Annotated in this window: 105 protein-coding genes and 1 tRNA gene (1 of these 106 running past the window's edge); 60 read left to right on the top strand and 46 right to left on the bottom strand. The window is 62.7% G+C overall.

What is annotated here, in order from left to right; all coding sequences use genetic code 11:
- The 9 genes from Q0X62_RS06895 to Q0X62_RS06855 form a co-directional block, all read left to right on the top strand.
- Positions 1–1,380: the 3' portion of a carboxyl transferase domain-containing protein gene (locus tag Q0X62_RS06895; RefSeq protein ID WP_297733181.1), read on the top strand. 228 nt of this gene lie to the left of the window's left edge; 1,380 of the gene's 1,608 nt are visible here — the last part of the coding sequence; the start codon falls outside the window, past its left edge; its stop codon occupies positions 1,378–1,380.
- An 83-nt stretch (positions 1,381–1,463) separates the two neighbouring features.
- The gene (locus Q0X62_RS06890; RefSeq protein ID WP_297733178.1) at positions 1,464–2,051 is read left to right on the top strand and encodes an NAD(P)H-dependent oxidoreductase; all 588 of its coding nucleotides are present in this window, start codon (positions 1,464–1,466) and stop codon (positions 2,049–2,051) included.
- A gap of 116 nt (positions 2,052–2,167) precedes the next feature.
- Positions 2,168–2,488 (top strand): hypothetical protein, encoded by a 321-nt coding sequence (locus Q0X62_RS06885; protein WP_297733175.1) that lies wholly within the window; start codon positions 2,168–2,170, stop codon positions 2,486–2,488.
- Positions 2,489–2,609: 121 nt separating this feature from the next.
- The gene (locus tag Q0X62_RS06880) at positions 2,610–3,002 is read left to right on the top strand and encodes a hypothetical protein (protein ID WP_297733172.1); all 393 of its coding nucleotides are present in this window, start codon (positions 2,610–2,612) and stop codon (positions 3,000–3,002) included.
- 200 nt (positions 3,003–3,202) lie between these two features.
- Entirely contained in the window at positions 3,203–3,997 is a 795-nt protein-coding gene (locus Q0X62_RS06875; RefSeq protein WP_297733169.1) for an enoyl-CoA hydratase-related protein, read from the top strand.
- Between the two features lie 72 nt (positions 3,998–4,069).
- Complete coding sequence (locus tag Q0X62_RS06870) at positions 4,070–4,867, top strand: DUF817 domain-containing protein (RefSeq protein ID WP_297733166.1); 798 nt, start codon at positions 4,070–4,072, stop codon at positions 4,865–4,867.
- A gap of 42 nt (positions 4,868–4,909) precedes the next feature.
- Entirely contained in the window at positions 4,910–6,916 is a 2,007-nt protein-coding gene (locus tag Q0X62_RS06865) for an acetyl/propionyl/methylcrotonyl-CoA carboxylase subunit alpha (protein ID WP_297733163.1), read from the top strand.
- 89 nt (positions 6,917–7,005) lie between these two features.
- Positions 7,006–7,962: a hypothetical protein gene (locus tag Q0X62_RS06860; RefSeq protein WP_297733160.1), complete on the top strand. Its 957-nt coding sequence runs from the start codon at positions 7,006–7,008 to the stop codon at positions 7,960–7,962.
- 130 nt (positions 7,963–8,092) lie between these two features.
- Entirely contained in the window at positions 8,093–8,842 is a 750-nt protein-coding gene (locus Q0X62_RS06855; RefSeq protein WP_297733157.1) for a hypothetical protein, read from the top strand.
- On the opposite strand, the gene Q0X62_RS06850 is transcribed toward Q0X62_RS06855, so the two are convergent.
- Positions 8,829–9,296, bottom strand: a complete 468-nt coding sequence (locus Q0X62_RS06850) for a hypothetical protein (RefSeq protein WP_297733154.1) — start codon at positions 9,294–9,296, stop codon at positions 8,829–8,831. The two genes, Q0X62_RS06855 and Q0X62_RS06850, sit on opposite strands and share 14 nt — an antisense overlap.
- 95 nt (positions 9,297–9,391) lie before the next feature.
- Here Q0X62_RS06850 and Q0X62_RS06845 point away from each other — a divergent pair, with 95 nt between their 5' ends.
- The gene (locus tag Q0X62_RS06845) at positions 9,392–9,829 is read left to right on the top strand and encodes a DUF1489 domain-containing protein (protein ID WP_297733152.1); all 438 of its coding nucleotides are present in this window, start codon (positions 9,392–9,394) and stop codon (positions 9,827–9,829) included.
- Between the two features lie 9 nt (positions 9,830–9,838).
- Here Q0X62_RS06845 and Q0X62_RS06840 read toward each other — a convergent pair whose 3' ends face one another.
- The 3 genes from Q0X62_RS06840 to panC are packed head-to-tail and all read right to left on the bottom strand — an operon-like array spanning position 9,839 to position 11,971.
- Positions 9,839–10,267, bottom strand: coding sequence for a hypothetical protein (locus Q0X62_RS06840; protein ID WP_297733149.1), 429 nt, complete (start codon positions 10,265–10,267; stop codon positions 9,839–9,841).
- Between the two features lie 14 nt (positions 10,268–10,281).
- A complete protein-coding gene (locus tag Q0X62_RS06835; RefSeq protein WP_297733146.1) occupies positions 10,282–11,055 on the bottom strand; it encodes a glutaminyl-peptide cyclotransferase in 774 nt (257 codons plus the stop codon).
- A 49-nt stretch (positions 11,056–11,104) separates the two neighbouring features.
- The gene (gene panC / locus Q0X62_RS06830) at positions 11,105–11,971 is read right to left on the bottom strand and encodes a pantoate--beta-alanine ligase (RefSeq protein ID WP_297733142.1); all 867 of its coding nucleotides are present in this window, start codon (positions 11,969–11,971) and stop codon (positions 11,105–11,107) included.
- An 84-nt stretch (positions 11,972–12,055) separates the two neighbouring features.
- Here panC and Q0X62_RS06825 point away from each other — a divergent pair, with 84 nt between their 5' ends.
- From Q0X62_RS06825 to Q0X62_RS06810, 4 genes are all read left to right on the top strand, one after another.
- Complete coding sequence (locus tag Q0X62_RS06825; protein WP_297733139.1) at positions 12,056–12,676, top strand: SPOR domain-containing protein; 621 nt, start codon at positions 12,056–12,058, stop codon at positions 12,674–12,676.
- 60 nt (positions 12,677–12,736) lie between these two features.
- Positions 12,737–13,624 (top strand): division plane positioning ATPase MipZ, encoded by an 888-nt coding sequence (locus Q0X62_RS06820; protein ID WP_297733136.1) that lies wholly within the window; start codon positions 12,737–12,739, stop codon positions 13,622–13,624.
- Complete coding sequence (locus tag Q0X62_RS06815; protein WP_297733133.1) at positions 13,624–14,100, top strand: J domain-containing protein; 477 nt, start codon at positions 13,624–13,626, stop codon at positions 14,098–14,100. Before Q0X62_RS06820 ends, Q0X62_RS06815 begins: the two co-directional genes overlap by 1 nt.
- Positions 14,101–14,234: 134 nt before the next feature.
- Positions 14,235–14,393 carry a hypothetical protein gene (locus Q0X62_RS06810; protein ID WP_297733130.1) on the top strand — a complete coding sequence of 53 codons (159 nt, stop codon included), beginning with the start codon at positions 14,235–14,237 and terminating at the stop codon, positions 14,391–14,393.
- Here the strand turns inward: Q0X62_RS06810 and dprA are convergent.
- Genes dprA through Q0X62_RS06790 form a run of 4 tightly spaced genes read right to left on the bottom strand, consistent with a single transcriptional unit; the run spans position 14,372 to position 18,418 of the window.
- Positions 14,372–15,535, bottom strand: a complete 1,164-nt coding sequence (dprA, locus tag Q0X62_RS06805; protein WP_297733127.1) for a DNA-processing protein DprA — start codon at positions 15,533–15,535, stop codon at positions 14,372–14,374. The genes Q0X62_RS06810 and dprA overlap by 22 nt on opposite strands.
- Complete coding sequence (gene plsY, locus Q0X62_RS06800) at positions 15,532–16,170, bottom strand: glycerol-3-phosphate 1-O-acyltransferase PlsY (protein WP_366946117.1); 639 nt, start codon at positions 16,168–16,170, stop codon at positions 15,532–15,534. The genes dprA and plsY overlap by 4 nt, the downstream gene beginning before the upstream one ends.
- A gap of 11 nt (positions 16,171–16,181) precedes the next feature.
- Entirely contained in the window at positions 16,182–17,459 is a 1,278-nt protein-coding gene (locus Q0X62_RS06795; protein WP_297733123.1) for a dihydroorotase family protein, read from the bottom strand.
- The gene (locus Q0X62_RS06790; protein WP_297733120.1) at positions 17,456–18,418 is read right to left on the bottom strand and encodes an aspartate carbamoyltransferase catalytic subunit; all 963 of its coding nucleotides are present in this window, start codon (positions 18,416–18,418) and stop codon (positions 17,456–17,458) included. The genes Q0X62_RS06795 and Q0X62_RS06790 overlap by 4 nt, the downstream gene beginning before the upstream one ends.
- Positions 18,419–18,623: 205 nt before the next feature.
- Here Q0X62_RS06790 and Q0X62_RS06785 point away from each other — a divergent pair, with 205 nt between their 5' ends.
- Complete coding sequence (locus Q0X62_RS06785) at positions 18,624–19,589, top strand: MBL fold metallo-hydrolase (RefSeq protein WP_297733117.1); 966 nt, start codon at positions 18,624–18,626, stop codon at positions 19,587–19,589.
- Here the strand turns inward: Q0X62_RS06785 and Q0X62_RS06780 are convergent.
- From Q0X62_RS06780 to ruvX, 3 genes are all read right to left on the bottom strand, one after another.
- Positions 19,571–20,215, bottom strand: a complete 645-nt coding sequence (locus tag Q0X62_RS06780) for a hypothetical protein (RefSeq protein WP_297733114.1) — start codon at positions 20,213–20,215, stop codon at positions 19,571–19,573. The two genes, Q0X62_RS06785 and Q0X62_RS06780, sit on opposite strands and share 19 nt — an antisense overlap.
- A 231-nt stretch (positions 20,216–20,446) precedes the next feature.
- Entirely contained in the window at positions 20,447–21,361 is a 915-nt protein-coding gene (locus Q0X62_RS06775) for an AEC family transporter (protein WP_297733110.1), read from the bottom strand.
- Positions 21,358–21,813 (bottom strand): Holliday junction resolvase RuvX, encoded by a 456-nt coding sequence (ruvX, locus tag Q0X62_RS06770; protein WP_297733108.1) that lies wholly within the window; start codon positions 21,811–21,813, stop codon positions 21,358–21,360. Before ruvX ends, Q0X62_RS06775 begins: the two co-directional genes overlap by 4 nt.
- A 101-nt stretch (positions 21,814–21,914) precedes the next feature.
- On the opposite strand from ruvX, the gene gatC reads away from it, so the two are divergent.
- The 7 genes from gatC to Q0X62_RS06735 all read left to right on the top strand — a co-directional run bounded on the left by gatC (position 21,915) and on the right by Q0X62_RS06735 (position 30,557).
- Positions 21,915–22,202 carry an Asp-tRNA(Asn)/Glu-tRNA(Gln) amidotransferase subunit GatC gene (gene gatC / locus Q0X62_RS06765; protein ID WP_297733105.1) on the top strand — a complete coding sequence of 96 codons (288 nt, stop codon included), beginning with the start codon at positions 21,915–21,917 and terminating at the stop codon, positions 22,200–22,202.
- Between the two features lie 3 nt (positions 22,203–22,205).
- The gene (gene gatA, locus Q0X62_RS06760) at positions 22,206–23,681 is read left to right on the top strand and encodes an Asp-tRNA(Asn)/Glu-tRNA(Gln) amidotransferase subunit GatA (RefSeq protein ID WP_297733102.1); all 1,476 of its coding nucleotides are present in this window, start codon (positions 22,206–22,208) and stop codon (positions 23,679–23,681) included.
- Entirely contained in the window at positions 23,681–23,962 is a 282-nt protein-coding gene (locus Q0X62_RS06755; protein ID WP_297733099.1) for a hypothetical protein, read from the top strand. The genes gatA and Q0X62_RS06755 overlap by 1 nt, the downstream gene beginning before the upstream one ends.
- Positions 23,949–24,227: a hypothetical protein gene (locus tag Q0X62_RS06750; RefSeq protein WP_297733096.1), complete on the top strand. Its 279-nt coding sequence runs from the start codon at positions 23,949–23,951 to the stop codon at positions 24,225–24,227. The genes Q0X62_RS06755 and Q0X62_RS06750 overlap by 14 nt, the downstream gene beginning before the upstream one ends.
- The gene (gene gatB / locus Q0X62_RS06745) at positions 24,220–25,713 is read left to right on the top strand and encodes an Asp-tRNA(Asn)/Glu-tRNA(Gln) amidotransferase subunit GatB (RefSeq protein ID WP_297733094.1); all 1,494 of its coding nucleotides are present in this window, start codon (positions 24,220–24,222) and stop codon (positions 25,711–25,713) included. Before Q0X62_RS06750 ends, gatB begins: the two co-directional genes overlap by 8 nt.
- Before the next feature lie 564 nt (positions 25,714–26,277).
- Complete coding sequence (locus tag Q0X62_RS06740; RefSeq protein WP_297733092.1) at positions 26,278–28,941, top strand: hypothetical protein; 2,664 nt, start codon at positions 26,278–26,280, stop codon at positions 28,939–28,941.
- Positions 28,942–29,159: 218 nt separating this feature from the next.
- The gene (locus Q0X62_RS06735; RefSeq protein ID WP_297733089.1) at positions 29,160–30,557 is read left to right on the top strand and encodes a mechanosensitive ion channel domain-containing protein; all 1,398 of its coding nucleotides are present in this window, start codon (positions 29,160–29,162) and stop codon (positions 30,555–30,557) included.
- Between the two features lie 385 nt (positions 30,558–30,942).
- On the opposite strand, the gene Q0X62_RS06730 is transcribed toward Q0X62_RS06735, so the two are convergent.
- The 3 genes from Q0X62_RS06730 to Q0X62_RS06720 all read right to left on the bottom strand — a co-directional run bounded on the left by Q0X62_RS06730 (position 30,943) and on the right by Q0X62_RS06720 (position 34,134).
- The gene (locus Q0X62_RS06730; protein ID WP_297733086.1) at positions 30,943–31,971 is read right to left on the bottom strand and encodes a CPBP family intramembrane glutamic endopeptidase; all 1,029 of its coding nucleotides are present in this window, start codon (positions 31,969–31,971) and stop codon (positions 30,943–30,945) included.
- Positions 31,972–32,075: 104 nt separating this feature from the next.
- Complete coding sequence (locus Q0X62_RS06725; RefSeq protein WP_297733084.1) at positions 32,076–33,170, bottom strand: AraC family transcriptional regulator; 1,095 nt, start codon at positions 33,168–33,170, stop codon at positions 32,076–32,078.
- A gap of 10 nt (positions 33,171–33,180) precedes the next feature.
- Complete coding sequence (locus Q0X62_RS06720) at positions 33,181–34,134, bottom strand: 2-oxoglutarate and iron-dependent oxygenase domain-containing protein (protein WP_297733081.1); 954 nt, start codon at positions 34,132–34,134, stop codon at positions 33,181–33,183.
- 166 nt (positions 34,135–34,300) lie between these two features.
- Between Q0X62_RS06720 and Q0X62_RS06715 the strand changes: the two genes are divergently transcribed.
- Entirely contained in the window at positions 34,301–35,875 is a 1,575-nt protein-coding gene (locus Q0X62_RS06715) for a hypothetical protein (RefSeq protein ID WP_297733078.1), read from the top strand.
- Positions 35,876–36,037: 162 nt separating this feature from the next.
- On the top strand, positions 36,038–36,310 hold the full coding sequence (locus Q0X62_RS06710) for a hypothetical protein (RefSeq protein ID WP_297733075.1): 273 nt from the start codon (positions 36,038–36,040) through the stop codon (positions 36,308–36,310).
- 189 nt (positions 36,311–36,499) lie between these two features.
- On the opposite strand, the gene Q0X62_RS06705 is transcribed toward Q0X62_RS06710, so the two are convergent.
- On the bottom strand, positions 36,500–37,237 hold the full coding sequence (locus Q0X62_RS06705) for a polysaccharide biosynthesis/export family protein (protein WP_297733073.1): 738 nt from the start codon (positions 37,235–37,237) through the stop codon (positions 36,500–36,502).
- 88 nt (positions 37,238–37,325) lie between these two features.
- On the opposite strand from Q0X62_RS06705, the gene Q0X62_RS06700 reads away from it, so the two are divergent.
- The 3 genes from Q0X62_RS06700 (at position 37,326) to Q0X62_RS06690 (ending at position 40,815) form a co-directional block, all read left to right on the top strand.
- Entirely contained in the window at positions 37,326–38,855 is a 1,530-nt protein-coding gene (locus Q0X62_RS06700) for a Wzz/FepE/Etk N-terminal domain-containing protein (RefSeq protein ID WP_297733070.1), read from the top strand.
- Positions 38,856–38,920: 65 nt separating this feature from the next.
- Complete coding sequence (locus tag Q0X62_RS06695; protein WP_297733067.1) at positions 38,921–39,556, top strand: hypothetical protein; 636 nt, start codon at positions 38,921–38,923, stop codon at positions 39,554–39,556.
- Positions 39,553–40,815, top strand: coding sequence for an O-antigen ligase family protein (locus Q0X62_RS06690; protein WP_297733064.1), 1,263 nt, complete (start codon positions 39,553–39,555; stop codon positions 40,813–40,815). Before Q0X62_RS06695 ends, Q0X62_RS06690 begins: the two co-directional genes overlap by 4 nt.
- Before the next feature lie 10 nt (positions 40,816–40,825).
- On the opposite strand, the gene Q0X62_RS06685 is transcribed toward Q0X62_RS06690, so the two are convergent.
- Genes Q0X62_RS06685 through Q0X62_RS06670 form a run of 4 tightly spaced genes read right to left on the bottom strand, consistent with a single transcriptional unit; the run spans position 40,826 to position 44,908 of the window.
- Positions 40,826–41,746 (bottom strand): glycosyltransferase family 2 protein, encoded by a 921-nt coding sequence (locus Q0X62_RS06685; RefSeq protein ID WP_297733061.1) that lies wholly within the window; start codon positions 41,744–41,746, stop codon positions 40,826–40,828.
- The gene (locus Q0X62_RS06680; RefSeq protein ID WP_297733058.1) at positions 41,743–42,510 is read right to left on the bottom strand and encodes a polysaccharide deacetylase family protein; all 768 of its coding nucleotides are present in this window, start codon (positions 42,508–42,510) and stop codon (positions 41,743–41,745) included. The genes Q0X62_RS06685 and Q0X62_RS06680 overlap by 4 nt, the downstream gene beginning before the upstream one ends.
- Positions 42,510–43,454: a glycosyltransferase family 2 protein gene (locus Q0X62_RS06675; RefSeq protein WP_297733055.1), complete on the bottom strand. Its 945-nt coding sequence runs from the start codon at positions 43,452–43,454 to the stop codon at positions 42,510–42,512. Before Q0X62_RS06675 ends, Q0X62_RS06680 begins: the two co-directional genes overlap by 1 nt.
- 2 nt (positions 43,455–43,456) lie before the next feature.
- Positions 43,457–44,908, bottom strand: a complete 1,452-nt coding sequence (locus Q0X62_RS06670) for an oligosaccharide flippase family protein (protein WP_297733051.1) — start codon at positions 44,906–44,908, stop codon at positions 43,457–43,459.
- Between the two features lie 133 nt (positions 44,909–45,041).
- Between Q0X62_RS06670 and Q0X62_RS06665 the strand changes: the two genes are divergently transcribed.
- Together Q0X62_RS06665 and Q0X62_RS06660 are read left to right on the top strand one after the other, a co-directional pair.
- A complete protein-coding gene (locus Q0X62_RS06665) occupies positions 45,042–46,121 on the top strand; it encodes a GNAT family N-acetyltransferase (RefSeq protein ID WP_297733048.1) in 1,080 nt (359 codons plus the stop codon).
- The gene (locus Q0X62_RS06660; RefSeq protein ID WP_297733045.1) at positions 46,118–47,326 is read left to right on the top strand and encodes a cellulase family glycosylhydrolase; all 1,209 of its coding nucleotides are present in this window, start codon (positions 46,118–46,120) and stop codon (positions 47,324–47,326) included. Before Q0X62_RS06665 ends, Q0X62_RS06660 begins: the two co-directional genes overlap by 4 nt.
- A gap of 9 nt (positions 47,327–47,335) precedes the next feature.
- Here the strand turns inward: Q0X62_RS06660 and Q0X62_RS06655 are convergent, their stop codons facing one another.
- Positions 47,336–48,886 (bottom strand): exopolysaccharide biosynthesis polyprenyl glycosylphosphotransferase, encoded by a 1,551-nt coding sequence (locus tag Q0X62_RS06655; protein WP_297733042.1) that lies wholly within the window; start codon positions 48,884–48,886, stop codon positions 47,336–47,338.
- A 69-nt stretch (positions 48,887–48,955) separates the two neighbouring features.
- On the opposite strand from Q0X62_RS06655, the gene Q0X62_RS06650 reads away from it, so the two are divergent.
- Together Q0X62_RS06650 and Q0X62_RS06645 are read left to right on the top strand one after the other, a co-directional pair.
- Entirely contained in the window at positions 48,956–49,324 is a 369-nt protein-coding gene (locus tag Q0X62_RS06650; RefSeq protein WP_297733040.1) for a hypothetical protein, read from the top strand.
- Between the two features lie 194 nt (positions 49,325–49,518).
- A complete protein-coding gene (locus Q0X62_RS06645) occupies positions 49,519–52,707 on the top strand; it encodes an amidohydrolase family protein (RefSeq protein WP_297733037.1) in 3,189 nt (1,062 codons plus the stop codon).
- Between the two features lie 198 nt (positions 52,708–52,905).
- Here the strand turns inward: Q0X62_RS06645 and Q0X62_RS06640 are convergent, their stop codons facing one another.
- From Q0X62_RS06640 to Q0X62_RS06615, 6 genes are all read right to left on the bottom strand, one after another.
- Positions 52,906–55,128 carry a TonB-dependent receptor gene (locus tag Q0X62_RS06640; protein WP_297733034.1) on the bottom strand — a complete coding sequence of 741 codons (2,223 nt, stop codon included), beginning with the start codon at positions 55,126–55,128 and terminating at the stop codon, positions 52,906–52,908.
- 163 nt (positions 55,129–55,291) lie between these two features.
- Positions 55,292–55,930 (bottom strand): glutathione S-transferase, encoded by a 639-nt coding sequence (locus Q0X62_RS06635; protein ID WP_297733031.1) that lies wholly within the window; start codon positions 55,928–55,930, stop codon positions 55,292–55,294.
- A complete protein-coding gene (locus Q0X62_RS06630) occupies positions 55,927–56,862 on the bottom strand; it encodes a rhodanese-related sulfurtransferase (RefSeq protein WP_366946116.1) in 936 nt (311 codons plus the stop codon). Before Q0X62_RS06630 ends, Q0X62_RS06635 begins: the two co-directional genes overlap by 4 nt.
- A 71-nt stretch (positions 56,863–56,933) precedes the next feature.
- On the bottom strand, positions 56,934–58,640 hold the full coding sequence (locus tag Q0X62_RS06625) for an ATP-binding protein (RefSeq protein WP_297733025.1): 1,707 nt from the start codon (positions 58,638–58,640) through the stop codon (positions 56,934–56,936).
- 8 nt (positions 58,641–58,648) lie between these two features.
- Positions 58,649–59,032: a hypothetical protein gene (locus Q0X62_RS06620; RefSeq protein WP_297733022.1), complete on the bottom strand. Its 384-nt coding sequence runs from the start codon at positions 59,030–59,032 to the stop codon at positions 58,649–58,651.
- Between the two features lie 211 nt (positions 59,033–59,243).
- Entirely contained in the window at positions 59,244–60,113 is an 870-nt protein-coding gene (locus Q0X62_RS06615) for a hypothetical protein (protein WP_297733019.1), read from the bottom strand.
- 93 nt (positions 60,114–60,206) lie between these two features.
- Here Q0X62_RS06615 and Q0X62_RS06610 point away from each other — a divergent pair, with 93 nt between their 5' ends.
- Positions 60,207–60,866: a Fe2+-dependent dioxygenase gene (locus tag Q0X62_RS06610; RefSeq protein ID WP_297733016.1), complete on the top strand. Its 660-nt coding sequence runs from the start codon at positions 60,207–60,209 to the stop codon at positions 60,864–60,866.
- Positions 60,867–60,880: 14 nt separating this feature from the next.
- On the opposite strand, the gene Q0X62_RS06605 is transcribed toward Q0X62_RS06610, so the two are convergent.
- From Q0X62_RS06605 to Q0X62_RS06580, 6 genes are all read right to left on the bottom strand, one after another.
- Complete coding sequence (locus tag Q0X62_RS06605) at positions 60,881–61,177, bottom strand: GNAT family N-acetyltransferase (RefSeq protein ID WP_366946115.1); 297 nt, start codon at positions 61,175–61,177, stop codon at positions 60,881–60,883.
- Between the two features lie 25 nt (positions 61,178–61,202).
- On the bottom strand, positions 61,203–61,376 hold the full coding sequence (locus tag Q0X62_RS06600) for a hypothetical protein (RefSeq protein WP_297733010.1): 174 nt from the start codon (positions 61,374–61,376) through the stop codon (positions 61,203–61,205).
- A gap of 79 nt (positions 61,377–61,455) precedes the next feature.
- Positions 61,456–62,265, bottom strand: coding sequence for a crotonase/enoyl-CoA hydratase family protein (locus tag Q0X62_RS06595; protein WP_297733008.1), 810 nt, complete (start codon positions 62,263–62,265; stop codon positions 61,456–61,458).
- A gap of 20 nt (positions 62,266–62,285) precedes the next feature.
- Positions 62,286–63,173, bottom strand: a complete 888-nt coding sequence (locus Q0X62_RS06590) for an alpha/beta hydrolase (protein WP_297733005.1) — start codon at positions 63,171–63,173, stop codon at positions 62,286–62,288.
- A 115-nt stretch (positions 63,174–63,288) separates the two neighbouring features.
- Positions 63,289–64,341, bottom strand: a complete 1,053-nt coding sequence (locus Q0X62_RS06585) for an SMP-30/gluconolactonase/LRE family protein (protein WP_297733003.1) — start codon at positions 64,339–64,341, stop codon at positions 63,289–63,291.
- A gap of 31 nt (positions 64,342–64,372) precedes the next feature.
- Complete coding sequence (locus tag Q0X62_RS06580; protein WP_297733000.1) at positions 64,373–66,262, bottom strand: winged helix-turn-helix domain-containing protein; 1,890 nt, start codon at positions 66,260–66,262, stop codon at positions 64,373–64,375.
- A gap of 254 nt (positions 66,263–66,516) precedes the next feature.
- Here Q0X62_RS06580 and Q0X62_RS06575 point away from each other — a divergent pair, with 254 nt between their 5' ends.
- Positions 66,517–67,896 (top strand): hypothetical protein, encoded by a 1,380-nt coding sequence (locus Q0X62_RS06575; protein ID WP_297732998.1) that lies wholly within the window; start codon positions 66,517–66,519, stop codon positions 67,894–67,896.
- A 101-nt stretch (positions 67,897–67,997) separates the two neighbouring features.
- Here Q0X62_RS06575 and Q0X62_RS06570 read toward each other — a convergent pair whose 3' ends face one another.
- Positions 67,998–69,062, bottom strand: a complete 1,065-nt coding sequence (locus tag Q0X62_RS06570; protein WP_297732994.1) for an NAD-dependent epimerase/dehydratase family protein — start codon at positions 69,060–69,062, stop codon at positions 67,998–68,000.
- A gap of 68 nt (positions 69,063–69,130) precedes the next feature.
- Positions 69,131–70,513, bottom strand: a complete 1,383-nt coding sequence (locus Q0X62_RS06565; RefSeq protein ID WP_297732992.1) for a cytochrome P450 — start codon at positions 70,511–70,513, stop codon at positions 69,131–69,133.
- Between the two features lie 161 nt (positions 70,514–70,674).
- Here Q0X62_RS06565 and Q0X62_RS06560 point away from each other — a divergent pair, with 161 nt between their 5' ends.
- Positions 70,675–71,652 (top strand): oxidoreductase, encoded by a 978-nt coding sequence (locus Q0X62_RS06560; protein WP_297732989.1) that lies wholly within the window; start codon positions 70,675–70,677, stop codon positions 71,650–71,652.
- Between the two features lie 129 nt (positions 71,653–71,781).
- Here the strand turns inward: Q0X62_RS06560 and Q0X62_RS06555 are convergent, their stop codons facing one another.
- Positions 71,782–72,243 carry a pseudoazurin gene (locus Q0X62_RS06555; RefSeq protein ID WP_297732985.1) on the bottom strand — a complete coding sequence of 154 codons (462 nt, stop codon included), beginning with the start codon at positions 72,241–72,243 and terminating at the stop codon, positions 71,782–71,784.
- A 529-nt stretch (positions 72,244–72,772) separates the two neighbouring features.
- Between Q0X62_RS06555 and Q0X62_RS06550 the strand changes: the two genes are divergently transcribed.
- Entirely contained in the window at positions 72,773–73,273 is a 501-nt protein-coding gene (locus Q0X62_RS06550) for a hypothetical protein (RefSeq protein ID WP_297732982.1), read from the top strand.
- 77 nt (positions 73,274–73,350) lie between these two features.
- Here Q0X62_RS06550 and Q0X62_RS06545 read toward each other — a convergent pair.
- The 3 genes from Q0X62_RS06545 to Q0X62_RS06535 form a co-directional block, all read right to left on the bottom strand.
- Positions 73,351–73,441: transfer RNA gene (locus tag Q0X62_RS06545), tRNA-Ser, on the bottom strand.
- A 91-nt stretch (positions 73,442–73,532) separates the two neighbouring features.
- Positions 73,533–74,267 (bottom strand): tetratricopeptide repeat protein, encoded by a 735-nt coding sequence (locus tag Q0X62_RS06540; RefSeq protein ID WP_297732979.1) that lies wholly within the window; start codon positions 74,265–74,267, stop codon positions 73,533–73,535.
- Between the two features lie 114 nt (positions 74,268–74,381).
- Positions 74,382–75,602 (bottom strand): acyl-CoA dehydrogenase, encoded by a 1,221-nt coding sequence (locus tag Q0X62_RS06535; protein WP_297732976.1) that lies wholly within the window; start codon positions 75,600–75,602, stop codon positions 74,382–74,384.
- Between the two features lie 175 nt (positions 75,603–75,777).
- Here Q0X62_RS06535 and Q0X62_RS06530 point away from each other — a divergent pair, with 175 nt between their 5' ends.
- The 5 genes from Q0X62_RS06530 to ccmI are packed head-to-tail and all read left to right on the top strand — an operon-like array spanning position 75,778 to position 81,125.
- Positions 75,778–77,247 carry a sodium/proline symporter gene (locus Q0X62_RS06530; RefSeq protein ID WP_297732973.1) on the top strand — a complete coding sequence of 490 codons (1,470 nt, stop codon included), beginning with the start codon at positions 75,778–75,780 and terminating at the stop codon, positions 77,245–77,247.
- Between the two features lie 59 nt (positions 77,248–77,306).
- The gene (locus Q0X62_RS06525) at positions 77,307–79,289 is read left to right on the top strand and encodes a heme lyase CcmF/NrfE family subunit (RefSeq protein ID WP_297732971.1); all 1,983 of its coding nucleotides are present in this window, start codon (positions 77,307–77,309) and stop codon (positions 79,287–79,289) included.
- A complete protein-coding gene (locus tag Q0X62_RS06520; RefSeq protein WP_297732968.1) occupies positions 79,286–79,819 on the top strand; it encodes a DsbE family thiol:disulfide interchange protein in 534 nt (177 codons plus the stop codon). Before Q0X62_RS06525 ends, Q0X62_RS06520 begins: the two co-directional genes overlap by 4 nt.
- Entirely contained in the window at positions 79,816–80,292 is a 477-nt protein-coding gene (locus Q0X62_RS06515; protein ID WP_297732965.1) for a cytochrome c-type biogenesis protein, read from the top strand. Before Q0X62_RS06520 ends, Q0X62_RS06515 begins: the two co-directional genes overlap by 4 nt.
- Positions 80,289–81,125 carry a c-type cytochrome biogenesis protein CcmI gene (gene ccmI / locus Q0X62_RS06510; RefSeq protein WP_297732962.1) on the top strand — a complete coding sequence of 279 codons (837 nt, stop codon included), beginning with the start codon at positions 80,289–80,291 and terminating at the stop codon, positions 81,123–81,125. The genes Q0X62_RS06515 and ccmI overlap by 4 nt, the downstream gene beginning before the upstream one ends.
- Before the next feature lie 30 nt (positions 81,126–81,155).
- Here ccmI and Q0X62_RS06505 read toward each other — a convergent pair whose 3' ends face one another.
- Positions 81,156–81,371, bottom strand: a complete 216-nt coding sequence (locus Q0X62_RS06505; protein ID WP_297732959.1) for a hypothetical protein — start codon at positions 81,369–81,371, stop codon at positions 81,156–81,158.
- Between the two features lie 228 nt (positions 81,372–81,599).
- Here Q0X62_RS06505 and Q0X62_RS06500 point away from each other — a divergent pair, with 228 nt between their 5' ends.
- The 12 genes from Q0X62_RS06500 to Q0X62_RS06445 all read left to right on the top strand — a co-directional run bounded on the left by Q0X62_RS06500 (position 81,600) and on the right by Q0X62_RS06445 (position 95,574).
- Positions 81,600–83,630 carry a PAS domain-containing protein gene (locus Q0X62_RS06500; protein ID WP_297732956.1) on the top strand — a complete coding sequence of 677 codons (2,031 nt, stop codon included), beginning with the start codon at positions 81,600–81,602 and terminating at the stop codon, positions 83,628–83,630.
- A gap of 95 nt (positions 83,631–83,725) precedes the next feature.
- Entirely contained in the window at positions 83,726–84,637 is a 912-nt protein-coding gene (locus Q0X62_RS06495; protein WP_297732954.1) for an acyl-CoA desaturase, read from the top strand.
- Between the two features lie 185 nt (positions 84,638–84,822).
- Positions 84,823–85,989 carry an acyl-CoA dehydrogenase family protein gene (locus Q0X62_RS06490; protein ID WP_297732951.1) on the top strand — a complete coding sequence of 389 codons (1,167 nt, stop codon included), beginning with the start codon at positions 84,823–84,825 and terminating at the stop codon, positions 85,987–85,989.
- A gap of 27 nt (positions 85,990–86,016) precedes the next feature.
- A complete protein-coding gene (locus Q0X62_RS06485) occupies positions 86,017–87,156 on the top strand; it encodes an acyl-CoA dehydrogenase (RefSeq protein WP_297732948.1) in 1,140 nt (379 codons plus the stop codon).
- A gap of 32 nt (positions 87,157–87,188) precedes the next feature.
- Entirely contained in the window at positions 87,189–87,980 is a 792-nt protein-coding gene (locus Q0X62_RS06480; protein ID WP_297732945.1) for an SDR family NAD(P)-dependent oxidoreductase, read from the top strand.
- 50 nt (positions 87,981–88,030) lie between these two features.
- The gene (locus Q0X62_RS06475; protein WP_297732942.1) at positions 88,031–89,260 is read left to right on the top strand and encodes an acyl-CoA dehydrogenase family protein; all 1,230 of its coding nucleotides are present in this window, start codon (positions 88,031–88,033) and stop codon (positions 89,258–89,260) included.
- 2 nt (positions 89,261–89,262) lie between these two features.
- Complete coding sequence (locus Q0X62_RS06470; protein WP_297732940.1) at positions 89,263–90,975, top strand: class I adenylate-forming enzyme family protein; 1,713 nt, start codon at positions 89,263–89,265, stop codon at positions 90,973–90,975.
- Positions 90,975–91,436: a MaoC family dehydratase gene (locus tag Q0X62_RS06465; protein WP_297732937.1), complete on the top strand. Its 462-nt coding sequence runs from the start codon at positions 90,975–90,977 to the stop codon at positions 91,434–91,436. Before Q0X62_RS06470 ends, Q0X62_RS06465 begins: the two co-directional genes overlap by 1 nt.
- 34 nt (positions 91,437–91,470) lie before the next feature.
- A complete protein-coding gene (locus Q0X62_RS06460) occupies positions 91,471–92,391 on the top strand; it encodes an SDR family NAD(P)-dependent oxidoreductase (protein WP_297732934.1) in 921 nt (306 codons plus the stop codon).
- Positions 92,392–92,417: 26 nt separating this feature from the next.
- A complete protein-coding gene (locus Q0X62_RS06455) occupies positions 92,418–93,392 on the top strand; it encodes an NADPH:quinone oxidoreductase family protein (RefSeq protein WP_297732930.1) in 975 nt (324 codons plus the stop codon).
- A 161-nt stretch (positions 93,393–93,553) separates the two neighbouring features.
- Positions 93,554–94,924 (top strand): M28 family metallopeptidase, encoded by a 1,371-nt coding sequence (locus tag Q0X62_RS06450; protein WP_297732927.1) that lies wholly within the window; start codon positions 93,554–93,556, stop codon positions 94,922–94,924.
- A 95-nt stretch (positions 94,925–95,019) separates the two neighbouring features.
- Positions 95,020–95,574 carry a hypothetical protein gene (locus Q0X62_RS06445; RefSeq protein WP_297732924.1) on the top strand — a complete coding sequence of 185 codons (555 nt, stop codon included), beginning with the start codon at positions 95,020–95,022 and terminating at the stop codon, positions 95,572–95,574.
- A 40-nt stretch (positions 95,575–95,614) separates the two neighbouring features.
- Here the strand turns inward: Q0X62_RS06445 and Q0X62_RS06440 are convergent, their stop codons facing one another.
- Both Q0X62_RS06440 and Q0X62_RS06435 read right to left on the bottom strand, forming a co-directional pair.
- Entirely contained in the window at positions 95,615–95,929 is a 315-nt protein-coding gene (locus Q0X62_RS06440; protein WP_297732921.1) for a hypothetical protein, read from the bottom strand.
- A gap of 248 nt (positions 95,930–96,177) precedes the next feature.
- Entirely contained in the window at positions 96,178–96,645 is a 468-nt protein-coding gene (locus tag Q0X62_RS06435; protein ID WP_297732918.1) for a helix-turn-helix domain-containing protein, read from the bottom strand.
- Positions 96,646–96,927: 282 nt separating this feature from the next.
- Between Q0X62_RS06435 and Q0X62_RS06430 the strand changes: the two genes are divergently transcribed.
- Together Q0X62_RS06430 and Q0X62_RS06425 are read left to right on the top strand one after the other, a co-directional pair.
- Positions 96,928–97,866 (top strand): bile acid:sodium symporter, encoded by a 939-nt coding sequence (locus Q0X62_RS06430; RefSeq protein ID WP_297732916.1) that lies wholly within the window; start codon positions 96,928–96,930, stop codon positions 97,864–97,866.
- Positions 97,867–97,878: 12 nt separating this feature from the next.
- The gene (locus tag Q0X62_RS06425) at positions 97,879–99,651 is read left to right on the top strand and encodes an amidohydrolase family protein (RefSeq protein ID WP_297732914.1); all 1,773 of its coding nucleotides are present in this window, start codon (positions 97,879–97,881) and stop codon (positions 99,649–99,651) included.
- 60 nt (positions 99,652–99,711) lie between these two features.
- On the opposite strand, the gene Q0X62_RS06420 is transcribed toward Q0X62_RS06425, so the two are convergent.
- Entirely contained in the window at positions 99,712–100,059 is a 348-nt protein-coding gene (locus Q0X62_RS06420; RefSeq protein ID WP_297732911.1) for a DUF6481 family protein, read from the bottom strand.
- A 242-nt stretch (positions 100,060–100,301) separates the two neighbouring features.
- On the opposite strand from Q0X62_RS06420, the gene Q0X62_RS06415 reads away from it, so the two are divergent.
- From Q0X62_RS06415 to Q0X62_RS06405, 3 genes are all read left to right on the top strand, one after another.
- On the top strand, positions 100,302–102,032 hold the full coding sequence (locus Q0X62_RS06415; RefSeq protein ID WP_297732908.1) for a serine hydrolase: 1,731 nt from the start codon (positions 100,302–100,304) through the stop codon (positions 102,030–102,032).
- Positions 102,033–102,152: 120 nt separating this feature from the next.
- The gene (locus Q0X62_RS06410) at positions 102,153–103,229 is read left to right on the top strand and encodes a CNNM domain-containing protein (RefSeq protein WP_297732904.1); all 1,077 of its coding nucleotides are present in this window, start codon (positions 102,153–102,155) and stop codon (positions 103,227–103,229) included.
- A 37-nt stretch (positions 103,230–103,266) separates the two neighbouring features.
- Positions 103,267–103,647 (top strand): hypothetical protein, encoded by a 381-nt coding sequence (locus tag Q0X62_RS06405; protein ID WP_297732901.1) that lies wholly within the window; start codon positions 103,267–103,269, stop codon positions 103,645–103,647.
- Between the two features lie 29 nt (positions 103,648–103,676).
- On the opposite strand, the gene Q0X62_RS06400 is transcribed toward Q0X62_RS06405, so the two are convergent.
- The 4 genes from Q0X62_RS06400 to Q0X62_RS06385 are packed head-to-tail and all read right to left on the bottom strand — an operon-like array spanning position 103,677 to position 108,719.
- The gene (locus tag Q0X62_RS06400) at positions 103,677–104,435 is read right to left on the bottom strand and encodes an SDR family oxidoreductase (RefSeq protein WP_297732898.1); all 759 of its coding nucleotides are present in this window, start codon (positions 104,433–104,435) and stop codon (positions 103,677–103,679) included.
- Between the two features lie 7 nt (positions 104,436–104,442).
- Positions 104,443–105,864 carry a coniferyl aldehyde dehydrogenase gene (locus Q0X62_RS06395; protein ID WP_297732895.1) on the bottom strand — a complete coding sequence of 474 codons (1,422 nt, stop codon included), beginning with the start codon at positions 105,862–105,864 and terminating at the stop codon, positions 104,443–104,445.
- Positions 105,865–105,874: 10 nt separating this feature from the next.
- Complete coding sequence (locus Q0X62_RS06390) at positions 105,875–107,479, bottom strand: GMC family oxidoreductase N-terminal domain-containing protein (protein WP_297732892.1); 1,605 nt, start codon at positions 107,477–107,479, stop codon at positions 105,875–105,877.
- A complete protein-coding gene (locus Q0X62_RS06385; protein WP_297732889.1) occupies positions 107,466–108,719 on the bottom strand; it encodes a serine hydrolase in 1,254 nt (417 codons plus the stop codon). Before Q0X62_RS06385 ends, Q0X62_RS06390 begins: the two co-directional genes overlap by 14 nt.
- Before the next feature lie 247 nt (positions 108,720–108,966).
- Between Q0X62_RS06385 and Q0X62_RS06380 the strand changes: the two genes are divergently transcribed.
- From Q0X62_RS06380 to Q0X62_RS06370, 3 genes are all read left to right on the top strand, one after another.
- Positions 108,967–111,687: a TonB-dependent receptor gene (locus Q0X62_RS06380; protein WP_297732886.1), complete on the top strand. Its 2,721-nt coding sequence runs from the start codon at positions 108,967–108,969 to the stop codon at positions 111,685–111,687.
- A gap of 80 nt (positions 111,688–111,767) precedes the next feature.
- Positions 111,768–112,196, top strand: a complete 429-nt coding sequence (locus Q0X62_RS06375; RefSeq protein ID WP_297732884.1) for a hypothetical protein — start codon at positions 111,768–111,770, stop codon at positions 112,194–112,196.
- A gap of 2 nt (positions 112,197–112,198) precedes the next feature.
- Positions 112,199–113,155: a sterol desaturase family protein gene (locus Q0X62_RS06370; RefSeq protein WP_297732881.1), complete on the top strand. Its 957-nt coding sequence runs from the start codon at positions 112,199–112,201 to the stop codon at positions 113,153–113,155.
- Positions 113,156–113,549 lie beyond the last annotated feature (394 nt).

Here is a 113,549-nt window from a genome sequence, read left to right as displayed (position 1 = left end):
GCGGCGAACGGCATGTATGAGGGCAATGTCCACGGCGCCGGTATGATTGCCGGCATTGGCCGTGTCTCCGGGCGCGAAGTCATGGTGGTCTGTAATGACCCCACCATCAAGGGCGGCGCTTATTACCCGATGACCGTAAAGAAGCATCTTCGGGCCCAGGAAATCGCCATGCAGAACCGTCTGCCCTGCGTTTATCTGGTCGATAGCGGTGGCGCCAACCTGCCGCACCAGGCCGAGGTCTTCCCTGATCGCGACCATTTCGGGCGCATCTTCTACAATCAGGCCAATATGTCGGCCGAGGGCATTCCCCAGATTGCCGTGGTGATGGGCTCATGCACGGCGGGCGGCGCCTATGTACCCGCCATGTCGGACGAGACGGTCATCGTGCGCAAGCAGGGCACGATCTTCCTGGCTGGTCCGCCGCTGGTGAAAGCGGCCACCGGCGAGGTGATCTCGGCCGAGGATCTGGGCGGGGCCGATGTCCATGCCCGCGTCTCCGGCGTGGCCGATCATTACGCCGCCAATGACGAGCACGCCCTGCACACGGCGCGGCGGATCGTCGGCACGCTCAATACGGTCAAACAGATTGATCTCGATCTCGCGGACCCGCGCGAGCCGGCTTATGATACGTCGGAGCTGGATGGCGTCGTGCCTGCCGATATTCGCGCGCCCTATGATGTCCGCGAAGTCATCGCCCGCCTGGTGGATGGTTCGGAATTCGACGAGTTCAAGAAACTCTATGGCGAAACGCTGGTCACCGGTTTTGCCCGGCTCTACGGCATGCCGGTCGGCATCATTGCCAATAATGGCATCCTCTTCTCCGAGAGTGCCCAGAAGGGCGCACACTTCATCGAGCTCTGTGCCCAGCGCGGTATCCCGCTGGTCTTCCTGCAGAACATCACCGGCTTCATGGTCGGCTCGAAATACGAGGCGGGCGGCATCGCCAAGGATGGCGCCAAGCTGGTCACTGCCGTGTCGACCTATCGCGGGCCGAAATTCACCGTGATCATCGGCGGCTCCTATGGCGCCGGTAATTACGGCATGTGCGGCCGCGCCTACTCCCCGCGCTTCCTCTTCATGTGGCCCAATGCCCGTATCTCCGTCATGGGCGGCGAACAGGCCGCCGCCGTCCTGGCCACGGTCAAGCGCGACGGCATGGAAGCGCGCGGCGAGGAATGGTCGCTTGAGGATGAGGCCGCCTTCAAGGCGCCCGTGCGTGATGCCTATGAGGCGGAGGGCAATCCCTATTTCTCGACCGCCCGCCTGTGGGATGACGGGATTATCGCGCCTTCTGACACGCGCCGCGTGCTGGGCCTGTCGCTGTCCGCCGCACTGAACGCGCCGATCGAGAAGACCAGGTTCGGCATTTTCCGGATGTAGCCCAAAGACCGGATTGCGCCTGTGACCTGCCGTCACGGTGCCGAGCAGGCCAGGATGCGCTAAACCACAATTGGAGTGTGGTCATGGCAAAATCAGTCTGCATCATCAATGGGCATCCCGACGGCGCGCCGGAACGCTTTGTCGCAGCGCTCTGCGAGGCCTATGCGCAGGGCGCGATGGCCGCGGGGCATGACGTGTCGCGGATTGATATCGCGGGCCTGCCGATCGAAATACTGTCGAGCGAGGCTGAATTCGCAACGCCGCCCGCCGCGGCGATCATTGCGGCTCAGGCGGCAATTCTCGCGGCGGATCATCTCGTGCTTGCCTACCCCCTTTGGCTGGGGACGATTCCGGCTCGGCTGAAGGCGTTCCTGGAGCAGATCGGCCGCGCGGGCTTTCTGCTCGACACTGGCGGCGACAGCAGCAAATGGCCGGTGCGGCGGCTGCGCGGCAAATCGGTCCGCATCATTGTCACCATGGGCATGCCGGGTTTCGCCTACCGGCTCCTTTTCGGTGCCCACAGCCTGAAGGGCCTGGAGTCCGGAATTTTCCCCATGTCCGGCTTCAGCCCGGTTCGCCATACCATTCTCGGCGGCATCGGGGCTTGCGGGCCGGCCGGGCGCCAAGCCATGCTGGATCGGGTCGGGCGAATGGGGCGCCAGGCGCGTTGAGCCGTCGCGCGTGCTGGCACTGACCTGCCCGCCACGGAAACACGGTTTGCGTGACATCTGACCTGATCATGTTAACCTTGTGATCTGTTGATTGACTGTCGGGGGGGCAGGTCCAAGTGCCGGAGTTTCTGGAACAATTCCTGGGCTATGCCCGTGAAGGCTTTGCCGAGGTCAATGCGGTGCTCGGGCTTCTGGTCGCGGCCGTCTCCACGCTCATCCTGTCGAAATGGGCGCGCTTGCCGATTGTGGCTGGCGGCGCCGTCATTGCTCATATCGTGTTGGAAAGCCTTGCTCCCGTCATCGCCGGCGTCGGCGGATTTCATCTGCCGCCGCTGCTGGAAGCGCATTTCTGGCGCGAGGTGGGCGTGCTTTTCGTCGGCTATCTTGTGGTGATCGGAATTCTTTTCGCGATCAAACGGGTTGTCACAAAGCGTTAACAAAACTCGCCTGTCAGGAGAACTCGCTTTCCAAGATGAAAGTTTCACTAGAACGTTAACACCGCGCTCTTGTCTTGGGGTAAGGTGAGCACAGCGTTTGTTGGCGGAAGGGGACCGCGTAATGGAATTTCTTGATCAGATCATGGGCTATATCCAGCCTGCCATAGACTTTTTCATGCCGGGACTTGTCGCGTATGCCGGCGACGGGACGGTGGTGAATTGGATGCCGCTTGGTATCCAGCTGGGCGTGATCGCCCTGGTGCTTGCGCTCCTCATGCGGGAGTTCGGGGCCATCCTGATCTTTACCGTGGTCGGTGTGATCATCCACGTCATTGTTGATGTGGTGATGCCGATGGTTCGCGGCGGCGGCGCAGGCGATTTCGACATTGCTGCCTTCGGACAGCAATTCACGCAAATGCCGTACCTGCTCTATCTCGGCGCGTTGGCGATCGGCTATTTTCTGGCCATCATCGTGCTGTCGATCATCAAGGGCCTGATCTTCCGCGGCGACTGACCGCGTGATCTTCCGGTGCCGTAGGGGCGGTGCCGGGCTGGGGGCAAGAACGGGCTGTCGGGAAGCCGACGGCCCGTTTTTCTTTGGGGGTCGTGTACGGTGATCGCGCCGCTGCGGTGATGTGACCGCTTGTTGCGGTCGCGCCACCGGATTAAGCCTAGGGGATTGAATTCCTGACCCGCTTGCTTGTGGAGCTGCCCATGTCCGACGCCCCCGTCCTGCTCGATGTCAGCCCGGCCGGCGTGGCTGTGGTCACGCTGAACCGGCCCGACAAGCACAACGCTTTCAACGCCGAAGTGATCGCCCAACTTTCCGACACGTTCGAGACCTTGCGCGCCAATGGCGACGAGGTCCGTATTGTCTTCCTGCGTGGCAATGGCGGCAGTTTCTCTGCCGGCGCCGATCTCGACTGGATGAAAGCGGCGGCGCACTACACCGAGGCCGACAATGAAGAGGATGCGATGGCGCTCGCCACCATGCTCAAGCGCCTCTACGACCTGCCGCAGATGACGGTCGCGCTGGTCCAGGGCGCGGCGATGGGCGGCGGGGCCGGCCTGCTGGCGGCCTGCGATGTCGGCATTGTCATGAAGGACGCCAAGATCCGCTTCTCCGAAGTGCGCCTGGGCCTGACCCCTGCGACCATCTCACCTTTCGTCATCCGCGCCATCGGGCCGCGCTGGGCCCGCGCCCTGTTCGCTTCGGGTGAAGGGTTTGACGGCACATTCGCGCACCAGATCGGGCTTGCCCAATATGTCGTCGAGAATGAGGACGAGATGGCGTTGATGGAAGAACATCTCGCCAAGCTGGCCTTCTCGGCCGCGCCAGGCGCGGTCGCCGACGCCAAGAAGCTTGTGGATGACGTGACGGGCCAGGAGATCAATCACGGTCTCGCCGTGCACACCGCCAAGGCCATCGCGAAACGACGAGCCTCCGAGGAAGGCAAGGAAGGGCTCAGCGCTTTCCTGGAGCGCCGCAAGCCGGTCTGGGCGGAGTAGAGCGCGCTGGGCGCCCTCCGCGACCCGCGCGCCTTCCTGCACGCACGCCGCGCGGCGTTGCGGGCCTGGTTTGTGCGTGGACCCTGGACGCTGGGGGTCTTCGAGTTCGTCAGTTTTGGCATCAAGCAGGCTTGGGCCTGCTTGTTCGGCGGCCTCATGCTGGCCCTGCTATTGGCGACCTTTCTCTGGTATCCGGCCGAGAGCGCGCTGCCGCGCTATGATTTCATCACCCTGGCGGCGCTTGGCCTTCAAATCGCCTTGCTGGTCACCCGGCTGGAAACGCTGGAGGAGGCGAAAGTCATCGCCATCTTCCATGTCGTCGGCACGGTGATGGAAATCTTCAAAACCTATGCGGGCAGCTGGGTCTATCCGGAAGAGAGCTTCCTGCGGATTGCCGGCGTGCCGCTCTTCTCCGGCTTCATGTATGCGGCGGTCGGATCCTATCTCGCGCGGGTCTGGCGCATCTTCGAATTCCGATTCGATCGATTCCCGAATTTATGGCTGCAATTCTCTTTGGCGACAGCGGTTTATACCAATTTTTTCACGCATCACTACGGGCCGGATATCCGCATTCTTCTCTTCATCGTGACGGTTGTTATCTATGGCCGTTGCGTGGTCTGGTTCCGTCCCGACGAGGCCCATCGCCCGATGCCGCTGGTGATCGGCTTTCTGCTGGTCGCGCTCTTCATCTGGTTTGCCGAGAATCTGGGCACCTTCGCCCGCGCCTGGTCCTATCCGGGACAGGAGGTGAGCTGGCACATGGTCTCGCTGGCCAAGCTCGGCTCATGGTATCTTCTGATGATCATCAGTTTCGTGCTGGTGGCGGCTGTGCAATACCGGCGCAAGGATCCGTCACGGATCGCGGACTGACCGAAAACTGACCACATAACTGACCATTGGGATGACAGGCTCATGATCAAGACGCTCCTGATCGCCAATCGTGGCGAGATTGCCCGCCGGGTGATGCGCACCGCCAAGCGCATGGGTATCCGCACGGTCGCCGTTTATTCCGAAGCCGATGCCAACGCGCCGCATGTGCGCGAGGCGGACGAATCGATCTTGCTGGGACCGGCGCCGGCGTCCGAGAGCTATCTTCTGGGCGACAAGATCATCGAAGCGGCCATTGTCACCGGTGCCGATGCGATCCATCCCGGCTATGGCTTCCTGTCCGAAAACGCCGCTTTCGCCGAGGCCTGCGCCCGGAATGACATCATCTTTGTCGGTCCGTCCCCCGAGGCCATCCGCGCCATGGGTTTGAAGGATCAGGCCAAGGCGCTGATGGAAAAGGCCGGCGTGCCGGTGACCCCGGGCTATCACGGCGAAAACCAGGATCCGGATCATCTCGCCGCGGAAGCGGGCCGGATTGGCTATCCGGTTCTGATCAAGGCCGTCGCCGGCGGTGGCGGCAAGGGCATGCGCAAGGTCGATGCGGCCGCCGATTTTGCCGCGGCTCTGGACAGCTGTAAACGCGAAAGCTCCAAAAGCTTTGGCGATGACCGTGTCCTGATCGAGAAATTCATCACCAATCCGCGCCATATCGAAGTCCAGGTCTTTGGCGATAGCCGGGGCCGTGTGATCCATCTTTATGAGCGCGATTGCTCGCTGCAGCGCCGCCATCAGAAAGTGATTGAGGAAGCACCGGCGCCGGGCATGACCCCGAATGTGCGTCAGGCCATGTGTTCGGCCGCCATCAATGCCGCCAAGGCCGTCGACTATGTCGGTGCCGGAACGGTGGAGTTCATCGTCGACGGATCCGGCGCGCTGCGCGAGGACGGCTTCTTCTTCATGGAGATGAATACCCGTCTCCAGGTCGAGCACCCGGTCACCGAAATGGTCACCGGCCTGGATCTGGTCGAGCTGCAGCTGAAAGTCGCTGCGGGCGGCTCCGTGCCCGAGCAGGACGGCATCCGACTGTCCGGCCACGCCATGGAAGCGCGTCTCTACGCCGAGGATCCGGTGGCCGGCTTCCTGCCATCGACCGGTCCGCTGGAACGCCTTGAATTCCCGCAGGCCGGTCCCGGCCGCCGCATCGATACCGGTGTTGAAGAGGGCGGCGAGGTTTCGCTCCACTATGACCCGATGATCGCCAAGCTGATCGCCCATGGCGAAACGCGCAGCGAGTCCGCGCATATCCTGGCCGAGATGATCGACGAGCTGGTGGTCTATCCGGTGCGCACCAATGCGGCTTTCCTGCGCCGCGCCGCGGTGCACGAGGAATTTCTCGCGGCGCGCCTGTCGACCGGCTTCATCGAGACCCATCTTGACGATCTCATTCCCGCGCTCGTGCGCCCTGTGGACGCGGCCTTTGCCCTGCTCGGCGCGCTCGATCTGCGCCCGGTCCTGGCGGGCGCCCTGGACCCATTCGAGGCGGCCGATGGCTGGCGGCTCAATTCGGAACCGCGTCTGCGCTATCGTTTCGAGGTTGGCGGCGAGATCGTGACCGTTGTGCTGCAACGGGCCGGCCATGCGATGGAAGTTACTGTCGGAACCGAGACGACGCGGCTCACCGATCTGGCAATTGAAAGCCATGACCGCGGCTACAGCTTTGGCGCACGCGCCAACGGGCTTGATCTCCACGCTGTCTGCGAGCCTGTCGAAGGCGGGGTCCTTGTTGCGTGTCGTGGTCGTGCGACGGTCTTCGCGTTCGAAAATCCCGAAGCCGCTGCCGATGCGCTGGAAGCCGGCGATGTGGTCAAGGCGCCCATGCCCGGCAAGGTCCTGGCGGTCAATGTGAAGGCCGGTGACAGTGTCACCAAGGGCCAGGCCTTGGTCGTGCTCGAGGCCATGAAGATGGAACACGCCCTGGCCGCGCCGCGGGATGGCGTGATCGGCGAGCTGACGGTCGAGACGGGCGGTCAGGTGGCCGAAGGCGATATCCTGGTTGCGCTCGAGGCGCTGGAGGAGGGGGTGGCAGCCTGAAGGCCAGGCGCGCTCACGCCCACTCCCCCCACACGCGAAACCGGCACATCTCTTGCTCCTTCACGGGGGACATCACGGGAGATGGTTCAATGCGTGACACCTATATGGATCAATTCAGGTCGACTTGGTCGGACGAAGCGAAACAGAAGTTTCGCCATCAGCCGCTGACGGTGCGTCACAACTATCACGAACATCACGCCTTTTCCGATGTGGCCCTGGCCGCACTGATCGAGCGTCACCCGCGTGACATGATCGATTTCTGCACCATGGGTGATGACGCGACCGACCATGACAGCTGGCGGGCCGGCGATCCCGGTGCGCTGAGCGGGCTGGAGCTGATCGAGGCGGTCCGCAAGGGCAAGCTGTGGATCAATCTGCGACATGCCATGGACCAGGATCCGGAATACCGCCCGATCTATGACGCCATGCTGGCCGACATGAAACAGGCGGACCCGTCATTTCGCCCGTTGAACGCCGAGGCCGGAATCCTGATTTCCTCGCCGACCGCGCAGGTCTTCCTGCATTCCGATGTCTCCGAGACCATGCTGTGGCACATGCGCGGCGTGAAGCGTTTCCGTACCTATCCGGCCACCCAGCCCTATCTCAACACGGATGATGTCGAGGCGGTCCTGCATCACGACAAGACCGAAGACATTCCGTTCGACCCGGCCTGGGACAAGGATGCCTTCACGGTCGATCTGCATCCCGGCATGGCCGCCAACTGGCCGCTGCATGGTCCGCACCGGATCGAGAACCAATCGGGCGTCAATGTCTCGGTCCCGTTTGAAATCTCGACGCCGCAATCGCGCCTGCAGAACTCCATTCTCTACGCCAATGGCGTGCTGCGGCGTCAGTTCGGTTACGTGCCGACCGAGACTCGCACTGACGGGTTGGGCGCGCTGATGAAGCGTATGCTGACCTATACCGTCAAGCTCAAGATCAAGCTGTTCGGAGAGGCGTCACGGCCCATGCCGAAATCTGAACAGACCTTCGACATTGATCCCAACGCGCCGGAAGGCTTCGTCAATCGGGAGGCAACCGCCTGAAGCGAACGGGCTTGGTCGATATGACAATGTTGTAAGGCGAGGGGATTTCCGGTCCCCTCGCTTTTGTATTTGTGGCAGAGATCTCAGTGGGGGTTGATTGTTGAAACATCCAACCTGTCTGGAACACATCATGAAATTTCCATCTGTCCGAGCGGCCACCAGCGCCGTCTGTCTCACAGCCGGTCTGGCGCTTGCGCCGGCGCATGCCCAGGAGACGCTCCATCCCGTCCTTGCCGAGGCCTTTGCCAATAGCGAGCTTGCCGCCCGCGAGGAAGATTGGCGTTTCACGCTCCGCGTCACCAACGCCGATGGTGAACTGGTCGGCCGTTTTGACGGCAGTCTTGCCGAGGGAGAACGCTGGCAACTTGTCTCGCCGCCCGAAGTGGAGCTGAGTGATATGCAGGCGGGCTTGTGGCAGGGCTTTTCCGAGGACGGGAATGATGAGGATGATGCGGCGGATGACGACGTGTCCAACGGGCTCTTCTTCTCATTTGCCGAAGCGGATATCGCGCCGGACAGCCTGCGTCTGCAGGAGGAAACCGGCTCCGGCTGGGTCTTCGAGTTCGAGCCTGATCTCGGCGATGATGACATGGATGTCGCCGGGCATTTGCGTGGTCGTTTGACGATCGGCGGGACGCCAGCGGAAGTGCGCGAGCTGAGGCTCTGGGCACCGGAGAGTTTCAAGCCGCATTTCGCGGTTCGGTTACAGGCCTTCGAGATGATCCAGGCCTATCAGCGCGTTGACGGCGTGCCGGCGCCAGTGCTTACCCGTCTCAGTCAGACCATTTCCGGGTCGGCCGCGTTTCAAGCCTTCGACCAGAGTTTCGAACTCGCTTTCAGCGAAATTGAGTTTCTGGGCGAGGCTGTCAGCGCCCGCTGACCGCGCGCACTTTGTCCCGGGCCGCCGCTTCGGCGCGCGGCCCGCGCAGTTCCGGATATCGGACGAGCAGATAGATTCCGACCGCTTCCAGAGCGAGGGTGAGATAGCCGGTCGGAAGCGTGAAATAGGCGTTGCCGAGAATGATGATCCAGCTTGTCAGGTGGATCAGCGTTGCGAGCAGGAAGGTGATGGCCGTCCAGTCCGAGCGACGCAGGAGCAGGATCAGCGTCAGAGCGATGAGGGGCACACGCAGATAGGGTGCGACCAGCGAGAAGAGTGGCGTGTGTGTTAGGATGTTCTGGCCTTCGACACCAAAGGCGCTCAGCTCCGGTCGTCCCAGCACATCCAGCATGATCTGGCTGATGAAGAAGAGCGGCGCGATCAGCAGGAGTATGCAAATGACCGCAAAGGCGGGGCGTGCATAGGTCTGCAAAGATCGATTTGATGGCACCATGCAACTCCTTTACGGAGCGCTGCCGGGCGTGTCCAGACAAACCGGAACGCCGCTGGCGCTTTGACCCCCGGCCTGAGTCGGCCTAACTCCGAACCATGGTTGTTCACATCGTCAAACTCTGTGTCGGCGTTTCCTCGGTTGAGGAGCTCGAAGCCCATCGCGACCGCGAAATGGCAGCGCGCCGGGCGGCGGGCGAGCCGGAAGTGGCGATGCATGTCACGCGCATGTTCCCGACCCGCAAGGATGAGGTCGAAGCCGGCGGATCCCTGTATTGGGTCATGTCGGGCGCGATCCAGTGCCGGTCCGAAATCATCGCTCTGGAACCGGTGACCGGCGGTGACGGTATCAAGCGTTGTGCCATCATCATGTCACCGGACATCATCCGCACATCGGCTGCGCCGCGCCGTCCTTTCCAGGGCTGGCGCTATCTCAAGCCGGAGGACGCCCCGCGCGATCTGGGCGGGAGCGGCGAGGGCGGGGAGGAGCTGCCCGGCGAGCTGCGGGCCAAACTGCTGGAGTTGGGTGCCTGGTGAAGGAAAGCGCTAGTGCGACGCCGCGATCTGGCGGAGCCGCAGGATCATCAACAGAATGATGACCTCAAAGGCGATGACGAGCATTCCAACGGACGCATCATAGATCGGGTTCATGGTCAGCCGGAACCACAGCGCCAAGTGCAGCAAAATGCCTGCACCGAGCGTTACAGCGCTCGCGGCGCGCCGCCAACCGAGCAGGATGAGGGTTGCGAAGAAAGTGGTGGCTACGCCGAAGAATAACGCCAGGTCCAACCGCGTCGTGTGGCGCAGGACTTCGCGCAAATTGATGCCGAAAAATCCGCTTGGCCGGTCAGTGGCGAGCACAATTATGACGGCATTGAGCCAGACGCCCATATAGACAACGAGCAAGGCTGTCAGCCCAAGCGCAAGCCAATATAAGGGACGATTGGCTGAAATTCTGGCGTACAGGATTTCCATGCAGGTCGAGCGCCTTAATCTGGGTCGCTGTCCGGCAGGCGAATCTCATACAGAATCGGCCAGAGCTTCCCGGTCACGTAGATCTGTCCCGTCGCCGCATTCCAGGCAATCCCGTTGGCAACCGCGTCCCGGCGCCCGGCCACGGATGGTGGGACAAGGGCGCTGAGATCGATCATGGCATCAACAATACCTGTCTCTGGATCAATCCGGACAATGGACCGCGTCTCCCAGATATTCGCCCAGATCATGCCGTCGACCCATTCCAGCTCGTTCAGGCGTCGCACCGCGCGCCCATTGAGCGTGACATTGATGGAATGCGACAGCGTCATCGTTTCCGGGTCGAGGAAGCGCAGCTCCGGGGTGCCGTCAGACAGGATGAGATGATTGCCATCATAGGTCAGGCCCCAACCCTCGCCGGGATAGGTGAAGCTGTCGACCTGCTCAAACGTCTCCGCATCGAAGACGAAACCGCGTTCCGAGACCCAGCTGAGCATGAAGATTTCATCGCCGATACGGGCCGAGCCTTCGCCGAAAATCGGTGGAGCAATGGCGACGCTCTGCTCGACACGGCCGGTCTCCAGAGCCACCCGCCGCAGGCTGGATTGCCCGACCTGTCCGGTGCTTTCGAAAAGCTGTCCATCATGAATGAACAGGCCCTGGGTAAAGGCGTTGGTGTCGTGCGGATAGGTCGCGACGACTTCCGGGCGAATGATGTCCGGCGCCTGCGCGCAGGCCGCAACCGGCAAGCTGATCCACAGGGCGAGGGCAGCGAGGCTTCGAACAAACATGCAGGTCTCCCGGACGAATCTCTGGCGCAGCTTAGCCGGGATTCCGGCATCACGAAGGTGGATTGGCCGCCATGTTATCGATCAGGCGTGTTGAACCCAGCCTGACCGCGGCGAGCACGCGCGTTGGTGCGGCGATCGGCCCATCGCCCAGTACGGCCAGCGTGTTGGCGCAACGCGCCTCGATATAGTCGACGCTGTCGAACGCGTTCTGGCAGGCTTTGATCGCCGTGGCCTCGGCGGTCTTGCGATCCGTTCCGCCTTGTAGGGATGTCGCGAGGTCCTTGAGGATGACATTGAGTTGCCCGGCCCGGGCCCGTTCATCGGCGTTGAGATAGGCATTGCGTGAGGACAGGGCGAGACCGTCCTTGTCGCGGCCGGTGGCGCCGGCCAGGATCTCGATCGGGAAGTCCAGATCCTTCACCAATTGCCGGATCACCAGCAATTGCTGATAATCCTTCTCGCCGAAGAAGGCCATGTCCGGACGGACCTGATTGAAAAGCTTGGCCACGACGGTGGCAACACCGTCGAAGAAATGCGGTCGAATATCGCTTTCCAGGCCCAAGGCTGGTCCTTTGAGGGCGACTGTGGCGGAAAAGCCGGTCGGATACATGATGTCGGGCGTGGGCAGGTAGATCAGGTCACACTTGGCATCAGTCAGTTTTTCCGCGTCTTCCATGAGGGTGCGGGGATAGGCATCGAGGTCCTCACCCGGCGCAAACTGCTTGGGATTGACGAAAATGCTGGTCACAACGCGGTCACACTGGGCCCGGGCCAGGCGGACCAGCGACAAATGACCGTCATGCAGCGCGCCCATCGTGGGGACCAAGCCCACGGTGAGGCGATCATCACGCCAACTGCGCACGCGTGCGCGCAGGGCGGATACTGTGGTGGCATGGGGAATTTGCTGCGTGATCATGAAGGGGTCCACAAAACGGGTCGCTTGGGGATAATCATAAGCGATGATACAGGCAAGCGATCCGATTCCGGCTACGGTAATGACATGAAACGACTGACAGTTTTTCTCGCTGCTCTGGCCCTCGCGGGCTGCGCCTCTACTGCAGACCCGGCTCGCTCGTCGATGTCGGATGAGCCGGAGGTTGCGGCCGCGCCGACTCGCAATGCCCAGCTCGCCGATGCCATGTCACGGGAATTGGCACACTTGGCGCGCTTTGACCCGGATGCGCTGGAACGGGTCCAGCCGGAATTGCAGGCGCTCGCGAATGCGATCATGGCTCTTAACGCGCCGGGCGAAACGCCGGACCTTCCCCTTTCGGGGAACGAGGTGGGGGCCGAATTGCCACCGCCAGCGGACATGATCGATGCGCCCAGCCTGCACCATGCTGTCCACCTGGCCTCCTACCGGCGCGTCGAGACTGCTCGGCGCGGCTGGACAGAATTGCAGGCCCTGCACCCGGATATTCTCGGCTCGCTGAATGCACGTCTCAGCGAAGCAGAGATTGTCGGCCAGGGCCAATTCCTGCGACTGAAAGCGGGTCCGTTCGATACGGCGGGCGAGGCGAGGGCGATCTGCCAGCGATTGCAGGCGAGCGGTGCCTACTGTGCGGTGGTTGACTTCTCCGGGCGGCGCATGGCGGATATGGCCTCGACTACGGGGCAATAGCATCATGGCCTGCGCGCGGGGATTTTGCGCGCCACAAGCGTGGTCTAGATTTGGGGCAAGATGACAAATCAGACCGGTTTCCGTTTGCCTGCCAGACCGCTTGGGCGCATCCGCGAGGGTGTCCGTGCGGCGCACATCATCGTGGTCGGCAATGAGAAGGGTGGCGCCGGCAAATCGACGGTGGCCATGCATCTTGCGGTCGCGCTTCTGCGCATGGGCAAATCCGTCGGCGCGATTGACCTTGATCTGCGCCAGCGCAGCTTCGGGCGCTATCTCGCCAATCGCCAGCGCTGGTGCGAGCGACATGGCCTGTCTTTGCCGCGGCCGACCGAGGAAGTGCTCGCGCCGAGCGCGCACCGCGATCTCGATCTGGTCGAGGAGGAGGAGACCGAGCGCTTCTCCGAGGCGCTCTCGCGCCTGAAAACCAGCTGCGACTTCATCGTCATCGACGCCCCTGGCGCCGATACGCTCTATTCCCGCCTGGCGCACTCCAGCGCCGACACGGTGATCACCCCGGTCAATGACAGCTTTGTGGATTTCGACCTGCTCGCAGAGATTGATCCGGAGAGTTTCGAGGTCGGCAAGCCGAGCGTTTATTCGGAAATGCTGTGGGAGTGCCGCAAGCGCAAGGCCCAGCTGGAGAAGCGCTCGATCGACTGGGTCGTCATGCGCAATCGCATCTCCATGCTGGATGCCCGCAACAAGCGCCGCGTCGGTGAAGGGCTGAAAATGCTGTCCCAGCGGATCGGTTTCCGTCTGGCCCCGGGCTTTGCCGAGCGCGTTATTTATCGCGAACTCTTTCCGGTCGGGCTGACTCTGCTTGACCTCACTGAAAGCGGCTCGACTGTGACCTTCACCATGAGCCATGTCGCTGCCCGGCAGGAATTGCGCGATTTGCTGATCATCCTCAAACTGCCCGGTCTTCAGGGCGAAACCATTCCTTTCTGATGGCCCCGTTTGCGCTCGGTTCGATTGCCCTGCTGGCCCTTTTGGGAGCGGCGTGGTGGTTTGCGCGGCAAAAGACGGCCCGTGCCGCGAAAATGGTGCGCATTCTTTTGGGCGGCGGAGCTTTGCTGGCCGGTGTCGTGATCAGTCTTCGGGGCGCGGTCATTCTTGGTGGGCCGCTCGGTGTATTCGGGCTCGGCATGTTGGGGGAGGCGCTGCGCCCTGGCGGCGCCCAGCGGGCTGGTTCCAATCGTGGTGATCAGGCAGGACGCGGCGGGGCACCGACACGGAGCGGCATGAGCCTGGCCGAGGCCCGCGAAATTCTCGGTGTGGATGAGAATGCCGATGCGAACACCATTCGTGCGGCGCACCGTCGACTCATGAAGAAAGTACATCCGGATACAGGTGAGGGCTCACCCGCGCTCGCCCGCCAGGTGCAGGAGGCGCGCGACCGACTACTGTCGGATTTGGGCGAGTAAAGTCGAGTTTATACTCAAGGTTGTATTTGGGGATTGCCTGTTCTACCGTCGGCTTGACGTTGGAGGGTGAAATGGCGCGCCGGATAAAGCCTGGCCATGACCTGTTCGGGAATCCCTTGCCGGGAGTGCAGCCCTTGGATGGTACAGCCGATCACCTGGCCAGCAAGCTGCGCCGCTTGTCCGAAGACGCGTTCCACCACGGCTATGGTCAAAGCGCCTGCTTGATCGAGCTCGCCGCCAATTATGTCGAAATGGAAGCTGTCCGCCTTAATCAGCTTTGGCGTCGGCGCTGAACCAGACCGCCCGGCAGGCTGGCGATTTCGCCACTCATTTCCATTTCCATCAGGAGTGCCTGCACGGTGCCGACGGGAAGCTTCGCTGCCCGCGCGAGCTCGTCACCCGATACCGGCGCCGGGGAGAGCAAGCCTCTGATTTGGTCCAGCGGTGATTTTTGCCGGAACGCGTCCGCCACGGGTTCCGGGCTATCATCGTCGTCCTCGCCCGCAAACAGGTCGAGCTCGCTCGGTGCCGAGCCTTCTTCCAGCGCTTGCCGGGCTGCCATCGGTGGGCGCGCGGCTGCGAGGATGGCCAGAACGTCTTCCACGCTTTCAATGAGATGGGCGCCATCTCGCAAGAGCTGGTTGGACCCGCGGGCCCGCGGGTCAAGCGGGGAGCCGGGTACGGCCATCACTTCGCGGCCCTGTTCACCGGCATAGCGTGCGGTGATCAGGGAGCCCGAGCGTAGCGCGGCTTCCACGACAAGGCTGCCCAGGGCGAGGCCGGAGATGAGCCGGTTGCGGCGTGGAAAGTCGCGGGCCGTCGGTGTCCGCCCAAGGGGCATTTCAGACACCAGCAGACCGGTCTCGCCAATGCGGTGATGGAGCTCGGCATGGTCTGGTGGATAGATGTGGTCGATCCCGCCTGCGAGCACGGCGATTGTGCCGCGCTCGATAGCGCCGGCATGGGCGGCGCCGTCGATGCCGCGCGCCAGGCCGGACACGACAACAACGCCCTCGCGCCCCAGCCCGCTGGCCAGTTCCCGGGCAAAGCGCAAGCCGACGGCAGAGGCATTGCGCGCGCCGACCATGGCGCAGGCGGGCCGGGTGAGCAGGGTCGTGTCGCCGCGAACAATAATGGCGGGCGGCGGAGCGGGTATGGCGGCCAGCAGGGGCGGGAATTCGTCATCCAGACCGGTAATCAGGCGCGCGCCGGCCCGCTCGATCTGGGCGAGCTCGCCCTCGATCCGGTCGACAGACGGGATGTCCAGCGACCGCCGACCGGCTTCACGTGCCCGGCGTGGCAGGTCCTCCAGCGCGGCCTCGGCATTGCCATAGCGCGCAATGGCGCGGCCAAAGCCGATGGCGCCCAGACCTCTTGTGCGCGCGAGGCGCAGCCACATCACCCTTTCGGTGTGGCCGGGCCCCGCATCCGTCATGTCTCGGGCGTGTCCGGATTGTCGGTGGCGGCGTCAGCCTTGCCTTTCTTGCCGCCAATACGCGGCTCCTCGCCCTTCAGCAGGCGCTGGATATTGGCGCGGTGCAGCCAGTAGATCAGTGCGGTGAGAATACCGGCCATGACGGCGACATCCGGCCGTCCCCAGGCGAAGGCAGCGAAGGGCGCGGCGAGCGCCGCGGCCAGCGCCGCAAGCGAGGAAATCCGGAAGATGGCGGCCATGATCAGCCAGGTCCCGATCACGGTAAGGCCGACCGGCCAGAAGACGACCAGCATGGTGCCGACAAAGGTCGCGACACCCTTGCCACCCTTGAATCCGAGCCAGACCGGGAAGCAATGTCCGGCAAAGGCAAAACCGCCCGCGACCAGGCCTTCCGTCGTCCCGAAGGCGAGACCGAAAACAGCAGCTGCAATACCGGCCTTGCCGGCGTCGAGAATGAGGGTGAGAGCGGCGAGATCCTTGCGGCCGGTGCGCAGGACATTGGTGGCGCCGATATTGCCCGATCCGATGGCTCGAATATCGCCGAGCCCGGCCATGCGCGTCAGCACCAGTCCGAAGGGAATGGAACCGAAAAGATAGCCGCCGACGGCCGCGAGCGCGATCAGGACATGGGTCATCATGTTTGCACCTAAGGGTTGTAGAGTGTGTCTCCGGCGACGATGGTTTGCAAGACCCGTCCCTGGAAGCGGCGCCCGGACCAGGCTGAATTGCCGCGCGCCGAGGCAAAGCCGTCGGGCTGACAGACCCAGGGCTTGTCGCCATCAATGAGGATGAGATCCGCCGGCGCACCGACCGCAACCCGCCCCTGGGGCAGGCCGAGCAGATCGGCGGGGCCGCTGGTCAGGACCCGCAGCGCGTCCAGCAGGCTCAGCTCGTCATCATGGACGAGGCCGAGCATGGCGCCGAGCAGGGTTTCCAGGCTGAGCGTGCCGGCGATCGCCAGGGCAAAGGGCTCGCCCTTGTCGTCAAAGGGCGTCGGGCGGTGATCGGAGATGACCGCGTCAATCTCGCCGGATGTGACGGCCTCGACCAAGGCCATCCGGTCGGCTTCGCTGCGCAGGGGCGGATCCATCCGGAAGGCGCTGTCCAGCCCGCCGGCATCGACCTCGTTGAGCGTGAGATGGGCAATGGCCACAGTGGCGGCAATCTCGAGATCACGGCCGCGCACATGACGCAGGGCGTCGAGGCCCGCCGCGGTCGACAGGCGATCAATCATCAACTTGCCGCCCGAGAGTTCAGCCAGGGCCGCGTCGCGCTCGATGGCGATGCGTTCCGACACTGCCGGTTCTGAGGGAATACCGACCCGGGCCGACCAGTCGCTTTCCAGCGCCACCGCGTCGGCGGACAGGTCGCTATCGGCGGGGCGGCACGACAGCCAGACATCGAACTGGCTCGTATAGCTGAGGAGGCGGCGCATCAGGCGGGTGTCACGGATGGGTCGGTCGCCGCAGCCGGCATAGACCGCACCGCCGCGGACCATCAGGCCAATCTCGGCCATTTGTTCACCGGCCAGACCTTGCGTCGCGCCGCAGGCTGACAGCATGCGGACACCGCGCTGGGCCAGGCCGCGCGACATGCCGGCAAAACCGTCCGCCTTGTCCAGCGGGCTGCGGGCATTCGGCGCCAGGACGATGGTGCCGAAACCGCCACTCATCGCGGCGGCGCAGAGCGTATCGACGGTTTCCCCGTCTGGTGTGAGGGCAGGCTCCTTGGCGCAGCGCAAATCGATCAGGGCCGGTGCGAGAATGCAGCCCCTGGCGTCGATGATCTCATCGGCGGCGTCGAGGTCCAGCTCGGTTCCGATCTGGGCGATGATGCCACCCTCGATGAGGACCCCGCCGGGACCGTCCTGTCCCGAGGCCGGATCGACGAGACGGGCATTGATGATGGCGCGGGTCGTGCTCATGCCACGGCCTCCTTGCGGATATTGGCCCCGATCAGTTCGAGGATCGCCATGCGCACCGCCACGCCGCTCTCGACCTGGTCGAGAATGACACTCTTCTCAGGGTCATCAGCCAGCTTGGTGTGAATTTCGACACCGCGATTCATCGGTCCGGGATGCATGACCAGCACGTCCGGGGAGGCCGCTTCCAGCCGCTCATGGGTCAGGCCGAAGAGGTGAAAGAATTCGCGCTCGGATGGCACGAAACCACCGCTCATGCGTTCGCGTTGCTGGCGGAGGGCCATGACGGCGTCGCAGCCCGTCAGGGCCTCGTCGAGATCGTGGAAGACATCACAGCCCCATTGATCGACATCGGAGGGCAAAAGGGTGGGGGGGGCACACAGGCGGATCTCGGCACCGAGAATGTTCAGCAGGCCGATATTCGAGCGGGCGACGCGCGAATGCAGGATATCGCCGACAATCAGGATGCGCCGTCCGCCCACTTCGCCCCAACGCTGCGACAGGGTGAAACTGTCCAGCAGGGCCTGGGTCGGGTGTTCATGCATGCCATCGCCGGCATTGACGACGGAGAGACCGGTGCGCTCCGCAAGAAATTGCGGTGCGCCAGTCGCCGAATGGCGCACGACCATGATGTCCGGCTTCATCGCGGCCAGGGTGCGCGCCGTATCGGACAGGCTCTCGCCCTTGGAAGCCGAGGAGTTTGCCATGGCGAAATTGACCACATCGGCGCCCAGCCGCTTGCCGGCCATTTCGAATGAGCCCTGGGTCCGTGTCGAGGCCTCGAAGAAGAGGTTGAGCACGGTCAGCCCCCGCAGGACATCGCTGCGCTTGTCCGGCGTCCGGTTGGCCGCCAGATGGTGCGCGGCGCGCTCGAAAATGATCTGGATATCAACGGGGTTGAGGTCGGCCACCGAAACAAGGTGGCGGTGGGGGAAGTCGTAGGAAAATTCCGCGCGGCTCATCCCGTCTCCTGGGTCGCCAAGGGCACACAGATAAAGTGTTCGGCGGTATAGGGGGTGTTGAGGGCGGGAGCAAGGGAGGGGGAAGGCAAGCGCGACGCCTGTTTGAAAACTGATGACCTGTCTCTTCGCCTCGATGCGGCGCAGCGCGGTCGTCGGGACTGATTAGCGCTTGACCTGCGCGCCGGGCTTGCGTCTCGTTTGTTCCATGAAGACTCACACCTTGGCGCTCGGCGCCCTGATCCTTGGTGCAGCGCCTGTAGCAGCCCAGTCAGAGCTGGAAGCCGCGACTTGTCCCGTCGAGATCATCGTCCTTGGCGTCGGCCAGGATGGCGGCGCGCCGCAGCTGGGCAATAGCGCGGACCCAGCCTGGGAAGACCCGTCACTGCGTCGCCTGGCGACCTCCATCACGGTGCTCGATCGGGAGGCGGGCGCCCGCTATCTTTTCGAGGCGACGCCCGATATCCGCGAGCAACTCTATCGGCTCGATCAGGCCATGCCGGTTGATACGCGCCCCGGGCTGGACGGCATCTTCCTCACCCATGGCCATATCGGCCATTATACCGGTCTGATGTTCTTGGGCCATGAGAGCATGGGCGCGCAGGATGTACCGGTCTACGCCATGCCTTCCATGTCGGCCTTCCTCTTTTCCAACGGGCCCTGGGACCAGCTGGTCCGCTACGACAATATCGAGCTGGAAGAGATCTGGGCCGGCCAGCCGGTCGAGCTGGGCGATGTCCGCGTGACCGCCTTCGAAGTGCCGCACCGGCAGGAATATACCGAGGTCGTCGGCTACCATATCGCCGGGCCGACCCGCTCGGCGATCTTCCTGCCCGATATCGACAGCTGGGAAGAGTGGGAAACATGGGACGATGGCGAGGCGATGCGGATCGAGGATCTCATCGCCACCGTCGATGTCGCCTATATCGACGCCACCTTCTACGCCAATGGCGAGATCCCGGGGCGCGACATGTCCGGCTTCCCGCATCCCTTCATCACCCATTCCATGGAACGCTTCGCGGACCTGCCGGCCAGCGAGCGGGCCAAGGTCCGCTTCATCCATTTCAACCACACCAATCCAGTTCGCTATCCCGACGCGCCGGAGCGGGATGTGGTGATGGAGGCCGGGTTCAACCTGGCGGATGAGGGCGAGCGTTACTGTCTGGCGGATTGAACCGGGGCTGGCATCAGGCCGATGCGGATGAAGCCAAGACCGACGATCGCATGGCCAATCGCTTCGGCGTAGGGGAAAGCGCCGTTGAGGCCCAGGATGAAGGCCCAGCCGGCCAGGATGGCGAGGCCCGCAAGGCGTGGCAGCCAGCCGGTGATCAAGGCCAGCCCGGCGATCAGGGCCATGCCGAGCAGGAACAGGCCCGGCCCGGCCGTGGCGAAGATCAGCTGCAGGCCATCCGCGCCCAGCATGGCGGCCCGCGCGGTTTGCGCGGCATCGGCGGGCAGACCGCTCGCCAGCGCGCCATAGACCAGATCAAGCGCGAAATTGCCGCACAGAAGGGCGGCGCCCAGTACCAGTGGGAGGCTGATCAGCGCGGCGGTCACCGGGCGCGTCGGTTCGATGAGGCGTCCAATACCCTGTGCGGCGAGCAGGTAGAGCAGGGCCGCCACTAGCAGGATGAGATGACCGTTCAGCCAGGCCTCAGGCTCGGCGGCCAATGAGGCAAGAAAGCTGCCCGGACCGGAAAGCCCGGCGAGGGCTGTCATTTGCGGCTGCATGACAATGAGTGCGACAGCGAAGCACGGGCCTGCTGTCAGCAAGGCGAGGCGGTGGGCAGAAACAGGCATGGCGAACGGGCTCCCTCGGTTGTTCGTACCGCTTGGGATGCCGGAAGCGGGGCGTTTGGATGCAGGCGGGGCTGGACCTGGCTGGTGAGACAGAAGTCCTCACTCAGGATCAGTCGAGTACCATCAGCGCTGCGCCAGGATATAAGGGCTGTCTCGAAATCCGACTGAGGCTTGGTCACGGCGAGACAATAATGGGCGGGTGTGTGCCGCCGCGCGGTCCATACGGCTCCACTATCCCAGCAACCACAGCCAGAACGGAATGGTCACGAAGCAGAAAAGCGCGCTCGCCGTGATGTCGCCGGCGGAATAGGGCGCGTCGCCGCCCATCTGCTTGGCCAGGACATAGGCCGAGGCGGCGCCCGGCGAGGCACCGGTCAGGAGGAGGATCGTCAAGGGCACGCCCTCAATGCCGAGCAGGCGGCCGATCCCGTAGAAGACCAGTGGCCCGATCATCAGCTTGATGAAGACGGATAGGCCCAAAAGCCGCGGGCGGGCCTTCATGGCGGTGAAGTTGAGACCGGCGCCCACAGCCAGCAGGATCAGCGGCAGGGCGGCCTGGCCGATCAGGTCGACCGTGTCGGTCAGCATGCCGGGCAGGGGGATGCCGCCGAGATTGACGATACCGCCCGCCGCCGAGCCGAGGATGAGCGGATTGGTCAGGATGCGATAGATGATGGAGCGCCAGTTCGGCGCTGCGCCGTCTCCCCAGATGGACAGGGCCGCCACGCATTCCATGTTCACCAGCGGGATGGAGGCAACCATGATCAGCGCCACCAGGATTTCGCCTTCCTCGCCAAACAGGGCAATGCCCAGGGCGAGGATCAAAAGGCCATTCCAGCGACAGGTCGCCTGGAAGAGGCTGGTATAGGTCGGGTCCGGTATCTTCAGCAGTGGCTTGATCGCCAGGGTGATCGCCGCCATGCCGAGAAAGCCCAGCATCGCCGCACCCATGAAGGAGCCCAGCTGGATGTCCGACAGGTCGGCATGGCTGATCGACGAGAACAGAAGGGCCGGCGACAGGCCGAGATAGGCGAGGCGCGAGATCGGGCCCCAGCTGTCGTCCGGCAGGAGGTTGGAACGGCGCAACAACCAGCCGACAAAGATCACGCCGAAGACCGGCACCAGGGCGGAAATGATCGGGTTCATGGGCGCAGCATCTCCAGGCGGTCGAGGGCGCTTTGCAATATGTTGGCGGCGGCGTGGGCGTCGATGATGTCCTTTCGCTTGTCCCGTCGCACGCCGACAGAGATCAGCTTTTCCTCGGCCTCGAAGGTCGAGAGGCGTTCGTCCTGGAAGACGATGGGCAAATCGCGCAGGCGCATCAGATTGCGGGCCATGGCGCGGGCCGACTGGACGCGGGGGCCTTCGGAGCCATCCATGTTGACGGGCAGCCCCATCACGATGGCACTGGCCTGGCGTTCATCCAGCAGGGCAAAGATGCGTTCCGCGTCGACCGTAAACTTGGTCCGCTTGATGGTTTCCACCGGCGTGGAGAGACCGCGCGACGCACCGCAGGCCGCCACCCCGATGGTCTTTGTTCCCGGATCAAGGGCGATCAACGGGCCATCAGGCAGGTCTTCCAGGGTCACAATCGGCATGATGGCGGGATGCGCTCTACACGCGCGACCGTCAAGCTTTCTTGCACCTGCGAAAGGCGATTGCTACTCAAGCGGCTTCGACTATCCGGAGTGATTTCCCCATGTCCGTCACCGCTGATGATGTGCGCCGCATTGCGCGCCTCGCCCGCATCGCCGAACCGACCGATCGTATCGACACGCTGGTCGGCGAGCTCAATGGCATTTTGAACTGGATCGAACAGCTCAATGAAGTGGATGTGGAGGGCGTTGAAGCGATGACCACGCCCGTGAAATTCCCGCTGCCGCAGCGCGAAGACGCAGTCACCGACGGCAATTGCCGCGACAAGGTCCTGGCGAATGCCCCGAAGTCCGATGAAGGCTTCTTCGTCGTGCCCAAGTCGGTGGAGTAGGTCATGAGCGAGCTTTTCAAACTCACCCTGTCCGACATCACCGCCAAGCTGAAGGCGCGTGAGGTCTCGGCTGTCGAACTGGCGACGGAAGGCCTGGCCCTGTGCGAAGCGGCGCAGCCCAAGCTGAATGCCTTCACGGCTTTCGATGCTGACAAGACGCTGGCCATGGCGAAGGCCTCGGATGAGAAACTCGCACGCGGCGAGGGCGGTCTCATCGAGGGCGCACCGCTGGCGATCAAGGATTTGTTCGCGGTTGAAGGCGTGCCGACAGCGGCCTCCTCGAACATTCTCAAGGGCTTCAAGCCGACTTACGAAAGCTCTGTCACGGCCAAGCTCTGGGAAAATGGCGGCGTCTTCCTGTGCAAGACCTCGATGGACGAGTTTGCCATGGGCTCGTCGAACGAGACCTCGAACACCGGCCCGGTCAATAATCCCTGGAAGGGCCCGAACGGCGAGATGCTGACACCGGGCGGCTCCTCGGGTGGGTCTGCGGCCGCTGTGGCGGCTGATCTGTGCTTTGGCTCGACGGGCACCGATACCGGCGGATCGATCCGCCAGCCGGCCTCTTTTACGGGCACGGTCGGGGTGAAAGCCACCTATGGCCGCACCTCGCGCTGGGGCACGGTGGCCTTTGCCTCTTCGCTTGATCATCCGGGTCCTTTCGCCAAGACGGTGAAGGACTCGGCGCTAATGCTGCAGGCCATGTCCGGTCATGATCCCAAGGACTCGACCTCCTTGCCCAATGACGTGCCGGACTTTGTCGCCGCCGTGGGTGGGTCGGTGAAAGGTTTGCGCATCGGCGTGCCCAAGGAATACCGGGTGGATGGCATGCCGGGCGAGATCGACGAGGTCTGGCAAAAGGGCATTGACTGGCTCAAGGCGGCGGGCTGCGAGATCGTCGACATCTCCCTGCCGCACACCAAATACGCCTTGCCGGCCTATTACATCGTCGCGCCGGCCGAGGCTTCGTCCAACCTGGCTCGCTATGACGGTATGCGCTACGGCAATCGCGTCGAGGGGACAAACCTCAATGCGACCTATGAAAACACGCGTGGCGCCGGTTTCGGCCATGAGGTCCAGCGCCGGATCATGATCGGCACCTATGTGCTCTCGGCCGGCTATTACGACGCCTACTACCTGCGCGCCCAGAAAGTGCGCACGCGCATCCTGCAGGATTTCCACGAGGCTTTTGAAAAGGTCGATGCCGTGCTGACCCCGTCGGCGCCATCGGCGGCGTTCGAGCTGGGTTCCAAGTCGGACGATCCGATCGCCATGTATCTCAATGACGTCTTCACCGTCACCGCCAACCTGGCCGGCCTGCCGGCCATGTCGGTCCCGGCCGGTGTCGACAAGGACGGCTTGCCGCTGGGGCTGCAGATCATCACCCCGGCGCTGGACGAGGAAACCATGTTCAAGGTCGGCGCCGCCATTGAGGATTCGGCCGGCTTCGTCGCCAAGCCGGAGAATTGGTGGGCCTGATGAGCACCCCGGACACCCAGCCTGACGGGCCCAAGCCCGGCGCGCCCAAAAGGCCGGATCGCGGCTTCATGATCATGATGGCCGTGCTCGGTCTCGCCTTCGGCCTGCCGACGGTTTATTCCGGCGGTGTGATGGTGGGGCAGGCTTTCGGATCGGGTGAGTTTCCGGCCATCGGTTTTGTCGTCCAGCTGGCCCTGGGGCTGATGCTGGCCGGCTTCGGTCTGGCAGCGATGATCGCAGTGGTGAAGAGTTTTGTGGGCACGTCGAATGGCAAAGACTGAGCCTGCGCACCCCGCCATGAAGCTGGCGCGCCCGAGTTTTCTGCTCGGTGCGCTCTTCGTGCTGGCCGCGGTCGTGGTGTTTCGCGGCATTGTCGAACTTGAGCCGCGCAATCTCTGGACCGTGCTCTTCGTGGTGCCCGGGATTGGTTTTTTGTTTTTCGGCCTGACCGTCGCCATGGCGGGACGGGTCCTGGTTGCGGCGATGAACACGCCGGAAGACGAGCGTCCCGGTTGGGATGACGACGAGGAAGATCGAGATGAGTGATCACAGCTATATCCTGCCGGGCGCGACCGGCGATTGGGAAGTTGTCATGGGGCTGGAGATCCATGCCCAGGTGGTCTCCAATGCCAAGCTGTTCTCCGGCGCGGCGACGGCCTTCGGCGCGGCGCCTAATACGCAGGTCTCCCTGGTCGATGCGGCCATGCCCGGCATGCTGCCAGTGATCAATGAACGCGTCGTCGAGCAGGCCGTGCGGACGGGGCTCGGCCTCAATGCCCAGATCAATCTCTGGTCTCGCTTTGACCGCAAGAACTATTTCTATCCCGATCTGCCGCAGGGCTATCAGATCAGCCAGTTCCAATTCCCGATCGTCGGCGAAGGCGAAATCGAGTGCGAGCGCGATGACGGCTCGCGCTTCACCGTGGGGATCGAGCGCCTGCACCTGGAACAGGATGCCGGCAAGTCGATCCACGACCTTGACCCCAACTCGACCTATGTCGATCTCAACCGTTCCGGCGTGGCGCTGATGGAAATCGTCTCGCGTCCGCATATCCGCTCGCCCGAAGAGGCCTCGGCCTATGTTGCCAAGCTGCGCACCATATTGCGCTATCTGGGCACCTGCGGCGGCGACATGGAAAAGGGCCAGCTGCGCGCCGATGTGAACGTCTCGGTGTGCAAGCCGGGCGCCTATGAGAAATTCCGCGAGACCGGCGATTTCTCGCACCTGGGCACGCGTTGCGAGATCAAGAATGTGAACTCGCTGCGTTTCATCCGGCAGGCCATCGAGTACGAAGCCCAGCGCCAGATCGACATCATCGAGGATGGCGGCAAGATCGATCAGGAAACCCGCCTGTTCGACGCCAATACCGGCGTGACGCGCTCCATGCGCTCCAAGGAAGAAGCGCATGATTACCGCTATTTTCCTGATCCCGACCTGCTGCCGCTCGAGCTGCAGCAGACCTGGGTCGACGAGATCAAGTCAAACCTGCCCGAACTGCCGGACCAGAAGCGTGTACGCCTGGTGTCCGAGCTGGGCCTGTCGGATTATGATGCCGCTGTCCTGTCCGCCGACAAGGACCGGGCCGATTATTTCGAGATTGTGGCCGAGGGCCGGGACGCCAAGCTGGCCTCCTCCTGGGTCAATAACGAGCTCTATGGCCGCCTCAACAAGGAAGGGCTGGACATCACCGAAAGCCCGGTCTCGGCCGAACAGCTGGGGGGTCTGATCGCCCTGATTTCCGACGACACCATCTCCGGGAAGATCGCCAAGGATGTGTTCGAGATACTGTGGAGTGAAGGCGGCGACCCGGCCAAGATTGTCGAGGATAAGGGCCTCAAACAGGTCACCGATACCGGCGCCATCGAAGCCGTCATCGACCAGCTCATCGCCGACAATCCCGACCAGGCCGCCCAGGTCAAGGACAAGCCCAAGACCATGGGCTGGTTCGTCGGCCAGGTGATGAAAGCCATGCAAGGCAAGGCCAACCCGAAAGCGGTGAACGAGATTCTGCGGAAGAAGCTGCTGGGGTAGGGTGGGCTGGACGTGTCGCTGGGCCGGAGTCGGACGACCGCGTCTCGGCGTGGTAATCAGCCGATCGCTTGTCGCGGACGAACAGTCATGGCGTCAGAGTTCGATTTCAAATTGGCCTGTCGCTGCATTGGTATTCATCCGTGGGCCCAGTCGGAACGATAAGCCCCTGCGTACATAATCAGGTGTTGAGATGACGGGCTGGCGCTCGAAGCGCCGGTCGGGCGGGGCAATCTTCGATACAAGACGCAGGGCGACCCGGCGCGAGCGCCCCGATGACCTGTGTGTAGACCAGCCCGGCACGGTCGCCGCGTGGTTGAATCGCCAATCCGCCCGGTCAGATCGCCAGCCAAGAGAACTTTCTGTGAGTTTTTGAGTTCAAGCCACCCTTTTGGGTGATTGTAACCGGGTCCGACGTGGGTGCACTTTTCTTGCCAGACATCTGGCCCTTTCTGCATGGGCGTATCGCGTTGACTTGGAATGCCTTTCACCACTCGGTGACGGTTCGTGGGTCAGTGCGCCAAGGTCAGATTGGGCAATGACATGGACGCGACCTGGAGTGTGGGCATGAGAATGAAATTGTTTGGCGGCATCTTGGCCGCAACGGTGTTTTGCATGCCGACTGACGCTCAGACACCGACCACGGATGGTGTGGAGTTCGTCATCAATACGCCGACGAACGGCACTCAAGGTTCGCCGAGCATAGCCAGCTTCGATGATGGCAGCTTCGTAGCCGTATGGTTCGATTATAGCCAGACGGCGCCGGACACCAGTTTCTCGGCAATCCGTGCTCAGCTTTTTGATGCAGCGGGTGCGCCAGCGGGCGGAAGCTTCCTTGTCAATTCTGTTACTACCGGAACACAGGAAAACCCCTCTGTGGCGGTTCTTGCGGGTGGCGGTTTTGTGATCGTCTGGGACGACCAGAGCGGGACAGCACCGGATACGAGCGGCAAAGCTGTTCGGGCGCAGCTTTACGATGCCGCAGGCGCGACGGTTGGTGCCGAATTCGTGGTGAACACCTTTACCACCGGGTCGCAATACGAGCCGGATGTCGCTGCGCTCGAGAATGGCGGGTTTGTCATTTCCTGGACCGATGGAAGCGGCGCCGGAACCGATGTGTCCGGGACCGCCATTCGCGCGCGTCTTTACAATTCTGTCGGAGTTGCAGCCGGCGTGGAGTTTCAGGTCAACACCACAACGTCATCATTCCAATCTCAACCCGAAGTCGCGGCACTGCCTGGTAGTGACTTTGTTGTGACATGGAGTGACAACAGCCAAGCGGCGCCGGATACGGACTTGCAATCCGTCCGCGCGCAACGTTTCGATGCAAGCGGGGCCGCGCTGGGCGGCGAATTCACCGTCAATACGACAACTGCTGATCAGCAATGGAGGCAAAGCGTTGCCGCGCTGGACGGCGGCGGTTTCGTAGTGACGTGGGCTGACTCAAGCGCGACCGGCGGTGACACGTCGGCGCAGGCAATCCGGGCGCAGCGGTATGACGCCGCCGGAGTGGCCGCTGGCGGCGAATTTCTGGTCAACACGACCACGACAGCCGCACAGAACACGCCCAGTGTCGCAAGCTTGACTGATGGTGGCTTCATGATCGCGTGGGCTGACTCGAGCGCAACCGGTGCTGACACATCCGATGCTGCTGTTCGAGCGCAGCGATTTGATGCGGTGGGTGACCCCGTCGGCGACGAATTTCTTGTCAACACAACCACTGCCAATGTTCAAAACTTGCCCGATCTCGTCGAACTTGTTGATGGGACGGTTCTCGTCGCGTGGTTTGATTTCAGCCAGACTGCGCCCGACACAAACCTTGGCGCCGTGCGAGCTCAGCGTTTCTCACTCGCGCCTCCAGGGCCTGTGGAACTGGTTTCAATCGATGATTCGAGTGCGTTTACCGGTCAAACACTCGCGTCGGAAGCGACGGGAAGCCTGTCGGGTGATCTGGTCCTGGACTTCGGTCTGTCAGACCAGTTTGTTCAGATGGGGGCGGGCGGCGTCGTTGAGCTGGAAATCACTGTCAACAATGCCCGCTTTTCGACAGTGGTGAATAGCGCTCCGGATGCGTCGGATGATGATTGCGATTTCCAGATCTCAAATGGTGGCGGTGCGCTAGGCGATTCCGTGATTTATCGCAGTATCGGTACGGTCAACCAGTGCTCGGGGTCTTCCGCGAACAATGCAACCATCACCCTGCCGATTGAGGTGATCTCTAACGGTGATGCGGTGAGCGTCGATGTGCGTTTCACGCCGACTGCCGATACGGGTAATTATGCCGGCGATGAAGAGCAAATAGAGTTGCTCAATTTCGAACCGCTGTTGTCGTTTGCTGTTGATTTTGATGATGCAGCCGCACCGCCGGTTGCCCAGTTCGACGCGGTGGGTGACGGGCTGCAGGGCTCGGGTGTTATTGCTCGCATTTCGCGCAGTCTGAACGGCAATGTGCTCGAGGCATCAATCGGCGGCGGCGCCAACTCGGTCGATAGCGCCGGCGATGTCGTGGCGAGCGCTGATGTGATCATCAGCTTCCCGGCCGGCGCGTCCGGTCTGGATGCGGCGGCGGTCGAGCTTGATGGCGTGGCGTGTCTGCCGGCTGTCTCCACGGCGCCTGCAGCTGTGTTCACATGCAATGTAAATGGAGCCGCGGTCGAGGCTTTCGACGGTGCGGCAAAGGGCTTGGTCACGATTACCGACGATGGCGATCCAGCAAGTTTCGTGACCGCGCAGACACCGACTGTCGCGCTCGATTTGACCGGTGATGCGGGCTTCGAGCCGGACGATCTCGCTGCTGCGGATGTTGCCCCGATCGAAATTGACAATGGTCTCGACGAGACGGCAGTGGCCGGTAGCTTCCCGTGGACAAGTTTGCGCGTTGCCGGTGGCACGCCGTCGAATTTCCGCATTACCGGGATTGCGAGTGCACTCGGCACACTGGCTGGCGAGGGTATTCGTGTGGATGTGAGCCGGGGGCTCGGAACGGCTGGAACCTCAAGTGCATTGATCTCGACGGCCGACCTGTCGCAAAGCCACAACGGGACCTGGACAGCGACCTTCTCGAGTGCTGATTTGGCTGCGGCACTTGGCATTGATGATTTCGCCCGAGCGAATGGTGATGTCAGCTTCACGCTGGTTCATGATGAGAGTGTCAATCATGCCGGGGCACAGGCCCGCCGGCTCCTGACCCGCAATGGGTTTGTGACCGGGACAGGGTTCGATCAGCCCTAGGTCGCTCGCAATTGCACTCGAAGGACGGTCTCGCTCGGCGCGGGCCGTCCTTGGTGCACTTGCCGCGACGCCCAGGTCAGGGTTTCCACCCCACCCGCCGCCGCTGCATGCGTCGGAGAGAGACGTTTGGGCTGACTGGGATGGCCAGAACCGGCAAACCTCTGGCTCACATCCCCTCATCAATGCTATCCCTCTGAAACTCAGGGGAGAGCGATGGCATGACCACACCTCAGGACGATAGCGCGCTGGATGAACTTCTGCCGATGGAGGTTCTGGAAGGTCGGGTGCGCGACGCCTGGGACTGGCTGGTGGCCAGCCTGCTCAATATCGATGTCGCTCTGCAGCTCGGCCTGGTCCTGGCCGCTTTCATTCCCGCGCTCATCTTCGGGCCGCGCCTGCGCCATGTCGTCGAAGGGCTGACCAACGGGCGGATCAAGACCGGTCTGGCGCGACGTCTCTTGACGGCAGCCATATCGCTGGCGACGCCGCTCGCCCTGGTTGGCGTGCTGGCCACGATCCGGATCGTCCTGGGCGCGCTGGATCGCCCCTTTGGCCTGATCGACGCCGCCATGAGCCTGATGACCGCCTGGCTGGTCATTCGCGCTGTCACCCTGATCATCCGCTCGCGCTTCTGGTCGAAGGTGGCTTTCTATGTGGCCTGGCCTGTTGCGGCGCTGGACGTGTTCGGCCTGCTCGATGATGTTGTCATGCAATTGCAGGCCCTGGCCATTCCGCTGGGCGAGACCGATGAGGGCGAGCCCGTCGACCTCTCCCTCTTCGATGTCCTGCGCACCCTGCTCTATTTTGGGGTCTTGTTCTGGCTGGCCTCACTGGCCGGGCGCACCGTCAATGCGCAGCTCGAGCGGACCGAGGAAATCTCGCCCGCCTTGCGCGCCCTGATCGCGAAAATCCTGGGCTTCGTCCTGCCGGTCGTTGCCTTGCTCGTGGCCCTGCAGCTCACTGGCTTCAACCTGGCGACCCTGGCGATCTTCTCCGGTGCGGTGGGTATCGGTGTCGGCCTGGGCCTGCAAAAGACGGTGGCAAATTTTGCCGCCGGTTTCACCCTGCTGGCCGACAAGTCGATCAAGCCTGGTGACGCACTGGAAGTGGATGGCCAGTTCGGCTGGGTGACCGGCATGCAGTCGCGCTATGTCTCCATGCGCACGCGCGACGGCACTGAGCACCTCATTCCCAACGAGCATTTCATCGCCAATGGCGTGATCAACTGGTCCAAGTCCGACCGGGTGGTGCGCCAGCATGCGCCCTTCGGTGTCTCGTATGACACGCTGGATCTTGAGCGCGTGCAGCAGCTCGCCGTCGAGGCGGCCAAGACCGTGGATCGAGTCGTGTCGGACAAGGACCCGGTCTGCAATCTCGTCGAGTATGGCGACAGCTCAGTCAATTTCGATCTGCGCTTCTGGATCTGTGATCCCGAGAACGGGCTCTCCAATGTGCGCAGCGACGTCTATATCGCGATCTGGAAGAGCTTTCACGAGAACGAGATCGAATTCCCCTATCCGCAGATCGACATCCATGTCCGCGACATGCCGGCGAATGCGAAGAAGGCAGGGGGCGCGATCGGGGCCAAGGACAAGGCCAAGGCCGAGCCGTCCTAGCTACGGGCAAAAAAGAAGGCCGCGAGGCAGATGCCACGCGGCCATCGAGTTGCTGGTGTATCGGCCAACGCGGTCAGGTCCGAACGCGTTGGCTTCCACGTGACAAGCATGTGGCGTTACCGACAATTGGTAAAATCGATAATTTCTGTTCCGTCATTGATGTGGTCTATAGCCGGGCCCGTGCCCACTTACACGTGTATCGCGCGCATGCATTCCTGTTGGATTACAATCCGTTTACAGCGCCAATGGCTTAGGAAATCGGTAATACAACCTTTGGATAGTCATCGGGCCGCAACGAAGGCGGGGCACAGACCGATCTTCGGATGGCGTTCTCAGACTTGAGGGGTGCGGGCATGGGGATCGCACCCCTTTTTCTGTCACGGTGTCAGGATTTCGGGCGCGCCCAGGCCGACCGCCGGATCAGCCCGCCGCCGAGGGCCAGTCCGGCCAGGGTCGCGGCGATCACAGGCAGGCCCGACGGCCAGATCATCATTGCAAGGGCCGGGGCGGCCACCGCCATCACGAGCGGGAGGGCGAGCAGCGTGCTGGTGCGCCACAGTACCCGCACGAGACCGACCAGCTCCGAGCCTATCGGCTTGCGCCAGACAATCAGGGCGATCACCGCTAGCCCGATCCGAATGGCGTGGCCCTCGGTTGTGAGTGGAAAATTGATCATGATGTGGGCGATCACGGCGGGCCAGATCGTGCCGGCGCGCAAGGTGGCGAAGCCCAGGCCGACGCTGCCGACGACGAGTCCGATGAAGGTGGCCATCATGGCGGCATCGGCTTGCAGGTACTGGACGTGTAGCAGGGCAAAGAGCGCTGTTGTTGCGACCAGAGCCGCACCGGGCGCCGCGCCTTCCAGGAAGCGGCCCAACACATAGCTGCGCCAGCCCAGTTCTTCGAGCAGCGGAACAAGCGCGAAGCTTCCGACCGCCATGAAGATCCAGAAGTCGAGATCCCAGGGCGCATCCCGCAGTGCGGCCCAGATCGGCGTGTCCGCGCCTATGGGAGCGATGTCCTGAAGGATGAAAACAGTCGACGGGATGATCGAGATCAACAGACCCAGCAACAGGCCGTAGCGGACCGGGTGGGTGATTTTGGGCGTCGGTGTGGCGAGGGCATAGGCCGGGGCCGAGCGCCGTCCCCGCAGCAGGGCGAAGACGAGGGCGAGGCCGGCAAGCACGCCATACTGGACGCCGAATTGCTGGGTAAGGGCCCAGGCGCCTGCCATCAGATCGCGCGGTGACCCCGTCAGGCCCAGAGCGTCGGCGAGGCCGGGACTGATCTGGGGCGTGATCCAGAGCGCGGCGGCCAGGCTCGCGCCCATTACCAGGGCAATCTCCAGCGGCGCGGAGAGGGCATGTCGCCAATTGCGGCGGGACGGGTTGGGTTGGAAGGAAAGGTCGGTCATGAGGCCATCCATCATTGAGTGATGGACGGGCTGTGCGGCAAAGTGTCGGCGCTGTCGTCCAGAGCGATTCAGAGCCTTCATATGGACGCCGGATTTGTGGTTTTTCAGTGAGTTAGTTCTCGTCGCCAGGCGGCGGGCGAGCCCGTGCGGAGCGTCTTGAAGACGGCATAGAAGCCTGATTTGGACCCGAATCCGGCATCATGGGCGAGGCCCAGCAGGGAGACGCGGCTGTTGACCGGATCACGGATCAGCATCGCGAGCGTGTCCAGCCGGGCTTCATTGACCAGGTCGTGAAAGCTGGTGGCGCCGCCCGATCGAATGGCGCGGTGCAGGCGTTCCGGGCTCCAGCCGATCTGGTCGACCAATTGGCTGCTGGTCAGATTGGGGTCGAGATGGGGCTGCCCGTCGGCCAGGAGGGCGCGAAGCTGGCCGAAATCGGCCCGTGCGGCCTCCAGGTCACGGCGGTCCATCAGACGCGTCTCGTCGCTGCGCAGCGGGTCGAGATGGAAGACACCTTCCGCGCGCAGGCCGTGGTACCCGGCCCAGCTGATCTGCAGGCACTGGGCGGCGAGAAGGGTGGCGACATGAAGCGGGATCGGCAGGGGCGTCAGAATCGACAGCGCGAACACGGCGAGCTGGATCACCAGCATGCCGACCGTGCTCCAGATCCAGATCCGGATCCATCCAAGTCCGGCACTTTCCAGATTGGACAGTCGGGTTTTCGCCGCACGCCGGAAGCGTTGCAGGCGTTGCAGGGCCGAAACGGGGAAATAGAAGGAGGCCAGCATGGCCAGTGGCGGCAAAAGCATCAGCCAGGCCTGGCTGATATCAATGGCGATCGCTCCGTTCACGAAGCGCGGCGAGAGCGTCAGCACGCCGGAGAGCAGGATCGCCGCACAGGCCACTGTGAGTGCCGCCGCCCGATAGGGCCCAGCCCCGGTCTGGTGGGTCGCCTCGGCAACCTGGAGGTATTGGGCCGGCGCGAACAGGACGGACATCGTCTGGGCGATGAGGGTGGCCGCCAGCAGACCGGTGCCGTCCAGACTTTGTGAGCCGGTCAGCGCGAGAAAATAGATCCCGTGCAAAACCAGCCAGGCGCCCAGCCAGCGATCGCCCAGGACCCGCTTGCGCTTGCTCGCGAGGAAGCACAGCAGGAAGAGGCTCAGACTCGCCCCGGTAATGGAAAGCGCCAGGATCACGAGCGTGATCCTATTTCAACAAGCCGATCTCGCGAAGGCGCTGATTGAGGAAATCATTGGCGCGCATCGGCTCGGGGTATTTGTCCGGATTGTCCGGCCCGGCACAGCCCGGCAGGGTCTCGATCATGTAATCGGGCCGATAGTGCAGGAAGAAGGGCAGGGAGTAACGCGAGAAACCGGTGCGAGCGCCGGCCGGATTGATCACCCGATGCTGGGTCGAGGGCAGGACATCATTGGTCGAGCGGGCCAGCATGTCGCCCATATTCACGACCAGGCAGCCGGGCGGCGGGTTCATGTCGATCCACTCGCCGCTGCGCGTCCTGACCTGGAGGCCGGGCTCTTCGGCGCCCAGCAGGAGCGTGATGGTATTGATGTCGCCATGCGCTTCGGCGCGGATCGATCCGCCCGGATCACCGGTCACTGGCGGATAGTGCAGAAGGCGCATCACCGAATTGCCGTCCTTCACCGCATCATCGAAATAGGTTTCTTCCAGACCCAGATCGATCGCGATGGCCCGCAGGACCTGAACGCCGAGGGCGTCGAAGGCGTCATAGAGGCCGTGCACGGTCTCACGCCAGCCTGCGATTTCCTCGGGTACAAGATTGGGCGCCATGTCGGCCTCATACTTGTGGCCGGCCGGCAGGTCGCGCCCGACATGCCAGAACTCCTTCAGGTCGACATGCTTGGCATTCTTGGCGATCTCCTTGCCAAACGGGGTATAGCCGCGCGCGCCGCCGCCACCCTCGACGAGATATTGCATCTTTGTCGTTTCGGGCAGGGCGAAGAATTCCGCCGCCTTGTCATAGGCCGCCTTGATCAGCGCGTCATCGAGACCATGGTCCGAGATCGCCGCAAAGCCGAACTCGCGAAAACTCTTGCCGATCTCGGCGGCAAAGCGGGCCTTGTCGGTCCGCGCGAGCGTCATCGAGACGGGCGGAAAACGGGAAAGGATATCGGACGGCATGGCGGGCTCCTGTCGGCGCTGCCTAGCCAATAAGCCGTGGTGCCGGGCGTGCCAACACCTCATGTGTGTGGCGGCTGGCCGCACTCGCGTCGTTCGCGCCTCACGCGCATGGACTTGCGTGGTGATCCTGGCCGGGCCTAACTGGCAGCGGGAATAGGGGGGCATCATGACGGACACCGTCGATGCTGGCGAAACGAAATCGATCCCGGGCGCTGACGCCTGGCAGCGGGCCGGCTTGACCCGGCGCGAGGCCATACGGCGTGAGCGGGTCGAGCGCTGGCGTGCGGAAACCCTGTCGCCCTGGGAGGCGCCGGCGCCGGGTCTGCTCGCCTGGCTGGCCTGGCGCACAGTATTCAAGGGGTTTCAGCCGCTCTGTCTGATTGTCGCGCTCGCCTTGGCCGGCTGGTTCGCCGTCAAATGGCTGGACCAGACCGGGGGATTGCAGGCCCATGTCGAGCCTGTGCCGAGCGAGGCGGCGCGATTGGTCGAGCAGGTGCGACGTGCCGTTCCACCCGGGCGGGATGCTCGGGAGCTTTGGATTGCGCGTCTTGAAGCGGCAATCCGTGGCGACCAGCGCCGACGGGCCGATATGGATCGATTTTACAGTTGGGCTGCATTGGGACCGGACCTGATCGGGCGCGACCGGCTGGCGCTGGATGCAATGGCAGGTGCCGCTGGTCCGCGCGCTGTGGATGCCGAGTTGCGGGCCAGCCCTGACTGGCAGCGCCGTCAACGTCTTGACGAGGCGTGGCGCGGGGCGGTCGCGCGGGGGCGAGCGCGGGGCCTGGAGCCGCCATCTCTGGTTTTCGCGCCTGACGCGCTCAATCGTCGACGAGACGAGCGTCAGTTTGCCTGGGCTGTGGCCCGCGAAAGCGCCGAGGGGTTTTTCCGCGGCGACCACCGGGGGCAGTTCGAGATGCGATCCGTGCCCGGTCTGGTCGGTGAAACGCCGGGACCAACGCGCCTCTATGGCGGTGTGCGGCATTTGATCATGCAGCTTTGTGCCGAGGCCCGGGTCGACATGGCCGGTTGTGACAGTCCGATCATTCCGCCCGCGGCAGCGGATGACCTGGCCCTCGCACTTGCCGCGATTGAGTCCGGTCTGGTTGAATTGCCGGCGCGGGGTCGATCCATGATCTCCGGCGCTGAAATCCTCACCGCGGCGCGTCGTGCCGGGCGTCTCAATGCGCGCTTGGAGGCTTGGCTGGCCGATATCGCGCCACAGGTCGTCCCTGAATCGGCTGTACGAGATGCGGTCGACCTCGCCGGTGTGCGACCCGATATTGCATTTGCAGCGCCAGCGCGGATGACGCCACGCTTGGCCGCCCGATCTGACGCCCGTACGGTGGATCAGGCGGTGGATCTGGCAACAGCGCTGCAGCGAGTGGCGGACCTGCGGGACGCGACCTCAAGCTTTGAGGCCATTCGTTTGATGGAATATCCCGACAGCCCGGCCGCCCTTGATGACCTTCAGCGGATCGGTGAACTGGCGGGCCCGGCGACGCTGGCCGTCATGGAGTGGCTGGGTGAGGGGGCGTATGACGCGCTCCAGCCCGTGCCGGATCAACCGCAGGCGGACTCGGACGTCAGGCGTGGTGTGATGCTTTCGGTGATGGCGGCCGCGTTCGTCCTGATGCTGACGCTTATACGGGTTGCCACGCCTGAACATCTGCGCCGGGCCAGCCGGACAAGTCTTACCGATGCGTGGATGTCGCGTTTACTACTCGGTAGGAAAATCTAATAGATTTAAATACTTAAGGCCGATTTTTCTGATTCGGCTTAACCTTAATGCAATTCTCTTTGCTCAGGATCACATCTGTTCGAAGGCATTCGGACTGGATGGTGGTTGCGGGTCACAGGTCAAAACGACAGGACCCGCCAGTGTAAAGTAAGGGGAAGTCCCATGGCGTTCACGGACGTAGAAACGGCCCAAGCGCATCAAGCCGCATTTGCCGACCCGACGGGTGAGGATCTGTGCAAGCTTGGTATCTTGTATTCAACGGGCCAGGGTGGCGAGATCGACTATGTCGAAGCGCACAAATGGTTCAATCTGGCAGCCCTGATGGGTTCGGAACCGGCCAAGTATTATCGCGCCGAGATTTCCGACCAGATGTCCTCGATGGACGTCGCAGCCGCCCAGCGCGCGGCCCGCGAATGGCTGTCGACCCGCCACTAGGCGTTACCGACACGACCGATTGCCAGCCGGCGGATGGGGGCATCTGCCGGCCGCAATACTCACGCGCCCGCAGATCCGCAAGAATGGCCGGCGTTTGTGATTGGGTGGCGGAGTGATGACGGTGCTGATCCGGGGACAGGTATAATTAACGCGCGTAGCCGCGTTAATTATACCTGTCCCCTAAGCAGCTCAGTTATTCGTGATCGCGTCGGCGATGGCGTAGGAGAAGGCCTGGTCCAGTGGCAGGACGCCGGAGACATACTGGTCCACGAAAACGCCGATCTCAGCCACGGTCGAGCGGGGCACGAAGATGATGTCGTGGCGCCGGATCTGGATATCATCCGCGCCCTCCCGTCCCCGCAGCGCATCGTGCAGATTGACCGTGCGCATCATCAGCGCGCCGCCCGGCTGGCGCCGCAGGACGACGACATCGCCGCGGGCGGCCGAATTCAGGAAACCGCCGGCCAGCAGGATGGCCTCGAGCGCACCCACCGGGCCAGTCAGGGCGACCAGGCCGGGATTATTCACCTCGCCGCCGACGATGATGTTCTGCGGACCGAGCGCTGCGCGGCGCACTTCGATGATCGGTGAGACCAGGACATCCCGTGCATAGGCGTCGGCGAGCGTGTTGGCGATTTCGTAATCGGTCTTGTCGGCAACCATCACATTGCCCAGAAGGGGCAGGGAGACCCGTCCATCCGGGCCGATCTCGGCCGTGCGCGAGAGTTCGGGGGCGGAGTGAACGGTGACATCAATGCTGTCGCCCGGATAAAAGCGGTAAGCTGGGTCGGTGTCCTGCCAGGCGGCAAAGCGCGGCTCGCCCCACTCTGACGTGGCGGGCGCAGAGGGCGTGCCGGCGCAAGCGCCGAGGGCGAGCGGCAGGCCAAGCAGGGCGGCGGCGCAGAGGCCGGTTCGGATCGCGCGCATGAAATATCTTTCCGATCGACTGTTCGGACCCATTCTCCACGCGGCATGGATAACAAATTTTTAAGCGCGAGCAGGCTCTTATTGGCGCATGACGCGCGCATATCACGATACAGGCTCCGCCCAGGCTGGAGCTGTCGGGACAGTTGACGCTCCCCGGCGGGAGCTCGACCTGTTCGACGTGATCGCTCTGGCCTGGTCGCAGAAGGGCTTTATCGCCTTGATTTTTGCGGTGATTTTCGCGGTTGGCGTGGCCGCGTCCCTGATCCTTCTCCAGCCCAGCTATACGGCCGAGACACGGCTTCTCGTCCTGCTCGATTCGAATCCCACGCCAACAGCGGCCGGTGTTGGCGATGCTTTCATGCTCGATCAGGTCATGCAGTCGGAAAGCGAATTGTTGAGTTCGGATGCAGTCCGCCGCCTGGCGCTGGAGACACTGGGTGCGGATGTCGTGCTGGGTGAGGCGGCCGGATTGAATGCGGACGGAATTGCCCTGCGCGAATTGCGGGCCGGCTTCGAATTGTCTCGCGAGCCCAATTCCTCGGCCATCAATGCCAGTTTCAAGTCGCGCTCGGCCGAACGCTCGGCGCTGATCCTCAATACGATTGTCGACGCCTATCTGGCCTATCGCGAGCAGGTTCTCTTCGAGACCGGTTTTTCCGGCCTGGAAGTCCGCCGAGAGCAGGCCGATACGGCGGTTCGCACTGCCCGCGGCGAGCTGGAAAGCTTTCTTCTGGCCAATGAAATTGCCAATTTCGAAGCAGAGCGCGGCACGGCGGAAAATCTGGTCGGCAATCTGACCGAGCGGATCAGCCAGGCCCGTGGCGAACGTGACATGGCACTGGCCGGGGCGTCGGCGCTGCGGGAACGGCTGACGCAAATCCCGGAAAGTATCGAGCTTTATGTGGAGAATGGCGTGTCAGGTGTCCTGCTGGACCGGCGGGCCGAACGCGCCAGTCTGCTGTCGCGCTATCAACCGGCAGCGCCGGCAGTCCAGGCCGTAGAGCGTGAAATCGCGGCAATCGAGAGCTTCATAGCCTCCGGTGCCGCGGAAGGCGAAGGGCAACGGCGCACGGGAGCCAATCCGGTTCGCCAGGCCCTGGAATCGGAGCTCGCCACCCGTGAGGCCAACGCCGAGGCCCAGGCCTCGCTCGCCACGGCGCTGGAGCAACAGGCACGCGCCAACCGGGCCTTGATCAGCCGTCTCCGTCAGCTTGAGCCCGAATATACGCGCCTGGCTCAAAACGTCACCGCCGCAGAAGAAGCGGCCGCGGCGGTTGCCGGTCTGGAGGCGACAGCCTCGGCACGTCGCTCACCCAGCCTGGGCGCCGCCGATGCGGTGCGCCTGATTGATCGCGCTTCGCCGCCGATGGAGGGGCAGTCGATGAAGAAGCTGGGCCTGATCGGGGCCTTTGTGGCCGCGGCCGGTATCGCGCTTTTCCTCGGACTGCTTCGCGGCTACTGGCTGACCTATGTCCGCGCAGTCGCCTTGCCGCGACCGCGACCCGTCGCGTCGGCGTCAGCGGTCGCGACGCAGCCGGCTCCCGGCCACCCGGTGGCCGCCAATGATCCGTTCGACGGTCTGCCCGTCCTTGCGCATGTCGCCGACCGCTCTGTGTAAGCGCGTCGTTAACCTCGTTTCTCGCATTCTGTGACGAACCGAATCGCTCAGGGCGTTGTCGTCACATGAACCTCACCGCGGACCTTTCCCAGCTCATCGACGAGCTTGAACCAATCGCCCGTCCGGGCGGGCAGGGGCGTGTCCTCATGGTGATGGGGGCCAGCCGCGGCGCCGGGGCGTCGACCGTGGCACGCGAATTGGCGCGTCTGGCGGCCCGGCGGTCCACACGCGGCGTCTGGCTTTACGATCTCGATTTCAACGCCAATGCCCAGGCTGAGGCGGCGCGCGTTCAGGGGCAGGCCTTTGATGCCGGCTTCGGGCGTGAGCCCTTCTGGTCCCTGAGCACGCAGGATGGCGAGAAGGCTCGTATCATTGCGAGACAGTCGGCTGTTCCCAATCTTTTTGTCACCGCGTTGCAGGCCCGTCCGGGCGCCGTGCGGCAGGCCACGCTTCGTGCTGCGCCGGACTATTGGGCTGCCGTGCGAGGCTCCGTTGACCTGGCTGTCATCGATGCGCCAGGGAGTTCGCGGGCTCCGCTCTCGCTGGTCGAGGATGCGGATGGTGTGATTCTCGTCGCCGATTCCCGGCTCAGCCGTGTCGATGGTATCCAGGCCCGGCGCGCGGCCATCGAAGCGCGTGGCGGCGTGGTCGCCGGCCTCATTCTCAACCGGATGCGGAGCGGCGTTCGGAGCGCGGCATGAGCCTCGCTGCCAGCCACGATCCTGCCTTCCTGGCCGTCTGGCGCCAGGCTCCGGCCTTCCGTTTTACCGGCGTGATTGAGGGCGGGTTGACCCTGCTCTGCCTTTTCCTGTTTTCCCAGGGCCTGATCGGGCCACTCTTCGCTGATCCGGCCGATCCGGACAGTTCGGTTGTGCTGCGCCTGATATGGCTGCCTGTCTACGCCATAACGCTTGCACTCGCCGTGACCCGACCGGGCGCGATGATGCGCATCCTGACCGGCAATTGGTTGCTGCTGGCCCTGGTGCTCTTGACGGCGGTTTCGGTGATCTGGTCGATTGCGCCGGACACCACGCTACGCCGGTCCTTTGCTCTGGTCATGACGACCCTGTTCGGATTCTGGATGGCGGCGCGCTGGTCCTGGCGGGCACTCATTCAACTGACTGCCGCGACCTTTATCGGTCTGGCGATACTCTCCACTCTGATGGCGATCGGCATGCCGTCCCTCGGCGTCGATCACGAAGTCCATGCCGGTGCGTGGAAGGGCGTCTGGTGGGAGAAGAATACGCTCGGTGCCATGATGGCCTGGGGGGCCGTGGCCTGTTTTGCAGCGCTGCACATGGATCCGCGTCGGCGCTGGATATGGATGGGTGGTGCCTTGCTGTGCTGCGCCCTGGTTCTGCTTTCGACGTCAAAGACAGCCTTGCTGGCACTCCTCCTGGGAACGGGCGGTGCGATCGGGATCGCGCTATGCCGGCGCGGTTTCGGGTTTGCCTCCCTGATGCTGTTTCTGGGCCTGTCGGGCGGTGTTGCCGGGGCGCTCATCCTGCTCATTGCGCCGGTGGAATTCCTTGAGCTCCTGGGCCGCGACGCAACGCTGACGGGGCGGACCGATATTTGGGGCATCCTCTCGCGCCAGGTCGGTGAAGTTCCGTGGACCGGCTATGGCTATATGGCCTTTTGGGCGGACGAGACCGGACCGGTCTACTGGGTCCGTCAGGGCACGGACTGGCCAGTTCCAACGGCGCATAATGGCTGGATCGAGACAGCGCTGGCGATCGGAATTCCAGGCGTGATGATGATGGCGCTGGTCTTTGGACGAGCGCTCATTCGCGCCTTGTCGCGCCTGTTCGCTGGGCCGGAGACCTATTGGACATTGACCTTCCTGGCCATGCTCGGCCTGGTCAGCATTTCGGAGTCCAATCTCCTGCAGCAAAACGCGATTGGCTGGGTCTTGCTGGTCGCGACGGCCGCCAAATTGGCCGACCGACGCGCAAAGTGACGTCGGACGCTCAGTCCGCCGGGGCCGCTTCGCCGTAGAAGCGCGGTTCGAACGCTTCAATCCAGAACAGTTTTCCAGCGCCCTGAACCGCACGATCCAACCAGTGGGCCGCCGCTTGAGAATGGACCAGGCTTGTCAGTCCCGCGACGGTACCAAAGGCCAACATCTGGCCCAGGCCCACACCCATCCAGAACGCAATTCCGATCCAGCGTCGTGGGCGGGCATTGGCGGCTGATTGCGTGGCGCCCTGACCAAAGGCGAAGCTGCGCGCGAGCAGATAGCGCCAGCTTGTCCGCCGGGCGTCGACGGTCTCGATGGCGTGGGCCTTGGCCGACCAGCCAAAACGGGCGCCCTGACGGGCCAGCTCGGCAAAGAAAAGGTCGTCCTCGCCGCCGCTGATATTCATGCGTGGATCGAAGGGTGCATCCGGCAAGGTGAAGGCGTCGCGATCGACGAGGGAATTGCCGCAGCCGAACGGCGCATCGAGTGTGTGGTCAGTCTTGTCGCCCGGTCGTGAATAGAGACGGAGCGCCAGCGCGCCACGCATGCCATTTGGCGCATCCAGTGCTTCACCGCGCAGGGGGCCGAAAACGACCGTTGCGCCGAGGGTCTCGGCACTCGCCATGAGTGCTTCCAGCCAGCCCGCCGACGCGATCTCGTCATCATCGAGGAAGGCGATGAACCGTCCTGTAGCTGCGGCCCAACCGGCATTGCGGGCGTTGGCGACCCCGGCACGGGGCTCATGGATGTAGTGAACGGTGCAACGCGCGACGGCGCTGGCATTGGCCACGCCGTTGCGCGCGGAGCCGTCCGGGTCATTGTCGACGACGATGATCTCATCCGGTTGGCGGCTCTGCGCCATCAGGCTGGAGAGCGCGTTGCGGAGACCGTCCGGGCGGCGATAAGTGGGCAGGATGACGGAAACGCTCATGCTGTTGCCTCCATTTGGCGCACCGCCTCGCACATTGTCAGGACTTCGGCACCGCTGTTGGCGATGGCTGCGCAGACGCGCTCCAGCTGGGCTGGTGTGCAACCCCACTCGGTCGGCGCTTCCCGGACATCATGAGCGTAATAGATCAGCCAGCCGGTGTGGCGCGACAGGCTTGCCGCGGCCTCGACCGCGCGGTCAATGCCCGACTCGCCGCCGTCGATCGGTACGGATTTCAGCAGGTTGCGATCAGCCGCTCCGCGATTGATGTCAGCTTGCACGCCGCGCAGATTTGAGAATCGCTCGGACAGGGCTCGCTTGGTCGAGGGGCTTGCCTCGCCGTAAGGGAAGGCGAAGCTTTCCAGCTCGGTCTCCAGACCCATGGCCTTGAGCGCGCGTTCGTTGCGAGCGATGTCGGCGAGGTAATCGCCGGTACCCACCTGGTTGGCGTCGAGATGGCTGTAGGTGTGGCAGGCGATTTCGTGGCCAGCCGCGACTAGGCGCTGCAAGTCTCCGCAATCAAACATCGCGCCGTGATGCGTGACGCCGCCGGCATAGCCTCCCGACGCATAATAGGTGCCTCGCCAACCATGACGCTCGAGTATTTCGGCACCGGTCGTGGCCGCCGATTTGGGGAAGTCGTCGAATGTGATGGTGACAATGGCGCGGTCCGACGGCAATTGCAGCGGCTTGCGTGCGGCGACGCGTGCCCAGCGCCGATTGAGACCGGCGAAAAGGCCGGATGAGGGGATGTAGGGGGCGTTCATTACAAGACCTCCGATGTCCAGCTGGCGCGCCAAAGCTTGATCGCCACCGTGCGCAGCCGTAGTGGCAAGGCCGGGTTGCGACTGAGCCAGGACCACAGCCCGCGCAGCCAGTGCTGTCCGGGCATCGCTTTCAGAGCGCGGGCGGCGCGGGCGCCGGGCAGGGCGGACAATTCCGGATGGCGATCCAGTAGCCGACGGAAATTGGCGGCACCTGTTTTGAACTTTGCGAGCAATTCATCGGTGGCGTGCAAGCCGCCATGCCGGGCCGGGTTGTCGATGTGAACCAGGCGGAATTGGTCAGCGGCGGTCACCGCCCAATCGACATCCTCCCAGCCCCAGCCGCTGAAGCCTTCATCAAAGGGGCAGGCCCGCATCACGGTCGCACGGACCAGCACATTGGATGAACAAAAGGCCGTCGCGCCGATTGCGTTGCGCGCGGCGGCGTCATGATGATCACTGGTCCGCGACAGGGCAGCATGGAGTACCTGCTCCGGCCGGTCCGCGTCTGCGGTGATATAGCCGCCGAAGAGGGCGTCCGCGCGGCCATCGCCTAGCGCTTGACGATAGCGATCAAGGAAGGCGTCATCGCTCGGGATCATGTCGGCGTCGAGATAGAGCAGCCAGTCCGCTTGTGCTCTTCTGGCGAGCAGGTTTCGTCCCGCCGCTCGACCCCGATTACGAACGCTGGTCAATACGCGTACGGGCAGGTCGAGCCGGTCGATATGGGTGCATATCGCCTGGTTGAGCGCCGGGTCCGGCTCGCCGTCATCATAGAGCACGATTTCCAAATCGTCCGCGCGCATGGCGAGCCGGTCGAGCGCGTTGATGAGCGGCCGCGGATCGTCATTGTAAAAGGGAATAAGGATGGAAAGCTCGGGATTGCGATCCAGGCGCCCGGCCGCATTCGCATGCTCACGCATCGGGATTTCAGTCATCGCATTCATACTCACACCCCCGCCGGTCGAAAAAGGAGGCGAGCCTCACGCGCCCAGGACCGGCATCCGGCAATATCCAGGCAATAGGCTGAAATCACGTAAACAACGCCGCCAATTCCAGCGCGCGTGAGCAGATCGATCCAGGCCGTGCCAATGTCAGGGAGGGCGAAGACGGCCGCGGCCATGACCGCCGTCGCCGCACCGGCCTTGATCCAGTCCGCCCAGGGCAGGGGCAGGGTGAAGTGCCGGCGTCCCAGCATGGCGCAGGCCAGCAGGGCGAGGGCGTAGGCGACAACCGTGGCCATCGCTGCCCCGGCAATGCCAAAGACCGGGATGAGCAGAAGGTTGAGGCCGAGATTGAAAGCCGCGGACACCGCCATGATCGTCGCCATGGCGCCGGTTTTCCGGGTCAGGGTGAAGGCCTCGTGGAAATAGTAGGTCATCATGCCTTTCATCAAGCCGGACAGGGCAATCCAGGGCAGGATGGTCGCCGCTTCGGCCCGAACGGACTCGCCGATGATCAGCGTGGTCAACGGTCCCGCGACAAGGGCGAGACCGGCGGCCGCAGGGAAGCAGATCAGTCCCATCAGACCCGCAGCGCGGCCCGCCATCGCCTGGGCCGCGGCAATGCCGTCCTTCTCGAAGGCCTTGATGGTGAGTGGCCAGACGGCGGCGCCAAACCAGATGAAGATGACGTCCAGAAGCCGGTCTGCGAGGCCATACCCTGCGGCATACATGCCAACGGCGCCTTGGGAGATCAGGGCGGCGATCAGGAAACGGTCTCCGACCGAGAGCAAGTGTTCGAAAATCAGGGAAATGGAGAGCGGAGCACCGTAGCGCGCAAAGCTGCCAGCCCGCACGGGCTGGCGGCGGCCCTTCGCGGCGCGTCGCAACATCACCGGCAGGTCGAAGGTCAGCATGACCAGTGCGGCGACAGCCGTTCCGACGAACACGCCGGCCGCCCCGAGGTCAGTGGCCAGGATGACGCCGATTCCAACCAGGAATCCCACCATGAGATACCCGGCCTCCAGCGCGGAATAGCGGCCCACATCGCCGCCGGCGCGATGGGTTTCGAGGCCGATTTGCAAGAGGGCGCGCAAAATGAGCGAGACCACCGCAAAGCCGAGCGCGGATTGCAGCTTCGGATCAACCGGCAGAATGTTCACGCCCAGCACAAGAGCGCCGCCCGCCAGAACAGCGATGACCAGATAGAGACCGTAGGCCGTGGCCAGGTGATCGCGCAGTCGACCGCGCGTTTCGGCCCGCGCGTGGAAGCGTGCGACCGCGGCTTCCAGCCAGGTGAATGTCACGATGTGGGTCAGGGAAAGCGCTGCAATCGCAATGGCATAACGTCCGTATTCGTCGGCCGGCATGATCCGCGTGAACACGGCCACACTGCCAAATCCGACCAGGACTTGCGCCAATTGCACGGGCAGATAGCCCAGGAGGTGTCGTCCAAGCATGAAACGCTCCGCTCGCCTGAGAGGGGAAGCTTGCAAGAGCGGTGCCGCTTTGCGGGCGAGGTTGGATTCGTTCACCGCCTGCTAAGGCGTTGCGCCTAATCTGGGATTCCTGACGGGGACAAGGTTGGGACCGATGCAGGTCGATTGTCGAAAACCGAGCGAGTTGACCGATGCGGAGCGTGGGGCCTGGCGTGCCTTCGTGGCGTCTGAAGCGACGCTGGCCAGCCCCTATTTCGCGCTGGAATTCGCCGAGTGTTGCGAGGAGGCGCGCGATGATACGCGCGTCCTTGTTGTGCGCGAGCGTGGCGCGGTTGTCGGTTTTCTTCCTTTCCAGGCCGGACGGCTTGGCTTTGCGCGGCCGCTTGCCGGCCCGCTGGGTGATGTGCACGGGGTCATTGCCCCGCAGCCCGGCGCAGCGGATCCCGCATCCTGGCTGGCCAAGGCCGGCATTCCGGTTTTTGACTTTCACAGTGCCCTGGCCAGTCAGCGTGGATTTGCGCAGGGCGCTGGTGCGCCGGATGGTTCCTGGGTTATCGATCTGGCTGCGGGTTTTGAGGCTTGGCAGGCGGACCGCAAGTCGATGAATCCCAAGGCAATGCGCAATATAGCGACGCGTCTCCGGCGGCTTGAGGAAATCGATGGCGGCCACAGTTTCGTGATGGCCGATTACCAGGCTGATGTTTTTGAGGCGATGGTTCGGCTGAAGCGCGCGCAGTATCGCCGGACGGGCGTTTTCGATGTGTTTTCCGTGAGGTGGACCGGACGCTTGCTCAAGGCGGTCCTCCGGCGCCAAGGCGATTATTTTTCCGGCGTGAGCTCGAGCTTGCGCGTCGGCGATCAGATCATTGCTGTCCATGTCGGCATGGCAAGCGACCGGCTTTGCCACTATTGGTTTCCCGCTTTCGAGCCGGATCACAGTCGCCTGAGCCCCGGTGTTTTATTGCTTGTGGAAATGGCGCGCACAGCCGGTGCCATCGGTCATCTCGGTGTTGAGCTCGGCCCGGGCGATTATGGCTTCAAAAAGGACTTGTCGAGCAGTCAGACCGGCCTTGTCAGCGGTCGATTTACGACGCCATCCCTGCGTGGAGGGCTGGCCCGGTCAAGCCAGGCTTTGGCCGAGGCGTGTTCCCGCGCGCCGCTCGGTCCGGCAAGGCACTGGCCGGACAAGGTTCTTCGAAAACTCGGCCGGGTTACCGGCTTCCAGGCGCTGTGACCGGCGTCACGAGACGCCACGGCCTCCTGGCCGCGACCGCTGCCATGGCGGCGCCGGCGGGCGGCGTTTGGTCCCAGGCCAGACCAAACCGTCTGCAGCTCTGGGACAATGCGACTGGCGTTCATTTGCGCGGTGCCGTCATCGCCCAGCGGCGTGTTTATCCTGAAATTGATGGGCCCGAATTTCTGGGACGCGGATCTGTGGGGGCACCAGTCAGTGATGCCTCGCTGGCGCGCCTGGCACGTCTTGGCGCCAATCTGGTCGTGCTGTCACATCCCGGGCTGGCTGGCGAGGCGCCGCCCTTTGCGATCGACCCGGCGATCGAGCAACATTTGCATGCCATCATTCGTCGGTGTGCACGTCAGGGCCTCTATGTCGTGATCGGCTTTCGGACCGGGCCTGGCCGGAGCGAATTTACGTTTCATCGCGACCAGGCCGGAAGCTGGTTTCCGGCCGACCACATCAATGAACGCGTTTGGCAATCGTGCGAGGCGCAAGATGGCTGGGAGGCGATGTGGGCCCATACGGCGCGCCATTTCAGGCATTATTCCAATCTGGCCGGGTATCTCCTGATGGTGGAGCCTAACGCCAATCTGGCCGCGCGCGGACCCGATGGCGATGATCTGGATATCTGGGACGCCGATCGCCTGGCCGAAGCGGTAGCCGGGACACCCGCGGATTGGCCATCGCTCTGTGGGCGTCTGAGCCGGGCCGTTCGGGCGGTTGATCCGGAGACGCCAATTCTCGTCAGTCCGGATGGTTATGCCAATCTGGCGTTCGCCGGGCTGATTGACCGCCACGCCGTGTCAGGCCAGGTCCTGGCCGTTCATGATTATTCGCCGCGCGACTACACCCATCAGGGCGCGGGTGCCGATATCGAATTCAACCCGTCCCTGGCTGAGTTTGATCAACCAATGTCCGGACCCTGGATGCTCGGCGAGTTCGGCGTGTCACGTTGGGCGCCCGGCGCTGCGGGTTATCTAGCCCGCCGTATCGCAGCGGCAGAAGCCCAAGGCGCGGCCTGGTCGGTATTCCGTTGGGATAGTGGCTGGCGTGTGTACGAGAATGCCGAGAACCGGTTTAACCCGCTCTATGGAGGGGATGCTGGTGCGCGCCAGCCGGATCCGCAATCGGCATTGTTGGACACTCTGTCACGGGCCTGGTCGTCTAATGCCGCGCGGCCCGTCCCCTTCCTGCGGCGGTAGATTTCGGTCTCAGCGAATATTGATCTTGTCGCCCAGCAGTGCCGGCAGGGTGCGTAGCATGATCCAGATATCGAACCAGAAATTGGATTTGTCGATATAGGCAACATCCAGCGCGATCCGCTCACGGGCGGCCTCAGGCGAGTGCAGGGGGCCGCGCGAGCCATTGACCTGGGCCCACCCGGTTATTCCGGGCTTCACGCGGTGACGGTGGGCATATTCAGCGACAAGATTGGCCGTCTCTGTGCCACCGGTTCGCATTCCGGGTGCGTGCGGACGCGGGCCGACGAGGGACATGTCGCCGGTCAGGACATTCCACAATTGCGGCAATTCATCGAGACTCGTCTTGCGCAGGAAACCGCCGATCCGCGTGACGCGCGGGTCATCCAGTTCGACCTGACGCACCGGCTTGTCGGCTGCGTTCGGGTCGTGGCGCATGGTGCGGAATTTCAGCACATTTATGGGGCGGCCATTAAAGCCTTCGCGGACTTGCCGGAACAGGACCGGACCGCGACTGTCAAGGCGCACAGCCAAGCCAATCAGCATCATCAGGGGCAATGTCGCCAGAAAGAGGCCAAGGCCGAATAAGATGTCCTGCAGGCGTTTGGCCAACAAGTGGCCGAAACGCTCCTCGACGCCGCTCATGCGGGCAGCCTGGACTCCGACAATGTCGTCCAGCGAGGTTTCAGCCGGGTCAAAGGAATCCAGATCCAGCAAGAGACACACCGTGTGCGGCAGGGCGCGCAGCTTGGTCAGAAGCAAGCGGACACGATCCTCGGCTTTGGGTGTCACGGTCAGGATGATGCGGTCGACCTCGTGCAGAAGTGACCAGCTGAGCAGATCATCCGTCGTGCCCAGATAGGGCGCACCGGCGAGGGCCTGGGGGCTGCGGGCCTTGCGGTCATCAAAGATGCCGACAACATTTACGGTGCCTGAACCGGCATTGGCCTTGATCAGCTTGCTGGCATTGGGCGTTGCGCCGACCAGCACGACATTGCGGGCCAGACGACCGGCCTTGGCCCAGTGCTGGATGAAGCCGGCATAGATGACGTGAAGCAGGGTAACGGCACCGACGCTTGTGATGGCGAAAGTTGCCACGAGATGCATGACATTCGGCGCCGTGACATGGGCGAGGGCGGTGATGACGGTCCCGGCTGTGGCGGTCGCGGTCAGGGCCCGGAGCAAGCGCCCCGACGCTGTCTCGCGCGGCTCCACCTTGTAGAGGCGCATCAGCATGGCCAAGGCAGGGCACAGGGCCGCGAAGGCCAGCAAGGGCAGGAGCTCGCCCGCGGCGACTTCGGTCACAGCACCGCCGGACATGGCATAGGCACCGGTCACAGTCAGGATCAGGATGACGAAGATATCAAGGCTTTGCCAGACATGGCCCAGCGCCTTGCGATTGATGCGGTGGCGCGGCGCGCGCGCATCCGCCTTCATGTGGGCGCGGGTCAGGCTTGCCGTGTCTGGATTGGACGGGCGCAGGGCGTCTGACGTATCATTGGCCGGGCCGGTGGCTTTCGGCATTTGTTGGCCATTCGTGCGTGGTGCGTTGGAGTAATCCACAGCTGTCCCCATCGATCTTGGCGCCATTGGAGCAGAGCAGGCAAAAGATTTCGTTGAGAAGCGTGGTTAGTGAAGTGTTACCACGCCGCGTCGTCGAACCGGGCACCGCTGGTGGCCATAGATGTCGTCGCTGGGCGGGTCATCCGCCTCGGCCAGCCGGTGTATGCCGACCTCGCCATCGCGGTCATTATCGGTGTCATCGTTTCGGCCCCGGTCTATGCGTGGAACGCAGCGCGGCACATCCAGGCCGGTGAGCGCCTCGGCGGGAATGACCGCGACCGCGTCGTGCGCGATTTCGCCGACGGCCGCGTGGTCGACCCGTCTGCCCTGCTGGCGATGGAGGGCCTGGCGTTGCAATGCGACCAGGCGGGCAAGCGGATCGAGTTGCGCCATCTCAGCCGCGATTGCCACAAGCTTCTGATACGGCCGGGACGTTGATGGTCGATAGCGATGATGACCCGGCCTATGAACTGGTTGATGACTACAAGGTCCGCCTCGGTCGCATGGGCGGAGCGCACTAGCGCCAGCAGCTCCGCCCGACCGGTCGCGCAAATGTTACGGACAGGTCAGTTTGTGGTCAGCCGGTTTGCGCCCTAGTCTCTGCCCCAAGATTCCAATTCTTGGGGGAAGAGATGACCAAATTTGTTTCAATTCTGGCTGCCAGTACAATGCTTTCCGCTGCGCCGGCCTTTGCCATGCAGGACGAGGCCGCCGAGGGCTGGGATGTTGCCAATCCACCGCTCGAGACGCGCGCGATCGACATCAATGTCACCGAAGGCACCTGGATGTCGCTGGATGTCAGTCCGGACGGTCAGACGATCGCCTTCGATCTTTTGGGTGACATCTACACCATGCCGATCACAGGCGGTGAGGCGACCAATATCTCCTCCGGCCTGCCCTGGGAGATCCAGCCGCGCTTTTCGCCGGATGGCAGCCAGATTTCCTTCACCTCCGATCGCGCCGGCGGTGACAATATCTGGATCATGAATGTCGATGGCTCGGGTGCGCGCCAGCTCACCGAGGAAAGTTTCCGCCTTCTCAATAATGGCGCCTGGCATCCGTCGGGTCGCTATATCGCGGCGCGCAAGCATTTCACCACGACGCGTTCGGCGGGTACCGGTGAAATCTGGCTCTATCACGTCCTGGGTGGCGGCGGCGTCCAGCTGGTCGAGCGTCCCAATGAGAATTTCCAGAAAGAGCTTGGCGAGCCGATCTTCTCGCCGGATGGCCGATATCTCTACTACACGCAGAATGTGACCTCCGGGAACACCTTCATCTACGCCCAGGACTCCAACACCGACCTGTTCAATATCCGTCGCTATGACATGGAAACCGGCGAGACCGACACGGCTGTGTCCGGGGCTGGCGGCGCGGTGCGGCCCGCACCATCGCCGGATGGCCGTTACATGGCTTTTGTGCGTCGTGACCGGATCCAGTCCGGCCTGTGGATCAAGGATCTGCAGACCGGAGAGGAGCGTCGCCTCGTCGATGCTGTCGATCAGGACATGCAGGAAACCTGGGGCGTGACCGGCATGTATCCCAATATGGACTGGATGCCGGATGGCGGCTCCATCGTCTATTGGGCCGAGGGCGGTATCCAGCGGGTTGATGTCGAGACCGGCGAAGTCACCAATATCCCCTTCAGCGTCAATGATACGCGCGATGTGATCGACCCGCCGCGCCCGTCGGTCGAGGTGGCGCCCGACACTTTCCAGACTCGCATGCCGCGCTTCGCCACGGCATCCCCCGATGGCAGCCAGGTTGTTTATGAGACACTCGGTCAGCTCTGGGTGCGCAGTGCGGATGGAGGCGAACCGCGCCGTTTGACGCGCGATGACGGTACGCGCCGCGAGATGATGCCGACCTGGTCGGTCGATGGCCGCACGATCGCTTTCGTGACCTGGGATGATGAAGAACTGGGCTCGATCCGCACGATTTCCGCCCGGGGTGGTCGCGAGCGCGTGCTGACGGACGAGCCGGGTCATTATCGCAATCCGCGCTTCTCGCCCGATGGCGAGACCGTGGTCTTCGAAAAGGGCTCGGGCGGTTTCCTGACCGCGCCGGAATGGTCCGAGAATGAAGGGGTTTATCGCGTCCCGGCTGATGGCGGTGACATGGTTCGCGTCAGCGATAGCGGATCCGACCCGCATTTCGGCAGCTCGAATGACCGCATCTTCGTGACGCGTGGCGGCGGTGGCGCCAGCCTGGTCTCCATGGATCTGGACGGCACCAATGAGCGCACCCATGTGACCGGTGATCTGGTCACGGGTTATCAGGTCTCGCCGGACGGCACCCATGTCGCCTTCCGCCAGAATTACGATGTCTTCGTCCAACCGCTTCTGCCCGGACCGCAATCGGTGTCCGGCGGTCGCGGCAGTTCCGCGCTTCCCACCGTGGAAGTGTCCGGCAATGGCGGCAGCTATTTTCATTGGAGTGGCAGCGGTGATGCCGTCCACTGGTCGATGGGACCGACGTTCTACACGGCCGATGTGGCTGATTTCCGGCCCGACCCGACCGGCGAGCGCGAGTATACGCCGCCGACCGAGGGGCTAGATCTGTCAATCACGGCCACGTCTGACCGGCCGGCCGGAATGGTCGCCCTGACCAATGCCCGCATCATCACAATGGCGGGCGAAGATGGCGGTGTGATCGAGAGCGGTACGATCGTGATCGACGGCAATCGCATTGCCGCCGTGGGTGCTGATGTGGCGGTTCCGGAGGGCGCGCGGACCGTCGACATGTCCGGTCGCACGATCACCCCGGGCTTTATCGACGCGCACGCGCACGGGCCGCAGGGCACGGGCGATATCATTCCGGAGCAGAACTGGGCGGTCATCGCTCATCTCGCTCTGGGTGTGACGACCATTCACGACCCGTCCAACCGGGCGAGCCAGATCTTCACGGCCGGCGAGTATCAGCGTGCTGGCAACCTGTTGGCGCCGCGTATCTACTCCACGGGCGAGATTGTTTATGGCGCGCGGGCGGCCTCCGTCTATGCGCAGATCGACAATTACGAGGACGCGCAGGAACACGTCTTCCGCCTGGCTTCGCAAGGCGCTCACTCGATCAAGAACTACAACCAACCGCGTCGTGACCAGCGCCAGCAGGTCGTTGCGGCGGCCATAGAGGCCGGCGTCGAAGTCGTCGCCGAAGGCGGGTCCAACTATCACATGGACATGGCCATGGTCGCCGACGGCAATACTTCGATCGAACACAATCTGCCACTCTCCGCGATCTATGAGGATGTGCTGCAGATGTATTCGCAGACCGAGGTCGCTTACACGCCGACCATCGTGGTGACCTATGGCGGTCTGGCTGGTGATCCATATTGGCGCCAGGCGACGGATGTCTGGCTGCACCCGATCCTGTCCCGTCATGCCCCGCCGCGTATCCTGCAGGCTGGCTCGGTGCGTCGCACCACGGCGCCGGAGGAGGATTTCGTCGACGACGACAATGCCCGCACGGCGCTTCAGTTGCGCAATCGGGGTGTCGATGTCTCCATCGGCGCGCATGGTCAGCAGCAGGGTCTCGCTGCCCATTGGGAGATGTGGTCCTTCGTCCGCGGCGGCTTCACGCCGCTCCAGGCCCTTGAGACAGCGACCATGGCGCCGGCCCGTCATCTTGGCTTCGACGCGGATCTCGGTTCGTTGGAAGTCGGCAAGCTGGCCGACCTTGTTGTCATGACGGCGAACCCGCTCGACGATATCGGCAATACGGACGAGATCGAATACGTCATGCTCAATGGCCGCCTTTACGAGGCCGATACGATGAATGAGACAGTCACCGGCGATCGCGTGCGCGAACCCTATTTCTGGGAGTAGTGGCGCATGGGCTGGACCGCGAAAAAGAAAGAGGGCGCTCAACGGGAGCGCCCTCAGTCTCGGGGGGAAATCAGGTGAACAAACTGCCTTGAGCAGCGTCAGGATCACCTTGCCATCACCGGCCGCAGATTTCACCGAATAAAAAAAGCTCCGGGAAAATTCCCGGAGCTTTTCATTTGTTAACTTTCCTTGCGAGGCCTAGTTCAGGCTGGCTCGGAAGGAGACACCCACTATGCGCGGCTCATTGACGAAGCCGGTATTGTTGTTGAAGTCGATGCCACCCACGAGATTGTCTTCGTCGGTGATATTGCGGGCAAAGACGGCCAGTTCGTAATCTTGGCCGCCGTCCAGCTCACCGGCATATCCGAGGCGCAGACCCCCTTCGAAATTGCCGTCCGAGTAGAACTCTTCGGACTCGTACAGGAAGAGGTTGGTGCGTCCCTGGTAGAACCAGTCCGTATACGCGAACCATTCGCCACCATTGTCGGCCGGGATGGAGTAGCGGGCGGTGAAGGAGAGGATGTAATCCGGGGCCTGCGGGAAGGGATTGCCGTCGACTTCGACGAAACCATCATTGTCCGCATCCGGATCGAGCACTGTGCACTGGGCGCACACGCCGACTTCCAGGTCATTGTCCTGCAGCTCGGTCTCATTCCATGACAGGCCCGCGGTGACGAAGAGATTGTCGGTCACCCACATCTCACTGTCGATCTCGAAGCCATAGCCAACGCCGCGATCGGCGTTGACCAGCTGGACAAGATTGCCGCCGCCGCCAACAGCGGAAAGCTGCAGGTCGTCGACCTGGTAGTAGAAGGCCGTCGCATTGAAGCGGGCGCGACCATCAAGCGGCTCGGACTTGTAGCCAACTTCAAACGAGGTCGATGTTTCGCTGTTGGCGATCGAGGGCGGGTTGAAGAAAGCCACGTCACGGGCCTGGATTGACGGGCCGCGGAAACCGCGGGCGAGGCGTGCGAACACGGCCTGGCGGTCATCCAGATCGTAGTAGGCCGACAGGTCCCAGCTGAACTGGTCATCCGACACGGAGACCGGCGTGACCGGTATGGAGGTCACCACGCCGATCAGCGACTTGGCGTCATGCGTGAAACGCAGGCCACCGGAGAGCTCGAGATTGTCATTCAGCTGATGACTGACCTGCCCGAAGGCCGACCACAGTGTGTTGTCGTGGCGCACGGTGGTTGAGGGCGGGAAGCCGCCATTCGGGCCAACTGTGGTGATGTCGAACTCGCCTTCGAAATAGTAGGCGCCAAGCTGCCAGGTGGTCGCCTGGTCGTCGCTGAAGGCGACGCGGAATTCCTGGGTGAATTGCTCGAGCGTGTCGATGCCGTCCTGGGTTTCAGACGGGAAGGGAATGACGCCCGGTCCGGTGACCAGATTGCCGCCATCAATATCGCCGAGCGAATAGCCCTCGGCGGTCTCGTAGCCGGTGATCGAGGTCAGGGTTACCCCGGTATCGGTGTAGTAGTTCAGCGCCGCGCTGGTGCCCCAGCTGTCATAGGCCTGCGGATTGTTGAAGGTGCTGTCGAAATAGACTTCGTCGCGCACATAATTGCCGTTCAGCGCATTGCCGCCCGGGGTCAGGATATTGGCGCGGAAGACGGCCGAGGTGCCGACCAGCGATCGGGCATGCACGTTCAGCAGCGCCTCGAAGGACTCGGTCGGCGTGTAGAGTAGCTGGGCGCGGCCGGCTTGCTCATCAAAGCCGCCGAGCGCGTTGTTCTCGCCGGTGAAGCCATTGTCGATCCAGTCATCGCGGTGCTGTGAGAGCAGCGAGAGCCGGGCGCTCAGAACGTCCTCGACCAGGGCACCGCCCATTGCGGCTTCCAGATTCGTCGTGCCGTAGGAGCCGGCCGAGACGCTGACATATCCGTCGGTTTCCTGGGTCGGACGGACCGAGTCAAACTTGATCGTACCGGCCGTCGTGTTGCGGCCAAACAGCGTGCCCTGCGGGCCGCGGGCGATTTCCACCTGGGCGACGTCGAACAGCGGGAAGGATTTCAGGATGACGTTTTCCATCACCACATTGTCCATGATCACCGAGACTGGCTGCGAGGCGGCGAGGTCGAAATCTGTATTGCCGAGGCCGCGGATATAGAAGCGCGGGGCGACGCGACCATTGGAGCTTTCCGCATAGACCGACGGGATGCGGGCGGCGAGGCTGAGGATGTCGGCGCCGCCTTCGGTCAGCGGGGCGAGGGCTTCGCCGGACTGAGCCGTCACCGAATTGGCAATGTCCTGGACGTTCTCCTCGCGACGTGTCGTCGTCACGATGATCGTTTCGACCGTGGTGGTCGATGTCGGTGCGGACTGAGCGGCAGCCATGGTCGGGATGAGGGCGGTGAGCGCGAGGGCGCTGACGCCGGCGAGCTGCACGCGTTTGCGGGCGGTGGATGCATGGGTCATGAGGAGATCTTTCGAGCCAACCAGTTTGGGCTGTGCCAGCGAAGTGGGCTTCACGGAGAGTGGCACAACGAGGATGGACTCTCCGATAACGGATAATTCGGTTCTGTGACAGCTTTATGCTGCGCCGCAGCAGAAGTCTGTCCACGATTGTGGATTCATTGCATCACGTGGCATCGTGAGTGTCTGAAGCGGCCGTCCACAAGGGGTATTTGCGCATGATTTCAGCAAATCGACCAGAGTTGAGGTGACGCGTCAGCCATGCCTGGACTGCGGGCCAATCCTGCCCAGCAAACCAGTCCCGATCAGTGTGCGCGTATTGCCGGATAAAGGGGAAGATGGCGTGATCGGCAAGCCCGTCATGCTCGCCATCGAGCGATGCGGAGCGTTTGAGCCGGGCTTCCAGCTCGGACACGAATTCGGCGGCGGCGGTCCGGTGCGCATCGGGGTCGGCACCGTCATAGCGCGTCGCATACTTGTAGCGGTCGAGATGCGGCTTGAATTCGGTGTCACAGGCGTGGGCCAGCGCCAGTGCGGCGGCTTCATTGCGCAGCCAGGCTTCCGGGTCATGCCGCCTGAGCGCCCAAAGCATGATGTCCAGGCTTTCATCAATCACTGTCCTGTCAGGCAGGACGAGAATCGGGATTGTGCCTTTCGGCGACGCGTCCAGCATCGCCGCCGGTTTGTCGCGCAGCAGGATTTCCCTGTGCTCGATCTCGATTTCGGCGACGTGCAGCGAGAGCCGCGCGCGCATCGCATAGGGACAGCGCCGGAAGGACCAGAGGATGGGCCGGTCGGTGCTCATGCGTCGGCCTCGCGCGGCGCTCCCGGCTGGCCGAGATGGCGTTCGCCGCGCGCGCGGGCCAGCTCTTCCTGGCGATGGCGCTCGGCATAACGTTCACGTTGTTCCGGGGTGCGGATCTCGACACAATGCGGACAGGCGTGGCCAGGAAGATAGTCCGGTGATCGCAGGTCTTCGGGACCCAGAGGTTCCCGGCAAGCATGGCAAAGTGTGTGCGTGCCGATTTCCAGCCGGTGGGTGACAGCCACACGGCGATCAAAGACAAAGCACTCGCCTTCCCATCGACTTTCGGCCTCCGGAATCTGCTCAAGATATTTCAGAATGCCGCCCTTGAGATGAAAAACCTCGTCTACGCCTTCCATCCGCGCGAACGCCGTTGCTTTCTCGCAGCGGATGCCGCCTGTGCAATACATGGCGATGCGGGCGTTGGGGCGGGTTTCACGGAAGGTCCGGAACCAGTCGGGGAATTCGCGGAATGAGACGGTCTTCGGATTGATCGCCCCGGCGAATTGTCCGATCCGGACCTCGTAATCATTCCGCGTATCAATAGTCACCACATCGGGTGCGGTGATGAGGTCATTCCAGTCTTCCGGTTCGACATAGGTCCCGACGGCACCGACCGGATCGATATCGGTGATACCCATGGTGACGATCTCACGCTTCAGCCGGACTTTCATGCGCAGGAAAGGCTGGGTCTCGGCGCGACTCTCCTTGTGCTCCAGATCCGCGAAACCAGGCAGAGCGCGCAGGCGGGCGAGAACGGCCCGAACACCGTTGTCCGGACCGGCAATCGTGCCGTTTATTCCCTCGCTGGCGAGCAGAAGCGTGCCGAAGACATGCTCACTCACACACAAGGTGCGAATGTCGTCTTGCAGTGTCGCATCCGCGTTCAACGGCGCAAATTTATAGAGGGCGGCAACCAGGAAGGAGGGCATGGCGGTCCGTAGCAAACAAGTTGTCCCGCCTATACCAGCCGATCATCAGGTCTGTCAGGTGGTGTCGCAGCCTAGCGATCATTTGACACGGCGCGCTGCGGCGTCGAGTTGTCATAATCCTCGACCTTTGTTGCGAGGTTTCCCGGAAGGCGCACGGTAAAGCATGACCCTTCTCCGGGTGTTGAGGTTACCGCGATGTCGCCGCCATGCAGTTCCGCGGCTCGTTGGCACAAGGCCAGGCCTATCCCGGTGCCTTCATAGGTATCGCCACCATGCAGACGCTCGAAGACCTGGAAGATGCGCCCGAAATACGCCTTGTCGATTCCGATCCCGTTATCGGTAACGCTGATCAGGACGTTATCGCCGACCCGACGGGCGTGGATATGAACCTCTGGTTCGGCGTCTCCGCAATATTTGATCGCATTGCCGACCAGATTCTGAAGCATGCGGACCAAAAGGAAGGGGTCGCCGTAGATTGGCGTGTCCAATTGCCAATTCAGTTGGGCGTTGGAGTCGGTGATCGCGGCGCCGAGCAATTCCTCGATTTCGCTGATGAGCGCCTCGGGCTCGATAAATTTCACGCGGGCTTCCTGGCGATCCGCGCGGGTATAGGTCAACAGATCCTGGACCAGACGTTGAGCGCGATCCGCGCCCCGGTTGATGCGCTCGAGCATATCCCGCGACCGTTCATCCAGATCGAGCTGGCGCTCGACCAGCAATGAGGAAATTCCCTTCATGGCCCTGAGCGGCGCTTGCAAATCGTGCGATGCGTGCGCGGCAAATCGGTCCAGCTCGGCATTTTTGGCTGCGATTATGGCGTTGGAACGGCTCAGCTCTGCGGTCTTTCGGGTCACTTCGCGGCGTATCTCGTCGGACCGGCGGGCGTCTTTCAGCGAGATGGCGCCAATAGTCAGGGTGGCAAAGAGGGCGGAGGCAAGCACCACCCAGGGCAGTGCCCCCGGCTGCATCAAAAAGGATCGGCGAGGCAGGATGGTTGCGCGAATTTCGGAGAAGGGCGCGGCAGCCGCCCAGCGCACCATGAAGGGCGCGCTATCGAGCGCCAACTGGATGTCCATATCGGGTCGATCGCCCCGGACTTGCATTTGCGCAGTATCGACAAGCGCGTGCGTCGGTGCGCGGTCGGCGATGTTGATGACCACCCAAAGTGGGTCAGCGGGGCCGGCGGGGCTCGCCAGCATGACATCGAGATCAGAGGCTACATAAGCAAACAGCTCGGGGCGTTCCGGCAGGCCCAAGATAATGGCAAAGCGGCTATTGCTCCTGTCATCACCCGGGAGCGGCAGAATGGCTGAACCGGTTGGCACAACATCGCGGGCCATCTGGGCGCCGATCTCCCGGGCGACGGTTTGGCCGATCTCGCTGTCCAGGGCGCCGCGTAGGCGGCCACCCTCGACAATCCCCATATCACGGACCACCGGGATATGATTGCGTACTCCCGCGGTCCTGAAAATGTTCAACGCGTCGTCTGGCGTGAGGCCGCTATCGATCACCTGGGCGAGTTGACGCAACTCGACGTCCAGGGTCGCCATGGCGCCGTCCAGTTCAACGACCCGTGCGAGTGCGTAGCTACGAAAGGCGTTTTCCTTGTCGCGGGTCTGTCCGACCAGTGTCGCGAAGAAAAGGATCAGCGAGACCATGATCCCGAACAGGATGATCGCAACGGGGGTTCGATAGGCGTGCAGCAGGCCGGAGAGCGTCTCATACTCGCTCTCCGTTTCGGGCCGGGACGGTGTCGACGCGTCAGCTGGTTGCGACAAGGGCGGGCCTATCCTTCCGATTCCGAAATCCGCGTAAACCGGTCGAGAAGAACCGGAACCAAGGGGAGCATCAGCACCGCTGTCGCAATGGAGGCGGCGGCGGTAAAGAGCTTGAGCACCGCTTCGACATAATAGAGCGGGTACCAAAGCACGACGATATTCATCACGTGATTGATGCCGCAAAACAAAATGAAAATGCCAAACATGATGAACGCCCAGCGAAAAGGCAGGGCCTGCTCGAGACGGCGCAGAAAGATCATGATGGTGATCGGAATGGAGAAATAGGCGAGGGCGATGGCCAGGTCGGCGATGACATGCATGCCCACCAATTCAGGCCGCCAGAGAAAACACATGCCATGGGGCATGAAGTTATTGATGTCGAAATATCCCATCAGAAATCTCCAGTTCAGCCCGTTTGGCGCGACCATGCTACAATTTGCGCCTCAACCCCAACCTCAACGTCGATTCGTGTCCTGCGTGTCGGGTAAAATTATGCGGGGCGTGATGTGTGCGTCGTGAGGGCTGACCGGTTCTGACATTCAGCGACTATAAAGTCCGCAGGTCAGCGCCGATGTGTCGGCTATCACACTTGGATGTCGGTCGTCAGCGCAGCGCGTCGGCTCCGGCGCGAACCTGGCCAGCCAGAGCGAGAAGATTGGTGCTGTCGCCTGCGAGCACGGTTGGCCGTGTTGCCGTTGGAAAGGCGGTCTGTATGGCACCAACCGCACGTCCGAGCAGCAGGGCGAGGTCGGCATCGCCATCGGCAATCTGTTCGAGGTGATGGCCGGCATAGCGTTCCGCAGCGCGGGCAAAGCCATAGCCGTCGAGATAGGCTTCCTGTGCATCCGGATTGGTGGCGAGCACCTCGAATTGCAGGGCGGCGCGCTCAATCAGATCGGTCATGACCCGGGCATGGACACCGGCAGGAGAGAGGTGATTGCGTGGCGCGAAATCGGAGGCGGTGTCGATTGCCGTGATGACGTCGTCCACGCGCGCCGCAATGGCGTCATCGCTTTCACCGGAATAGGGCGCGACCGACGCATCCGTCATGATGTCGCCGAAGAGGGGCGCTCCGCGGGCATCCAGAACAGGTTCGAAATCGATATAAATCTCGGAAATCGGGTGCGCGAACATCTCTGCACCCGCAGTGCGTTCGCCGGCTTCAAAAGCATCAATACCGGCCAGGTAGTGAGCGCGCATGACTTCCAGGGCTGTCAGGTAAATGACCGGATTGGTTTCAGCCTCGAGCGGATCGATGCCGAATTCGCCGCCGCTGCCGCCGCCTTCACCTTCACCTTCACCTTCACCTTCACCTTCTCCTTCCGAGAAGGCCGCAGCGCTCGCCGCCCGGCTGTCTTCATGGGTGTCCGGTCCGACCGGGGCTTCCGCGGGGTCACTGCAACTGGCCAAGCCGCCCAGGAGTGCGGCGGTTCCAACCGATGTCCAGACACGCGTGCGACGCTTGATCCCCATGAGACTTCCTTTCGCGGATGGATTTCACTCTCATCAATGCGATAAAGGCCTAATGGCTTTTCAAGCAAATGACAATTAGTCGCAGGATGGCTCATGCTCATTCATCTGCAAAATGTCTGCTCGCCTGAGCAAGTCGATCATCTCCGCAGGCTGATCGGTGAGGGGGTGTTCAGGGATGGTGGCAAGACGGCGGGCCGCGTCGCCCGCGATGTGAAGGACAATGAACAGCTGGAGACCGGCGCCCGTGTCGATACGGTCCGCAGCGAGGTCCGCAAGGCCTTGATGACCCATGCCGGCTTTGTCAGCTTTGCCCGTCCCAAGGCGCTCTCGCGCATTCTGGTCTCGCGCTATCGTGAGGGTATGGAATACGGTCCCCATATTGATGATGCGCTCATGGGGGGGCGCCGGGCGGATCTCTCTTTCACCCTCTTTCTCAGCGCGCCGGACAGTTATGAGGGCGGTGAGCTGGTCATGGACGGAACGGAGGGCGAGACCGAAATCAAGCTCGATCCTGGCGATGCCGTCCTCTACGCCACTTCGGCCATTCATCATGTCGCCCCGGTCACCAGCGGCGAGAGGCTGGCGGTTGTCGGGTGGGTCCGGTCACTTGTGCGCCGCGCGGACCAGCGCGAAATCCTTTTCGATCTCGATCAGGTCTCGAACCGCCTTTTCGAGCGCGAGGGCAAGACGCGTGAGCTCGACCTGATCCTCAAGACCAAGGCCAATCTTCTGCGTCAATGGGCCGAGGACTGAGCGCGATTGGCGCGTCAGCGTCCAATTAGCTCGATCACGTCTGACCAATCCGAATGGCGTTCAGCCTGAGCTTTCAGAAACGGACAAAGGGGCAGAATCGTAAAGCCCTCGGCCCGCGCGGTTTCGACGACGTGACGGGCAAGCGCTGCGCCGACGCCCATCCCGCGCAGACTATCTGGCACACCTGTATGATCAACGATGACGCGGCTGGATGAGAGACGCGACCAGGTCATTTCGCCCGTCTCTGACTGGCCTTCGACATGTGCAATGAAGCGCCCTTTTGCGCCGTCTTCCTCGCGGGTGATCGTGATGGTCATTGGTGGGTCTCCTTCGCGCTCACGCCCGGGATCGGGTGGGGTCGGAACTATCGATGGCCGGGGCAGGGCGCACAACCAGCTCATCGCCACGCAAACCATCCTGCCAGACAAGCACGCCGGTGCCGGCCAGGATCAGAAGGGACAGGATTATACCGAGAAATCGCATGACAGCCTCGCTTTCGTGAGCTGTCATATGGGAAGCCTTTGCGGCGCGATTACCGCGCGGTTCGGAAAGACAGTGCCTCCACTTGAGCGGCGCGACCCGCAATGTGTCAGTCAAAGATCGGCGGACGCTTTTCCATCTGGGCCATGACGGCTTCCACCTGGTGCGATCCGCCCATCAAGGCGGCCTGCTCGCGCGACTCCGCGAGGAGGACCGCGGCGGTATCATCCGACGCGGCCTGATTGAGGAGCCGCTTGCTCGCCTGCATCGCGGACGGGCTGCGCCCGGCAATCGCGCGAGCCATGTCCAGGGCGGCGGCGCGCGGATCCGCTTCGACACGGGTGGCGAGGCCCAGACGAACAGCCTCGTCGCCTGTCACATCGCGACCGGAATAGGTCAGATCGCGAATCCGGTCATCGCGCATCAGGCCCGGCAAGACGACACAGCCACCCATGTCGGGTACGAGGCCCCAACGAATCTCGGCGATGGCCAGGCGGGCATCCGGTGTCACAAGGCGGATGTCTGCGCCCAGGGCGATTTGCAGTCCTCCACCCAGTGCGCCGCCCTGAATGGCAGCAATCACAGGCATGGGCAGCTCTCGCCATTGCAAACAGGCATGCTGGGGTCGATTGCTCAAGCCATGGGTCCGCGTTTCCAGTGGCTCCATCGCCGCTGCGTCACCCGCCATGGCCGCGAAGCTCGCAAAGTCCAGCCCGGCACAAAACATGCGGCCTTCGCCGCTCAGCACGACGGCGCGCACCCGGTCCTGTTCGGAGAGGAATTGGCCCGCTTGCAGCAGACCTTCGAACATGGCCGGGTCGATGGCATTGAGTTTGTCCGGCCGATCCAGCCGGACCTCGGCCACATGACCGGAAATCGTGACGACGACCCGATCGGCGAAACGTTCTTCCTGTGTCATGTCGATCTCCTCCAATCTGATCAGACCCGGCATATCAATTTTCCGGCAATCCAGTCGGCGACCCGCTCCGGGGCCTCCATCGGTGCCAGATGCCCGGCACCGGTCATCAAATCGATGCCGAAGCCTCGACCCGTCAGGGCCCGTGGATTGACAATGGTCGAGCCCTGTTCCGCCTTCAGCACGCTGAGCGGTCCGGTCTGCCTTTGCAACGCGGCGCCAATGTCATGCCCTTGAGCCTCGTAATTGGCCGCCTCCCAGTATGGGTTGCAAGACAGACGTATCTCGCCTGTGTCGGTCTGGTTCAGCCCGTCCTCAAGGTAATCGTCCAGAACTCCCGGTGCCCAGTTTCGGAATGTGCGATGGCGCGCATAGCGCCTCGCGGCGTCGGATCTCTCTGCCCAGCCATCGAAGCGTTTGCGGGCCGCCTTGGCGATACCGATCCGGCCCCGCATCAGGCCTTTCCACGGGCCGCGCGCCATCAGATAGACGAGTGGTGGCAGGATAACCGGCTCGACAAGGGCGAGGGAAACGGGCCTGGGCAGTCGGCTCGCCGCGAGCAGTGAGATTATGGCGCCCATGGAATGCCCGGCGAAGAACTCCGGTGCCGGGGCCAGTGTGTTTACCCAGCGGGTCATGTCGCCGGCATAAATCTCCCAGCTGTGGTGGTGTTCGGGCTCTGCTGGCAGCCGCGTCGTCCCGTGCCCGCGAAGATCGGGTGCGAGGATGTCGAAGAAGGGAGACAAGCGGCCGAGCATTTGCCGATACGCGCCCGCGCAGAAACCGTTGGCATGAATGAAGACGAGGCGGGGCTTGCCGGGACCAGGCCAGGCGAGGCCGCCCATCTCTCCGTCCGGCAGCGTGTGCCGAAACCGGATCGGGCTGGCGCTGTCATCGCTCGTCTTGTTCATACCGCGACTCCGATGCTTGATCTGCCCAAGCTAGGCGCAGCCGCGATCCGGTTCGACCAGCGTGAGCAGACTTGTCTGCATGCCGCGCATGCAGCTGTGTTATTTGCGGTGCGGCCTAATCGCCAAGCGTGCCGAACACCGTGATTCCGTCACGCGCGAGGCCCGCTGTCCACAATTCGTCATTCCAGACCAGTACAGTGGTGATGCCATCGGCATCCTCGATCTGCCCGCGCAGGGTGTGAACGGTCTCGCCCTCTGGCGTGAGCGCAATCGCCATGGCCGGGCGTTCGGGCAGGGGCGGCAGGCCGGCGATCTGCAGCCAGCGCCAGACCAGCCGCTTGAGCAGGGGGCGGGGATGCAGGGCTTCCAGCTCCTCGGATCGAAGCGAGGGCATGGCGCTCCAGATCAGGCCGGTTTCCGTGTCGAATTCCAGATTGTCGGGATAACCGGGCAGGCCGTCGATGAGAAGGGTGAGTTCGGCACTGTCCGGATTCAGCGTCCAGATCTGCCCGGCCCAAGTCTCGTTGATAAAGACCTGCCCGGTGGCGGGGTCGTGATCCACCCCATTGATGAAGCCGAGCCCGTCCGCCAGCACGGTGAATTCCTGCGGTGCCGTGACGGACAGGATGCGGCCGGTCTGTTCAGCTTCGAGGAATGACATCATGTGATGGCCATAAGCATGTCGCAGCGAGGCATCGGTCAGGATGATGCGGCCGTCTTCGAGCACGGTGAGATCATCGGCAAAGACCAGCGGCCCGCCATTTGGCGCCGCGGCGAGCCAGACATCCCAGCCGGTCGGGCTCTGGGCCAATAACCCCATGAGAGCATCCGCCACATAAAGCCGCCCATCCGGTCCGAAGCTCAGTCCAAGTGGGCGACCGCCGGTATTGCCCACTTCCTGCCAGTTACCGTCCCGGGAGCGCGCCATGATGCGCCCATCAGCCAGAGACGCGTAGAGACGGCCGTCCGGGCCGGGTTCAAGGTCTTCGGCGCCGTGAAAGTCCGGTCGCTCCGTCCGGACTGGCATTCGCTCGATCTCGAAGCGTGCGGCCAGGGCCGGGTCGGGCGCAGGTGGTGCAAAATGCATGGCGTCCAGGGAGCCCGGCCCGTAGGCCGCCAGGCCAAAGACCGCGGCCAGGCCGGCCAGTCCGATAAGATAATGGCGCATACCATCCCCCTCCAGTCGTGATCAGTCCGAGCTAACCGGAATCTGATGTGCTGGGGAAGTCCTCGTTTTCCTCGATGCCGGCCGGTTCGAGGCGGTTTGGTTCCGGTGCCGCGCCGGTCTGTTCCAGCTCGCGGCTGCAGACGGGTCTGAGCGCGTCGCGAAAACACATGTCCGGCCGGATTCCGGTGTCACGCCAATAATCAACAAGCCCGAAATTGCGGGCAATGGCCCACATGCGCGGTGAGTGCCACGCCTCGAGAAATTCCGGATAGTGCAGGATGATCGCCAGGCCCGACGCCGAAGGGTCGAATTGCTCCATCAGGTCGATGGCGTCGGCGGTCGCTCCGAGACTGGCCAGCATGCGGGCATACTGTGTGGGGTCCAGACCGTCGCAGGCGCCTTCAAGCGGAATTGACGGGTCGAAACGCGCCGCGACAAAAGTCTCTGCACACACCCGAATGTGGGGCGGTACGCCGTTCAACCCGACCTCGCGGGCCCGCGCTTCATCGCCATAGAACTGGGCAAGAATGGATTGACTGATCGCGATGGATGGATTTTCCGGCATGAGCTCGCGAGCTGCCACCAGCGCGGCGCGGGATCGGGCGTGGTCGCCTCGCATCGCCCGCGTCAGGGCAAGCTGGATATGGAGACCGGGATGGGCCGGCCAGTCATCCAGCGCCTCCGATAACAGGTATTCGGCGTCGGCGAGCCGCCCGGTCATGCGCAACAGCCCGATCCGCCAGGCCAGTGGTCGCAAGGAAAGCCAGTGCCTGGTGTCGGCCGTCGCGAGCAGCGCTTCGCGTTCGGAAAGCGGTGCGGATCGGGCCTGCAGCATACGCTCAGCCATCTCGACCACCGCCGAGGCCCGATCCGCCTCGGACGCGTTTGCCAGAAGCGAGGCTGCGTTTTCCAGGATAGCATCTTCGCGCAGGTCATTTCGGGCATAAATATAGCGGCTGGTTCGGCTGGCCAGCATCAGCCCGTGCAGCGCCTGGATGTCCGTGGCGTCCGGATAGGCGGCCAACAGGGCCTCCGAGGCGTCGATATCGGCGCCTGGGCCGCCGGCCACGCGCGTCGTGTCGCACAACATCATGACCAGGCTGAGCAGACGGGGGTCCCGCCCGCGTTCCGGCCGCATGCCGCCGAGCAGATCTTCCGTGCATTGCAGCAGGTTGTCCGCGAAGGTCGCGACGCTGGCGGCGAGGCGAGTGCCGTCCTGTTCGATGATCGGGAGGTCGGTTTCATACAAGGCGGCCGACTGATCGACGTATCGAACCGCCAGGCCCAGGCGGGGCTGTGGTGTGTCTGTACGGGCGTCTATTTCCAGACGCAGGTCGACGCCGCGCACATCTGGTCCGACCAGGGAATGTCCCTGCAGGTACGAGGGCGTGACGGCAGATCGAAAGCCGGGAGCCAATGCGTCAAGGCGGGCCGCTTCGGCGTCGGATATCTGCAATTGCGCCATGACGGTGTTCGGCGGTCGCGGGTCGCGCCAAAGCAACAGCGCTATGACCAGCGCGCCGAAAATTGCCGCGCTTGCGATGATCAGACCGAGACGCGATCGTGCGCCGGGTGTGGCGCCGGGCGGTTCGGTGACCGCGGTACTGGCCGTCTCTGGCCGAACCGGTCTGTCGGCGTGGACGACCGGACGCTGAAACATGTAGCCGCGACGTGACAGCGTGCGAATGTAGACCGGAGCGCGAGCATCGTCATTCAGGGCGCGGCGTATATCGCGGATCGCTGTCGTCAGGACGTCGTCGCCGACTGTGACATCGGGCCAGATTGCCGCAAATATATCTGCCTTCGTGACGACGGTTTCCGCCTGCTCCATCAGGAGCGCGAGCAGTTTGAAGGGGGTGGGGCGGAGTGGAAGATCATTGCCCCTCAGCTGCGCTGTCTGATTCGTGAGGTCGAGTGTCAACTCGTCACTGACAAGTAGGCGCGCGGGATTGCGCACGCTCGGGTCCGCCTTGGTTTGTCTTGACACGTGGGCCCCACACTCTTTTCCAACAAGCACTTACCGCAATCGAAGCGGGTGGGCCATATTTCCCGCGCGATCATTCTCAGAAAATTATCAGGTTTCGCTCGGGACCCTCAGACCGCTTGTGGACCAGGGTCGGCCCGGCAGTTGCGGCGGGGAGGGCTCGTCGCGGCGACTTATCTGGGAGTTGAGTCATGAAACGCGGGAAGAAGCACGATATCGAGTTCGTTGATCCGATTGCATCCTTTACGCCGGGCGACGCGATCGTCCTGCAGACCGGTCAGCGCATCGAGCTTGAAGGGGGAGATCAGCCGGGCGGGATTCTGTCAGTGGGAGATGGCAGCTCCGTCACCCTTGAAGCGGGTGCCGGCATTGAAAGCGACCGCGATGGCGATGTCGGTATTCTGAGTGTTGGCGCGGATACCTCGGTCGATATCGAGGGCTTCATCAACCTCGCAGGCGCCAATTCGGTTGGCGCTTCGGTCCGCGACGGGCTGATCAGCCTGAGCGGCGAGCTCGTCCTGGACGGCGACGGTTCCAACGGCCTCGTCCTCAATCAGCCGGACGCACATGGCGCGATCGCGGCGCGTGGATCGATCGAGATGAATGGCGACTCTGCGGCGGCTGTCTTCGCCGTGCGAAGCGACAGCGTCGTCAATGACGGCGAAATCTCGACCAGTGGCGCTTATTCGACGGGAATCTTCTCGGGCGATGGTGAGGTCGTGAACACGGGGTCGATCATCAGTGGTGGCGATGGGTCTTCCGGCATTTATGCGGCGGGGGCGTCCCAGATTACCAATACCGGCGTGATCGAAGCGACAGGCGAGGCCTTGCCGTCTGTGCCCGGCAATGAGGGCTCGGCGGCCGGTATCTATCTCAATTGGGACGGTGCTGTCGTGACCAATTCGGGGCGGATCTCATCCGATCATGATGCCGGCATTGAAGTCGATCCGGGCGCCGGCCTGGCCGTCTTTGGCTTTCCGCCTCCGCCCGCCGATACCACCAATACGATCATCAATGAGCATCATGGCCGGATTTCCGGTGAGGTCGGTATCCGAGGCAGTGACTATGTCGAGGTTGTCGAGAATGCCGGGGTGATTGATGGCGGCATCGAGTTCGGCGGTGGCGATGACGTCTACCAGGCTGTTGGCAACGGCCGCACCAATGGCGTGATCGACGGCGGCGACGGCAATGATACACTGATTGCGGGCCATGGCCGCGATACCTTGCTGGGCGGCGACGGAAATGACCTCCTGGACGGAGGACGTTCGAGCGATGTGCTTGATGGCGGTGCCGGCGACGATGTCCTGATTGGAGGCCGGGGCGGTGATTTGTTCATCTTCAATGGTGGCAATGACATCATCCTCGATATGTCGGCTGCCGATGAACTTGAATTGCAGGGATATTCACTGTCCGACGCGGAGGTCGAGATCAACGGCGAGGACGTGACCTATCGCTGGACAACATCGGACAGTCTCACCGTGGTCGGCGGAGCCGATGACGCGCCGCTCGCCAAGGACTTCCAGACCCAGGAACCGATTTACGTCCCGACCGACGACTTCGCGCTGGCCTGACGCAATCCCTCCGGCCGATCGCCAATGATCATCGGACAGACGCAGCCGCGGCCTTCAGGTCCGCGGCTGCTCATGTCTGAAACCCGTGTCCGAGGACGATGTCAGCGCGGTTTGATGCGACCCGCCTCGATCAATTGCTGGAAGTGCTCGGTGAGGGTCTCGGACAGGGGCCGATAGGTCACGCCCAGCGCCGTGCGGCTCTTGGTGTTATCGGCCAGGAAGGGGATGCCGACATTGCGGCTGACCATTTTGCGGGTCAGGCCGGGATTGATCATTGGGCCGACCAGCCAGACCAGGAATTTGGGCAAGGTGGACTTGCCAAACTTGTAGGAAGAGCCGAAATGCGCGCGCAGCAGGGCGCTCATCTCGACAAATCCGGTGTTGTGGCCGGACAGGATATGGCGCCCTTCCGCCTCCGGTGTGAAGCCGGCAGCGATGTGGGCCGCGGCGACCTCGCGAACATCGACGGCACCGACCTTGAAGTCCGGTATGCCCGCCGCCATCGTCCCGTCCCCGATCTGGGTCAGGATGGCATAGCTTTCGCCGCTTGCTTCCGGGTTGATACCGGGGCCGAGAATGAAGGACGGGTTGATGGCGACCAGGTCCCAGCGCGACTGAGCTTCTACGATTTCCCAGGCGGCCTTCTCGGCCAATGTCTTGGACAGGGAATAGGCCTGGTGGGACAGGCTGGAGCTTGTATTCCAGACCGCTTCGGTGAGCTTCCCCTCGGGCATGTCGGCGATATCACTGTTATCGCCATAAATCGCTGCGCAGCTCGATGTCAGAACGACACGTTTCACGGTCTCGGTCGCGCTGACCGCGGCCAGCACATTGCGGGTGCCCTGCACGGCCGGATCGATGAGGTCGCGCTGTGGATCCTCGACATGGGCGATGAAGGGCGAGGCGGTGTGGATGACCAGCTCGCAATGGGCCATGGCCGGAGCAAAGGCGTCTGCATCGAGCAGATTGGCCTTGAAATACTGGATCGAGCCGGGTGCGCTGGCGGCGATCTCATCAAGATATTTGAGTTTTTCCCGATTGTCCGGGTCCCGCACCGTGGTGTGAACCCGGTGCCCCTTTTCCAGCAGTTTGGCGATGATGACACCGGCCAGATAGCCGGTCCCGCCGGTCACCAGGATGGGGCTCTCGGGATTGATCTGGGTCATGATGCGCCTCAAGCTAAATTCACCGTCAAACTAGTCCGATCCCGGAAAAGCGCCAGCTTCTCGATGCCTCAGTCGGCGGCCTTGTGGGTTGACGGAACCGCGACCTGTGTCGGGCGCTGGCCGTCCTTGCCGTAGAGATTGACCTCCAAGCTTGAGATCGCATGGACCAGCGTGTTTGGCGAGATGGTCTGCCGGCCGGTCCAGGCGATGTTCGGGAAGCGCTCCAATATCTTGGTCAGGGCGCGCTGGAGCTGCATCTGGGCAATCCGGCTGCCCAGGCATTTGTGGGGGCCGTGACCGAAGGCGAGGTGCTTGTCGATATTCTCGCGCGAGATGTCGAAGCGATCGGGGTCAGGGAAAATGTCGGGGTCGCGATTGGCGGCGGGATACCAGAGGACGACCTTCTCATCGCGCGCGATGCGCTGACCGTTCAGCTCGGTATCCTCCATCGCCGTGCGCCGCATGTGCTGGACCGGCGAGATCATGCGCAGCGCTTCATGGGTCAGGGCCGGGATAAGCGAGCGGTCGGCCAGAACGCGTTCCCGCTGATCCGGAAACTCGGTCAACAGGCGGATCGTTCCCGAAAGCGAGTTTCGCGACGTGTCATTGCCGGCGAAAATGATCAGCAGCCAGGAGCCGTCGAGATATTCCTGCGGCAGCGGTTTGCCGGCCATCTCGGTATTGGCGATCGCGGTCATCAAATCCTTCCGCGGATTGACCCGGCGATCGGCCATGACGCGCTCGCCATAGGCGAACATTTCGTTGACATAATGATAGAATTTGATCGGGAACCAGGGGCGCCGCGAGAGCAGGGTCCAAGGATTGACGAAATACTGGTTGGCCAGTTCCAGATAATGCATCCAGCGGATGATTTTCGGCCGGTCCGCCTCGTCGATTCCGAGCATTTCGCACAGGGTGAAGAGCGGCAATTCCTGGGAGAAGAGATTGACGAAATCGACCACCGGGCCGTGTTGTTCCATCTCGTCGAGCAGGCTGTCAATCTTGGCATCAACGCGCTCGCCCAGCTCGGCCACGAAGCGCGGGATGAAATAATCCTTTTGCTGGATTCGCATCTGCATGTGCTGTGGCTGATCCAGATTGATGATCGAATTGAAGGCGGCCGGGATCAGTTTCTTCGGCTTCCATTCCTTCCGCGGCATAACGAACATATTGATGCTGCCGCGTTCGGAGGAATAGATTTCCGGGGCCAGTTCGACGGTCTTGATGTCGTCATAGCGGCTGACCGACCAAAAACCCGCTCGCCGCGGGTCCGCGCTTTGCCACATGACCGGCGCTTCCTCGCGCATGCGCCGGAAGAAGTCGTGCGGATGGCCGCTTGTCCAGGCCTGCGGATCCCAAAGCGAAAAACCCTCCAGGGGCGGATATCGCGCACCGAAGCGCGGCTCGACCTGCGGCTGGTCTTCCAGAATGACGTCACTGACGAGTTGCATCGGTCCGGGGCTTTCCTGTCAAAAAGCGAACAATGTTCACGTTTGACGTTAGGGCGGGCCGGGGCGGCGTGGCAAGCGAAGTTCGCGACGGCGCAAGAATTGGAGTTGTCTCGTTGGCAATCCCGCGCTTGTCTGACGAGCAAACCGCGAGGAGATGAGACATGGCCGTATCCGACCAAGTGCCGACGCAATCGGGCTTTCACGCCAAAAGCAGCGGGGCCGAAGTGCTGGCCGATATCGATCTGGCGGGCAAGTTCGCCATCGTCACCGGCGGCTATAGTGGTATCGGCCTTGAAGCGGTGAGGGCGCTGGCGGCCAAGGGCGCGTCGGTTCTGGTGCCGGTGCGTTCACCGGAGAAAGCGGCTGAAACGCTGGCGGGTATCGCCGGGGATGTGACGACCGCCGCGATGGATCTGGCGGATCTGGCCTCGGTCCGGCGCTTCGCAGAGGATGTCCTGGATGGGAGACGCTCGATTGATCTTTTGATCAATAGTGCTGGCATCATGGCTTGCCCGGAAGCGCGCGTCGGGCCGGGCTGGGAGTCCCAGTTCGGAGTCAACCATATGGGCCATTTCGCGCTGACCCAGGCCCTGATGCCCGGCCTTACCTCGCAAGCCGGTTCACGCGTCGTGGCGCTGTCCTCCACCGCGCACAAGATTTGCGGCATTCGTTGGGACGATATCCAGTTCAACGAAACGCCTTATGAGAAGTGGCACGCCTATGGTCAGGCCAAGACCGCGAATGCGCTCTTCGCCAACGCCTTGTCACGCCGCCTCAGGGCGAGTGGCGGCGCGGCCTTTGCGGTGCATCCGGGCGGAATCTTCACGCCGCTGCAGCGCCATCTGCCGCAGGAGGAGATGATCGCGCTGGGCTGGCTCGATGAGAATGGCGATCTGTCGGAACTGGCCAAGCAGGGTTTCAAGACGCCGGAGCAGGGCTGTTCGACCACGCTCTGGGCTGCCACTTCATCTTTGCTGGACGGAAAGCCCGGCACTTATTGCGAAAACTGCGACATCGCCGCACCGACCGACCCGGGCAGCCCGCTCGCCCGCTATGCCGGCGTCGACGCCCATGCGTGCGATGACGAGGCGGCCGAGCGCCTGTGGGTGGTGAGCGAGGCGCTGCTGGCGGAGGCGTGAGGCGCTTTGGCGACCGGCCATGTCCCCGTCCAATCCAACCGCCCCTATAACTCAAACAACGCGACTGGGCGGCCTCGAAAGACCGCCCGGCCGGGCGTGCCAACTTTTGGGGGCGATGCCCCCACGCGTTTATGAGCCGGCGTCCTGATCGGCCTCGGCCTGCGCCAGCAGATCGGCCATGCGGATGCGCGCCCGGCCCGGATGACGCACCGAGGCGGCCGCTTCCAGATTTGCCGCCTCGCCATCGCCCACCTTGATCAGGGCGACCATGCCCATGCCGTAGTGCGGCAGGCATTTGATGCCGTACAGGCCTTCCTCGGAGGCGATGAAGGAGACATCGCTATTCATGTCGCCGACAAAGCCCTCCACCCCTTCAGGCAGCATGCCGTCAATCGTCTGGGCGTTGTGCACGCCCATGGCGTTGACAAAGGTGACGGTGTCGCCGGGCGCTATTTCGAGATAGGCGGGCTCGAACACCATGGGTTGGCGATCGGAACCAGTATTGCGCATTTCGATCACATGCTCCTCGGCGAATGCCGCCGGGGCCATCACCATAGCGCCAAGCGCCGCGGAGAGAATGAGTTTTTTCATCTTGTTACTCCTATCAGTTGTCGGACGCGAAACAGGGAGGATGCGTCCGGCTATGACACAGGACTTAGGCGGGCACGCCGCCTTTTCGCTGCGTCAAAATGGCTGAGACAGGCTGTCGCGGAGGGCGGTATCGAGCAGACGCCGCCCTGCGCCCCGTGCAACCGCGAAGCGCCGCCAGCGGCGCCCTTGAGCTGAAGAACCGGATACGGCGACCTCTCGGCAAGCGATTTATGGTGGGATTTGTGCCGGTGGCGCAGACGTTTAGCGGCGCCATTGCGCCTTCCGCGGTTTTTCAACACCCGAAATTGTGCGTGCTTGGATTTAACCGGTGAGCGCAACACTCTGGGTGTTGTAGCGGATCGGTTGAATCCAAGGTGTCCCTGTTTATTCGAAAGCGTCTGACGCAGGTCGGTGAGGGTCGCTCGGGCATGGCTTTGGTCGAACCGCGCGGCTCATTGGTTTTAGATGGCAAAGGGCTCGATGATTGGTACAGTTCCGCCTTAAGGTGAAGCGGGATGGGGAATTCGATATGCGGGTCACGTTCGCAATATTGGCCGTGTTATCCGGGAGCGCTTTTGCGCTGAACGCTCAGGACGGCGACAAGCCGGCAGCGCCTGCGGGCTCCTCCTTGGCCGATCATGGCCGACTGACGCAAGAGACTGGAAGCGCCCGCGTTACCGATGTGGACGTCATGCGCGAGCAGGCCGAAATCGAGAATGAGACCAGTGGCGGCGATGCCTCGCCTGACCGGCAAGACGGCCGCGCCAACCCGTCTGGGCGTCCAGTCGGTCTCGAGCGGCCTGCCAACCCGCAGCTCGGTGGGGGTGATCCAGGTTGGGAAGTCCGTCAAGCCGACCAGGATGGCGCCGATAATCCGCAACTGGGCGGTGGTGATCCGGGCTGGGAGGTGCAGACCGCGCCGCAGTCAGAGGCCGAAAACGGGGCCCGAACTCCGGTCCGCCAGTCAAGGCCGTCGCCCCGATCGCCGCGAAATCCGACTCCTGCCCGCACCACGCCCAATCGGGATTGATCGACAATCCGCCAGCCCACAACCCGCTTGGGCCGCGGTTGGCGTGATAAGTCGACTGGATTCAAAGGGTAAGGAAGTGGCGGAGAGGATGGGATTCGAACCCACGGTACGCTTTTGGCGCACACTCCCTTAGCAGGGGAGCGCCTTCGACCACTCGGCCACCTCTCCACTGACGGGTTTAGAATGCGGCGGCGCGGGCATCAAGTGCGAGTTGCGGCAATTGCCGCATGGATTGCAGGCTGGCGGAAGAGAGCGACGCTCAGGCGCGGGCCCGGGCCATGTCGAGCCAGCGACGATGCGTGCGTTTGACGAATTTGGGCGCATGGCGGGCGGCGGCGAGAATCTCGTTCCAGCGGGCCCGGGCATTGTCTTGATCGCCACTGGCTTCCAGCAGCATGGCCCAGCGCGCGCGGGCTTCCGGACCGGGGAAATAGTCGGAGACGCTGGCATAGGTGGCCGCGGCCTCGTCCAGGCGTCCCAGCGCTTCCAGCGTGCGGGCATAGAGCAGATGCGCCTCGGGGTGGCGGATATCGGGATGAGCGGCCTGCATGGCTTCGAGCTGATCGAGGGCTTCGCCGAATTCGCCGGTCTCGTAGAGCGTGCGGGCGAGGGTGAACATCATCGCGCCATCTTCCGCGAAAGCGCCGGTTGCCGCTTCCCTCGCCATGACGAGGGCGTCCGCCGGGCGATTGCTGGCGAGCAGCGCATCGGCGGCCCGGCGCATATTCCCCGGTGTCCGACTGATCTCCACCTGGACCAGCGCGTCGCGCGCCTCGCGGCCGGGGTCGAGCGCCTTGCTTGCCACCGAGCCGGCCTTGCGGGCCGAGGGGCTACCAGCCAGAGAAGGCAGGACTTCTGCCAGCACATAGACCAGTGACCCCAGGGCCGGGAAGATGAACAGGATCATGATCCAGTACATTTGGCGCTGCGTTCGAATGACGTGAACCGCGCAGGCCAGCGCCACCAGGATGTGAAGTCCCATCAGAATCGGCATGTATGTCCCCCCGCCAGTCTCACCGGTGTAAGCGATTGAGTTGCAAGGGGCAAGACAGCCCGCAAGGCGGGAGTGGCGTGCCTGTGGGCAAATTCCCGGTCGAGCGCGCGGGCCCTAGAAAAACGCCTGCAAGCCGGTCTGCGCCCGTCCGAGGATCAGGGCGTGGACATCGTGGGCGCCTTCATAGGTATTGACCGTTTCCAGATTGACCATGTGGCGCATGACCTGGAATTCCTCGGAAATGCCATTGCCGCCGTGCATGTCACGCGCCATGCGGGCGATATCCAGCGCCTTGCCGCAATTATTGCGCTTCATGATCGAGATCATTTCCGGTGCGGCCTTCGCCTCGTCCATCAGGCGACCGATGCGCAGGGAGCCTTGCAGGCCCAGCGTGATCTCGGTCTGCATGTTGGCCAGCTTCTTCTGGAAGAGCTGGGTCTGGGCCAGCGGCTTGTTGAACTGGTGCCGGTCGAGCCCGTATTGGCGCGCTGCATGCCAGCAGAATTCCGCCGCGCCCATGGCGCCCCAGGAAATGCCGTAGCGGGCGCGGTTGAGACAGCCGAACGGGCCCTTGAGGCCAGAGACATGTGGCAGGAGGGCGTCTTCGCCGACCTCGACATTGTCCATTACGATTTCGCCGGTGATCGAGGCGCGCAGGGATAGCTTGCCGCCGATTTTCGGAGCTGAGAGGCCCTTCATGCCCTTGTCCAGAACGAAGCCGCGGATCTTGCCGTCATGGGCGTCCGACTTGGCCCAGACAACGAATACGTCGGCGATGGGCGAATTGGAAATCCACATCTTGGCGCCGTTGAGCGTGTAGCCCGTCGCTGTCTTGGTGGCGCGCGTTTTCATGCCGGCCGGGTCCGAGCCGGCATCCGGCTCGGTCAGGCCGAAACAACCGATCCATTCGCCCGAGGCCAGCTTGGGCAGGTATTTCCGGCGCTGCTCTTCCGAGCCATAGGCATAGATCGGATACATGACGAGGGAGGACTGGACCGACATCATGGAGCGATAGCCGCTATCGACCCGCTCAACCTCGCGCGCCACCAGACCGTATGCGACATAGCCAAGCCCGGCGCCGCCATATTCTTCCGGCAGGGTGCAGCCCAGAAGGCCCTGCTCACCCATTTCGCGGAAGATGGCGGGGTCGGTGTTTTCCTCGCGATAGGCGTCGATCACGCGCGGCTGCAGCTTGCCCTGGGCATAGCTGTGGGCGGTATCGCGCACCATGCGCTCTTCCTCGGTGAGCTGGTCATCGAGGCGGAAGGGGTCCTGCCAATCAAACGAACCCAGATCCGGAGCATCCTTGGCTTTCAGCGTCGGCTTGTCGGTCATGATGTCTCCATTTCCTCGGGCAGTTTGTGTTTCACTTTGATGCCGGATTAGCCGGGCACGGAGCGCGGAGCAAGTCGCCGGCGCCGTTCGACTTGGCGTGATATCGCAAACACGGCTAGAGGTAGTGCAAAGCGAGGCGAATGCGGCTCGCAGGGCACCGTTCGGGGAGGGATGGATGTCGCAGGAAAGCCTGATCGTTCTGGCCACACTGATTGCCTACAAGCTCGTACTTGTCGGCGTCGGTGTCTGGGCGTCGTCCCGAAACACGACCGAGAGCGATTTTTTCATTGCCGGGCAGGGGCTGGGTCCCTGGGTGGCTGGCCTGTCCTACGCCGCATCGACCTCCTCGGCCTGGGTGTTGCTGGGCTTTTCCGGCTTCGTCTATCTCAACGGCTTGTCGGCCCTGTGGATGGTGCCGGGAATCTGGGCCGGCTATGTCGCCATCTGGCTGTGGTTCGGCCGGCGCCTGCGCGAGGAGACCGCGCGGGAAGGGCATGTGACGACGGCGGATTTCCTGTCCGGGGGGCAATCCGTCGGCGGCAAGCGACTGATTGGTGCCGTCGCGGCGGCGATGATCCTGTTCTGTTTCATCTTCTATATCGCGGCGCAGTTCGGTGCTGCCGCCCAGGCCTTCGAGACACAATTTGCCCTGCCGCAAATGGAGTCCGTCCTGGTCGGCGCCGGCATCGTTTTGCTCTACTCCCTGCTTGGTGGATTCTGGGCGGTCAGCGTGACCGATATGCTGCAGGGCGCGTTAATGCTGGTGGTCGCGATTCTTCTGCCCATCGCCGCGCTCATGGCGGCGGGTGGACCATCCGAAGTCCTGGCCACGCTCGCAGCCAATGAGAGTTCCGCTTTTCTCAGCTTCGGCGGGGACATGCCGGTCATGCTGCTGGCCGGTTTCGTGATCGGTGTCTGGGGTGTCGGTCTGGGCGCGCTGGGTCAGCCGCAATTGATCACGCGTTTGATGGCGGTGAAGGATGAGGCAGCCCGAATGCGCGGCTTCCAGATCGCGATTGTCTGGGCGGTTCTCGTTTTTGCCGGCATGACCATTCTCGGCCTCTCCGGCCGCGCCCTGGTTGGCGCCGGATCCAATGGTGAAGCGCTCTTCTACCAGGTCGCGCGTGACTACCTGCCGCCGATCATCGGCGGGCTGGTGATCGCGGCGGTGTTGTCTGCGGTGATGTCGACGGTGGACTCCATCCTCCTGGTAGCCGCCGCGGCGGTCAGCCGGGATCTGGGCGTGTCGCGGCGTTTTGCCGGACGGGAAGTCCTGGTCTCGCGTGTGGTCATGGTGGCAATCGCGCTGATTGCTGTCTGGATGACGCTGGCCCTGCCATCCACGATTTTTGCGCGCGTCCTGTTCGCCTGGGCGGCGCTCGGTGCGGCCTTCGGTCCGGTCATCGTGATGCGGGTGGTCGGCGTGCAATCGGGCCATTTGGCGGTGCTCGCGGCGATGATTGTCGGCTTCGGTCTCACCGTCTTCTTCAATGCGATGGGTGCCCTCGACCCGGCCAGCTTGCGAGGCCCGGCGGCGATGGCAACGCAATGGGCGCAATTGCCCGGTGATCCGTTCGAGCGAGTCTTCCCGTGGATGCCGGCGCTGCTGATCCTGTGGTTCGGGCGGATGCGGGTGCGTGCGTGATGCCACCCTGCGACACCTCGCGCCTTGACCTGCGCGCCATCCCGTAACAAGTCGGCGGCATGATTGCAGAACTCGGGCAGTTTGCCCTCATCTTGGCCTTCGTGGTCGCGCTCTTCCAGTCGGTGGCCATTTTTGCCGGGCTGCGGACCGGCGACGCCGTTGTGCACGGCTTTGCACGCACCGGGGCGATCGCGCAGTTTGTTCTGGTATTGGCGGCGTTTGCCTGCCTGACCGTGCTGTTCGCGCAATCGGACTTCACCGCGCTCGTGGTTGCCGAGAACTCCCATACCGACAAACCCTTCCTCTACAAGCTGACCGGGGTGTGGGGGAATCACGAAGGCTCGATGCTGCTCTGGGCGCTGATCCTGACCGCCTATACCGCGGCGCTGGCCTGGTCGGCCAAGCCGGTCGAGGCGCGTCTGATCTCGCTGACCTTTGCGGTCCAGTCGCTGATCACCGCCGCCTTCACGGCCTTCCTGCTTTTCACCTCCAACCCCTTCGCCCGTCTGTGGCCCGGGCCGGAGAATGGCCAGGATCTCAATCCGCTACTCCAGGACCCCGGTCTCGCCTCGCACCCGCCCATGCTCTATGCGGGCTATGTCGGCTTTTCCATCACATTCGCCTTTGCTGTTGCGGCCCTGATCGAGGGGCGTGTCGATGCCCGCTGGGCCCGCATTGTGCGCCCCTGGGCGCTGGCGGCCTGGACCTTTCTCACCATCGGTATCGCTCTGGGCGCCAGCTGGGCCTATTACGAGCTGGGCTGGGGTGGCTGGTGGGCCTGGGACCCGGTCGAGAATGCCTCGCTCATGCCGTGGCTGGCCGGAACGGCCTTCATCCATTCCCTGCGGGTGATGGAAAAGCGCGACACGTTGAAGGCCTGGACGATCCTCCTCGCCCTGTTGACCTTCGCGCTGTCCATGGTCGGAACCTTCCTGGTGCGCTCGGGCGTGTTGACCTCGGTGCACGCCTTTGCCGTCGATCCCGAGCGCGGCGTGTTCATCCTGGCCATCCTGGTCGCGCTGATCGGTGGTTCTTTGCTGATCTACGGCCTGCGGGCCAATCTGCTCAAACCGACCGGCCTGTTTTCGGAGATCAGTCGCGAGAGCACGTTGCTGGTCAATAATCTGGTTCTGGCCGCGTCGTGTGCGCTGGTCTTTTTCGGCACCTTCTATCCGCTCTTCATCACCACGGTGAGTGATGAGACCGTGACGGTCGGTGCGCCCTTCTACAACAGTACCTTCAACCCCATGGTCGGGGCCTTGCTCATCCTCGTACCGATCTCCGGCATGCTGGCCTGGAAGCGCGGCAAGTTGATGCCCGTCCTCAAGGATCTGGCGCCGGCCGGGATGGCCGCGCTGGCCGGCGCGATTGCCGCCTTCTGGATCGCCGATCGCGGTCTGGTCGCGGGCGCGCTGGGTACCGCACTGGCAATCTGGATCGCGCTCGGCGTGCTGACCGACCTCGCCAAGCGCTTCAAACTTGGAGAGATCGCCTTTTCTGCCTCTCTCGCCCGAGCGGCGAGACTGCCGCTGGGTATATGGGGCATGGCGGTCGCCCATTTCGGGGTTGCCATCGTGGTTTTCGCCATTACCGGTGTGAGCGCCTGGAAGCAGGAGGCGAGTGCCTTCCTGATGCCGGGTCAGCATCTCGATATCCGCGAGCTTGCGATCACGCTGGACGATGTGCAGCAATATGAAGGCTCGAACTATGTCGCGGAGCGGGGCGAGTTCACGGTTCGGCGCGGGCAGCGCGTGGTGGCCAACATGACCGCCGAGCGACGTCTCTATCCGGTGCGCGGCATGTCGACGACCGAGTCCGCCATTCATGCCCGGGCCAGCGGCGATGTCTATGTCACCATCGGGCAGCCCAGCCCGGAGCATGGCTGGCCGGTGCATGTCTATCTCTACCCGTTTGCCGTCTGGCTGTGGATCGGATCGGCGGTGCTCGGCCTGGGCGGGTTGTTGTCGCTCTCGGACCGGGGACGCCGTGCCCTGGCCGCGAAGCCGAAAGCCAGGGCCGCCAATCCGGAGCCAGCGGAATGAATCGCGTCTTTCTCTTTCTGCCCCTGGCAATTTTCATCGTGATGGGCGTTTATTTTGCGTTGGGCCTTCGCGAAGACCCGTCTTCGATCCCAAGTCGGATGATTGACAGGCCATTGCCAGTCTTCGACTTGCCAGGCATTGCCGAGGGCGAGCCGGGCTTTTCGAATGCCGATCTGGACGGGCAGGTGGCCTTGGTCAATGTCTTTGGCAGCTGGTGTCCGCCGTGCGAGATCGAGCATCCGATGCTGATGCAGATCAGTCGGTCCGGGCGCGTTCCGATCTTTGGTGTGGACTGGCGGGACGAGCCGGGTGCCGGGGCGGCCTGGCTGGCGCGCAATGGCAATCCCTACCAGCGCGTCGGGGATGATCCCGAAGGCGATCTGGCTTTCGAACTGGGCATTACCGGTGCACCGGAAACCTTTCTCATTGATCGTCAGGGCCGGGTCCGTTTTCACCATGTCGGCGTGATTGACGAGACTGTCTGGCGCGACACGCTTTTGCCCATGATTGAGGCGCTGGAAGTCGAATGAGGCCCGATCTGCTGATACTGACCATTTTTCTGGTCGTGCTGACTTATTCCCCGGTCGCCCTGGCCTCGCCGCCGCCGGACGAGCAGATGGTGGATCCCGGTATGGAAATCCGGGCCCGCGAACTGTATCGCGACTTGCGGTGCGTGGTCTGCCAGAGTCAGAGCATTGATGAGAGCAATGCGGCACTTGCGGCGGACATGCGGGACAAGGTGCGCCAGCGACTTCTGGCTGGTGACAGCAATGCCGAGGTTCTGGCCTGGGTTCGTGAGCGTTATGGCGATTATGTCTTGATGACCCCGCCATTGCAGGCCAACACCCTGTTCCTGTGGCTCCTGCCTTTTATCGCACTGATTGGCGGGGGTGCCGTGCTGGTCAGTTTCGTGCGCCGGCAAGCCAGGCAGGCCGGGATCAGGATGGATGGCGAAGACGAGGCCGAATTGGCACGCTTGCGAGATGAGGAAGGGCAGTCATGATCTGGTTCCTGGTGGCCGCGATCGCCAGCATCGTCGTGCTTGTCCTTGTCCTGCCGGTTCTGCGTGGTGGGTCGCAACGAATATCTGACGGCCAGGACGTGTTTGCCGGTCAGCTGGCCGAACTCGCGCGGGATCGCGAACTCGGCTTCATCGATGCCGAGGCCGCCCGGCAGGCCGAGCTGGATATTCGCCGTCGGATGAGTCAGGTCGCCTCAACCAGTGAGTCCGAAGAGGGGGCCGCCTCTACCCGTTTGCGACAGGGCCTGATCGCCGGATCAGGCGTGGCGGCGATTGCGGCAGTGGCACTTTACATGACGCTGGGAAGCCCTTTCCTTGTCGGCATGGAGCCGGCCCGGGCGCCGGAGCTTCCCGAAGAGGCTCAGGCGATCATGACCGAGCTGGCCAATCTGCGCGCCAGCCTCGAGGAAAATCCGAACAATCCGCAGGGTTGGGCCGTACTCGGTCAGGCCAATATGCAGATCGGTCGCTACTCTATTGCCGCCGACGCCTTCGAGAATGCGATCGATTGGGAGACGGGGTCCGCCTTTCTGTTTTCCTCACTCGGTCAGGCCCGCCTGTTCGAGGCGGGTGGGGACATGACGCCGGCCGCCCGTGAGGCGTTTGCCCGGGCGCTTGATGTTGATCCGGACGATGTCCGGGCGCGCTTCTTCATGGCGGAGGCGCGTTATCAGGATGGCGAGGAAACAGAAGCGCTGGCGGCCTGGCAGGACATTCTTGACAGCGCGGAACCGGATGCTGCCTATCGCGGCATGATCGAAGCCCGTCTGAACGCCGCGCGTGAGGCGGCGCAAACGGATAGCGGCACACCTTGAGGCATGCCGCTTGATTAACCCTGTCAGGCCTCAGGAGGCCGGAATTTCGCGGTTGTCCATGTCCGGAACAGCGGCTTCATTGCGAGCCCAGGACACAAAGACATCGAGCTGACGCTCCGCCTCTTCATAAACATGGTCCGGAATCTGCGTGCGTTCCGCGACAGCACTGCCCACGCTCGGCAGGAAGTTTGCGACAACAAGCGCAGCGGTCGCTGCACTCCCCAGAATGATCGCTCTCGTTCTCATCAACAGCTCCCCAGCGATGAATCGAATAGCCAGTATCGTTACGAAAGCGTAAGAAACGCCGTGCGTCCATCCCGAGAAACGATAAACATTCTGTTTTTGGCTGACTTGGCGGGCTTTCTTGCTCCCTGAGGTTGCTTGTCCCCTGCGGGTCCTGCCTTTAACCTTGCGCGATAGGGCGAGGTGAGACCGATTGGCTTGATTGGGGAGTCGGTCGGTGTTTGAGACTAAATGGACCAGCCGATCAGTGAAGGCCGCGCAGCGCATGATGCGTACGCGCAGGAAACCCTTTTGAAACTGGTGAAATCCAGTTCTGAGGGTAAGGGTGATCATGAGACGCGCATTGACGCGCTTTTGCAGGTCGTAGCCGATTATTTTCAGCTACCGCTTGCCATCATCTCGCGGATCGATGGTGAGCGCTATGATGTCGAATTCGTGCGAGACGAGAGCGGCGAAATCGGGGTCGGTCAGACCTTCGAACTGCCGCAGACCTATTGCGAACGGGTGATTGCGCTTGCGCGGCCGCTCTATGTGCACCTGGCTGCAGACAGCATTTTTGCCAATCACCCCTGCTATCGCGAACTGTCGCTGGAAACCTATTTGGGCGTTCGCCTCTTTGTTGATGGTGAGGTATACGGCACGCTGAACCTGACGGCGCCTGAGCGGCGTGATCGCCCGTTCTCGACCGCCGAAATCACTGTCTTCGAGACGGCAGGAGCCCTGATCAGCCACCACCTCGCCCTGCGGGAAGCCGACTGGCGCCTGTCGCTTGCCGTGACGGGGTCGGCCGTGGGTTTGTGGTTGTGGGACGTCCGAACCGACGTCTTGGTGTGGTCCCCCCGTTTTCTCGAGCTGGTCGGCATCACGGACTCGGACTTCAAGCCGACATTCGATGATTTTGTTGATCGCGTTCATCCGGACGATCAGGACGCAGTATTGCGTGCCGTCAATGCACATCTGGCCCAGAAAACACCCTTCGATATCGAATACCGCCTGCGGCATGAAAGCGGCCATTATTTTTGGGTACGCGCACGCGGCCAGGCGGAGTGGAGCATCAACGGTCCTGCCGTTCGCATGGCCGGCTCCATCGATGACATCACCGAGCGCAAGAATGCAGAAATGAGGGCTAGCGACCGCCTTCGCATGATGGAAATGGCCGGTGAGGCCGCAGAGGTCGGTTATGTTGACATCGATCCGACGGCCCGGCGCGGTATGGCGAGCGACGAGGTTTTTACAATCCTCGGCCTTGACCGGACCGCGTTCGAGCTCTCACTCGAGGGTCTGCTCGCTCGCGTCCATCCGGAAGACCAAGCTGAGGCGCGGCGGCTGGTCCGTCAGGCGCTGAGCTCCGGGCGCCTGACGTCGCAAGTGCTGCGTTTCGTCCGGGCGAATGACGGGGCGGAACGCGTCATTCAGCTCTGGGTGCAGGCGCTCCAGGCCGCGCGGTGTGAGACGTCGCGCTTCTTCGGTGTCATCCAGGACGTCACGGTCCAGCGTGCCAATGAGCAAAGGCTGCGCCAGCAGACGGCCGAGCTGAAGCGATCGAATACGGAGCTCGAGCATTTCGCCTCGGTCGCGTCGCATGATCTGCAAGAACCGCTGCGCAAGGTTTCCGCTTTCGGCGAGCTCGTGCTGAGAGATTATGGCGATGCCCTGGATGCCCGTGGCAGCGGCATGGTCAACACCATGGTGGACGCCGCTCAGCGCATGCAGCGGTTGATCCGCGACCTGCTGCAATACTCGCGCTCCTCACATGTACCACTGAAGCTCGAAAAATTGGCCCTTGACGATTTGATGGGTGAGGTTTGCGAGGATCTCGAGCTCGCGGTCCACGATTGTCACGGACACATCCAGTGGTCCGATGATGTGGACGTGGTCGGCGACCGGATCCTGCTGCGCCAGCTTTTTGTCAACCTGGTGGGCAATGCGCTGAAATACCGAGCGGAAGGTCGCCCGCCACGCGTGGTCATACGGGTGGAGGAGGCCGGGGGGGATTGCTGCATCAGCGTGAGTGATAACGAGATTGGTTTCGACTCCAAGCATGCCGAACGGATCTTCGAAGTCTTCCGCCGCCTCCATGGCCGGGGCGACTATCCCGGCAGCGGTGTCGGGCTCGCCCTGTGTCAGCGGATTGTTGAGCGCCATGGCGGCGCGATTCGCGCTGAGGGACGCCCGGGAGAGGGCGCGTGTTTTACAATTTCCTTACCGAAGGAGCCGGTTGATCGCTATTCGCTTATGACTGGCGATAGCGACCCGAGCTGATCCATACATAGAATGTTTGACGATCGGGGCAGGGCAGCTGAAACTCGGTGCCAGTTCCGTACCGGTTCTTTTGTTCTTATTGCGAGTGGCCTTTCATGACCCTTGAATCCCGCATTCTTGCGCGCTCCGAAGCAATCCTGAAATCCTGGCGAACGCTGAATTGGGCGAGCGCCTTTTCTGCCATCATTTACCCGGCCCTTGGCGTGGCCCTGATCACCACGATGATTATCCTCGGCCTGGCTCTCAACGGCCTTACCCTGCGCTGGTGGTATGCCCCGCTTTGCCTGGGCGTGACCGCGCTGACCATCTTCCTGTGCAATATGGGGATCGGCCCGCTGCACCGGATCTGGCAGCACCGCGCCGGCGAGATCAAATGGCCGGGCCAGGTCATCATCATGATCAATTGCATCCTGGCCATGCAGGGCACGTTAAAGGATTGGGTGAACTACCACTCCCAGCATCATCGTTTCGCCGACAAGCCGGGTGATCCGCACAATCCGTTCGAGTCCAAGGTCTGGGCCTGGGTTGGCTGGATCCTGTGGCGCGACGAGAAAGACCTCGCCCGGCCGATGCCGTTATGGCTGAAGGAAAACCCGGTCGTGCGCTTTGCCGACCAGTTCCACATCACGCTCTCCCTTGTGATGCATCTGGTGATTCCGGCTGTGATTTACCTGGCCGTGGCGCTGAGCGGTGGATCGTTGATCCTGACCGCGCTGATCCATGCCAGCGTGATCATTGGCCGTGGCCTGCAATTCCATGCCACGACACTCGGCGTGAATGTGTTCGGTCATATGAAAACGCCGAAATGGTTCGACTATCTGCTCGCGCTCCTGACCGGAGGCGAGGCGCTTCATGACCATCACCATGACTTCCCGCGTTCCGCTCTGCACTTGCCCAAGAAGGGGTTCTGGAACCGGGTCGTCGACTATAACGGCACTGCGCTTCTGGTGATGCGCCGTCTCGGCATTGCCAAGAATTTGGAGATCGCTCCGCAGTTTGCGGATTAGCCCGCAAACTACCGCACTGCACCTTCAAAGCCCCGGTCATCGACCGGGGCTTTTTCATACGTCCCTGTATGCGCGGATTTCACTGAAATCGCCGCTCTCAGCCATGGACCTGACCCCGGTTCGGCGCTAGCGTCTTCGCAAGTGCATCATACCGAATGCTCGATAATGTCGATAAAGGGGAGATCATGTCCGATCTGGAAAGCTTCCGCCACGAGGTCCGGGACTGGCTTGAGGCCAGTTGTCCCGAGGAAATGCGCCAGCCCATGGAGAGCGAGGCTGACGCGGTCTGGGGTGGCAAGAAAGGCCAGTACTCAAAACCGCAATTACTGTGGCTTGAGCGAATGGCGTCCAAGGGTTGGACCGTTCCGGAATGGCCAACCGAGTATGGCGGCGGTGGCCTGACCAAGGAGGAGGCCAAGGTGCTGCGCTCCGAAATGCAGCGCATCAAGGCGCGCTCGCCGCTGCAATCCTTCGGTATCTGGATGCTTGGACCAGCCCTGCTGAAATACGGGACGCACGAGCAGAAACTCGAGCACCTGCCCCCGATCGCCCGCGGTGAGATTCGCTGGGCGCAGGGCTATTCGGAACCCAATGCCGGGTCGGATCTGGCCGCGCTGATGACCAAGTGCGAGGACAAGGGTGATCACTATCTGATCAATGGCCAGAAGATCTGGACCTCCTATGCCGACCAGGCCGACTGGATTTTTGCGCTGGTGCGGACCGATTTCGAAGCCAAGAAACATGAAGGTATTTCCTTCATTCTGGTCGACATGGACCAGCCCGGCGTGACCACCAAGCCGATCAAGCTGATTTCCGGCAAGTCACCCTTCTGCGAGACCTTCTTCGACGATGCGAAGGCCGACAAGCGCCAGGTGGTCGGCGAGCTCAACAAGGGCTGGTCCGTCGCCAAATATCTGCTCACCCATGAGCGTGAGATGATTGGCGGCATGGGCTCCGGCGCCATGCGCCCGGCCGGTGATGTAGCGGTACAGATGCTGGGCAAGGATGAAAACGGTCGTCTCGCCGATCCTTTCCTGCGCACCGATGTCGTGCGGATGGAGATCGACGGTCTCGCCTTCATGTCGACCATGGAGCGCGTTGCCGACGAGGCGAAGGCGGGGCAGGGCACGGGAGCCAATTCCTCCGTGCTCAAATACTACGGCACCGAGCTCAACAAGCGCCGCCTGGAATTGATGATGGATTCGGCCGGCCAGGACGGACTGGAATGGGGCGCGGATGATGATGTGGCGGCCAGCTGGCTGCGCACCAAGGGCAATTCGATCGAGGGCGGGACGTCCGAGGTCCAGCTCAACATCATTTCCAAACGCATTCTCGAATTGCCGTCGGCCTAGACGCCGCACCACAGGGGAGAGACCATCATGGCCATGGTGCTCAATGAAGAAGCCGGCATGCTCAAGGATGCCGCCCGCGGATTTCTCGCGGACAGTGCGCCGGTCGCACAATTGCGCAAGCTGCGTGACACGGATTCCGCTGACGGGTTCGACCGCAAGACCTGGGCCGCGATGGCCGAGATGGGTTGGACCAGTGTGCTGGTGCCTGAAGACCAGGGCGGCGTCGAAATGGGTCATGTCGCCGCCGGCGTCATCGCCGAGGAAATGGGGCGCACGCTGACGGCCTCACCCTTCCTGTCGACGGCGATCATGGGCGCGACGGCGCTCACACGGTTTGGCTCGGACGGACAGAAGTCGGAATGGCTGCCAAGGATTGCCGCGGGCGAGGCCATCACCGCCATCGCTGTCGATGAAGGCCGCAAGCACAACCCGTCCAGCGTCGCCACAAAGGCCGAGCGTTCAGGGAACGGGTTCAAACTCTCCGGTCGCAAGAGCTTCGTGGTCGAAGGTCATGTCGCCGACATGATGATTGTCTCGGCGCGGACCGCCGGCAGCGAAGCCGAGGCCGAGGGTGTCTCGCTCTTCCTGGTGCCAATCGATGCAGCCGGATTGACCGTGGACCGGATCAAGACAGTCGATAGCCGCAATTTCGCGACTGTGACCCTTGATGGGGTCGAGGTGACCGCTGACGCGGTGCTCGGCGAGGTCGATGGCGGCCTTGCGGCGCTGGAAGCCGTGCTCGATGCCGGTCGTGCCGGCCTGTCGGCGGAAATGTCGGGCTCGGCCCAGCAATGCCTTGAGAGCACGGTTGGCTATATCAAGGAACGCAAGCAATTCGGCCAGATCATTGGCAGCTTCCAGGCGCTGCAGCACCGCGCCGCGCATCTCTATTCCGAGGTCGAGCTGGGCAAGTCGATCGTGCTGAAGGCGCTTCAGACCCTGGATGCCGCGCCGGATCACGCGGCGATGATGGTGTCGGCGGCCAAGTCAAAGCTTGGCCAGGTCGCGCAGCTGGCGGCCCAGGAGGGCGTGCAGATGCATGGCGGCATGGGGATGACGGACGAATTCGATATCGGCTTTTTCATGAAGCGGGTCCGGGTCGCGGAAGCGCTCTATGGCGATGCCAATTATCACGCCGAGAAATTCGCGCGTATGCGGAATTACTGATCAGCGACACCGATCCGGCGGAGGAGAAACGGATGGATTATCAAGGCAAGGTGGTCGCGATCACCGGCGGTGCGCGCGGAATTGGCCTCGCCATGGCGCGGGCCTTCCATGCGCAGGGCGCGAAGGTCGCGCTGGCTGATCTGACCGGGGCCGAAGAAGCTGCGGCAGAATTCGGCGGGATCGGCATGAGGGTCGACGTCACCAGGGAAGCGGAAATCGGCGCCTTCCTCGACAAGGCCGAAGTCGCGCTGGGTCCGGTCGATGTCTATGTCTCCAATGCCGGCATCCTGCGCACGGATGAACCGAGCTGGGATGCGGCCGGTGCCGACGACAAGGCCTGGCATGACAGTTTCGAGGTCAATGTGATGGGCGCGGTTCGCGGCGCCCGTCAGGTCTGGCCGCGCATGAAACCGCGCGGCGGCGGTGTCTTCGTGATCGTCGCCTCGGCTGCCGGATTGCTCGCCCAGATCGGAGCGTCCTCCTACACCGCATCCAAGCATGCCGCGGTGTCGTTCGCGGAAAGCATGGCCATCGCTCATGGCGATGAGGGCCTGCAGGTCGTGTGCGTATGCCCGCAAGCGGTCCGGACCGACATGCTGGGCGGGAGTGAGGATGGCGGTATTGCCGGCGCCGATGGTATCGTCGAACCCGCCGACGTCGCCGCGGAGACGCTCGCGGCGATTGCGGAGAAGCGCTTCCTGGCTTTGCCGCACGAAAATGTCCCGGCCTATGAGCAGGCGCGCGCCAATGAACGCGATCGCTGGCTCGGCGGGATGCGCAAATTTCGTCGCATGATGGTCGGTGCGCGCGGGCGCCCGGTTTGAAGCGGCAGTAAAGAACAGTCACAACGGTTAGAAGATCAAAGGGGAGAGACATGGATCTCGGTGTTTCAGAGCGCGTCAAGCCGCTCATCGAACAGGTTCGCGCCATGGTGCGCGATGTCGTCATGCCGGTGGAGGAAGAATACCACGCGGAGATCGGCAAGGCTGGTGATCGCTTCGCCTTCACCGACCGCCAGACCGAAATCCTGGAAAGCCTCAAGGCCGAGGCCCGCAAGCGCGGGCTGTGGAATTTCTGGCTCACCGGGTCCGATCGCGGCTATGGGCTGACCACCGTCGAATACGCTTTCCTCGCCGAGGAAATGGGCTGGTCCCAGCTGGCTGCGGAGACGTTCAATTGCTCCGCGCCGGATACGGGCAATATGGAAGTCATCGAACGCTACGGAAATGCCGAGCAGAAGAAGAAATATCTCGAGCCTCTGCTCGAGGGGAAGATGCGCTCGGCCTATCTGATGACCGAGCCGGATGTCGCCTCGTCGGACGCCACCAATATCGCTTTCTCCGCCGTCGAGGATGGTGATGAATGGGTGCTCAATGGGGAGAAATACTGGGCCTCCGGTGCCGGCGATCCGCGCTGTGCTGTCTACGTATTGATGACCAAGACCGAGGGTGATGATGCGCCGCGTCATGGTCGCCACTCGCAATTCCTCATCCCGTCGGACCTGCCGGGTATCGAGATTCTTCGGCCCATGACCGTGTTTGGCCATGATGACGCGCCGCACGGCCATATGCACATCCGCTTTACCGATGTGCGCGTGCCCAAGGATTGTCTTATCCTCGGCCGTGGTCGTGGTTTCGAGATTTCCCAGGGCCGTCTCGGGCCGGGCCGGATCCATCACTGCATGCGCGCTATCGGCCAGGCCGAGCGAGCGCTCGAGCTGATGTGTCGGCGCGCCGTGAGCCGGACCGCCTTCGGCAAGCCGCTGGCCAAGCTGGGCGCCAATTATGACATCATTGCCGAACGCCGAATGGCGATCGAACAGGCGCGTCTGCTCTGCCTCAAAGCGGCCTGGATGATGGACCAGGGCGATCCGCGCGCGGCCGCGCCCTGGATTTCGCAGATCAAGGTCGTCGCGCCGCGCGTAGCGCTGGAGACGGTTGATGAGGCCATGCAGATGCATGGCGGAACCGGCGTCTCCCAGGACACGCCACTGGCCGCCATGTGGACCGGACTGCGCACGCTGCGCTTCGCTGATGGTCCCGATGCCGTGCACCGTATGGTGATCGGTCGCAAGGAACTCAAGCCCTACGCCAATGAGGTCTGAGGATGGCCGAGCGTAAACCGGCCCCGCCGCGGGCCCTTCTCGAGCAGATTGCCCGTCAGGTCACCGAGGCGGAAGAGGTGCTCAATGTCGGCGAGACTGACGTGCTGGGCGTACGCCAGAAGGCCTATGTCAACGCGCCGGCCGATCTGCGCTTTCTTCTCCTCAAGGCGATGGAGCATGGTGACAAGACGGCGGTGGTGTTCGAGAGCCAGCGCTGGTCCTTTGCCGATCTGGCAGCCCGGTCTGTCGCGATCGCCAACACACTCATCGACCGTCATGGCGTCAAACCGGGCACGCGGGTGGCATTGGCCCTGCGCAATTGTCCGGAGTGGATGGCCTGTTTCCTCGGTGTCATTGCGGCCGGCGGGGTTATCGTCCCGCTCAATGGTTGGTGGACCAGCGAAGAGATGGCCTTCGGCCTGGAGGATTGCGGCGCCAAGATCGTGATCGCCGGGGCGCGCCAGATCGAACGCATCCGCCCGCATGCCGATCGGCTGGGCCTGACCCTGATCGCCGGTCGCGGCGAGATCGATGGGGTCGCGGACACGTTCGATCACATGGTCGCGGCCAGTGCCGGCAAGGCGCCGCCGGAACTTGTGATCGATACCGACAGCGACTTTGCGATCTTCTACACGTCCGGATCCACCGGGAAGCCGAAGGGCGCGGTCCTGACCCATCGCGGGGCGGTGACCACCATCCTCTCTTTCGCGCTGCTCGGTGCAGCGCTCAAACTGGCCAATGGCGATAATGAATTCGTCGATGGCGATCCGGGGGTTCTGGTCTGTCTGCCACTCTTCCACTGCACCGGGTCGCATGCCGTGTTCATGTTGTCCGTCTTCGCCGGGCGGAAGATGGCGCTGATGCGCAAATGGGATGCCGGCGATGCCGTCAATCTCATCCAGGCCGAGAAGCTGACCGACATGGTGGGCGTGCCGACCATGTCGCACGAGCTGACCCTGGAGGCCGAACGCCGCGGTGAGGTCCTTGAGACCTTGCAATCGATGGGCACGGGCGGCGCCAAGCGTCCCGAGGCCCATGTGGAGAAGATCAATGAAGTCTTCCCGCAGGCTTGGTCGTCCTCGGGCTATGGCCTGACCGAGACCAATGCCCTGGGCACCTATAACGGGCTGGGGGAATACCAGGCCAAGCCGGGCTCCTGCGGCGCGCCGCTGCCGGCTGTCACCTTCATCAAGACGGTCGATGCCGACGGCAATGAGACCTCGACCGGTGAGCCGGGCGAGGTGTGGATCCAGTCGCCCGGCGTTTTCCGCGGCTATCTCAACCAGCCCGAGGCGACCGCCGACGTCCTGACCAAGGATCGCTGGTTCAAGACCGGTGATGTCGGCATTATCGACGAGGATGGATTCCTCTTCATCGTTGACCGCATCAAGGACATGGTCCTGCGCGGCGGCGAGAATGTGAGTTGTCTGGAAGTCGAGGGCGCGCTGGCCCACCATCCGGATATTCTCGAGGCGGCGGTGATCGGCATTCCCGATGAACGCCTTGGCGAGCGTGTCGGTGCGGCCATTTTGCTGCGCGATGGGGCGAGCCTGTCCGACGATGATCTCAAGGCCTTCCTCAAGCCGCATCTGGCGCCATTCAAGATACCGGATCGCGTCTGGCGCATGGACGGTCCCCTGCCGCGTGGCGGGACCAGCAAGATCGACAAGCCGGGCCTTCGCAAGATGCTTTTGGAAGACGGGGAGACGGCCTGATGCCGATACTCAAGAAAGACGAACTCGCAGCGGCGGTCGGGACCGAGATCGGCGTGTCCGACTGGATCGAGATCAGCCAGGACCAGATCAACACCTTCGCCGATGTCACGGATGACCACCAATTCATCCATATCGATCCCGAGCGGGCGGCTAGAGAAACGCCCTTCGGCGGCACCATCGCGCACGGCTTTTTGACCCTGTCCATGCTGTCCTCGATGGCAGCGGGCACGACGATCGTGATCGATGGCATTGTCATGGGGATTAATTACGGCTTCGAGAAAGTCCGCTTTCTCACCCCGGTCCGGGCTGGCAAGCGCGTGCGCGGCCGCTTCTCGCTCGCCGATGCGGTCGAACGCAATCCGGGCCAGTGGATGCTCAAATATGATGTGACGGTCGAGATCGAGGGCGAGGACAAGCCCGCGCTGATGGCGCAATGGCTGACCCTCCAGATCCTCGGCTGACCGACCCGCCAATCAAACAAGGAATTGAGACGTCATGAGTGAACTTCGTTTCGACGGCCGCGTCGCCATCGTCACCGGCTCTGGCCAGGGGCTGGGCCGGACGCACGCCCTGGCGCTGGCATCACGCGGTGCCAAACTGGTCATTAATGATCTCGGCGGGTCGCTGGACGGCACCGGATCCGGTTCGGCTGCCGAGGATGTCGCGGCTGAAATCCGCGACGCCGGCGGCGAGGCGATTTCGCACCGCGCCAATGTCACCAAGGCCGATGAAGTGGCCGATATGGTCGAGCAGGCCAAGGCCAAATGGGGCCGGGTCGATATTCTGGTCAATAATGCCGGCATCCTGCGTGACAAGTCCTTCGCCAAGATGGAGCTGGATGATTTCCGGGCCGTCGTCGATGTCCATCTCAACGGCTCGGCCGTGTGCACCAAGGCGGTCTGGGACATCATGCGCGAGCAGGAATATGGCCGCATCGCCATGACCACCTCGTCCTCCGGCATGTATGGCAATTTCGGCCAGTCCAATTACGGCGCTGCCAAGTTTGGCGTGGTCGGGCTGATGAACACGCTCCACCTGGAAGGTGCCAAATACAATATTCGGGTCAACGCCCTGTCGCCGACCGCGGCAACGCGGATGACCGAAGGGCTTCTGCCGCCAGCCGCGCTCGATCTGATGACACCGGAATCGGTGTCCACAGGCCTTGTCTATCTCGTCAGCGAGGACGGACCGAGCCGTACCATCCTGTGTGCCGGCGCGGGTGGTTATGCGGTCACCAAGGTCCACGAGACGGATGGCATCTTCCTGCCTCCGGACGAGCAGACGCCAGAGAATGTCGCAGCACGTTTCACCGAGATCGCTGATGAGGCCGACCAGAAAGAACTCAAGGCCGGCGGCGAGCAGACCATCAAATTCCTGACCAAGGCGGCGGCGCATGCCGGTGTGAAACTGGGCTGACCCCCGCAAAAGGAGACGCCAAAATCATGAAAGCACTTATCTGCAAGGAATTTGGTCCCGAGGACCAGCTGGTTGTCGAGACAATCGACGCGCCGGCCATTCAACCCGGTCATGTCCGCATTGACGTAAAGGCGGGCGGACTGAACTTCCCCGACCTCCTGTGTGTGCGCGGGCAATACCAGTTCAAGCCGCCATTGCCCTTCGTGCCGGGCACGGAAGGCGCGGGTGTAGTGTCGGAGCTGGGTGAGGGTGTCGAGGGCATCGCGGTGGGCGACAAGGTGTTGTTCAACACGCCGGTCGGCGCCTTTGCCGAACAGGCCGTGGTGCCTGCGGCCTCGGTGACGCCGATCCCGGATGCCATGCCCTATGAGGCGGCGGCCGGTCTGACGATCGTCTATGGCACCTCCTATCACGCGCTCAAGCAGCGCGCCTTGCTCAAGCCGGGTGAAAGCCTGCTGGTGCTGGGTGCAGCCGGCGGTGTCGGCCTGGCCACGGTCGAGCTGGGCAAGGCGATGGGCGCGCGCGTGATCGCCGCAGCATCCAGCGACGAGAAGCTGGCGGTCTGCAAGCAACATGGCGCGGATGAGCTGATCAACTACTCGACCGAGGACCTCAAGGCCCGGATCAAGGAATTGACCGGCGGCAAGGGCGTCGACGTAATCTACGATCCGGTCGGCGGTGATTATGCCGAGACCGCCTTCCGCGGCATCGCCGCCGGTGGACGCCACCTGGTCATCGGTTTTGCCGCTGGCGACATTCCCAAACTCCCGCTCAACCTCCCGCTCCTGAAAATGGCGAGCGTGGTGGGCGTGTTCTGGGGCGCCTGGGCTGGCGCTGTTCCGGCCGAGCACAAGAAGAATATGTCGGAGCTCTTCGACATGTTCGAAGCCGGCAAGATCAAGCCGCATGTGGCCGGGACCTACCAGCTGGAAGACTTCCTGGAGGGTTTCAACGCCCTGTCTGGTCGCAAGGCGATCGGAAAAGTGATCCTGGTGCCGTAGGCGCCGTATATCACTTCAACATCAAGCGGCGCGGCGGAAATCTGTCGCGCCGCTTTTGGTTTGCGCCTTGCGAAGGGGGCTCGGCGCGAGCAAGGCTTGACCGCGCCGACAGTCGGACCATCATCAGACCCAGTTTGTACCCAATCCCGGGGGAGGGACCTATGAAACTCGTAATCGCAGCCGCCCTGTCAGCGCTGATCGCCGCACCGGCCTTGGCCCAGGAGCATGCGCCGCCGTCTGAAGTCCTGGCCGTCCATGACTACGTCGGCGCGGTGTCAGCCGACCGGATCGAGTCGGATATCCGCACCCTGGCCGATTTCGGTACCCGCCACACCCTGTCGGAAACCGAAAGCGATACACGCGGGATTGGCGCCGCCCGCCGCTGGATATTCGAGGAGTTTGAACGCATCTCGGCGGATTGCGGTGGTTGCCTCGAGGTCATGTATATCTCCGACACGATTTCCGGGACGGAGCGCATTCCCGACCCGGTCGAAGTGGTTTCCGTGATCGCCATCCAGCGGGGTCGTATTGACCCCGGCCGCTATGTGATGATGTCCGGTGATATCGACAGCCGCGTCACCGACGCGCTTGACGGAAGTTCCGACAGTCCCGGTGCCAATGACAATGCCTCCGGCATGGCCGGCGTGATCGAGGCCGCGCGTGTCCTGAGCCAGCATGAGTTCGACGGGTCCATCATCTATGCTGGCCTGTCCGGCGAGGAGCAGGGCCTGTTTGGTGGGCAGATCGTGGCGGCGCACGCCATCGAAAATGGCTGGCGGATCAAGGGCGTGCTCAATAATGACATGATCGGCAATATCGCCGGCATCAATGGCGTCATCAACAACACCACGGCCCGAGTTTTTTCCGAAGGCACGCGTGCGGTCGAGACTGAGCAAGAGGCCATAAACCGTCGTTTCCGCGGTGGCGAGGTCGATAGCGCATCGCGCAATCTGGCCCGCTTTGTCGATCGCACGGCCGATCAGTACATCCCCAATCTCGATGTGATGATGGTCTACCGGCTCGACCGTTTCCGCCGTGGCGGCCATCACCGGCCCTTCAATGCGGTGGGCTATCCCGGCGTCCGGATCATGGAGACCAATGAGCATTATGACCGCCAGCATCAGGATTTGCGCACCGAAGACGGTCGACCCTATGGCGATACGATTGAGGGCGTCGACTTTGACCATGCGGCCCGTCTGACCGCGCTCAATGTCGCGGTTCTCGCCCAGATGGCTGGTGCTCCGCCTTTCCCGTCCAATGTCACCATCGAGGGGGCCGTTCAGCCGTCGACCACGCTGAGCTGGAACATGGCCGAGGGTGAGGCTGCGGCGAATCTCTCCGGTTACCGGATCTACTGGCGCCTGACCGATCAGCCGCAATGGCAGTGGAGCCGCTTTGTCGGTCGCACCGACAGCCACACGCTGGAGAATGTCGTGATCGACAATTATTTCTTCGGCGTCTCGGCAGTTGCGCTGGATGGTTCCGAAACGCCGGTTGTCTTCCCGGGCGCGGCCGGCTCGTTCGGCAATTAGATCCGGTCATTCATCCCAGCTGTGGCGTGCACCGATGGTGCACGTCGCGGCGCCGGGGCATGCTCTGTCGCGTCTGACAGAACTGGATGCTGACCATGATCACAGGTCTTCTCGCCGCCGGCGTGCTGGCGCTCGCCCCTGGCGCAACCTCCAACGCAAGGGAAGCGCCACCGGAGCAAGCCGAGACGGCCATGCCAGATCTGGCAGCTCATGTCGCACCCGAGCTTGGGCATTTTGCCGTCACGAATTGGGTGCTGAGCGGTCCCGGAGAAATGGCGGTGCTTCACTTCACCGTCGAAACCGGGCGTGCCTTGGGCGGTGAGGGGGTGCGCACGATCTGGCGGGATGCGGCGGACGGCGCCTTTTTTGGCGAGCTGACCCGTGTGCTCGATTCTGATACAGGCGAGGTCGTGCAGCACTGGTATGCTGCGGCGCGAGGCGAATGGTCTGTGACCCGACAGACCGTCCGTTTTGAGCCGGACGGGCATGGGTCGGCGTTTTCCGGTGAGGATGGCTATGGCGCGTTCGATGCGCGGACGCGAACCACATACAATGCCGACGGCAGTTATGGCTGGACGATCGAGCGGCGCTATCCAGGCACGGACTGGTTCCTGATCGATCGCGGCGAAGCGGTTCCGCTTGCCGAGTGAGTGACGGGCAGGGCGGGCCTGCCCGTCAAGACAGGTCTGTCTAGTCGCGTGCGACGATGGTGTAGGTCACCATTTCCCCGGTGGCGGCATTCTCGCCTGTCCAGCTCGAACCGACTTCCTCCGCGTCACCGAGAGGCGCGCACCCGCCTTCGCCAGTGCTGCGCTCGACGCAAAGCTCATTGCCGTCAACCCACCAGGTTCCGGAGATCCCGATATTCGTGGTGTAGGTCCCGTCCGCTTCGAAATAGGTGATGTAGCTGCCCTGGGCCGTGGAGACTTGCAGTGCATTGGCGACAAGCGTGTCGACAGGCGAGGCCTGCAACGCGGTGGCGAGAAGAAGTGAACTGATCAGCATGATGGATTCCCCTGGTCGGTGCGTTTGATTGATTGCGGCAGGATCGCCGTTTCCAGCACTTGGTGTGACCATAGGCGGCAAATTCGCCTGTCTCAATACATGTGTCGAAGCGATTCCCCTGACAGGGGATGGCAGGCATTTGCGCGATCGCGCGGAATTGCAGGCAGGCGCCTGTGCTGCCCCGCGTGATTGTTGCCGGGTTCTATGGTCTGAGAATCGCGCGGGTCGATCCGGGCGGCGCGGACTTGCTATCCGGCTTCGCGGATCGAACGGCCGCGCGGATCGCGCCCGGCGATGTCGCGATGGGTGACTTCTTCGCCGCTCTGATTGGCCACGCTCATCGGTGCGAGCTGTTCGCCGGTCCGCGCATCATAGACTTCCAGAGGAAGCTCATCTTCGCCATAGACCCATTTGTCGCCCCATTGTTGCATCGCCATGAGGATGGGAAACAGGGCCTCACCGCGCTCGGTCAGCACGTATTCCTGGCGCTGACCACGAACGCCAACTTCTTCACGGATCATGATACCGTTCTGGACAAGCTTGTTGAGGCGGTCGGTAAGAATATTCTTGGCAATGCCGGTGCTCTCGTGGAAGTCACTGAAGCGGCGCGCGCCCTTCATGGCATCCCTGACGATGAGGAGTGTCCACCAATCACCCACCTGGTTCAAAGTCTGCGCGATGGCGCAGGACATTTCATCGAAACGTTTTCGACCCATTCCCGGTCCCCCAAACACCAGACCGCTGCCCGTGCGGCCCGCTTATACAAAATACCGGATCACCCGCAGCACCCGGACCGCAGCGGTCGGATATTGTGCGTTTAATCCCAACGCGCGAGAGTGTGAAACAACGTTCACGGCGCACGGAAGTGTCCGGTATCAGGATACAGGCTGAGATGAATTTGGCGACCCTTATGTTGACATTACAACTGGTTCACCGCGCGCCCACCAATTTTCCCGACTGATGTTCGATCGCCCAACTTACTGACAGGACAGGTTTTTATGGATGCTGCCGCGATCGACCAATTGCAGGTAATAGTTGATGACCAATCGCGGTTGGGGATCGCTGCAATTCTCTTTGTAATGATGTTCTCCGTCGCCCTGACCCTGCGGCTGACGGACTTCGCGCTGGTGCGACAACAACCGGTCCGGGTGCTGGGAGGCGTGCTGGCGCAGTTGATCGGCCTGCCTTTGCTCACCCTGGGGCTGATCCTGATGCTTTCGCCGCCCGCCAGTATCGCCTTGGGCATGTTGGTCGTGGCGAGCTGCCCGGGCGGAAACATCTCCAATCTGCTGACCCGCGCTGCTGGTGGGAATACTGCCTACTCAGTAACTTTAACGGCGATCTCGAGCGTCTCCGCAGCGGTCATGACGCCGGTTTCCATCCTGGTCTGGTCACGCCTCTATCCGCCGGTGGATGCGCTGGTCGAAGCGCTGCATGTCGACCCAATGCCCTTTTTCGTTCAAACGGCGCTTCTGTTGGCTGTACCGCTGGCGCTGGGTATGGCGCTCAATGCCTGGAAGCCGGTTCTGGCGGAGCGGATGGGCCGCGTGCTCGGCCCGTTGGGGCTGTCCTGCATCGCGTTGTTGGTCCTGGTTGGCATCGTTCAGAATTGGCCGATCTTTCTGGCCGCCGGGGCTGTCATCATTCCAATTGTCGTTCTGCACAACAGCGCCGCGTTCGCGCTTGGCTGGCTCGGCGGTCGCGCCATGGGCATGGAGGCTGCAAGGCGCCGTGCGCTGACTTTCGAGGTCGGGATTCAAAATGCCGGCCTCGGCCTGGTCATCCTGCTCAGCCAGTTCGACGGGGTCGGTGGCGCCGCAGCCATTATCGGAACCTGGAGTATCTGGCACCTGATAGGCGGCTCGCTGCTCGCGGGCTTGTTCCGCTGGTCCGATTCGCGGACACTCCGGGCAAACGCCAAAGAGCGCAAAACCTGACGGGAGGCATCGATGTACGATCTCAAGATCACCGGCGGCGAAATCCATGACGGATCAGGCGGGCAGGCGGTTCGCGCCGATATTGCCGTCAAGGATGGCCGCATCGCCGCCATTGGTCCGGATCTCGGTGCGGCCGAGCGCACGCTGGATGCGAGCGGCAAGCTGGTGACTCCGGGCTTTATCGACATCCACACCCATTATGACGGCCAGGCCAGCTGGGACGGCGAGCTGCGCCCCTCGATCGATCATGGCGTGACCACGGCGGTGATGGGCAATTGCGGCGTCGGCTTTGCGCCGGTGCGCGAGGCCGATCACGACAAGCTGATCAAGCTGATGGAAGGCGTCGAGGACATCCCCGGCACGGCCCTGCATGAGGGGCTGACCTGGGACTGGGAAAGTTTTCCGGACTATCTCGATGCGCTGGCGAAGATCCCGCGTACCATCGATATCGCCGCCATGGTCCCGCATGACCCGCTGCGCGTTTATGTGATGGGCGATCGTGCCGTCCATTCCGAGCCGGCCAATGATGCGGATATCGCTGAAATGCGCCGCCTGACCCGTGAGGCCCTAGAGGCCGGCGCGGTCGGGTTTGCGACCGGGCGTTCGGATGTCCACAAGACCGCCGATGGTGAGTGGACGCCGTCTTCGGAATCTACCCGCGAGGAATTGACCGGGATCGCAAAGGCGTTTGACGGGCTCGATTATGGCGTCGTGCAGGCCGTGTCCGACTTCAATCTGGAGCGCGGCGAGCAGGATTTCGACGAGGAATGGGCAATCATCGCCGATTACGCCAAGGCGTCCGGCCGGCCTTTCTCCTTCTCCCTGATGCAGCGCGATTTCGCGCCGGATCAGTGGCTGAAACTGATCGAGCGCACGGAGAAACTCAAAGACGAGGGCGTGGATGCCCGCATGCAGGTCGCCCCGCGCGCGATTGGCGTCTTCCTCGGCTTTAATTGCACCTTCCATCCCTTCATGGGCTATCCGACCTACAAGACCATAGCCGATCTGCCGCTGGCCGAGCGCGTCGCGCGCATGAAAGAGCCGGCATTCAAGGCGCAGATCCTGTCCGAGACGACTGACAAACTGTCCGGCCCGGGCTCGTCAGTCCCGCCGCTCGCCGATCTCCTGATGGAGCATATCGAGTTGGTCGCCGAGAAATTCTTCCAGCTTGGCAATCCACCGGACTATGAGCAATCCGGCGAGAACTCGCTGGCGGCGCGGGCCCGCGCCAAGGGCGTGTCACTGATGGAGATGATCTATGACACCCTGCTGGAACGCGATGGCCATGAGCTGATCTATCTGCCGCTCTATAACTATACCGAGCTCAATTACGACAATGTGCTCAAGATGATGGAGCATCCCCAGGCGCTGTATGGCCTGTCCGATGGCGGTGCTCATGTCGGAACGGTCTGCGATGCCTCGATGCCGACCTTCATGCTCACCCACTGGACCCGCGACCGCACCCGCGGCCGCAAGCTCGACCTGCCGCACGTAGTGCGCATGCTGACCGGCGCCCAGGCTGACTATATGGGCATGACCGACCGCGGTTATCTGCGCGCCGGCCTCAAGGCCGATATCAATATCATCGATCTCGACCGCCTTCAGATGGAACCGCCGCATATGGAGCGCGACTTGCCCGCCGGCGGCCAACGCCTGCTCCAGGGCGCCACCGGCTACACCGCGACCATCGTCGCAGGCGAGGTGGTGATGGAAGAGGGCGAGCTGACAGGCGCCATGCCGGGCACGATCTATCGTGCCGGCCAACAGGCGCTGGCGGCAGAGTAAGCGCGCGGGCACGGACGCAAGGTCCATGTCCCGCTGCCGCTTTGCGCTCAGCTTGGTCGTCTAGCGCGCGCGGGCCTTGCGGGCGGCGTAGCGCTGGTCGCGTTCGGCTTTTTTGGCAGCGGCTTCGGCAACAAGAGCGTCGGCAGCAGCTTTTTCGGCGGCGAGGGCAGCGGCTTCGGCTTCAGCCTGTTCGGCGAGCTTGCGGGCCTGGGTTTCGGCCTTCAGGCGCTCACGTTCGACGCGCCGCGCTTCGCGCGCTTCAGCGGCGGCGACGCGCTCTGCGCGCTTGGCAGCGCGCTGCGGATCGTCGGCGGCCGGTTTGGCCTTGAATTTTTCCAGAAGCTTTTTCTTGGCTTCAGCGGCGTTCTTGTTGCGGTCGGCGAAGCTCGGGTTTGCGTAGTTTTTCAAACGATTGTCGTCCTTGAGACTGTGAAACGCCAGCTCGGCAGGCTGCCAGCAATGACGCTCGGCCCCTTACTGCCCTTGCCGAACGGCGCACACAACCCCGAACGGCCTCATATTCGATGCTGGCGCGGGTTTTTGATCCACGCTTGCATCCAAATACGAGCGCTGCTGCATCAAGCATCCGGGCAGTGTGAGATGACTTGCGCGGCACACGACGCGGGTCTGGATCAGGGGATTGTGAGACCATGAGTATGATTTTTCTTGCGGCACTGGGATTGGCCGCACTGCAGCCGGCTGCGTCGGTGCCACAGCCGGATTTCGAGGATTTTGTCGAGGCGATGGTCGCAAGCGGCCAGTTCGAAGGAGCGGTGCGCATCGGGACCGCCGACGGGGTCACGCTGGATCGGGCCTTTGGCGTGGCCGACGCGGAGACCGGTCGCGCGAATACGACCGAGACCCGCTTCCACATCGCCTCCATCGTGAAAGCGCTGACCGCGACCCTTGTACTGCGCGCGGCCGAGCGCGGCGAGTTGAACCTTGAGGACGCCATCACGGACTGGCTGCCCGAGCTGGATGGGTCCATCTATGGTGAGGTCCGGGTCGGTCACTTGCTGCGTCACACATCCGGCGTGGTGCGCGATCACACCGAAGCGCTGCTGCCAGGGCAGTCGGGGGCTGGCGCGATGTATGAGGCTCTCAACGCGGTAGGCCTGCAGTCACGGCCCGGCGTGCGCTATAACTACTCCAATAGTGGGTACATGTTGCTCGCCATCGCGCTGGAGCGCGCAACGGGCGAGACCTATGCCGCCCTCCTGCAGCGAGATGTGCTGGATCCGGCGGGCATGACCCGGACGACGGTCGGTGCGCCGGAAGACCGGTCGCACATGGCCATCGGTGTCGATATGCCCGACATTGTAACGCGCGTGCCGGTGTCGGTTGAGCGTTTCCGCGGTGGCTTGATGGGCGCTAGCGGCGTCTTCTCGACATCGGGCGATCTGGCCCGTTTTGGACGAGCCCTGGAAGCCGGTCAGCTGATCTCGCCGGACAGCGTCGATCTCATGCTGGCGCCGATCGAGGCGGAGGGCAGTGACGGTGATAATGCCATGGGCTGGATGCGGGTGCCGCTCGGCGAGACAGACACTGTCTGGGTCGCGACAGGCGCGTCGGACGGCTATCTCTCCATGCTCCTCATCGACAATATGGCACCGGATTTGGTCGCGACCGCATTGCAGAACAATACGCGGCCGGGGCGCGTCGGGTCCGTCGCCTTGCTGCGGGGTATCCTCTTTCATGAACTCCTCGACAGCCCACAGGCTGCAAGCGTTCCGGCAACACCCATGGCCGACTTTCTGTCGACCCTGCAGTCGGATGGTCCGGAGGCTGCCCTCGCGCTGCGAGACAGCTTCGATTTCTCGGACGTGCCGGTGGCAAGCGCGGCGGCTTTCCAGGCCCTGGGTGAGCCTGATGGCGGGGTAGGGGAGACGGCCTACGCGTGGGCGCCAGCGACCGCCGATGCGGGCGAGGAATGGTTGGAACTGGGCTTTGCTCCGGTCTCCGGCGCGCGTTTCCTCGACGTGTATTTCACCCAGATCCCGGATGCCTTGACTCGTGTGCGTCTGGACGAATCCGGGACTGTTCTGCTGGCCGCGTCAGCGGTGCGCCGTGTCTCGCAAGACGGTGCGCCCGTTTTGCGCTTCGCTCTTCCGGATGAAACGTCACCGGCTCGCGTGCGGCTGATGCTGGACACCGCTCAGACGCCCGGCTGGCCCCAGATTGATGCCGTCGCCCTCATCAATGCGGATGGGGCCGAGCACTGGGCGGTCGAGGCCAGGGCCAGCACCAGTGCCTTCATGGAGGGTGATGTGTCCATCCATGATCTCCCCACCGGCCCCATCCTCGACAAGCTTGCGGCCCGACTTGATGAGAACGGTCATGCCGGTCTCGCAGTGCGCGTGCGGGCGTTGCCGCTGGAGTAGGTTGCCGGACGGGGCAATGCGAGATGGCAGGCGGGCGCGCATGCGCCCGCTCGGCATGGATGACGAAACAGGCTAGACCCGTATCATGTCCATGCTGAAGCCATCTCGCCGAGACCGTTCATGATCCTTCTCTTCGCCTATCTGGCGCTGGCGCTTGTCGTATCCTTCGTCTGCTCCATCTCTGAAGCCGTGCTCTTGTCTGTGCGGCCAGCCCATGTCGAGGCATTGCGGCGCAAGAAACACCCCGCCGGCAAGGTATTGGGTGCGCTTCAGAAAAATCTCGACCGACCGCTGGCGGCCATTCTTACCCTCAACACCGTCGCCCACACGGTCGGCGCGGCCGGCGTCGGTGCCCAGGCGTCCCTGGTTTTCGGGAATGCCTATGTCGGCCTGACTTCGGCGGTACTAACGCTCCTGATTCTGATCCTCTCCGAGATCATTCCAAAGACGCTGGGCGCGGTTCACTGGCAGGCCCTTGCGCCGTCGATAGGCGCGATGGTGATGTGGCTGACGCGTCTGATGGCGCCCTTCGTCTGGCTGTCCGAAAAACTGACCGGCGCGATCGCCCGGTCCGGAGAGAGCGCCTTTACCTTCTCACGTGACGAAATGCGTGCCATGGCGGAGATCGGTGCGCGCGAGGGGGTGCTCGACGACAAGGAGCTTGCCGTTGTCTCCAACCTGATGCGCCTGCACCGGCTCAAGGTGGAAGACATCATGACGCCGGCTTCGGTGATGGTCTCCGTGGATGCGGACGAAAGCGTGCGGACCTTCTTCGACCAGCAGGCGCAAACCCCGTTCTCGCGTCTGCCGGTGCATGGCGACAGCGTGCATCAAGTTACCGGCTATGTGCTCAAATCCGACCTTTTGCTGGCCCAGGCGCGGGATGAGTTCGATCGCAGCATTGGCGAGTTCCAGCGTGAGGTGATGACCTTGCGCGATGACATGACAGCCTCGGCGGCCTTCGATCGTCTGACCCGGTCAAAGGGCCATCTTGCCATGGTCGCGGATGAGTTCGGCACGCTGCGGGGACTGGTGACGATGGAGGATGTGGTGGAGACGCTGCTCGGCCTTGAGATCACCGACGAGGCCGACACAGTCGAGGACATGCAAATTCTCGCCCGCCAGCGTTGGCGCGACCGGATGACGGCGATGGGGCTGGACCCGGATTCCATGCCGTTAGCCGATCCATCCCGCTGACACGACCGAATGGGCATACTCAAACAGGGGGCACACCATGAATCTCTTTTCAGGCCTTGTTGCCGGGGTTGCCCTGGCGATTCTCGGTCTTGCGATTGCATTGATCATCGTAGATCCAGCGAGCTGGCCGGTCGCGCTCTTGGCCATCGTTTTCCTGCCCCTGGCAGCTTTTGTCCTGACGACAACGCGCCGCATTCGGCGCCGCGCCGGGTCCGGCCGCGGGCGTGCGGCCGTGCGGGCATCCATGGTGGGCGGGGGCGCCCTCCTGGTCTCGGCGCTGGGCAGCCGCATAGCCGAATCGCTCGGCTGGATCGGTGACGAAACCCAGGGGCGCTCGATCGTCAGCATCGTGTTCGTGCTGGTTGTTGTCGCGGGCGATTTTCTCGCGGCGCGCATGGAGAAAAAGGACACGGACTAGAAATCCGGCCTCGTCGGCTGCGCACGCGTCTACCGGACGTAGCTGGCGCCATTGATGTCGATACAGCTCCCCGTGGCGCTGCGGCAGGCGCCGGAGGCGAGGAAGGCGCACATGGCGGCGATCTCGTCCGGCTGGGCGAGGTCACCGATCGGGATTTCCGCCTTGGCGCGGGCCCGGTCTTCCTCGTGCTGCGGGCCCATCCGGGTATCGATCCAGCCGGGCGCGAGAGCATAGGCATAGACGCCGTCACCGCCCCATTGCCGGGCAATGGTCTTGGTCAGGGAGAGCAGGGCGCCCTTGGAGGCGCCATAGGCCATGTGCTCACGGTCCTCGCCGCGATAGCCGGCGCGGCTGGCGATATTGACGATGGAACCGCCGCCCGACGCCACCATCTCCGGAATGGCCGCGCGGCAGATATCAGCGACCGCCATCAGATTGACCTGGAGTGTGGTCGCCCAATTGCGTTCCCAGTCAGCATCCGACGAATCCAGAGGGCTGGCCCAGTGGATGCCGGCATTATTGATGATGATGTCGAGCCGGCCGGAGGCCATGTGCAGGGCGGCATCATAGAGATCGCGCCCGGCACCGGGCTGGGACAGGTCGGCCTGAATTGCGCCCAGAGCGGCCGGCCCGATGGCCTGGACGGCCTTGTCGGCATCGGCCATGTTCTGATTGCCGTGCAGCACGACTTCCGCGCCCTGGGCAGCAAACATGTGCGCGGCGGCGAGGCCAACGCCATGGCTGGAGCCGGTGATAAGGGCGCGCTTGCCCGCGAGTTGTCCCGTCATGAAAAGCCTATTTCATCTGCTTCTTGGCGACGGTTTCGTACATCTTGCCATAGGGCGGGGCAAGCAGGCGGGAAGGATGCCATTTCCCGGTCCGGAAGACCGAGCGCTCATGGCTGAAGGTCAGGAAGCCGGCCTCTCCATGATAGGCGCCCTGACCCGATGCTCCGATGCCGCCGAATGGCAGGTCCGGCACCGACAAGTGGAGCAGGTTGCTGTTCACCCCGACACCGCCGGAGAGCGTGTTGTCGAGAATCCGGTCGGCCTGGGTTCTGTCGGTTGAGTAGACATAGAGCGCCAGCGGGTGGTCGTGGTCCGCGACATAATCGGTGGCCGCATCCAGCTCCGTATAGCCGTTGATCGGCAGGATGGGACCGAAAATTTCCTCGGTCATCAGGCGGCAATCAGCTGGTGGATTGAGGACGATGGTTGCGGGGATTTTGCGGGCCGCCCTGGCCGCCTCTGCATCATGCTCCGGTTGGAGAATCTCGGCGCCGCCAGCGCGGGCCTCTTCGATCATCTCGTTGAGGCGCGCATAATGACGGTCGGACACGATGGCGGTGTAGGCGTCATCGCTGGCGGCCTCCTTGAACTGGTGTTTGGCGACCTTGATGATCGCCTCGCCAAGATCACGCTCGGTCCCTTTCGGCGTCAGAACATAATCTGGCGCGACACAGGTCTGACCGGCATTGAAAAGCTTGCCCCAGCCGATCGACTTCGCCGCCGAGACGGTCGGATAGCCGGGCGTGACGATGGCCGGCGATTTGCCGCCCAGTTCCAGCGTGACCGGCACCAGATTCTCGGCAGCCGCCATGGCGACCAGACGACCAATCTGGGTCGATCCGGTATAGAAGAGATGGTCGAATTTCAGCTTGGTGAAAGCCTCGCCGACCGCCGGCCCGCCGGTGATTACCGTGACATGATCCTCCTCGAAGGCTTCAGCGAGCAGTGTCTTCATCAGCTCGGCCATTGCCGGCGTATATTCCGACGGCTTGATCATGGCGCGGCAGCCGGCGGCCAGGGCCGCGACCAGTGGCGCCATGGCGAGCTGGAAAGGGTAGTTCCAGGGCGAGACGATGCCGACGACGCCCTTGGGCTCGCGCCGGATCGTGGCCGAGCCCGGCATCAGCGTCATCGGCACGCCGACCTTGCGGGGCTTGGCCCACTTGCCGAGATGCTTCTTGGCATGCCCCGCATCCTGGATGACGAAGGCGATCTCGGCGATCACGCTTTCCTGTTTGGCGCGATTGCCGAAATCCCGGCTGATGGCGTCGGCGATGGCGTCGGCATGGGTGCGGCACAGGTTTGCAACCCGGTCGAGATCCGCCTTGCGCTTGTCCAGTGGACGATGTCGCTCGGCACGGAACGCTGCCTTCTGGGCTGCCAGGAGGGCTTTCATGCGTTCGATCTGTTTGGCTTCAGCTTCACTCATCGGAGCCTCCTCAGGAATTGTCTTCAGCGATCATGGCGGCCGCCCGGGTCGCAATCATGATGGTCGGGGCATTTGTGTTTCCGCCGATCAGGCGCGGCATGACCGAGGCGTCTACAACGCGCAGGCCGTCAACGCCCCGGACCCGGCAACGGCTGTCGGTGACGGCCAGCTCACCTGATCCCATCGCACAGGTCGAGGTCGGGTGATAGAGCGTCTCCGCCCGTGCCCGGACATCATCGCGCAGGTCCGACATCGTCGTGACATGGGCGCCGGGATAGCGTTCTTCCTTGCGATCATGGTCGAAGGCCGGGGCATTGAGAATGTCGCGAACCTTGGCCAGTCCGTCCGTCATCACGTCGAGATCGAACTCCTCGGCCAGGTAGTTCGGCTGGATGGCGGGATGCTCATTGGGATCCGTGCTCTTCAGCGTGATCTCGCCGCGGCTTTTCGGATAAAGCTGGCAGACATGCAGGGTGATGCCATGTCCGCGTGTCTTCTCCATCCCGTGCGGATTGGAGATCGCCGGAATGAAGACGAGCTGCAGGTCGGGCAGGTCTTCGGCATGGGCGGATTTGATAAAGGCGCCGCCCTGGACTGGATTGACCGTGAAGGGGCCGTCACCGCGCAGCGCCCAGCGTCCGACCATATACATGTGATGAGGCAGGGAGCGGATCGAATTGCCGATCGAGGTCGCCGAATGGGTCCAGACCTGTGCCGTGACATCGAGATGGTCCTGCAGGTTCTTGCCGACACCGGGCAGGTCATGTTCGACGCTGACACCGGCCGCGCGCAATTCGTCAGCCGGGCCGACGCCGGACAGGAGCAGGGTTTGCGGTGAGTTGATCGCGCCGCCGGAGAGGATAACTTCCTTGCCGGCATTGAGCGTGCGGATCTCGCCTTCAATCTCGACCTCGACGCCGGTCGCGCGACCATTCTCGATCACCACGCGATGCACCAGGGCGCCGGTCTGGACCGAGCAATTCTCGCGTTCCAGCGCGGGTCGCAGAAAGGCATCGGCGGCCGAGCAGCGCTTATTGCCGCGCTGGGTGACCTGGTAAGGCCCGAAGCCTTCCTGGCTCGGCCCGTTGAAGTCGTCATTGCGCTTGTATTGCAGCTGATCGGCGGCTTTCAGGAAGTCCTCGGTCAGCGGGTTCAGCGGCTTGATATCCTGGACCCAGAGCGGACCACCCGTGCCATGCAATTCGCTTTCGCCACGGGTCTGGTGCTGGACGTCCTTGAAGGCGGGCAGGGCATTCTTCCAGCCCCAGCCCTCGGCGCCGTAGTCGCGCTCCCACTCATCGTAGTTTTCCGGCGCGCCGCGCATGTAGTGCATGGCATTGATAGAGGAGGAACCGCCCAGCGTCTTGCCGCGCGGCCAGAGCAGGGTGCGGTCATTGAGATGCTTTTGCGGCTCGGTCCAATAGCCCCAATTGAACTGCTCGCCGGTGACCGCATATTGCAGCAACATCGGCGTGCGGATGATCGGGGAATTGTCACTGCCACCAGCTTCAAGGACCAGCACGGAGACGGATGGATCCCGGGACAGGCGTTCCGCGACCGTGCAGCCGGCCGAACCGGCGCCGCAGACGATGTAGTCGAAATCAGTTTTGCTCATCGTCGGCCTCCATCTCGGCATCATTGTTGACCGGGTCGCCGTAATGGGCGGCGAGGGCGCGCATGGCGGTGATGGATTCCTCGGTGCGACCGCCCCATTCCGTGTCAGCCGCGGTGCGGGCAATCACGATATTGCGGCGCTCATCGACCCAGACATACTGGCCGTAAACGCCGGCCATGAAGTATTCGCCGTCATGGTTGTCCGGCACCCAGAAGTGCAGGCCATAGCCGCGATGGGCGTAAACCGAGTCCGGCCCGGCTTCCTGGAAGGGCGCATTGGGGCGCGTGGCCTGGCGGACCCAGCCTTCCGGCAGCAGGCGCTCGCCATTCCAGACCCCGTCCTGCAGGTAGAACTGGCCGAAGCGGGCATAGTCCTCAAGCGTCGCATTGAGGCAGCAATAGCCGATAGCCATGCCGTTCTGGCCCGGGATGTTCTGATTCCAATAGGCCTCACCGGTCATGCCCAGCGGGGTCCAGATGCGGTCTTCGACGACGCCCGCAAGCGTGTCGTTATAGACGCCGCGCACGACAGCGGAGAGGACCTGGGTATTGGCGCTGACATAGTGAAGGTCTTCACCGGCAGTGCGATTGCGTTCGATTTCGCTGACCAGGCGGTCGATATTCTGGCCGTAGATATTGGCGCCGAGGAAAAGTCGGCGAATATCCGAATTCGGGGCATTGTAATCTTCCTCGAAATCCATCCCGGCTGACATCATGAGAAGGTGGCGCAGTGTGGTGTCGCCATAATCGCTGCCGCCATATTGCGGCGCGAACATTTCCGCGCTCTGGTCGAGATTGGCGATGCGTCCGTCCTGCATGGCCATGGCGATCAGGGTGGCGACGAAACTCTTGCCGACCGACCAGGAGGTGTGACGTGTGTCGGCATCGGCCCCGAGGCGGTAGGTCTCGTAAACGACCTCGCCATCATGCAGCACCATCAGGCCGGTTGTATCACTGTCGGCCATCCAGTCATCGATCGTGCGATCCGTGTCGCCGAAACGGTAGCCAACCGAAACCGGCTGAAGATTTCTCCCCAGATGGGTGGCCGATTCGGATGGATTGATCGCGCGATAGGGGAAAACCTCCCCCATGTTCGAAAATGTTTCCACGAGGCGTTCAGGCTGTGTCGCTGCCTGGATCTCCGCTGGTGAATAGTCCGACCAGGGGCGGTAGAACCAGCCCGCAGCCGACACGGCAATCACTGCCAAGAACACGACTAAACCGATGATAAGTTTCTTCATTTTTCTCCCCATGACAGCGATTTGAACGCTGTTCACTGAATAAGGTATCAGAGTTGGGACAGGAGAAAAGGGTGAGATTTTCGCCGGAAATTCAAATCACTGGGTGAGGTATCCGTGCATCAGGCCGGGCATGATTTTTGCGGTCTTGGGATAAACCGGCTGACAGCGCTGTCGAGCGGTGTTCATATATTGGATAGATGCGCGGAAAGGTTGGCTAATAAAACCGCGCCACAGGGGAGAAATTCCAATGAAAATGTTTTCCAAAGCTGTCGCGATGGGCACGACAGCGATTCTGACCGGGCTTTTTGCAGGTAGTGCAATGGCTCAGGTTGACGTGATTACCGTCACCTCCCAGAAGCGCGAGCAGACGCTTCAGGACACGCCGGTTTCCGTCGCCGTCGTTACCGGCGCGCAGATCGAGCAGTCGCAGATCCGCGACGCTGCGGATCTTCAGACGCTGGTGCCGGCATTGCGCGTTTCCGAGTTCGCGACCTCGTCCAATACCGAATTCAACCTGCGCGGCATCGGCACATCGAGCTTCAACCCGGGCCTTGAGCCGTCGGTTGGTGTCTTCATCGATGGCGTCTATCGCCCGCGCTCCGGCTCCGCGATCAACGATTTGATGTCGGTTGAGCGCGTCGAGGTCATCCGTGGCCCGCAGTCCACCATCTTCGGCCGCAACACCCCGGCCGGTGTTGTCAGCGTCATCACCCAGGCGCCGGACTTCGATTTCAATTATGCCGGTGAAGTGACCGTCGGCAATTTCGGCATGCGTCAGGCACGCGGCACGGTGACCGGGCCTCTCGGCGATAACATCGCCTTCCGCCTGGACGGGAATGTCCACCAGAATGACGGCTATATCGAAGTCGTGGATGGCCGTGAGGCCAATAACCGCGACCGGATGAGCTTCCGGGGTCAGCTGCTTTTCAATCCGAGCGACAATACCGAAGTCCGCATCATCGCCGACTGGGGTGACATCAACGAGAATTGCTGTGCGGCTCCGTTTGCCTTCTATGATCCGATCGATCTCGCGGCCTTGGTCGGCCTTGGCGGCACCGCGGTGCCGGCCGATCCGAATGGCGGCGATCGCATCGCGATCGATGGCGATCTCAATACCGAGCTTGTCACGCAGGGTATCTCCGCTGAAATCGAGCATGATTTCGACGGCTTTACCTTTACCTCGATCACGGCGTTCCGGAATTATGACGAGGACCAGATTTTCGACGCCGACTTCTCGGACCTCGATCTGATCAGCCTGCGTTCGATCCAAAACCAATATGACAGCTTCACCCAGGAATTCCGCCTGACCTCGACCGGCGACAATATGGTCGACTGGATGGTCGGTGGTTTCTACTATAATAACGAGCTGAACTATGCGAACTCGACGCCTTATGGTGCCGATGCGCGGGCCTTCTTCGATGCGGCTTCGGCCCCGTCAGTGGCTGATCTCGTTGCTTCCTTCGGCCTGCCGGCCGGTACGGGTGGCGTGTCGCTCCTTGAAGTCTTCCTCAATATGAATCAGGCCGCAGGCGTCGGGGCATTCGTGCCACTCGCGTCGGGTAATGGTGCTCTGCCGACGACTCCGGCAGAAGGTTTCGTTTCGACCCAGCACGGTCTGATCTCCGAGAGCTACCAGTACAATACCAATGCCTGGTCGGCCTTCGGTCAGTTTGACTGGCACGTTACCGACCAGTTCACGGTGACTCTGGGTGGTCGCTATTCCGATGAAGACAAGGACATGACCACGGCGATCAACCAGCCGGGTCCGCTGTCAGCCTTCTCCTTCGTGGATCTGGCCCAGGATCTGCGCCTGGTGACGCCGGGCACGTGTGATCCGGGTCTCTTCCCGGTCGTGGGTGGTGATGCCTGTGCCTATCTGGTGCCGTCCATCCTCTTCGGTCAGGCCCAGGCCGAGGCGCTCGGTGGTGACCCAACGCTGCTGAATACGCTGCTGGCGCTCGGTATCTCGCCGACCTCGCCCCTGACAGAGGCCCAGGCGTCCAATCCGGCACTGAACCCGCTGCTGGGCTTCACGGCCTTCCAGAATTTCCCGCCGGTCAATGCGGGCAATTTCCCGACCTCGCGGAACGACACGAATTTCTCGGGCAATATCATCCTGTCCTATGACGTGTCGGATACGTTCAACGTCTATGCGAGCTATGCCACGGGCTTCAAGCCGGGCGGTTTCAACGTCTCGACCAATGCCGCCTTCACCGGTGTCTTCGAGTTCGAGGAAGAAACGGCCGAGAGCTTCGAGATCGGGGCCAAGGGCTCGCTTGATGGCGGCCGCTTTGTCTATGCCATGGCGTATTTCAACCAGGAAGTGACCGACTTCCAGACCAATAACTTCGTCGGCAATGGCTTCGCGCTTGAGAATGCCGGTTCCATCGAAGTTTCCGGCCTCGAGTTTGAAGGCCAGTGGGCACCGTCGGACAATCTCCTGATCACCGGTGGTTTCACCTATCTGTTCGACAGCAAGTATGGCGAGTATCTCTACGCACCTTGCCCGGACAGCTTCGATGCGACCGATCCGAACTTCGCGCTGTGTGTCCCGGGTGCCGAGCGCACCAATGGCGCTGGCGTGACAGCCCTGTTCAATGACCTCTCCGGTCGTGATCGCGGCAATTCGGAATTCCTCGGCGCGCTGACCGCGACCTATACCCATCCGGTTGGCGAGGGCATGGAAATGTCCTGGCGCGGCGAGATGAACCATGTGTCGGATTTCTCCCACACGACTAGCCAGGATCCGCGTCCCTTCGCGAACCAGGATGGCTTCCAGCTCTATAATGCCTCGATCACCCTTGGTGCCGAAGACGGTGGCTGGGCGCTCCAGGTCTGGGGCCGGAACATCTTTGACGAGCAGTATACCAAGGGTGGCTTCCCGTCGGTCGGTTATCTCGGCACCAGCTATAACGCCTATCCGGGTGATCCGCAGACCTACGGTGTCACCTTGCGTGTTCGCGGCTAGTGAACGGCGTTCAAATAAGCGTATGATGGCGGGCGGGATCCTTTGGGTCCCGCCCGTTTTCGTGTGACACGGAGCCTGTCATGGGACTTGCCCTGCTTTTGATCGGGTCCATCCTCGGCGTCAGCGCCATGGTGTTTTTCAATGCGCGTCTCGGTATCAGTACCCAGGCGCGTCTCGCTGATCTCGATGAGGCCGTCGCGCGGCTGGATGCGGACCGGGTTGGATTTGAAGCTGCTGACGCGGTTTTGGCCAAGGACGGACAGGGCGCCCTGGTCGCCTCGCGCGATGGCGATTGCCTGGGCCTTCTCGTGGCGCGCGGCAGTGATTTCGTGATCCGCTATCTGACACCGGGCACGATCCGCGATGTCAGTGCCGAGGGCGAGACGGGCCTGAGAGTCCGGTTGAACGATTTCGTCTTCGCGCCGGCGCACCTGGAATTTGAAACCGCCGAGATCGCCAGTGCCTGGCAGGACAAGCTCAGCGCACTGGCACAGCCGGGGAGGGCCTGAGCATGGACGTGCCGGCGTTTGTCGAGACCTGGAATCCCATCACTCTGGCGATTCCGTTTTTCACCATTTCCGTCTTTGCCGAGATGGTGCATGCGCGCCTGACGGGGAAGACCCGGTTCGAGACCCGCGATTCGGCCTCCAGCCTTGTCATGGGGCTGGGCAATAATGTGTCCAGCATCATTTTCGGCCTAGTCCTGGGCGGTTGGTCGGTCTTCGTCTATGAGCACCGGCTGATGGACATTTCCTTCGCCTGGTGGGTGTGGGTGATCGCCATCTTCCTCGACGATTTCCTGTATTACTGGTCGCACCGCTTCGCCCACACCGTACGCTGGTTCTGGGCCGATCATGTGGTTCACCACTCATCCCAACACTACAATCTCACCACCGCCTTGCGGCAGCCCTGGATCAGCCCTTTCACGCTGAAATTCCTTTGGTTGGGCTCGGCCATGGTCTTCGTCGGCTTCCATCCGGCCCTGGTCGCCTTTGTTGGCGCGCTGAACCTGATCTACCAGTTCTGGATTCATACCGAGGCGATCAAGAAATGCCCGGCCTGGTTCGAGGCGGTGTTCAACACGCCCTCGCATCACCGGGTCCATCATGCCACCAATCCGCTCTATCTGGACCGCAATTATGCGGGCATTTTCATCATCTGGGACAAGATGTTCGGGACATTCCAGGCCGAGCTGGAGGATGAGCCCTGCCGCTATGGCATCGTCAAGAATCTGGGCACCTACAACCCGCTCAAGATCTGCCTGCATGAATGGCTGGCGATCGTGAAGGACATGGCGGGCGCGAAGTCGGCAAAGCATGCCGTGATGTATCTGGTCGCGCCGCCCGGCTGGTCGCCGGATGGCTCGCGGGAGACCTCATCCCAGATCCTCGCCCGCTGGAAAGCGCGGCAGGGGGTGGGTGAAGTGGAGAGTGGCAAGGCCCCGACGGCGCCCGAGGCGGCGGAATAGGGCAACTTATCCCTGTTGCGTGCTCCACAAACGTCATCCTGACGCAAGTCAGGACCCAGTTTCGCAGGCCCGATTTCGCCAATCTTGGCAATAGCTTGCGTCGAAGACTGGGTCCCGGCCTTCGCCGGGATGACGGTGGGTGGGGCGGAAATTTTCACAAAACTTATCCCCGCCCCTCCATCCCAAGCGATAATGCCCTCGGTTTTCGGGATGGGAGGCACGGGCCCTGTCACTTGTGCCCGGAAACGAGCGGAGCCTGTCCGCGTGTCGGGGATGACATCCCGATGCTCCGGCAGGGCGTGCGACCGGGTCGCGGGGCACTAAACGACCGACCCCATCTACCTGGCGCATTGGAATCGGGGTGGAGACAGCCCGGGAAAACTCCGCAAGCGGG

Origin of the sequence: uncultured Maricaulis sp., from assembly GCF_947259345.1 — a bacterium.
In the GTDB taxonomy this organism is placed as follows: domain Bacteria; phylum Pseudomonadota; class Alphaproteobacteria; order Caulobacterales; family Maricaulaceae; genus Maricaulis.
This window is presented reverse-complemented; position numbering and strand designations above follow the sequence as displayed.

Coding starts and splice junctions, on each gene's coding strand:
- Q0X62_RS06495 (WP_297732954.1), top strand. CDS start 83,726: ATGACCCTTGAATCCCGCATTCTTGCGCGCTCCGAAGCAATCCTGAAA.
- plsY (WP_366946117.1), bottom strand. CDS start 16,170: ATGACCCATGTCCTGATCGCGCTCGCGGCCGTCGGCGGCTATCTTTTC.
- Q0X62_RS06695 (WP_297733067.1), top strand. CDS start 38,921: ATGAACCTCACCGCGGACCTTTCCCAGCTCATCGACGAGCTTGAACCA.
- Q0X62_RS06370 (WP_297732881.1), top strand. CDS start 112,199: ATGGACGTGCCGGCGTTTGTCGAGACCTGGAATCCCATCACTCTGGCG.
- Q0X62_RS06710 (WP_297733075.1), top strand. CDS start 36,038: ATGGCGTTCACGGACGTAGAAACGGCCCAAGCGCATCAAGCCGCATTT.
- Q0X62_RS06715 (WP_297733078.1), top strand. CDS start 34,301: ATGACGGACACCGTCGATGCTGGCGAAACGAAATCGATCCCGGGCGCT.
- Q0X62_RS06795 (WP_297733123.1), bottom strand. CDS start 17,459: ATGAGCACGACCCGCGCCATCATCAATGCCCGTCTCGTCGATCCGGCC.
- Q0X62_RS06585 (WP_297733003.1), bottom strand. CDS start 64,341: ATGCGCCATTATCTTATCGGACTGGCCGGCCTGGCCGCGGTCTTTGGC.
- Q0X62_RS06875 (WP_297733169.1), top strand. CDS start 3,203: ATGTCCGACGCCCCCGTCCTGCTCGATGTCAGCCCGGCCGGCGTGGCT.
- Q0X62_RS06835 (WP_297733146.1), bottom strand. CDS start 11,055: ATGTTTGTTCGAAGCCTCGCTGCCCTCGCCCTGTGGATCAGCTTGCCG.
- Q0X62_RS06500 (WP_297732956.1), top strand. CDS start 81,600: ATGGACCAGCCGATCAGTGAAGGCCGCGCAGCGCATGATGCGTACGCG.
- Q0X62_RS06615 (WP_297733019.1), bottom strand. CDS start 60,113: ATGGGGATCAAGCGTCGCACGCGTGTCTGGACATCGGTTGGAACCGCC.
- Q0X62_RS06640 (WP_297733034.1), bottom strand. CDS start 55,128: ATGACCCATGCATCCACCGCCCGCAAACGCGTGCAGCTCGCCGGCGTC.
- Q0X62_RS06880 (WP_297733172.1), top strand. CDS start 2,610: ATGGAATTTCTTGATCAGATCATGGGCTATATCCAGCCTGCCATAGAC.
- dprA (WP_297733127.1), bottom strand. CDS start 15,535: ATGACGGATGCGGGGCCCGGCCACACCGAAAGGGTGATGTGGCTGCGC.
- Q0X62_RS06825 (WP_297733139.1), top strand. CDS start 12,056: ATGAAACGACTGACAGTTTTTCTCGCTGCTCTGGCCCTCGCGGGCTGC.
- Q0X62_RS06560 (WP_297732989.1), top strand. CDS start 70,675: ATGGCCGTATCCGACCAAGTGCCGACGCAATCGGGCTTTCACGCCAAA.
- Q0X62_RS06455 (WP_297732930.1), top strand. CDS start 92,418: ATGAAAGCACTTATCTGCAAGGAATTTGGTCCCGAGGACCAGCTGGTT.
- Q0X62_RS06505 (WP_297732959.1), bottom strand. CDS start 81,371: ATGAGAACGAGAGCGATCATTCTGGGGAGTGCAGCGACCGCTGCGCTT.
- Q0X62_RS06550 (WP_297732982.1), top strand. CDS start 72,773: ATGCGGGTCACGTTCGCAATATTGGCCGTGTTATCCGGGAGCGCTTTT.
- Q0X62_RS06380 (WP_297732886.1), top strand. CDS start 108,967: ATGAAAATGTTTTCCAAAGCTGTCGCGATGGGCACGACAGCGATTCTG.
- Q0X62_RS06410 (WP_297732904.1), top strand. CDS start 102,153: ATGATCCTTCTCTTCGCCTATCTGGCGCTGGCGCTTGTCGTATCCTTC.
- Q0X62_RS06415 (WP_297732908.1), top strand. CDS start 100,302: ATGAGTATGATTTTTCTTGCGGCACTGGGATTGGCCGCACTGCAGCCG.
- Q0X62_RS06385 (WP_297732889.1), bottom strand. CDS start 108,719: ATGAAGAAACTTATCATCGGTTTAGTCGTGTTCTTGGCAGTGATTGCC.
- Q0X62_RS06845 (WP_297733152.1), top strand. CDS start 9,392: ATGGTTGTTCACATCGTCAAACTCTGTGTCGGCGTTTCCTCGGTTGAG.
- Q0X62_RS06440 (WP_297732921.1), bottom strand. CDS start 95,929: ATGCTGATCAGTTCACTTCTTCTCGCCACCGCGTTGCAGGCCTCGCCT.
- Q0X62_RS06570 (WP_297732994.1), bottom strand. CDS start 69,062: ATGACCCAGATCAATCCCGAGAGCCCCATCCTGGTGACCGGCGGGACC.
- Q0X62_RS06620 (WP_297733022.1), bottom strand. CDS start 59,032: ATGGGATATTTCGACATCAATAACTTCATGCCCCATGGCATGTGTTTT.
- Q0X62_RS06680 (WP_297733058.1), bottom strand. CDS start 42,510: ATGAACGCCCCCTACATCCCCTCATCCGGCCTTTTCGCCGGTCTCAAT.
- Q0X62_RS06840 (WP_297733149.1), bottom strand. CDS start 10,267: ATGGAAATCCTGTACGCCAGAATTTCAGCCAATCGTCCCTTATATTGG.
- Q0X62_RS06750 (WP_297733096.1), top strand. CDS start 23,949: ATGGCAAAGACTGAGCCTGCGCACCCCGCCATGAAGCTGGCGCGCCCG.
- gatA (WP_297733102.1), top strand. CDS start 22,206: ATGAGCGAGCTTTTCAAACTCACCCTGTCCGACATCACCGCCAAGCTG.
- Q0X62_RS06445 (WP_297732924.1), top strand. CDS start 95,020: ATGATCACAGGTCTTCTCGCCGCCGGCGTGCTGGCGCTCGCCCCTGGC.
- Q0X62_RS06465 (WP_297732937.1), top strand. CDS start 90,975: ATGCCGATACTCAAGAAAGACGAACTCGCAGCGGCGGTCGGGACCGAG.
- Q0X62_RS06730 (WP_297733086.1), bottom strand. CDS start 31,971: ATGACCGACCTTTCCTTCCAACCCAACCCGTCCCGCCGCAATTGGCGA.
- Q0X62_RS06565 (WP_297732992.1), bottom strand. CDS start 70,513: ATGCAACTCGTCAGTGACGTCATTCTGGAAGACCAGCCGCAGGTCGAG.
- Q0X62_RS06480 (WP_297732945.1), top strand. CDS start 87,189: ATGGATTATCAAGGCAAGGTGGTCGCGATCACCGGCGGTGCGCGCGGA.
- Q0X62_RS06685 (WP_297733061.1), bottom strand. CDS start 41,746: ATGAGCGTTTCCGTCATCCTGCCCACTTATCGCCGCCCGGACGGTCTC.
- Q0X62_RS06780 (WP_297733114.1), bottom strand. CDS start 20,215: ATGCCTGTTTCTGCCCACCGCCTCGCCTTGCTGACAGCAGGCCCGTGC.
- Q0X62_RS06405 (WP_297732901.1), top strand. CDS start 103,267: ATGAATCTCTTTTCAGGCCTTGTTGCCGGGGTTGCCCTGGCGATTCTC.
- Q0X62_RS06865 (WP_297733163.1), top strand. CDS start 4,910: ATGATCAAGACGCTCCTGATCGCCAATCGTGGCGAGATTGCCCGCCGG.
- Q0X62_RS06630 (WP_366946116.1), bottom strand. CDS start 56,862: ATGCCCTCCTTCCTGGTTGCCGCCCTCTATAAATTTGCGCCGTTGAAC.
- Q0X62_RS06395 (WP_297732895.1), bottom strand. CDS start 105,864: ATGAGTGAAGCTGAAGCCAAACAGATCGAACGCATGAAAGCCCTCCTG.
- Q0X62_RS06850 (WP_297733154.1), bottom strand. CDS start 9,296: ATGGTGCCATCAAATCGATCTTTGCAGACCTATGCACGCCCCGCCTTT.
- Q0X62_RS06535 (WP_297732976.1), bottom strand. CDS start 75,602: ATGACCGACAAGCCGACGCTGAAAGCCAAGGATGCTCCGGATCTGGGT.
- Q0X62_RS06450 (WP_297732927.1), top strand. CDS start 93,554: ATGAAACTCGTAATCGCAGCCGCCCTGTCAGCGCTGATCGCCGCACCG.
- Q0X62_RS06485 (WP_297732948.1), top strand. CDS start 86,017: ATGGCCATGGTGCTCAATGAAGAAGCCGGCATGCTCAAGGATGCCGCC.
- Q0X62_RS06515 (WP_297732965.1), top strand. CDS start 79,816: ATGAGGCCCGATCTGCTGATACTGACCATTTTTCTGGTCGTGCTGACT.
- panC (WP_297733142.1), bottom strand. CDS start 11,971: ATGATCACGCAGCAAATTCCCCATGCCACCACAGTATCCGCCCTGCGC.
- Q0X62_RS06525 (WP_297732971.1), top strand. CDS start 77,307: ATGATTGCAGAACTCGGGCAGTTTGCCCTCATCTTGGCCTTCGTGGTC.
- Q0X62_RS06490 (WP_297732951.1), top strand. CDS start 84,823: ATGTCCGATCTGGAAAGCTTCCGCCACGAGGTCCGGGACTGGCTTGAG.
- Q0X62_RS06890 (WP_297733178.1), top strand. CDS start 1,464: ATGGCAAAATCAGTCTGCATCATCAATGGGCATCCCGACGGCGCGCCG.
- gatB (WP_297733094.1), top strand. CDS start 24,220: ATGAGTGATCACAGCTATATCCTGCCGGGCGCGACCGGCGATTGGGAA.
- Q0X62_RS06375 (WP_297732884.1), top strand. CDS start 111,768: ATGGGACTTGCCCTGCTTTTGATCGGGTCCATCCTCGGCGTCAGCGCC.
- Q0X62_RS06645 (WP_297733037.1), top strand. CDS start 49,519: ATGACCAAATTTGTTTCAATTCTGGCTGCCAGTACAATGCTTTCCGCT.
- Q0X62_RS06475 (WP_297732942.1), top strand. CDS start 88,031: ATGGATCTCGGTGTTTCAGAGCGCGTCAAGCCGCTCATCGAACAGGTT.
- ruvX (WP_297733108.1), bottom strand. CDS start 21,813: ATGCCGATTGTGACCCTGGAAGACCTGCCTGATGGCCCGTTGATCGCC.
- Q0X62_RS06595 (WP_297733008.1), bottom strand. CDS start 62,265: ATGACACAGGAAGAACGTTTCGCCGATCGGGTCGTCGTCACGATTTCC.
- gatC (WP_297733105.1), top strand. CDS start 21,915: ATGTCCGTCACCGCTGATGATGTGCGCCGCATTGCGCGCCTCGCCCGC.
- Q0X62_RS06790 (WP_297733120.1), bottom strand. CDS start 18,418: ATGAGCCGCGCGGAATTTTCCTACGACTTCCCCCACCGCCACCTTGTT.
- Q0X62_RS06530 (WP_297732973.1), top strand. CDS start 75,778: ATGTCGCAGGAAAGCCTGATCGTTCTGGCCACACTGATTGCCTACAAG.
- Q0X62_RS06720 (WP_297733081.1), bottom strand. CDS start 34,134: ATGCCGTCCGATATCCTTTCCCGTTTTCCGCCCGTCTCGATGACGCTC.
- Q0X62_RS06860 (WP_297733160.1), top strand. CDS start 7,006: ATGCGTGACACCTATATGGATCAATTCAGGTCGACTTGGTCGGACGAA.
- Q0X62_RS06670 (WP_297733051.1), bottom strand. CDS start 44,908: ATGCTTGGACGACACCTCCTGGGCTATCTGCCCGTGCAATTGGCGCAA.
- Q0X62_RS06855 (WP_297733157.1), top strand. CDS start 8,093: ATGAAATTTCCATCTGTCCGAGCGGCCACCAGCGCCGTCTGTCTCACA.
- Q0X62_RS06435 (WP_297732918.1), bottom strand. CDS start 96,645: ATGGGTCGAAAACGTTTCGATGAAATGTCCTGCGCCATCGCGCAGACT.
- Q0X62_RS06425 (WP_297732914.1), top strand. CDS start 97,879: ATGTACGATCTCAAGATCACCGGCGGCGAAATCCATGACGGATCAGGC.
- Q0X62_RS06520 (WP_297732968.1), top strand. CDS start 79,286: ATGAATCGCGTCTTTCTCTTTCTGCCCCTGGCAATTTTCATCGTGATG.
- Q0X62_RS06705 (WP_297733073.1), bottom strand. CDS start 37,237: ATGCGCGCGATCCGAACCGGCCTCTGCGCCGCCGCCCTGCTTGGCCTG.
- ccmI (WP_297732962.1), top strand. CDS start 80,289: ATGATCTGGTTCCTGGTGGCCGCGATCGCCAGCATCGTCGTGCTTGTC.
- Q0X62_RS06575 (WP_297732998.1), top strand. CDS start 66,517: ATGAAACGCGGGAAGAAGCACGATATCGAGTTCGTTGATCCGATTGCA.
- Q0X62_RS06755 (WP_297733099.1), top strand. CDS start 23,681: ATGAGCACCCCGGACACCCAGCCTGACGGGCCCAAGCCCGGCGCGCCC.
- Q0X62_RS06700 (WP_297733070.1), top strand. CDS start 37,326: ATGACGCGCGCATATCACGATACAGGCTCCGCCCAGGCTGGAGCTGTC.
- Q0X62_RS06690 (WP_297733064.1), top strand. CDS start 39,553: ATGAGCCTCGCTGCCAGCCACGATCCTGCCTTCCTGGCCGTCTGGCGC.
- Q0X62_RS06555 (WP_297732985.1), bottom strand. CDS start 72,243: ATGAAAAAACTCATTCTCTCCGCGGCGCTTGGCGCTATGGTGATGGCC.
- Q0X62_RS06665 (WP_297733048.1), top strand. CDS start 45,042: ATGCAGGTCGATTGTCGAAAACCGAGCGAGTTGACCGATGCGGAGCGT.
- Q0X62_RS06635 (WP_297733031.1), bottom strand. CDS start 55,930: ATGAGCACCGACCGGCCCATCCTCTGGTCCTTCCGGCGCTGTCCCTAT.
- Q0X62_RS06735 (WP_297733089.1), top strand. CDS start 29,160: ATGACCACACCTCAGGACGATAGCGCGCTGGATGAACTTCTGCCGATG.
- Q0X62_RS06600 (WP_297733010.1), bottom strand. CDS start 61,376: ATGACAGCTCACGAAAGCGAGGCTGTCATGCGATTTCTCGGTATAATC.
- Q0X62_RS06740 (WP_297733092.1), top strand. CDS start 26,278: ATGAGAATGAAATTGTTTGGCGGCATCTTGGCCGCAACGGTGTTTTGC.
- Q0X62_RS06610 (WP_297733016.1), top strand. CDS start 60,207: ATGCTCATTCATCTGCAAAATGTCTGCTCGCCTGAGCAAGTCGATCAT.
- Q0X62_RS06390 (WP_297732892.1), bottom strand. CDS start 107,479: ATGAGCAAAACTGATTTCGACTACATCGTCTGCGGCGCCGGTTCGGCC.
- Q0X62_RS06815 (WP_297733133.1), top strand. CDS start 13,624: ATGGCCCCGTTTGCGCTCGGTTCGATTGCCCTGCTGGCCCTTTTGGGA.
- Q0X62_RS06590 (WP_297733005.1), bottom strand. CDS start 63,173: ATGAACAAGACGAGCGATGACAGCGCCAGCCCGATCCGGTTTCGGCAC.
- Q0X62_RS06775 (WP_297733110.1), bottom strand. CDS start 21,361: ATGAACCCGATCATTTCCGCCCTGGTGCCGGTCTTCGGCGTGATCTTT.
- Q0X62_RS06675 (WP_297733055.1), bottom strand. CDS start 43,454: ATGAATGCGATGACTGAAATCCCGATGCGTGAGCATGCGAATGCGGCC.
- Q0X62_RS06470 (WP_297732940.1), top strand. CDS start 89,263: ATGGCCGAGCGTAAACCGGCCCCGCCGCGGGCCCTTCTCGAGCAGATT.
- Q0X62_RS06540 (WP_297732979.1), bottom strand. CDS start 74,267: ATGCCGATTCTGATGGGACTTCACATCCTGGTGGCGCTGGCCTGCGCG.
- Q0X62_RS06430 (WP_297732916.1), top strand. CDS start 96,928: ATGGATGCTGCCGCGATCGACCAATTGCAGGTAATAGTTGATGACCAA.
- Q0X62_RS06785 (WP_297733117.1), top strand. CDS start 18,624: ATGAAGACTCACACCTTGGCGCTCGGCGCCCTGATCCTTGGTGCAGCG.
- Q0X62_RS06820 (WP_297733136.1), top strand. CDS start 12,737: ATGACAAATCAGACCGGTTTCCGTTTGCCTGCCAGACCGCTTGGGCGC.
- Q0X62_RS06400 (WP_297732898.1), bottom strand. CDS start 104,435: ATGACGGGACAACTCGCGGGCAAGCGCGCCCTTATCACCGGCTCCAGC.
- Q0X62_RS06460 (WP_297732934.1), top strand. CDS start 91,471: ATGAGTGAACTTCGTTTCGACGGCCGCGTCGCCATCGTCACCGGCTCT.